Here is an 86,088-nt window from a genome sequence, read left to right on the forward strand (position 1 = left end):
GCGTTATTATACAGAACCGATATAGGGTTGCCGATGGCATTAGGGAAGAACTGCTCTCCTGAGAATCCGATACCTCTAATACTCCCATGACTGTTTAAGCCGGAATTTGCTTCCCAATCATCTTTATCTGAAGCTTCAATCTCCCAGATTAAGTCAAGGTCTATTCCCGATTTTGTTTTTCCTACATAAGTTATTCTACCCGATGTTCCGGTATCTGTACTGAACATTTTGACAGGGCTACCGGGTCTTTCGGAACCAAAATCAGAGCTGCCGTTAAGATGCCCAATTTCAGTTCCTGATATGAGTTCTACTTCCGTTTTATCTGTCCAGCGAAGCCCTTCCTCTGTTAGGAAATTATCATCGGTAAGATTCTCTCCCACCAAATCTATTTTAATTTTCTTGAAATAGTCAGCCCCGCGGGCACCTTCATCGTAGCTGCCGGATACCCGCACATCGCTAATGCTCGGAGTATTATCACCGGATGGGAAAGACTCTTCAGATAATACTCCCGTCCCTGTGCTGATATCTCCGATGTCCGCATAGTCCGCAGTCATTGCAATTGGACTAAGATTGAATAGAATAATACAAATTAAAATCAGTAATAGAAGAACTTCTTTTTATCATTACACACAGCTCCTAACGTAAACCACACTCTAATATATTTACGTTAACACTTATAGCACTAATATTGATCAATATTCAATATATTATCCGCATGCTCCTAAATCTTTTTATTTACAGCTTTGCTATTGACACGCATCTCTGACGTCTCTGACGTCAATCTCACCGGGGCGTTCGAGGACTTACGGCTTGAATGAGTTGCCATATTATATAAGATAAGCCTCAACAATCCTTTCATCGATGTACTGTCATTAGAATTTAATGGGGCTGCGGGAACTGCTTAAATGTTGCATCCCCAAACTGTTGACATTTACAAAATTGACTATTTTTACCGAATTATATATTCAAGCAATGGTTAGAGTTGTATAATAGATCTATCACTGATTTAACCCGTGCGAGAGCACGGAAGAAATGGAGGAACATTATGCTAGATAATTCTAAACTGGAAAGAATTGTTGCTAAGATGAAAGAGCAGGATATGCCTCAGATGATTATTTCCGATCCTGTAAGCATCTTCTATCTGCTCGGCAAGTGGATTATTCCGGGTGAGAGAATGCTCGCTCTATACGTCAACGTAAACGGCGATAATCACCTTGTACTTAACAAGCTATTCCCACAGACTGAGGACCTCGGTGTGCCTCTAACTTACTACGATGACATTGAGGATGCTGTTGAGATTCTTGCAAAGTTCGTCGAGAAGGACAAGAGGGTAGGTGTCGACAAGAACTGGCCGGCCAGATTCCTGCTCAGACTGCAGGAGCTCGGCGCCGGAAGCGCATTCACAAACGGTTCTGTAATCGTTGACAAGGTCAGACAGATCAAGGATGCCGGCGAGTACAAGACTATGAAGGAATCAGCTCTTAAGATCGATCAGGTTATGGACGAGCTAATCCCGTGGGTTGTCAAGGGGTTAACCGAGAAGGAGCTCAATGCTAAGTGCGTAGATCTGTGCAAGAAGGTTGGATTCCAGGGGCTTTCGTTCGATCCTATCACGGCTTATGGTAAGGGAGGAGCAGATCCGCACCACATCACAGATGACAGCAAGGGTAAGTTTGGAGATTCCGTAGTACTCGATATCGGCGGTATGTGGAACAACTACGCATCCGATATTACCAGAACAGTATTCATCGGCGAGATTAGTGACAGACAGAGAGAGATCTACAACATCGTTCTCGAGGCTAACAAGAGAGGTATCGCTGCTGCTAAGCCGGGCAACAAGATGAGCGACGTTGATAAGGCTGCCAGAGACTATATCACAGAGAAGGGCTTCGGCGAGTACTTCACACACAGAACCGGTCACTCCATCGGACTTGAGGACCACGAGGTAGGCGACGTGTCTCTTGCAAATGACGAGATTATCCAGCCGGGACAGTGCTTCTCCGTAGAGCCGGGAATCTATCTGTATGACGAGGGAATCGGGGTTCGTATTGAGGACATCCTGTACATCACAGAGGACGGCTGTGATGTTCTTAACGAATATCCAAAGGAAGAGCCAATCGTTGTTCCTGTGGAGAAATAAATATATTATTAAGGAGAATTTAGTTCAATGGCTAAAGTTACAGAAGGTTATATGCCTTTTCTCGATTACAGGACGTACTACAGAATCGTAGGCGAGAAGAAGGATAACGGCAAGGCTCCACTGATCTGTCTGCATGGTGGTCCGGGCTCGACACACAACTACTATGAAGTCCTCGACAACGTAGCAGATGATGACGAGCGCCAGATCATCATGTACGACCAGCTGGGGTGTGGGAACTCGTACTTGGACGGACATCCCGAGCTGTGGACTCAGGATACCTGGCTGGACGAGCTCGAAGCTTTAAGAGAGCATCTCGGTCTGGACGAATGCCACATCATCGGACAGTCATGGGGCGGTATGATGCAGATTGCATACGCAATTGAGAGAGCGCCTAAAGGTGTTAAGTCATTCGTTATTTCCAGCGGGCACCCATCGAGCAGCCTCTGGGAGAAGGAAGGTCTCAGACGTATCAAGATGATGCCTCAGGACATGCAGGATGCAATCAATCATGCCCTGGAGACAGGAGATTTCACAGGCGAAGCATACGACAGGGCTGTAGCCGAGTATATGCACAGGTACTGCGACTACTGGATCGGTGCGGATGCTCCGGAGTGCTGCACACGCCCTAAGAAGACAGGCGGCGAGGCTTACCTATATGGGTGGGGGCCTAACGAGTTCGCACCTACAGGCTCGCTCAGAGACTTCGAGTATGTGGACAGATTAGGCGAGATTAAGATTCCGTCGCTCGTTTGCAGCGGAATCTCCGACCTGTGCTCACCTCTCGTAGCGAAGACAATCGCAGACGGAATACCGGTTTCCAAGTGGATTCTCTGGGAGAACTCAAGACACACATGCTTCGTAGACAGACACGATGATTACTGCAGGGTGCTCATCGAGTGGCTTAACGAGCACGACAAGTAGACAACCCTTATGTGTGATAGAGGCTAATTATGATTAGTGGTTAGTGATTAAAAGCGCTTAGTTATTAAAAGAGTTATAGAGTTACAGGACAAAATATGTTGGCAAAAGCCGCTGCAGCCATTGAGATTTCAATGACTGCAGCGGCTGTGCCTTTTAAAGGGATACATTCACTACCTACCGCAGAAGGCTAATTACAGAAAAAGTCTCTCCCCCAGCTCGGAAAAGGTTCACATGCGTAGCTTATATGGTTATTTAGATAGAGTTTATATAATAAACAGCTTCTGTTACTGCTATTTCTTTCCAAACAGCTTGGATAGCAGACCCCTCTTCTTATCTGGCTTATCAGCCTCTGTAGCTGGGATATCATAATTGGACTTCTGATACACTACGTTTTCAGCTATTTCATCGTCAGTCATTCCAGTTGTTTCCCGAACTTGTGCCAAAGCCACATCGCGGTAAATGAGGGCGCCGCGTGGATCGCAGAAGCGTATATCCGAATAGCATGTTGATTTATTTAGATCAAAAGGCTGAACTTCCATTACCTCAGTTGCTTCAATAAGTCCACTATCTGTATTTGCAGCATCTTGAAGGGCAAATCGGAAAACGCCCAAGTTATCCGCACCAAATAGTTCAACGAGAATCTTGTGAACTTCTTCATTATTGTCCAGATCATTTAACAGCTCTTTAACGTGCTCCGAATCGATGAAAATGCCTGTCGAATAATTTTCCTCGATCAAATCGTTACCAGGTGCAGGAATCCATGAAGGCAGGACCTCCGACCAAGGTGTGCGGTATCTGTCCATTTCAGAATACCTTTCAATCACAAACGAAAATGCTGCGCCACGAACATACTGATAGTCGCGGAAAAAGCCTCCGATTATGGGAAGTCCGTATAACAAACCTTTCTCAGAGCGGTCTTCTGCATCAAGCGTCGCAAAGTATTTCATATGATCCAGGTACTTCTCGTGAAAGAATTCCTCACCTTGCGATTCGACAAAAGCATTTAGCACGCTCTCATCTCCATCTCTAAGAGCCTTTAATGGTGCAAAATACCATTCCTCCATCTGTGATTTGCTTATTGGATGATAGCTGATATCAAAACCCATATATACTCCTCCTTAAATAATTATTAGCTTAATTAAAATTGTACCGATATCTCCATGCAGATAGGTGGCTTCACTTTATGTTGATTCTTTGGATAATCCGAGTAATTGATCATCGGATACTGATTTAGATAAACTCTAAGAGCCTTGCGGATAGCTTGCATGTTAGAAATAACTCCGGACTCATCACCCCATTTTAAATAGCGCTTAAGACGCACTCCGTTATAGAGCTCGCCATCAAGGTTGTCTTGAGCAGATATTTCCAGATAACTTGAGGAATCATAATCATCTTTTGGGAAATTGAACACCAGATTGGCAAGCATGTCACTGTACAAGGTGTCTGTTAACTTACCTCTCTTACTTGCATTTGTATTCGCTGCCAGGTAGAAAGGCATATCCGGATATTCATTCAAAGTTACTTCGACTTCACCCTCATGTGAAACCTCATCTGACGGTACTTTCCTAAACGTATATGTTCCGCTTCCGTATTTCGAATCCAGATACGAAGTGATTTTCGTCCTACTAAGATTATCGCGCATTACCGTTTTTTTATATTTACGATCGGTAGATACACGTATTGGCATCTCATCGAAATACATCATCACATATTCGTCTCTGACAACGGCTCCGTAATTGTTATTCATATATTCGCACATCGCCTCGAGCTTCGTGCACATAGTTTCAACATCTGCATCGCTTTTTGCATTATAGCTAATCTTAATTATTCCATCTGAAAATTGGAGTTTCTTCCTCTCTTTTGAGCTGAAAAACTTGGGGACTACAATTCTGCCAACCTGTTTCATTCTGTCCTCGGTATATGTGTATGCGGGAACCGGAATTACACCGCCATGACCGATTTTCTGCTTAATAGTATACTTGATGTCGGGGTAATCCGTTGGCGAAATCTGCCAAGTCTTTTTATCTACTTGCCTAATCTTTGCCCTGCCTTCACCATAACGCTTATAGACCAGCTCTGTAATTCTCTCCGTAGTTAAAGGCTCTCCATCAGGCAAAATACATCCGGAACAAAATACCATGATTAATGCTATTATCAGTCCTAATATGTATATTTTTTTCATATACTACTCTCCATCGCAAAATCGGTAGTGTCTAACGACACCTATGAAAAATATTGTCTAACGCTTGTGTTTTCAGGAGGTTGCGCACAGTTTGCATTAAAAATGCGCAATACACCCTTTTCCCTGTATAATGGTAACGACCAAATCACCCCTTAACAGAAAGGATTTAAAGGATTTGTTGATCATGGCCATTATACAATTACTTATCGATGAAATCTATTATCTTACACATACTTCATCAGCCATATTCTGTAATTATTTAAGCAGGCTGGCAATCGTCTGGGGATACTACCATAATCTATGTGCTAGTCCTATATTCGCTTGGTATCTTTTTATATTGTTTCTTAAAGGCTACAGAAAGCTTGCTTGTTTTGGCATATCCGAGCTTTTCCGCAATTTCGGCAATGGATAAACTATTGCCGGATAGCAAGACAAGTGAATGTTCTAATAGGTGTTTTCGTAATTATGTTGCTGTTTTAAGCAGTGTCTTTGAGATATTAACGACAAAATTTCAAGAGTCTTACTTTCATAGTATACCGCCGATGTAATTCCCTCTATCATTTTCTCGCGTATCTGCATGAAAATTCCGGTTATTTCAGGAGTATTATAATCTTTATACATCCGTTACACCACCTGATACTGTATTTTCTTTTTGGATTCAGTTTAAGAAACTCAGCCTTTTTCATGCTTGAATTTATAATCTAAGTGCAACAATTAAATAATGACTCATAGCCTTGGGATAATGGTGTTTGAGAAGACATCCATAACCAAGGAGGAACTATGAGTCATTGCAAACATCTTACACCAATTGAGAGAGAAAAGATATTTATTCTTCATTCTCAAAGCAAAATCACAAGCGGATTTAAGGAAATATGCTTGTAGCTTCCTATACATAAAATGCCGGAAATGTCTGAAACAACAGGCATTTCCGGCATATAAGAAGTTTTGAAAAGTTAGTTAACAATCATATTAGAGTTTTTACCTATATTCATAATGTCCGGGGACATCGACAACGTATACTCTCTCGGGTACCCACCCGAGCGGAAGATGCTCTCCTTTTCACTCGAAGCTTGGATTGGTTTTACGCTTTTCCGCTATGTATGCATTTCTGTGAGCTTGTTGAGCGGCCATACTGCTGAATTTCTGACCGCATCGGCATTTAAGTACCTTTCTTTCCTCGTAATGTCCCTGCTCGGGAACCCATACCTTTTGCTTCGCTTGAGTCTGAGCGCTGCCCGATGACGAAGCGGAACTGCCGCTTGAGCTTCCGCTCTTTTTGTCTTTTGTCTTATCCTTGCTCTTATCTGTAGCCTTATCCTTATCCTTGTTATCCTTTGTGTCAGACGAAGAAGAGGCTTCCGAATCACTATCTGAATCAGAACTGCTTGCAGAGCCGGACTCTGTCTGCTTATCGTTTTTGTCCTTGGCCTTAGCTTTATCCGCGTTCTTAATTGCTTTGCTGCTGCAGCCGATTAAAGAAACGACGACAATCAGTGACAAGACTATTACGCTGACAATTTTAATTCCTGTTTTTACGTTGATCTCAAATTCAGATCTAAATTTCGATTTCAAAGCTCTATTCATATCAGTCCCTTAATCCCTTTAGCATTACCATACACCTATCCCCGTTTTGTGTGTATGGTAATAATAATACCAGTACAAAATATAATAGCACTGCAAATTAGCAGGTAACTATAAAAAACAACAACTATATACAATCCCTATAACTCAAAGGCCGGTATTGCGTATTTCAATTGATGGAAATGTGAATAAATGACAAAATGAAAGTGAGCACGAGGTAAAATACGAAGATAATATTACATATTTCTGTCTCAAATTTTTAAGTAAAGAAGGAAAACATCATGAAGAAAATTTTGCTTTCATTAGTACTGGTGATAACGTTGATGTTCCCGCTTCCTGCCTTCGCAGGCGCTGCTGATACGGAATCGGATACGGGAGCCGGTGCACCGGCGGCAAGTTCAGAGCTGACGGGTGCCGCCGATAAGGAGTCACACGCAGGAACCGATACACCGGCGGCAAGCGCAGAGGCCGGAAGTGCTGCCGATGTCCCTGCTGATTCCGAAAAGTGGACAAGCGAGGATTTCACTTACACTGACATTACTAAAACAGTATATGGTTGTGATTACACGAGAACCATAAATATCGAAGGAAAGGCAATCAGCGGTTTCTCCGCAAAAGGAGAAGCCAAATTTGTAAAGAATAAGAACCTTGTGTTGCCATCCAAAGATGACAAGGGCAACACTATTGTTGGGGTTGCAAGCAACGCCTTCCAGAAGAAGGGCGTTGAGTCGGTCGTATTCCCGTCCGGCATGCTCACTTCATATGACGACACTGTTACCCACAAGATTACGCGCAGAGGAAACTTTGTAATCGCAGAGGGAGCATTTGAAGGGAATAAGCTGACGAACGTTACGCTTCCTGACGGCGTTCTGGCAGTTCTTCCAAATGCATTCATGAATAACAAGATCAAGACAGTTACTTTGCCTAGAACTATCTGGTGGCTTGAGACGCAGGCGTTTGCGAATAATCAGATCAGCAAGGTTAATTTTCCGCTTACAACTTATTTCCAGTTGGAAATGCACGGTATGACCTTCGCCAATAACAAGATTAAATCTGTTAGACTTCCGGACTTTACAGCGGTAGTAAATAAGTTCGTGTTTGTCGGGAACCCGGGTATGGAACCGATGTCCGCCGAGGGTAAGAAGGCACTCAAAGGCAACTTCGCGAACAGCGGGGTCGTGTACATGTATTCCGGAAATCTCGACCATAAGAATATGGACAGAATCCATACGACGGACAAGACCACGGCTAATACCAAGTCGTGGGTTCAGAAGCTGGTCAATTATGACGGTACCCCTGAGACTGAAAATAAGGATACCGAGTCTTGGAATGTAAATGACTTTACTTTTGACGGTCAGAAGATCACCGGCCTCAGTGCGAGTGGTATTGCGAAGCGTAAGGTTAACAAGGATCTCGTGCTTCCGGATTACAACGCAGAGCTGGATAAGGTTACGGAGATAGCGGATACAGATTCGACAACGGGTCTATTTGCTACAGCAGATGAAAAATTTGACTCCGTTACGCTCCCTATGGATTTGGAGAAGGTAGGAAAGAACGCGTTCCGTGACTCGGGACTCAGTGAAGTGGCTTTTTCACCGATCCTTAAGAGCATAGGAGAAACTGCTTTCCAGGGGAACAGCATTAAGACAGTAGTTTTGCCGGACACAGTGACTTCACTCGGTAGAGGAGCTTTTGCAACTAACCCTAAGCTGGAGAAGATTGATCTGCCAAACAACCTGTCAGAGATTCCTGACAGTGCGTTTGGGTGCAGTGATAACAAGAACTGGATGACCGGGCTGACATCTGTCGATATCCCTGCGAGCGTCAAGAAAATCGGGGCAAGAGCATTTGCAGGGAACAATTTCACTGATATCAAAGTGCCTAAGGGCGTTACAGAGCTCGGAGACTACGCATTTGCAACCAAGAATTACCTGCTTAAGGAAGCGCCGATTTGCAATCTGGAGCTGCCGGAGGGGTTAACGGCCATTGGTAAATATGCATTTAGAAATAAGAAGGTTGCCGAGGTTAAGCTGCCGGCAACAGTGACAGCACTGCCAAAGAACGTATTCGCTAAAGAAATTACTTCAGCGTCCGGAAAGACCGAAAAGTACGATTTGGTAACTAAGGTGTACGTTGACGATATTTCGAAGTACGGCGACGCCGGCAAGTTCCCTAAGTCTGAATTCCACAAGATCCTATCAGCTGATATAAACGTGTGGAATGCTGAGGATTTCACGTATGCAGACGTTGATTTAGACAGCAACAATTCACCTGCACCTGCGCAGGATAACATGAACGTCATAACAGGAAAAATCCGTGTAGTAAGCGGCCTTACAGATAGCGGAAAGGCTAAGCTCAATAACAATAAGAACCTCGTGGTACCGTCAGTCGATGTTGACGGCAATAAGGTGCAGGGAGTTGGAAACAGTGCGTTTAAGGGCATTGGACTGGAGAGTGTGGAGCTACCTGAGAATGTAAAAGCCCCAAGCAACGGACAGTGGGACAGCAGTGTAACGACCAGAGGAGATTTCTTCATCGGATCGAGTGCATTTCAGGGTAACAGCTTGACAGAACTCACAATTCCGGAGGGCGTTATCTATATCGGCGGAAATGCATTCAGCAGGAATAAGCTGAAATCGGTAAAATTCCCTTCAACTTTGATGCTGATAGCAAACTTGGCTTTTGCAAACAACGAGATTACAAACCTTGAGTTTCCTAAGACTACGGATTATCCGATGTCAATCGACAATATGGCATTTGGCGTGAACAAGATTGAATCTGTACAGTTGCCTGACAAAACTGAGAAGGTATCCAAGTGGGTGTTTGTCAGAAATACAGGTAAAGAACCCGTAACAACAGGAACTACCAACGAGAAGAAGGGCGGAGTTGTATATATGTACATCAACGACCCGGGGGCTCTCGTTGAGGACATTGGTAATGGCAAGTCACATGTGCAGCTTCTCAAGGCCAATCAGAATATTCCAAGTGATGAGTCGCCGTGGAATAGCGATGATTTCACGTATAATGGTGCAGGCACTGTCGTTACCGGTCTATCCGAATCCGGAAAAGCCAAGCTCAAGAAGAACGATACCCTCGTGATTCCTGAAAGCAGTAATAGCGGTGTCAATATAACGGCTGTCGGAGATGGAGCTAATAATGTGCTGGCAAAGGAAGGTCAGGTTGGAACATTTGGATTTGTTGAATCCGGCAAGATATACGTTCCTAAAACCGTCAAGCTTCCATCTTCTATCAGGCAGATTGGAAACAATGCTTTTGCGGGAACTATCGATAATACAGCCAAGAAGATTTATGGTGTTACAAACATTAATCTGCCGGACGGTCTCGAGGCGATCGGTCAATCCGCATTCAAGAATGCGAGACTTACATCCATCATTCTTCCAAATTCCGTAACGAAGCTCGGAATTTCTTCGTTTGGCGGAACCGATTTGGTAGAGAAGATAGTTCTCTCCAAGTCGCTTAAAGAGATCCCGGATGTAGCATTCGGCAGGACGAATGACACAATAGGCATCGCCGATAAGGTGGCAGTTACTGACATCGTAATCCCTGAGGGGGTTACAGATATAGGCAGAAGAGCATTCGTTGGATGCAAGGCCAAGACAGTTAGTTTCCCGGATAGCTTGACCAAGATTGGCGATAATGCATTCATGAACAATCAATTTGAGGAGGTCACTATCCCCGGAAGTGTTACAAATATCGGAAAGGCATCATTCGAGAAGACTGCAGAGGCAATACCTGCGACACTTAAGTCGCTTAAGCTTAAGGAGGGGTTCAACGGCAAGATCGGTTCCAATGCATTTTTGAATCAGCTTCTGACCTCAGTTGAACTTCCTAAGTCATTCAACACACTGAGTGGTATAGATAAGAAAGCATTTAGAGGAATCTCCGTTAAGCCGATGCTGTTGACTGAAAATAAAGAATTGGAAGACGCCTATAACAATATGTCCAACAAGGATGAGCTCACATACGTTGTTAAGTATGACAAGTTAGTGGGAACAGGCTGGGCAAGTGATGATTTTACTTACAGCGCGGATGGCTCAACCATCACCGGATTGTCGAGCAGCGGTATCGCCAAGAGAAATGGCGGAAATCATAATCTGGTGCTTCCGGATGAATCGCCTGCAGGTGCAGCTATAACGGCAATCGCTGACGGCGCATTCGCTATTCCGGAGTCGGAAGTAATCGTTGGTAAGTATGATTTCACTTCAGAAAACGGCTTTGAAACGGTTAAGCTGCCTGCCAAGCTGAAGGCGATCGGAGCTAGAGCATTTGAATACAATATGCTCAAGGCCGTTGATCTGGAGGCTGAGCCGGCACTTACCAAGATCGGTACGAGTGCGTTCCACGGCAACCGTATACAGAGATTGAGTATTCCTGACAGCGTTAAAGATCTGGGTGAAGGTGCATTTGCTGCGAACTCAATCATTGAGCTCAAGATGTCAAGAAGTGTGACCAAGATTCCACAGGCTGCATTCTCAATGAACATCCGTCTGCGTGAGATTGAGATTCCGGATACGGTAACTGAGATCGGTCAGATGGCGTTTGCAGGGGCAAGGCTTGAGTCGCTCAAGATCCCTGCATCTGTAACCAAGATAGGAGAGAAGGCGTTCCATCTGCATCACCTCACAGAGCTGACGATACCCGGAACAGTGAAGGAGATCGGAGACTCTGCATTTGAAGGAACCTATAAGGCGCTCACCCTCACTGATCTCAAGATTGAAGAGGGTGTGGAGCATATCGGCAAGTATGCGTTCAAGGAGGGACTCCTTACAAGTGTAGATCTGCCAAAGTCGCTCAAAACTCTTGGCAGTGAACCGTTCCTCAACAACACGGGGACCGATACCAATCACGTAGTAATTCTGAGGACCGAGAACCCGGATCATTTGGCTTTCAACAACGGTGCTGCAACACACAAGGTTATCATGACCAAGGCGATGATAACGTTCGATGCAAACGGCGGAACGATCGAAAAGGGATATGCTGTTCTCAATGCCGACGGCAAGGTTGATGCCCTGCCAAACCCAACTGCACCTGATGCACTTCACGACTTTGAGGGATGGTTCACAGAGCGCGAAGGCGGCAGAAAGGTTTCGGCTGCGGAGAAGTTTGCAGATGGAACCAAGCTGTATGCACATTGGAAGCTCAACACTTCATGGAATGAAGCTGACTTCACCACGGATGGCGATACTGTCACCGGGTTGACGGAAGCAGGCAAGGCTAAGTTAGCTGTAAATCCGGATCTCAAGATTCCGGCAGTAATCGGCGGCAGAGCTATCAAGAAGATAGGCATCGGTGCATTCTCACCGTCCAAGATCGGTAACAAGACAATCAATACCATTGCAATTTCAAAGGGTATAGAGGAAATCGGACAGGCAGCGTTCTCAGGCGCCAACCTCAAGATGCTGGAAGTTCCAAGCTCCGTAAAGATAATCGGCAGAATGGCATTTAACGGTGCACCTCTCGAGCAGGTGAAGTTCTCTGAAGGACTCGAGAGCATTGGAGATTCAGCATTTGAAGGCCATAAGCTGACCGAGGTCAAGCTGCCTGACAGCCTCAAGACTATAGGCCGGTCGGCGTTTAAGACCAGGTCGGCAGAAAATGCGAGCATCACGGATGTTAAGGTCGGAAAATCTCTGGAATCTATCGGTAAGGAGGCATTTGCCAACCAGAAGATAAAGGAGATCCGAATACCTGAATCGCTTAAGAATGTACCGGCAAATGCTTTTAAGGGTAACGCTGTCGACGGTCACGATGCGAAGGTCAAGCTTATCACTTCAAATAATGATCAGCGCAAGGGTACCGGTGAATACACCAACTTCAAGGTCAACGATCCAAGCGCTACATTCTATGTGCCTTACAGGATTGAGCTGCTGTCAAATGATGAGACAGCCGGCAAGAAGGTTGTGCTGACGGACGAGGACAACAAGGCGGTTCTGGGAACGCTTCCTGACAAGGATGCATGCACGAAATTTGACGGCTGGTATACCGCTGCATCCGGCGGCACAAAGGTGGATGGCTCACAGGCGTTCACGGATGATGCCCGGCTGTATGCGCACTGGATTATCAGCCATGACCTCGAGGAAGTAGCGGCAGTAACTCCAACTACGGAAGCAGACGGAAACATCCACTACTGGCACTGCAAGAAGTGCGACAAGTACTACAGAGATGCGGCAGCCAAGCACGAGATTAAGAAGGCCGATACAGTAGTTCCGATGATTACTTACCACTTTGAGGCCGGTGAGAATGCAATCTGGACTAAGGGTGACGGAGACCTGCTGTTTGTTGTAAAGCGCAGTGTTGACGACGCAAGGACATTTGACGACTACTATGACGACAAGGTGTTTGTCGATGGACAGGAGCTCAAGAAGGATATAGACTACACTGTTGCAAATGGAAGTCTGCGGGTTAATTTGAGAAAATCGTTCCTGGATAGACAGAACACAGGCCGTCATACGATTACAGTCGCTCTCAAAGATAAGAAGGGCGGCATTGCAACCGGATTTACAATCAGAACCAAGAACCAACCGGTGGCTGATGCGAGCACGTCAAGTTCAAACGGCAATAAGCATGCGCAAGCAAGATACAGGGCATATAAAAATTACGGAGGAGTAAGGACCGGGGATACAACCGCGATTACATTGTATTTAGCGATGATGGCGATTGCAGGTGTGACACTCGGGGTGGCATATAAGACACATAAGAAGAGAAGAGACTAGCGATTCGCAGCAGATAGAATTTCGAGAGCGATAATCTCGCAGCTGCCGGCGTCCCAATTATCAGCGTTAGACTGATGCTGCGGCAGACCGAGAAGTGCTATGGCGGCGAGGCTTATCTGCTCTATGACAAGACTCTTACAGCTGAAGACCTCAACAAAGAAGGTGAGTTCAGATTCAGCCGCGAGGGCAACCTGCTCCGGAGAGTGCCTGACCCGTCGCATTTATGTGCGGCGGGTTTTCTCATGGTATCTGCTTTAGCAGCGGATTCGCCGAGCGAAAGCGAGGTGAAACAAACCACCGGTTGAGCCGGTGGTCATGATTGCTTGAAAAATACGCCTCTCTATGATAAAGTTAACAAATATGCGAGATAACAATTTATATATGCGAGAGGCTTTGAAGGAAGCGTACATTGCAGCTGAGCTTGGCGAGGTTCCGGTAGGGGCTGTGATAGTAAAGGCTGGCGAGATTATCGCCAAGGCTCACAATATGGTGGAAGCTTATGCATCTTCGTCGGCGCATGCAGAGATGCTGGCAATGGATGCGGCAGAGGCAAGGCTGGGCAGTAAATGGCTCAGCGGGTGCGAGCTGTATGTGACCTTAGAGCCGTGCTCTATGTGTGCAGGAGCAATGGTATTAGCGAGGCTGGAAAAGCTCTGTATAGGGACAATGGACCCCAAGAACGGGGCCTCCGGGTCGATATTCGATATCACCGGCTCGGACAGTCTCAACCACAGGATAGATGTAGAACGCGGAATACTTGCCGACGAATGTGCGGAGGCGCTGACGAGCTTTTTTAGAGAGCTGAGGATAACTAAGGCGCAGCTGCGCAAGAGTAATATAGTCAAAGACAAAGTCGATATACCGGAGGAAAAGTAGATGAAAAGAAGAGGGTTAATTGCGGTTCTGACAATGCTGATGATAGTGCTTAGCACGGCTATGTGCTTAGCAGCTGACGATAGTGCATTTGCGCTCAAATCGTCATACCCTAAGGATGGCCAGAAGAACACCTCGATTGAAAACCTGGGAGTTAAGCTGTATTTCAATCATTCAGTGTCCGGCAAGGCTGCACAGGCCAACAACGCCAAGAGCGTTAAGATCATCAATAAGGACGGCAAGAAGATTCCGATCAAGGTTCTGACAGCAAACGATAAGTCGGGACTTGTTCTTGTGCTTGGCGACAACACTGACAAGAAGTTCAAGGTGGAGAATAACTCGGAGTACAAGCTGGTGATCGATAAGAATTTCGTAGATGACTACGGAAATTCTCTCGGCAAGGACACAATTGTAACATTTAAAACCTTCAACCAGAGGCTCAGCATGACCATCAACATGGTTATGATGGTAGTCGTGTTCGGTGGTATTATGGTTGTGACTATCAGACAGCAGAGCAGCCGGAAGGACGACGAGAAAGTCGAGAAGGAGAAGAAGGGGGAGTCCGCATTCAACCCTTACAGAGAGGCTAAGAGAACCGGCAAGTCAGTTGAAGAGGTAATCGCAGAGGAGAAGAAGCGTGTTGCCAAGGCTGAGAAGCGCGCCAAGAAAAAGGGCACAGTTAAGAAGGAGGAGAAGCTCAATATTAGTGAATTGCTTCCGAATGTGTATAAGGTTCATAAGCCAAGGCCGATCACTGCAGGCGGCGGTACATACAAGTCCGGCCGCGGAAAAGCTTCCAAGTAATTAAACATAATTTCGGAAAATCACAGATTATACATAACATTTTGCATACAAAATAGTACAATTAGTGCGAGGATACGACGTATCCTCGCATTTTTTGAGGTAACGGGTGGTGTTATGAATACACGAGTGATTACAGCACAGGCACTTGAGCTTAATGCATATGCAAAAATCAACCTTTCGCTATACGTGCTATCCCGACGATCGGATGGTTATCATGACATCAGGTCGTTCATGCAGGGGGTCAATTTATGTGACACCTTGAAAATAGAAGCGAATTTACCAAAAAATTACAGTTTTCGTTGTTTTTTTGTTAAAACTAACATATACTTATGTGCGAATAATAAGAAAATCCCACAATCTGCGGACAATCTTGCCGTTAAAGGGGTGGTATCAGTTATTGAGGCTGTTTCCGATAGGGAAAGCGTTGCTGAACTGATGAAGAGCAGAGGTATGGAATGCATCTCAATACATATTGAGAAGAGGCTTCCTGTGGCAGCGGGCATAGCCGGCGGAAGCGGAAATGCAGCAGTCGCAATGCTTGGAGTGAATTCCATGCTTGGCAATCCGTTCTCTCTGAGAGAACTGATGAAGATAGGTGCCGGTGTAGGGGCGGATGTACCGTTTTCTTTAATGATGAATGCGTACATGAACAAAGCCCTTTTATATGGGCTGCCCGGACTCGCAGAAGCGAGCAGTGCCGCTGTAGTGTCCGGAATTGGAGATGTGGTTGAAGCTGCTGAGCCGAGACCATATCATGTAATATTATTTAACCCGGGAATTGCTGTTTCTACCAGGGAAGTATACGAAGCAATGGATGAGGAACCGGACAGAATCTCATATATGAGAAAAAAGACTGATGATCACATCTTCTATAATGACCTTGAGCTATATACGCTTGCGAATTATGAAGAAGTCCGGGCTTTGGAAGAACTGATTCGCAAGAATTTACACGCAGATGAAGTGCTGATGAGTGGCAGTGGACCGACTGTGGTAGCTTACTATACCGACCGTACTAGATTCGAAGCAGACTATGCAGACTTGGGATCTGCTAACTGGATTGAGCCAACTTGGAGATACTGGAAGACGGAGAGTGGAGGGTACAACTAATGGAGTTAGATTTTCAGATTCAGAAACCACTTAGAGAGCTTGTATATTTGGAACTCAAGAGAAGAATTCTGACCGGCGAGATAGAATCCCATACAAGACTCATGGAAATTGAACTGGCAGACAAGATGAATGTTAGCAGGACACCTATCAGAGAGGCGGTTCGTAAACTCGCAGCTGAAGGTTTAGTAGTTATCGAGCCGAGACATGGTGCGTATGTGTCGGAAATTTCGATAAAAGATCTTGAGGATGTATTTGAGGTAAGGGAGGCGCTTGGGGAGCTGGCTGCCGGAATTGCGGCGGAAAGGGCTACCGAAGAGGATAAGGCGGCACTCAATAAACTGTTAAGGCTCAACCAGCTTGCAATTGAGAACCATAATAGGGACGAGATGGTAGAATACGATGAGAAGCTGCACAACTACATCGTTGAATGTAGCGGCAATAAGACGCTGATTCAGATGGTTAAGCAGGTGCAGGAGCTCTCGATGAGATTCCGTTACGTATATTATGATGATCAGAGCAAGTATATGATTCAGCCTGTTGAGCATAAGAGGATAGTCGATGCCATCGTTGCCGGCGATCCGGAGGCAGCTAGAAAAGCAGCGAAGGAGCATATTGCAACTCTAAAGGCATTTATCGTGGAGAGAGATAAAGGAAACGGAATGATGTGATCGCATAGTGGCTCACCAAATAAGCATAACAAGAGATGAAACTTGATGCGCGATGTGCGTAGATCCTTTCATTTTCTTCCATTCCAGCGGGCAGACCGTCACCTGCCCGTTTTTTAGTGCTTGAAGTTGCCGATGCGGTGATTGTCCGACTACCGGGATCAACGACCGCACGTTTTGTCCTATAACTCGCAAACGTCAGATAACGTATGACAGGCAGCGCAATTAAGCCTTGCTTATGATTGCCGGCGTTTTTTATGTATAGTATGACGGAAAAGCGGCAAAAGTCCCAAAAGCGTTGAAAAGTTAGGTAACCGCAACTAAAGTTAATGTTGACTAGCGTTTTTTATCGATGATATATTATGAAATAATTCAAGATATTATTATATTAGAGTATCAGGAATGAGGAGGTTACATATGAAATTTTTAGGTAAGATCAACGGTAAATGCTTTGGCTGCGTAGCGGCAGGCTTCCTGGTTGGAACCGTAGGCAAAGTTATCCTTACAAGTAAGGATGCCAAGAAGGTATACACACACTGCACCGCGGCAGTTCTGCGTGGCAAGGATTCTCTGATGGAGACAACGACAACGTTGAGAGAGAACTGCGAGGATATCTATGAAGATGCAATGGATATGAATGCAGTTCGCTACGCTGAAGACGAAATGATGATGGTTGAGAATGCCAGAGCAATCGTCGAAGCATACGATGCAGACGCGGATGCAACCGGGGATCAGACTGCAGAGGAAGAAGCTAAGGACGCAGAGTAATGCGCTTCGTAATACTTCACGAATCAAGCTCCAGGATACGCATCCATCTGCCCCGTTACAAGATGACAATGGAACAGGCAGATATTCTGGAGTATTATCTAAAAAATAAGCCGTTTGTCACACACGCTACGATTCACGACAGAACAGGAGATGCATCTATCAGATACAGAGGTGGCACAGCCGGACGAAAAGCGCTGCTCTCGGCGCTCAGGGATTTTTCATATACCGATGAAGAGGCGATAGCGTTGGTTCCTGAGCATACAAGCAGGGAGCTCGACCACGAGTATCAAGAGCAGATGATGAAGATGATTGTGCTCAGATATGCGAGCAAGCTGTTCTTACCTCCATGGCTGCGCCGTGGAATCACGATTGCCAAGAGCTTCAAGTTCATCAAGAAGGGTGTCAAGTCTCTATCCAAGGGCAAGCTTGAGGTTGCGACACTCGATGCGACGGCGATTACAGTGTCGATGCTCAGGGAGGATTTCAGGACAGCTTCGTCTGTAATGTTCCTGCTTAATGTCGGAGATACATTGGGTGAGTGGACTCGCCGCAAGTCGGTCACTGACCTGGCGAGCGCGATGTCGCTCAACATCACGAAGGTCTGGAAGCGGACTGAGGATGTCGATGTGCTTATCGACGTAAAGAAGGTTAAGCCCGGTGACAGGATTGTCGTACGCACATCTAACGTGATTCCGCTGGACGGCAAGGTAATTGAGGGCTCGATATCGGTCAATCAGTCAACTATGACCGGCGAGTCGATTCCGGTTCACAAGGAGCGGGGTGGCTATGTGTATGCCGGAACTGTTGTCGAAGATGGAAACTGCGTGATAGAGGTTGCGCAATCAGCCGGGACCGGCAAGTATGACCAGATCGTCAAGATTATCGAGGAGTCGGAGAAGCTCAAATCAGAGACTGAAGAGCGCGCATTCCACCTCGCAGACAGGCTGGTCCCGTATTCATTAGCGGGAACAGTTATAACATATCTGCTGACCGGCAATGCGACCAGAGCACTGTCCTTCCTGATGGTGGATTTCTCGTGCGCGCTCAATTTGTCGATGCCGCTATCGATGCTTTCGGCAATCAAGGAATCGAGCAAGTACGATATAGCCGTCAAAGGCGGTAAGTTCCTCGAAGCGGCAGCAATTGCAGATACAATTATATTTGACAAGACAGGAACTCTGACGCACGCAACACCTTCTGTAGTAGATATAGTTACGTTTGGCGACGCTGATCAGACTGAGAGTCTGCGCATAGCGGCTTGTCTGGAGGAACATTACCCTCATTCGGTTGCAAATGCAGTAGTTGCTGAAGCCAGGAATCGCAACATATCGCATGAGGAGATGCACTCCAAGGTTGAGTACGTAGTTGCACACGGAATCGCCAGCACTATCAACGGGAGCAACGCAATAATCGGCAGCTACCACTTCGTGTTTGAGGACATGAAATGCACTGTCCCCGAGGGGGAAGAGAATAAACTGGATAGCTTGCCAACGGCATACTCTCATCTCTACATGGCAATTGACGGGGTTCTACAGGCGGTAATTTGTATATTTGACCCGCTGCGGGATGAGGCTGCAGATGTAATTAAGGAGCTCTACGATTTAGGGGTATCCAAGGTGTGTATGTTAACCGGCGACAATGAGAGAACAGCTGCCGCGGTGGCAGAGAAGCTTGATCTGACGGAATATCGTTCGGGGGTGCTTCCGGAGGATAAGCTGGCATTCATAAAGGCTGAACACACAGCCGGTCGTAAGGTCATGATGATTGGAGATGGGGTTAACGATGCGCCGGCTCTGGCAGAGGCTGATGTGGGAATTGCTGTAAATGAGGGAGCTGCTATCGCCCGTGAGATTTCCGACATCACCATATCGTCGGATGACCTTCACAGGATTGTCCTCCTTCGTAAGCTCAGCATGCAGCTGATGAACAGAATCGACAACAATTATCGATTCATCGTTGCATTCAATGCAGCTCTGATCGGGTTGGGAGTTTCCGGCATATTGACGCCTGCGTCATCAGCACTGTTTCACAATGGCTCTACTATTTTAAGCGGACTGTATAGCACAACATCGCTGCTTGATGAAGTCGAAGAGGAGATTAAGTAACTTAAAACGATTTGACTTCTCATAGCAATCCGGTAAATAGCCAAGAAGGATTTTAAAATATATTGCTATGAAAAGGTGCACTTGACGGTACAACAAAAAGAACTTTGAAAAGCACTTCAAAATTTGGAAAGAAAATTATGGAGGTAGACTATGAAAAAGCATAGATTCTTCGCTTGGGCCACGGTTGCCTGCTTTGCGATGACGATGATTACAGGGTATAAGAGACGATAGCTTGTACTGAACAAGACCCCCATTCCGGAGCACCAAGTCCGTGAATGGGGGTCTTGCTTAATTCCTCTTGATAATCCGGCCTGACAATCCGGTGTCAGTTATAGCATTAATAACGAGAAAAGTAAGTTTTATTTGATATCCACCGAGCTCTGCAGTTTAAGGGAAACTGAAAGCTTGTTGCCGTCACGTATTATTCCCAGCTTGACAGTATCACCTATGCGATGTCCTTGTATTGCAGAAATCAACTCCTCTGAAGTTGATACATTGTCATTATTGATGGACACTACCTGATCGCCCTTCTTTAGACCTGCATCCTTTGCATTTTGCCCCTTAACCTCGGCGATAATTACGGCTTTGGACGATTTGCCGGTTTCTTTGTTTTCAACGGGAGCATCGTAGATGGAGATCCCGGCCATCGGCTTACCCTTTACGGTGCCATGTTCAATGATGTCATCAATTGAAGATGCTATTGAATCAATCGGGATTGCAAATCCAAGGCCTTCTACACCGGCACCGGAGCCCTTAGCCACGACTATTCCAACAAGCTCGCCACTGCCGTTAAATAAGGCTCCTCCGGAATTACCCTCATTTATTGAAGCGTCAGTTTGAATCAAGGTGCGAGTCCTTCCCTCAAGTTCAATCTTTCTATCCTTAGAACTGATGATTCCTGACGTGACTGTTCCCCCCAGCTTTCCGAGCGGATTTCCTATCACAACCCCTAAGCTGCCGACGGCAAGCTTGCTGCTCCTGCCGAGTGTAACCGCGTTGAGACCGGAGGCATTAATTTTGAGGACGGCGATGTCAGTCTGAGCATCGTAGCCCACGACATTGGCCGAGTAGCTCTTGCCGTTGTGAAGTCTTACAGCAATTGTTGTCGCCCCGTCGATAACGTGATAATTGGTTACAATGTAGCCATTCTCCTTGACGATTACTCCGCTGCCGGCGCCTTGTCCCGTGCTGCCGACAGTCGTGTTGATCTCGACTACCGAGTCTGCGTTCTTGTCGGCTATCTCGCCGATGGTCAGCTTGCTGCCGGTAGCGCTCTGTAGCGATGAGCTCGAAAGGTTCTTATAGCTTGGTCCTCTGTTGGCAAAATACAACGCAATTGTCGAACTTAGTGCCGCTGTAAGCACCATCGCGACGATCAGGATCAGCACAAAGAATCGCTTGGTTACATAGCTATGCGCATTGGCACTGTTTCCGGTGCTCTGCCCCGGAGCAAATCCGGGGTACGCTCCTGCATTCGCAGCTGACGTGCCATTCGTCGTGCCGCTCGCAGAGGCTTGAAATCCGTTCCAGCTGTGATAAACTCCCTGCTCCTTAGCGGCGTGTTTTTCGTGATATGGCTCAGACTCTGCCCCTGTATAATTTCCATAATCAGGCTCCGGGGGTTCGCCCCCCGCACTATGCATCCTTGTATACATAGCATCGCCGGAATTGTTGGCTGCAGTTGCATCTGCATTAACGCTGGTGTCGGGCTGCGAATATCGCCTGTGCCTGCTCATGGCAGGAAGCCCGCTGTTTTCATCAACCAGCACAAAATTAGGTTCAGGTGCTGCGGTCTCAGAGTATTCGGCCGCGCCGGACTTTTGGCCATCAAAAGCTGTTTCATGTGCCGCGCTGTAGGTATCTCCATCGGATGAGTCATCTCTCGACATGAAATTTGTCGCATCGTCCGGTGCATAGCTGCCCCATTCCTTCTTGACCTCCGATTCTTCGGGCAGTCGGGTGTTGGCAACGTCATAGACAGAGTCGTAATCTTGCCAGTATTCCTGCTGTGGCTCCTTCATGGAGGATTCTATTGTAGGATCGCTTTCTCGAGGGAGCGTATTGCTATTCTCTCTTGGAGTGTTTTGATCCATTTCGTTCATAAGCTTTCTCCTCAAAAAATTTCATTTCGTAGTTATTATATAGTGTAAATTGCGAGTTAATAGTGGTAAAATATGTTTTTTATGTGAGAGTTTAAAAGCATTGAATTTTCCGGCGGATAAAAACAGTGATAAATCCATGAGATATAAAGCGGTTGAAGACTTTATAAGTTGATGAAACGCTTAACAAAGTAGTATAATCTACCCATATGATTGATGCATTATGTGCATTTAAGTTTAGATAGTAGGAGGGTACGAAATGCATTGCGCTTACAAGGTTACAGACGGTATTTGGTGGATTGGCGGCAATGAGCGTAAGATGTCTGTCTTCGAGGGAGCAATCCCTATGAAAGATGGGATGGCGTACAATTCATATTTTATAGATGATGAGAAGACCGTAGTGCTCGACACAGTTGATATGTCGGTAGCAAAGGTTTTCTATGAGAATGTTGACTATATGCTAAAGGGCAGACCTCTCGACTATGTGATTGTCAATCACGTAGAGCCTGATCACAGTGCTTCACTTGAGGATCTGATTATGAGGCATCCTGAGGCCAAGGTTGTCGGCAGCAAGAAGACCAAGCAGATGGTCAAGCAGTATGTGACATGGGATGTTGACAAATTTTTCATAGAGATTAAGGAAGGAGATGAGCTTTGTACGGGTGCACACACCTTATCATTCTATATGGCTCCTATGGTTCACTGGCCGGAGGTTATGGTGACATTCGAGAAGACGACAGGTTCGCTGTTCTCGGCGGACGCCTTCGGAATATTTGGAGCTCACGACGGCAACATTTTTGCAGATGCCTATGACTTTGAGCTGGAGTGGTTACCCTCCGCTCGCAAATACTACACGACTATCGTCGGCAAATACGGCAGCTTTACGGAGAAGCTGCTCGGCAAGGTGGGAGGTCTCGACATCCGGAGGATTTGCCCACTGCACGGATTTATCATCCGCAAGGATTTTGAGAAGTATATCAACGCTTACCTGACGTGGGCGCGTTATGAATCGGAGGAGAACGGTGTTCTGATTCTCTACGCGTCTCCTTACGGCAACACCAAGAATGCGGCTGAGATTCTCGCTTGCGAGCTCGCTGAGGGCGGCGTTACGCGCATGAAACTGATGGATGTATCACATTGGGATCCAATGGATGTGCTGCCACAGGCGTTTAGATATAGCCACATCGTTATCGCTTGTACGACCTATAACAACGGCATCTTTGTCAAGATGGAGGAGGCGTTGGCTGAGATGAAATCGATGGGTGTATGCAACAAGAAGGTCGGGATCATCGAGAACGGCTCATGGAATCCTACGTGCGGCAAGCTGATTAAAGAATTCTTTGAGGGGCTTAAGAACATAGAATTTATAGGGGATATCGTTACAATCAGGTCATCCGTTAAGGATGAGTCTGCCGAAGCAGTCGCACAGCTGGCGAAGGAAATCGCTGCATCGGTCGCTGCCGAAGCGTAAGAGAGGAATTCATGACGGGCAAAAAAAGTGTAAATCTGGTAATTTCGAACAACCAATACTCGGAAAGCCTCGAACCGAAGGGGGAGACCTTTACAAGAGAGCTTAACCTGGAGGATAACATCGAGTTGACGACAGAAGGTTTCCTGTACAACAAGGGCAGGACTATGTACATAGCATATGACGAAACCGAGGATGCGGGACTTCAGAATACCAAGACTATTATTAAACTCGAAGGAAACGATAAGCTTCGTATCAGGAGATACGGCAAGGATGAGGACTCCGGCATGATGGACATGCAGCTGGAAGAAGGAATCCTAAATATCACTAAATACGTGATCCCGGCCGGAAACCTCGAGATGGAGATTTATACAAATAAGATTGAAACTTCGTTGGACGATGAGGGATATGGCAAAATCTTTGCGGATTATAAGATCAAGATGGAGCCGTTCATCAACGTCAGGAACAAGCTTGAAATTGAGGTTAAACCGAGCTAGAGACCGGAGATAAGAAGGTGGAATTGCGGATTGTTTTTTGACAGTTCATGGATATGTAGAAAGGATTAAAAATAAAATGGAAAGTGTCGGTTTTAGTGCGGAAAAGTATATCGAGGAGCAATCGAAATACATCCTCAAGAGAATTGAGGACGGCAACGGACGACTGTATCTGGAGTTTGGGGGCAAGCTTGTGCAGGACAAGCATGCGATGAGAGTGCTGCCAGGGTTTGACGAGAACGCCAAGATCAAGCTGCTGAACCGCATGAAAGATCAAACGGAGATTATCCTCTGCATCTACGCAGGAGACATCATCTCAAGCAAGACGAGACAGGATTTTGGCATCACGTACGACCTTGAGGTGCTGAGACTCATTGACGCTTTCCGCAGCTATGATCTGGGAATCAATTCGGTCGTAGTTACCAGATACGAGAACAATCCATCGGTCAACATGTTTATCAACAAGCTTGAGCGCCGTGGAATTCGCACTTATAAGCACTACTTTACAAAGGGATATCCGACGGATGTGGATACGATCGTCAGCGATGAGGGATACGGAGCAAATCCATATATCGAGGTAACCAAGCCGCTCATCGTCGTTACCGGCCCCGGAGGCGGTTCAGGCAAGCTGGCAACCTCGCTGTCGCAGGTATACCATGAATACAGGCGTGGCACAAAGGCCAGATATGCTAAGTTCGAGACTTTCCCAATCTGGAGTCTGCCACTCAAGCATCCGGTTAATATCGCTTACGAGGCAGCAACTGCAGATCTCAAGGATGTAAATATGATCGATCCGTTCCATCTGGAGGCTTATGGCAAGACCGCTGTTAACTATAACAGAGATATTGAGGCTTTCCCCGTACTGAAGAGAATCCTGGACAAGATTACAGGAGATGTAGACGTGTATCAGTCACCTACCGACATGGGTGTAAATCGCGCCGGTTTCGGCATCGTCGACGATGATGTGTGCCGTGAGGCTGCCAAGCAGGAAATCATCAGAAGGTACCTTCTTGCAGAAGTTTCATATAAGAAGGGCAAGATTGACGAATCTGTGCTTGAACGCACAAAGCTGCTCATGGAGGAGGTTGACGCGACTCGTTACGACCGCAAGGTTGTGGCACCTGCGGAGGATTATGCGGAGAAGAAGCGCGCCGAGAGTGAACGCTACGATAATGTAATCGTGGCAGCAATCGAGCTCCCTGACGGTAAAATCGTTACAGGCAGAAGCTCACATAGGATGGCAGCGTCCGCAGCTATGATTCTGAATGCAGTGAAGACTCTTGCAGGTTTATCCGATAACATTCCGGTTATCTCATCACAGGTACTGGAACGTCTGCAGAAGATGAATGTCGACTTCTTCGGTGACAAGTCATGTCTTAGCTGCGAGGAAATAATCATGGCCTTAACTATGTCCACAATGACTAATCCGACTGCTGAGCTTGCGCTCAAAAAGCTCCCCAGCCTGCGCGGATGCAGGGCTCACAGCACTGCGATCCTGAGCCAGAGAGATGAGCAGACTCTGAAGTCGCTCGGAATCGACATGACTTCAAATCCTGAGTTCTCGACCAGCGATCTCTATTCCAAGTGATTGTTTTGGAGAAATAGTGAGGCAGCAGTTCCGCAGGGGACTGCTGCCTTTTGGGATATTAGCATAGAGTGCAAGAAGCGCGGCAGGCAGATCCGCAGCGGCAGATTGCCGGCGCAGCCTTGATTGCAGCTCCTCGAGCTGCCGGTACAGCCTTATTGTAGCCCGAAGCTCAGGTCACCGGTGTGGCTCCTGTTGCAGGCTGAAGAGAAAGCTGCTCGCGTAGCTATTGGCTGCACCACCGAGAGGGGGAGCTGGCGACGCGGCTCGCATTTCACCAATCTGCACTGATGATTAACATAATAATTGATAAAAACGAAAGGAACAGGCATGACGGCCAAGCGCAATAAAGACAAGAGCTACGTAGTTCGCAATATTAAGCAGAAGCAGAAATTCAAATACAAGCTCATCCTGGAGGGGGTGGTGGTCGGCATCCTTGTCGGTCTGGTTATTGCGGCTTTCCGACTGCTGCTGGTCAAAGCCGACCACGTCCGCGGGTTGGCTGTTCAGCTGGTCAAGGTCAGACCTATCTACGCATTTGCTATCATGCTGGCATTGATTCTGCTAGCTTGGATTCTCAATTGGCTACTCCGCTTTGAACCGGATATTTCGGGATCCGGCATCCCGCAGATTGAGGGCGAGCTGAAGGGGCTGGAGGATCAGAACTGGCGCAAGGTGCTGCTCGCCAAGTTTGCGGGATGCATTCTGGCTATCGGCGGCGGCTTGGCTCTCGGTAGAGAGGGCCCGAGCATTCAGCTGGGCGGTATGATCGGCAAGGGCTTCGCGCGCCGGAAAAATGCACTGCTGACTGAGGAACGCTTGCTGATGAGCTGTGGCGCCGGCGCGGGACTAGCCGCCGCGTTCGGAGCTCCGCTGGCCGGAGTGCTGTTTGCTCTAGAGGAGCTGCACAAGAATTTCTCGGCAGAGGTCCTCATATCCACCATGGCAGCCAGCGCGGCGGCCGACTATGTGGCGGTCAATATCATCGGCTTGCAGCCGGTATTCAACTTCAACGTAGATCACAGGATCCCGTTGCGCCTCTACTGGGCGGTAATCCTGCTCGGTGTGATACTCGGCGTATTTGGAGTCATCTACAACAAGACGTTGGATAAGATGCAGGACTTATTTGGGAGATTTCACAGCAGCTTCATCAGCATAGGCATTATGATGATGGTATCTTTTCTGATGATGTTCATCTACCCGGCAGTTCTCGGCAGCGGCAACGACCTCGTAGAGGCTATAAGCTCAGGGGAATTTGCGCTGGGAGCGCTCGCCATCCTGCTCGGCGCAAAATTTTTCTTCTCGACCGGCAGCTTCGGTACCGGCACCCCGGGCGGCATCTTTCTCCCGCTGCTGGTCATCGGAGCAATCACAGGAGGACTGTATTCGACTTTTTTGAGCAATGTATTTGGCGTAGAGGAGTATTACATCAAGGGCTTCGTCATAATTGCGATGGCGGGATATTTCTCAGCGATAGTGCGTGCTCCGATTACGGGAGTAATTCTCATCACTGAGATGACGGGCAACTTCATGACTCTGCTATCTCTGGTTGCAACCTCGCTTGTTGCCTACGTTGTGGCTGATTTGCTCGGCGGAGAGCCTGTGTACGACCAGCTCATGCACCGCAGACAGCGCGTGAAGTCGGAAAGTGGAGATATAATGCCGGATCATGAGTATTTGACAGATGTGTATAACAAAGAAGACAAGAAATATATTAAGAAGCGCATCTCAATCCGCGAGCGCAAGGTCGTAATCGATTCGAGTGTCCATTACGGATCGCACATGGACGGGCGTGCTGTTATGGACATGGGTCTGCCGGAGGGCAGCCTGATTGTATCTGTAATGCGAGACGGTAAGGAGATCATCCCGCACGGCTCGACTATTATAAATGGGGGTGACGATCTCGAGATACTCTGCAGACTTAAGGACATCGCCGCGACGGAGGCAGTCCTCGACGAGAAGTGCAAGGTCGTTGCGCTGTCGGATAAGCACGAATAGCCCAGTCGAATAAGCAGGAGAAAACCGCAGTTAAGCGGAATAGGCAGGCCGAATAAAATACACCGGCCTAAGCTCAAATAAGCTCAGGGCCGGCGGATAACCGAGTATCATAGCTATTTCTTAAGCCGGACTCTGAACTTACCGGGGGCCAGCTGTTCATCTATCCGGAATTTGATGTTCAATTCCGGGAATTTGGAGTCGAAATACTTCTTGTTCTCTCCCTTATTGCCGACCGCATTCGAGTACCAGGTCGGCGACGAGAAGATATCCACCTTGGTACGAGCAGGGACACATGTATTCGCATGAACGGTAGCTGTAGAATCTGACAGGAGAGGTTCGGTTGATGAATTGGATGCAGCTGAATATGCAGGAATAGATTCAGCTGCTCTTGAGATTGCGGCGAGTTCAGGCTCAATCCTGTCGCGAGCGATGCGTCCCTCGACAAGCTGGCGGAAGGCCGGGTGATATGTACCGCCGTTGATAGCTCCACCTTCACCGATTATATCCGTGCTCTTTAGTCCAACGCGCATAATCGTGATTCCGGCATCATCGAGAATCCTGTACATAGCAGCAGTGCGAGTCACAGCCTCCTCGCGGCTGAGAGGCTCGTATTCGCCGCGCTTATACATCTCAAGCAGCTCGGTGTCATCGATGACGATAGTAGGATAGAGTCTGGCGAGCGACGGTGCGAGCTTGACTGTTTCTTCCGCCGAATAGACGCACGACTCCGGCGAATCCCCCGGTAAGCCTATCATCAGCTGAATCCCCAGCTCGAAGCCATACTCTTTTATCAGTTCGACTGCTGCATATACGATGGCTGCGCTGTGACCGCGATTGGATTTGCGCAGCACCTCATCATCGAACGATTGCACGCCCAGCTCGATTGTGTCCACGGAGTAAGCCCTGAGATTATCCAAAATCTCGTGGTCGATATAATCAGGCCTGGTTGACATGTGAATTTTGTCAATCCTGCCGGTATGCTTGTATTCCTTGGCAACAGCTAAGTATGAACTCTGCTCGTCCATATCGAGGCCTGTAAAACTTCCGCCGTAAAAAGCGACTTCAATCGTCGGAACTTCTCCGAGGGTTGCCAGCCAAGTATCTATTGTTTTTCGTACCTCGTTCGTAGTGGGCGCTCCGGTGTGAGCCGTTATCTTGCGTTGATTGCAAAAAACACAATCGTTGGGACACCCGAGATGTGGTATAAATATTGGAATGATAGCGTGTTGTTTCATGATATGCCTTATATATAAAAAATTACGTCCTATTCAGTAATTTCGATTATTGATCCGATGTCTTCGAGCGGGTATGAATTAAACAGCTTGCATATCAGCACATCCGGGCGATTTGTGATGATATGCGATACTGTGTTGAGTTCGGGGAATGTGCGAATAGTGTAACCTGAATTTTGTAATGCCTGATTATCATCAGCATGTACTACTGCGGAATGTGCGAATAGTGTAACCTGAATTTGCAAGATAAGAACGCAGTTCAGGGTATGCATTTGCAGACAGGAGCACCGCCGTCAGTGATCAAGTTCTCCTCTGAGGTCAGTCTCGATGAGCTTGCTGACTTCGCTGCGCTCCAGCCCGAGGCTGAACAGGTAATACAGCTTGGCTACTGTAGCCTCGGTTGTCATGTTGGAACCCGATACGGCTCCTGCGTTCGCCAGTTCAGAGCTCGTTTCGTATGCGCCGAGCCGGACCGTTCCCTGCGCGCACTGCGTGCAGACCACGACTGCTGTGCCGTTTGAGATGGCACGGGCAATCAGCGGCGGAAGAGCTTCGTCATAATTAGGAATATTGCCTGTTCCGAATGTTTCAAGCACCAGCGCATCGAGCTCGTGCGTCACAATTGGCGCAAATAGCTCGAACCGGATGCCCGGGAACAGCTTGATGACTCCTACCTTGGCTGGCTTGATTGATTGCACGAGCAGCTCGCCGCGTGGCTTAGGCATGAGACGAGGAGCATTGTAGTTGATATCGATACCGGCTTCTGCGAGCGGTGGATAATTTGGCGATGAGAACGCAATCAGGCCGTCTGCGGACGCTTTCATGGAACGATTTCCACGCAACAACCTATGGCCAAAGTATAGCGCCACCTCGTTGATTTTGTCGGAAACGGCAATCAGAATCGAAGTAATCAGGTTATCCTTACCATCGCTTCTCAGCTCGCAGAGCGGAATCTGAGATCCTGTAAAAATAACCGGCTTGTTGAGATTCTCGAACATAAATGAAAGCGCAGAAGCACTGTACGCCATGGTATCAGTGCCGTGCAGTACAACAAAGCCGTCGTAATCATCGTAGCGTGACGCAATAGATTCAGCAATCATATTCCACTGTACATACGTGATGTTGGACGAGTCGAGCAGTGGCGTGAATTCGACCAATTCATACTGCGGCATGCCGGTAGAGCGCAGGTCATCGATGCGGTCAAGCTCCTGCTGCAGGTGCCCCGCGACCGGCGCGTAGCCGCTGTCAGTACGAGACATTCCAATTGTCCCGCCGGTGTAAATTATGCAAACCTTCTTATCTTCTATTACCTGTGCAGCCTCTATTTCGGTCATTTGTTTCCTCATCGTTTATCGTTTGTCGTGTGATTCATAACACGTAATGGACAATTTCCGGTGAACACGAGTACTGTGCAGCGTGTGCTCTGTGTCGTCCCGGTGTATCACGTACATGTGCCATACATTGCACATGTGCAATAAATATCAAATGCTGTAATTTTACGTTTTCTAAACCTTTGCTCTTATGCAGTCACCGAGATTATTGCCGAGATTATTATAGCATGGAACAAAATGATAATGAAAATGCGGCGTTGATAAATCCTTGATTTTATTATATACTTTACTGGCAACTTTTAGATGCTACTGTGGCTCAATGGTAGAGCACTTCACTCGTAATGAAGGGGTTGCGAGTTCGATTCTCGCCAGTAGCTCCAATGATAAACGCCTGCAAACTGCTTATATTCAGCGACTTGCAGGCGTTTGTATTGTATCTGCTTTAGCAGCGGATTTACCGAGCGATAGCGAGGTGAAAGCCTTCGGTATGAATCATTCCGAGGAGATTCTCCGCGAGTTTGAAATCCTGAACAACTACATCCGGAAGCCAATTGTCCCCGGTATTGAGTGTGTCGGAGAAATTGCATGTGAATCCGATAGCGGATGGAGTACGGGACAGAAGGTCGTAGCCCTTATGGGAGGTATGGGCAGGAGTTTTAACGGCAGCTATACTGAGTATGCCCTTCTTCCCATTCATCATGTGTTCCCGGTAGAGTCGGCACTTTCGTGGGAGGAAATGGCTGCAATTCCGGAGACATATTTTACGGCATGGGGCTCGCTGTTTCAGTGTCTGCGCCTGACAAAAGAGGATAAGCTGCTGGTGCGCGGAGCGACCTGCTCACTCGGATATGTTGCGATTCAGCTTGCAAAGGCTTTAGGCTGCAAGGTTGTCGGAACGACACACAGAGAAGCAAAGATTCAGCGGTTAAAGAAGGCCGGATGTGATGAGTGTATTCCGGATGAGGGAAGCCTTCAAGGGAAGGTCAACGGTGCAGATCATGCAGGATATTTTTAATTTTATGGACGCGCATCAGCTGAGACCTCTGATCGGAGCGACATATGATTTTGAAAACATCGGGGCTGCCTGCATAGCTCTTGACAGCGGAAAGGTAAACGGAAAGATTATTGTGTCAGTAGACGCATAAAATAACGGATGGTGGTTGAGAAAGCAGTGTATTCCTCATCGATTATTCAACTGGCAAGCTTACCGGCCGGCGCGCAACATGGATATCAGCCGTATTCAACATCCGGCGGCAGAGGTCTGTGACAGGGTCGAGAAGTACAAGGCTGTGATGAAGAGGATTTACGAGAATTGAGGATGCTGATTTGCGACAAATATTTTCTAAAGCTCGATTAAAATAAATTGTTATTGAAAATATTGATACTTGCCTCGCAATATAAAAATTACTAATTTTTATACAAAATCCTTGTTTGATATACTCGATATGATCAATCGATATATTTAAAACAAGGAGGAAACAATGAAAAAGGAAAAAAGTACTCTGATTATCATTACAGGGCTCATTGTCGGTGCGGCTGCAATACTTCTCGTTAAGTACGGCAACCCTGCAAACATGGGCTTTTGTATTGCCTGCTTCTTGCGTGACACAGCGGGTGCACTCAAGCTTCATAGCGCTCCTGTTGTGCAGTATGCTCGTCCGGAAATTATCGGACTTATTCTCGGTGCATTTGCAATGTCGCTCGGCAGTAAAGAATTTAAGGTTCGTGGTGGCTCATCACCGATGACAAGATTTGTGCTTTCATTCTTTGTTATGGTTGGTGCACTGATGTTCCTGGGTTGCCCGCTCAGAATGATTCTCAGAATCGCGGGTGGCGACTGGAACGCAATAATTGGTTTAATCGGATTCGTAGTAGGAATCGTTGGAGGAATCCTGTTCTTAAGGAAAGGCTTTACCCTCAAGAAATCCGTTCCGCTCGGAATCGCAGAAGGTGCTGCTATGCCCGCAATCACGGTTGTTTTGCTGGTTATTCTATGCGCATTTCCGGCACTTCTGGTGTTCAGCAAGCTGGGACCGGGTGCTATGCGTGCTCCGCTCGCAATCTCTTTGGTTGCAGGGCTTGTAGTCGGAGTCCTCGCACAGCGCACGAGACTGTGCATGGTAGGAGGATTTCGTGATGCGATCCTGTTCAAGGATTTTTATCTACTGTCCGGGTTTATCGCAATCTTCGTAGCAGCAATCGTTGGAAATCTTATTCTTGGCAATTTCCACGCAGGCTTCGACAAGCAGCCTATCGCGTTTAATGATGCTCTTTGGAACTTCCTCGGCATGGTGCTCGTGGGGCTGGGTTCCTGCCTGCTCGGCGGCTGCCCTCTTCGTCAGGTCGTACTTTCAGGTACCGGAAATGCAGACTCAGGCGTTGCAGTGCTCGGAATGATTGTCGGTGCAGCTTTCTGCCACAATTTCGCTCTAGCTTCTTCGCCGCTGGGACCTACTCCAAATGGCAAGATTGCTGTTATTTTCGGTATTATCGTAACTGTTATCATAGGTCTGATGAATGTCAGAAAAGTTAAGGAGGCGTAGGATGACTAAGGTAGATGCAAGAGGCTATTCGTGCCCGGAACCTGTAATCATGGCTCAAAATGCCGTAAAGGAAGGAACTCCGGTAGAAATCCTGGTAGATAATATGACTCCGGTCAAAAATATCTCGAGATTTGCAGCTAACAATAATCTAACTATGGAATATGTAGAGACGCCGGAAGGTGATTATCTTATCACTCTAAAGTAATGTATATAGCTACTTTTTACACTCACTATGGCGCTCAGACATTCCATAAGATGCAAAAAAGTATAGATTCCAAGGCGGAACTGATGCCTGTTCCGCGCGCCTTGAGCGCATCGTGCGGAATATGCGTCATGTTTGAATTAGATAATATTGCAGAGCTTATAGCAGAACAGCCGGAAGATCTTGAAGGCTTGTATCTGCACGATGAAGATGGCTATAAGCTTCTTCACGAAGGAAATGAATACTGATATTCTATGATGAATATGAACTGAAGTTCCATTGTATGAAGCTGCCGCATTAAGTGAAATGCGGCAGCTGTTAAAATTTCCGACTTTCAAGAATATTAATTGTATTAAAAACGCCATAGTCATTAAAATCAGTGAGTATGATGTTTAATCAGTTTACAATTAGCCGGACAATTTATTTGTAATTTACCTTAGCAGAAGCTGCCCTGAGATTAAATCAATAAATCCTGTTCGGAGGTTTATGACTTGCGAAAGCTGCGCTTTCTCTTGCCATTCGAATCTGCAACTGTAATACCTGCATAGGCAAGAGCTATATTGACAATAGGCATCAGGTAGTTAAATATTGCGAAAGGCAGGTATTGGACGGTGCTTATCTGAAGTGTTGTTTTGATAAATGCTCCACAGGTATTCCAAGGCACCAGTGCGGATGTCACTGTTCCCGAATTCTCAAGCGCGTTGCTTAGAGTCGTCGGACTCAAACCTCTTTCTTCATATGATTTTGCATACATTCGTCCGGGAACAACGATTGAAATGTACTGCTCCGGCATTGTAGCGTTACTCGCAAGGCAGGTGGCCTCAGTCAAAGCTACAAGTCCGCCATCACTCTTTACCAGCTTCAGCACTTTATCTACTATGACATCGAGCTGATGCGTCTCCTCCATTATTCCGCCGAACATCATAGAAATAATAGTGAGTGAAACGGAAAAGAGCATGTTCTTGATTCCGCCGGTCGACAGAAGCTTGTCAATTGATGCTACTCCGGTTTCGCTTGTAAATCCGTTCATTCCGCAATTAAGAATATCGCCGAGTGTACAGTCGCCTCGCTGTAAGATCATTCCGAGAACAGCACCTGACAGTATTCCGAGGACAATGCCCGGTAACGCCGGAATTTTCTTGATAACTGCTATAATTACAATTATAGGCGGAAGGAGAAGAAGTGGATTTACATTAAAATTGTTTTTCAACCCGTTGCTTATCATTTCGACTGATGAAATTGAAGCATTTCCCAGCCCTTGAGAATATCTAAAGCTCAGAACTGCGAAGAATATAAGACAAATACCATACGTTATAGTCGTAGGCAGCATCATAAAGCGAATGTGTGAGAATACATTTGTACCGCTCATCGCAGGGGCTAAATTGGTTGTGTCAGATAATGGTGACATCTTGTCTCCAAAATAAGCTCCGGATATGACAGCGCCGGCGGCGGCAGCGGCAGGGATGCCGAGTCCGTGAGCTATTCCGATTAGAGCCAGTCCCATGGTCCCCATAGTACCCCATGATGTTCCGGTTGCGAGTGATGTTATGGAGCAAATGAGGAGAGCCGCGACAAGAAAGATGCTCGGGGAGAGCAGCTTGAGTCCAAAGTAAATCATCGTAGGAACTACACCGGCGACAATCCACACTCCGATAAGGATACCGATTACGATTAATATCATGATGGAAGGCATGGCCCTCGATATACCCGTTACCATGAATTGTTCGATTTGCTCCCACTTGTAGCCCAATATTAAAGCCATGACAGCGGCCGAAATTACGCCGATGAACATGGGTACATGCGGATCAGTCTCAAAGACGATAATTCCAACTGCCATCACTGCAATCAGCAGGACAAACGTCAGAATTGATTCCCACAGCTTAGGAAGCCTTGGTGACCTTCCTTTCGTATTTTCGTTATAGCTATTCATGCAATACCAACTTTCTGTATGAAATGTTAAAATGTTAAATTTTTATTATTCTACCATGAATCGGGCTAGGAGAATAATAAAAATTGATAAATTAATGATTAGTGAATGTGCATGAAGTCCCTATCGGCATATTTTGCAAGGAACAAAGCATGCCGAACAAACATAATTTTGCACCTAATGCTGGAGCTGGATACCGCTTGCAGGTGCATTGTATCTTAAGAGTGGGGTTGTTTATCTCAATTAGCGATGAACCTACAGCAGCTTACTTGCGAATAAATCAACCTTAGCTCTGAGATCGACCGGCCCGCTGTATATTATTGCTTCGTATTTATTGTCTTTTCTGAGGAATAAGAATTGCATTTGCAGTTCTCCAGAAGACTTAAAATATGCAGCGTAGTCCAGCCCCTTATAATTAAACTGCATGGTACGCTTATCCCGCTTAGAAAGCGTAGTACCGAAACCTTCAACCTGATTAACCATGTCATGTGCCATGAAATGCTTTGCAACATTGGCATTTCGAGCCTTATACAGATAAATGTCATAGGATATAGAGTCTGGAGATGCGGTCTTGGTGTCTATCTTATCATCTGTTTTGTCAGCTCTTTCATCTTCAGGCTCATCTGAGATAGATAAGGATTCGTGCGAAATCCTAGGAATAAGTGCACTATGCGTCTCCTTAAACGAATATATGATGTTTGTATCCTCATGTTTCAGAATGGCGTCCCGAATAACCTGCCATTCTGTCGGTGCAAATTCGGAGTACCGAACCATCTCTTTGTTGCGGTATTTCAGATACTTGATGTTGTCCGAAGAGCTGTCGCTTTCAAAACTGGCAGGGGGAACGATTATGCATGCAACTGCTATTGCAAAAACTAAAGTGTAATAAAAGATGTTGAAGCGATAGACGCCTTTGTACCCCTTTATGGTGACAGCTTTTTCACTTCGCAACCTGCAAAAGAAATTCAGGTACTTTGCTATAGTTGTGGCAAGTGCAAAAAAAACAAAAGGTATCACTAACAGATTCAACACTATGATGATCATATTCTGATCTGCCAAACTGTATACCGTTTCTGAAGGAGTCAAAAATCCCAGAAATAATCTTCGGTTAATATATGCTATCAAGCATATTGCAACAATGAACTGTATGAGGGTATGGATAAGCCAATTCATATAGTACTGCTTCTTGCTCAATATATCCGAAAAAGGTTCGGGAGCATCTGAATCGTCTGAGTAGAAAATCGTAGAATATAAGGACCCGTAGATAATTTTCCAGCCGCACGATTCATACAGGAGCTTTTCTTCATCAGAGATCTTACCCTGCCTATAAGGGAGAATGCGGTATCTGCGGTTCGTTGGTTCGTTTACTACAAATTTAAACAAAAGGGAACCGTTTTCGGTAAGCAGGAGACCCTTTTTAGCCAAGTCTTCTAACCAAATTTGCTCGTAGAATAAATCCTGGAGCATGAATGGATTAAATTTGTATTTTTTCTTAGCGTCCATTGTTTCACCTCTGCGCATCTCTTAAGCATGTTTCTAATCTGTTAATTTCTTGTTGATATAGCTTCTCTCCGCGCTCCGTTATCCTGTAGGAGATTCGTCTGCCCTCGGCAGGCAGCTTCTCGATTAAATGTTCTGACTGAAAGAGTGATAGGAGCGAGTACAGCGTTCCCGGACCCAGCTTGACTCTTCCTTCAGTTAGGTCGTTCACGTAGCTCGATATCTCGGTTCCGCACATCTCCGAGCGGTGGAAACAGAGCAGTGTGTAGAACATCGGTTCGGTTAGAGGTTCCAGCGATTTCTTGGCCATAATTAGCTCTCCACTTCATGATAGCGGTAATATCGTAATACGATACTTATAATTATACTGTAATATCGTAATACGATATTGTCAATATAGATTATCCGCAGATTTAGCCTTTAGAGTTATTATAAATACAAATTAATACATAATGAATTTCGATGAAAGCTGCTAAAAAAAGAGCCAGCCATGTGACTGACTCTAAGACTCTGTATTGCCGAGCTTTAATATGCAGAACGACAACCGTATACTGAACTGCGTGTCGGGATCATCAAGATTGACGTCGCATATTTTGCGGATGTTGTTGAGTCGGTAGATGACGCTGTTGCGGTGCATGAACATCGCAGCTGCGGTCTCCTTGATGCTGCAATTGCAGTTGACATAGGTGCTCAGCGTATGCAGCAGCTCCGTCCCGTTGGCTTCGTCGTAGCGTTGCAGCTGTTGGATGACGTGGTTGCTGTAACGAGAAATATCCTCGGTCCGTGACAGGTGTTCAAGCATGATGTACGTGCTGTAATCTTCAAATTTGAAAACGCTGTAATCCGAGTGAAGTCTGAAGCCGACCTCAAGGGCGTCTTGCGCTTCATTGAGGGCTTTTCGGAGCAGGTGGATGTCGTGGAACTTGCCGCTGACACCGACCTTGACAGCACAAGCAGGTGGAAATACTTCAATCAAATCGGATAGCGCCGGTTGCCCTGCTGCATTAGAAACCACTATGATTGCGTTGTGCTGCGAGAGCACGTGAGCGTCTGGGAGCAACTTGTGTAGCCGGTCTATAACATGAGAAGCCTTGACGAAGTTATCCGCGTTGTTGTCGGCACGGAAATACATCAGCCGTATCGTATCGGCAAACTTGAGGTTTCTATAAGCCTCCGGTAAATTTTCGATAGGTGTACCGATGAGCAGGTTGTACAGAAAGTTATAGTAATTGCTGGTTCGGTACAGGAGCTGCGGAGAGTGCGCGATTATCGAGTAGCCGGCGATACCGCTCAGTGTCTGCAGCATATCCTTGTGGCTGCAATGGTATGTACCTTCTCCTTCAATCAGAATTAGCGAGCCGACCCAGGCGTCTTTGCAGTACACCGGGCAGGCGAGCTTGCGGTATGGCGAGGAAGGACACGTAACTTCAAAAGGGAGGGTACTGTTATCAGCCATCTGCACGGATTTGAGCTTTTTGACCTCGCTTACAAATTCGTAATCGCAGTAACCCTTCTTGATATTTTCCGACCAGATCGGGTCGGTCACCGGAATTTGGGTGGAGTAACCGATAATCCTGAAATCACGGTCAATCAGTATCAACGATGCGTTGAAAGACTGTGAAGCGACGTCTATCAGAGCCTCCGTGCTCTTGACCTCGTCAGCGACTTCGACCAGATAATTGTAGAACTTGTTTGAGCTGCTGTCGGTAAGTGCATCCTGCAGTATATTGAAGACTTTTGCAAAATTATCAGATGGTATAACCGCAAGGTTGCGCGGAGAGCCGTGGAGTGGCTCCGGAATGCAGTCAGAGACTATGATAAAATTATCCGGCCAGATTGTCGGTTGTGCATCGGCACTAAAATATAAGGTGGAGCCGTTGCTCTTGCTTTTACCCTGCTCCCACAAGCGAATGTTAGCAATATCATGGTTTGTGGATTCTGAAATAACCTGTATATCAGAGCTCTTGCCTATGAGGCGGATTACTTCTTGAAACTTCACAATCCTCACCGTCCTCTCATTGGCGCATATAACCGGATTGGTATGTATTAAATTAATTCAATTTTAGTGTTCAGTGCACAAATTGTCAATAATGGTTGTGTTACCGTAAACATAGCGCTATCGTATTTTTAGTTATAAAATTAACATAGGTTTAGAGCTTGTTCACCAATATTTAAGGAGGGTGAAATTATGTATGATAGGTTATTTGAAAAAGACAGGATCGGCAATGTTGATATTAAGAACCGCTTGGTCATGACGCCAATGGGAACTAACCTGGCGGAGCTTGACGGAACAGCCGGTCCGGCAATGCTCGCATATTTTGAAGCCAGAGCAAGGGGTGGATGTGGACTGATTATGCCGGAGATATGCAGGGTAAATGAAGCTACCGGGGCCGGGATGTTCCGTCAGCTCGCAGCTACGAGCGATAGACATATTCCTTCACTCGCTAAACTCGCCGGCACAGTTCATAAGTATGGATCGAAGATTTTTATCCAGCTTCATCACCCCGGCCGTGAGGGTGTATCAGCGTTAATCGGCGGACAGCCCTGTGTTTCAGCTTCCGACCGCATGTGTAATGTGTCGAAGCAGGAGACACGACCTATGGGTATAGATGAAATTCATGAGCTGGTAGGTCAGTTTGGAGATGCTGCGCTTCGCTGTAAGAAGGCAGGTATAGATGGTGTTGAGCTTCACTGTGCTCACGGATATCTGCTGCAGCAGTTCCTATCGCCATATACCAACATGAGAACGGATGAGTACGGCGGCAGCTTCGATAACCGCATGCGCCTAGTCCTGGAGATTATCGAAGACATTCGCAGGAAGTGCGGCGACGACTATGTTCTTGGTTGCAGGGTTTCAGTCGATGAGTTTCTCTCAACAATCGGCGTTGAAGAGGACTATATCCACATCGAAGACGGTATCAAGATAGTTAAGGCCCTGGAAGCAGCGGGGATCGATTTTATCGATGTCAGCTGCGCACTGTACGAGACCGGACTCATGGCTATAGAACCAATATCCTTTGCACAGGGCTGGAGAAAGCCGTTTATCAAGGCTGTAAAGGATGTTGTAGGTATTCCGGTCATCGCAGTTTCGGCTATCCGTGAACCTGCAGCTGCCGAGGAGTTACTGGACGATGAGGTTGTTGATTTTGTCGGAATGGGCAGACCATGGCTTGCAGACCCAGAGTGGGGCAGAAAGGTGCAGGAAGGCAGAGAAAGCGAGCTCAAGAAGTGCATCAGTTGTCTGAGATGCTTCGAGACCCTGATGGGACTCAATGCACAAGGACTGCCTCTTGAGTGTGCCGTAAATCCGCTTACATGTAATGAGAAGCGTTACGGCGAACTTGAGCCGGACACTGTCGGACATAGGGTTGTAGTCGTAGGCGGTGGTCCCGGCGGCATGATGGCAGCTGAGACGTTAGCCAAGAGAGGTGTCAAGGTTACTCTTATGGATCGTCAGGAATCACTTGGTGGAACTGTCAACCTGGCTAAGCGTCCACCTCTCAAGGAGAGAATGGAGTGGATCGCAGATTACTACAGAGATAGCTTTGCTCGTCTCGGAGTAGAGGTTCAGCTGGGCAAGGAAGCAAGCCCGGAGAATATCGCTGCTCTGGAACCGGATGCAGTAGTTCTCGCTACGGGCTCCAGGGCGGTGTTCCCTAAGTCCATACCGGGAGTTGACGGCAAGAACGTTTACACCGTAGAGGAAGTGCTAACTGGCAAGGCGGATATCGCCGGCAAATCAGTTGCTATGATTGGCGCAGGACTCACGGGACTCGAAGTCGGTGAATTTCTCGGAGAGAAGGGATGTAAGGTTGCTTTTGTCGATATGCTCAAGCAGGCGGGCGCAAACGCCTACAGAAACAACGTGCTCGATGTCATGTCAAGACTCGGCAAGATGGATGTAGAGTGGGAATTAGGGCACACACTCAAGGAGATCACTGCAGACGGTGTAGTAATTGAGAACGTAGATAACAAGGAAGAGAAGAAAATCGCTGCAGATGCAGTTGTACTCTCGCTCGGTTATAGTTCCGACCGAAGTCTCAAGGACGCCATGGAGGAGAAAGGCCTTGTTGTATGTCTGGTAGGTTCGGCCATCAAGGATGGAACGATAGCTCCGGCGACAAAGTCGGGATACGAAGTGGGAGCGAATTTATTTAGAAAACCCGAGCCAAGCTTCGTAGTGACCGGGGATGAGCTGAGCAATTTTGCCAAGGTGTCGCACATGCGCGGACAGGAAGGAATCTACCTGGCATACCTGACAGATCCGGCAGCAGTTGCCAAGGTTCTGCCGGCTCCACTGGAACCGTTTGCAGTTCCGGTAGTAACGGTCAGCGCTTGTCATATCAAGGAGCCAACCTTCGCAGACAACTACTATGAGGCAATCCTCGGCGTATATTGCACATATAAGGGGCAGGTCGGACTGTATCCCATCAGCCTGTTGCTGGGCGGGCCCGGTGCAGAGATGGCAACTCAGCTCGGACGTGACAATTCGGCTATACCTAAGAAACTGGGTGCGGAGTTCTACATCAGGAAGGGCGAAAACGACAAGGTTACTTGCAATGTGTCGAGACGCGGCGCTGAGCTCCTCAACATAGAGATGCAGCTCGGCAGCTACAACCACCCTCTGACACATGCGTTATATCAGTCGCCCGTTCCGGGCAAGGTGACGGCAGGGAGCGGATACTACTTCCACTTCGACAGACTACCTGATGAAAATGGCAAATTCAAGTTCACTAATACCGGTCTAATCAGGAATGTATGTAACTACACATACGATGCTTGGACACCCGGATACGTCAACAGGCTGGAGATCAAGTCCAGCATAGATGATCCATGGGGATGTCTGCCAATCAACACTATCGTCGGCGGGGCATATGCTGAGAACAACCTGCTGATCACGTCGTTGGAATACCTTGAGGATGTAGAGCCGGAAGCTTTGATGCTCAAGGTTATCCCGGCTTGGTACGACCAGACTGCGTTTATGAAGGGCGGAATTAAATAGTCTCGCAACCAAATATCTGCGCAGTGGGATATCGCGTAAATATATATCCGCGCAATTATACGTATATATGCACAATCGATGGCTGCAATGGCGCTATCAGCCATGAATAAGTAGAATCGCTTCGGTCGAAGTGACTCCGGAAGTGACTTCGACCGAGCGACGCTGTTTTCAATAAGCGTAACTTTCCAAACAAAGAAAAAGCACTGCAACTCGTTAGAATTGCAGTGTTTTCAACTGGTGTCCCGAAGAGGATTCGAACCTCCGACACCCGCTTTAGGAGTACAGCATAATAATCAGTAATTTCAACGACTGTAGCACCTGTTATCGCAGCGAGTAACACGGTATCACATTAACGCTGCTGCCTGATTTATAATTTCAAAATCAACGTGAGTATATATATTGGCTGTCATTTGAATATCGGCATGTCCCATCAGATATTGAGCAGTTCTAATATCCACACCCCGTTTTTGCAGATTTGTACAAAATGTATGACGTAAGGAGTATGCAGAAATATCTGTAGCCAGTGGGAATGGTGGTAGTAGTTGGTTTCTATATACTTTACATCCCATATCAATATTCATTAACTTGCAGAGGTGTGCCCATGCTCGCCTTTTGTTATCTTTATTCAAAGCCTTTCCATATCTATTTTTACAGAGTAGCTCAAAAGGACTAGCTGAAGAGGGAATAAACTTCGCAAGTCCATCTACGATTGGAACGTATCTGTCTGCAGCCTTTGTCTTTGTGCCTCTTATATGCAAGTATCTGACGTCCTCACGCTTTACTATATCTCTAAATTCAACTGATGAAGCTTCAGATGGTCGGCATCCAGCATAGTACATTAACGCAAAATAAAGAGGTTCATAATGGTTGTCTAGCACATTTAAAAAATGCTTTTCTTCCGAAACTGTGAGTGATCGTCTAGGATTATAGTATCCAGAAGGTTTAGCGAGATATTCTGTCGGGTCGCTATTGATGAATTTATTTATTTTCGCATACTTAAATATAAAACGTAGCATTTGATAGGTATCATTTATAGTGGCCTTAGACTTATCAGCCTTTAGATTTAATACCTGCTGACACACGATAGGCGATACATCTTTGAGTAGCATAGATCCAATCTCTTTGAGGACATATGACTGCATTTTCTGTAGATACTTCTCACGAGTAATAGAGCTTTGCCTTACTTTATATGTCTCAACACACTCAATCGCTCAGGATGATACGGTCCGCTTTGCTGGATTAACTAGTTCATCATTCTCAAGAGCCTGTCTTTTTAATATGAGCTTTTCAATAGCTTCTCGTTCAGTCTTTCCATATACACAATAACGTTTACCATTATATGTGAACGATCTACGAATATAATTCATATCAACCTCCTGAGTTTAGGCACAAAAAGTGCCCTGCTTGTAATAACAAGGCATCGCTGATATACTTTTGTTGGAACTTTGTGTATCAAGCGATGCCAATTTCTACAACCGTGCCTGTTGCCGCAGGTGCGGTTATTTTATGTGGTTATAGGGGAATGGCACATTGTGAGCCATAAAAATTTATAACTCAAAAAACCAGATAAATTTATGCTATAACCTTTTATAACTCAAAAAAACGAGGATATTTGAGCTATGGTTTTTTATAACTCAAAAAAATGTATAGATTTGTGCTATAAAATTTCAAAACCCATTTTAAATAAATATTTTAAGATAATCCATCAAAGCAAATAATCTGTTTCGAGAGTATCCGGTTACTTCAACTAAAATGTTATCACCGTAAAGTTTTTTGATAATGTTATCAACAGTTCCCTTTGATATGCCTGTTTCCTTTGCAATTACAGAACTGCTTAGGAGAGGATTATCATAAAATAAACGGAGTACGCGTAATATGTTTTCTGGACGTCCACCTAATTTTAGTGCTCGTTCTTCTGTATCTTTAACATAGTCAGTTACATTTTTAAACTTGACCTTGGCTGATTTAGCGGTTTCAATTACTGCTTTCAAGAAAAATTTTATCCAACCAATTAAGTCATTATTTAGCCTAACACGATTAAGCGCATCATAATATTCAGTTCGATGTTTTTCAAAGAAATCTGATATATAGAAGCATGGTTTTGATAGCATGTTTTTATCCAATAAATAAAGTGGAATTATGAGCCTGCCAATCCTACCGTTACCGTCAAGAAAAGGATGGATTGTTTCAAATTGATAGTGTAATATAGCTATCTTTATTAGGTTTGGCACATTCCAATCATCCGTATTGATAAATTTTTCAAAATCCGACATTAAGTCTGGAAGTTCGATAATGCTAGGTGGGACATACACTGCGTCTGATGGCTTTGAACCACCAATCCAATTTTGTGATTTGCGTATTTCGCCAGGAGTCTTATATTTGCCTCTAACTCCAGATAAGAGCAATTTGTGAATTTCACAAATAAGCCTGTTACAAAGAGGAAAATCATCACCTAATATACGCTTTATACCGTAATTTAAAGCTTTAATGTAGTTGCGGACTTCCTGCTGGTCATCCCTCTTCTCAGGAGCAATATCTTCTGCAGGAAGTAAATCCTCTTCGATGCTCGTTTTGGTACCTTCAATTTTATTAGATTTGTTTGCTTCAGTTTTTATGTGCATTCTTATATAAATATCAATATTAGGTATTAAGTCAGAAAAGGCATTTAAGCTTCCTAACTCACTACTAGCTTGCTCAAGTAATATATTAAGTTCAGCATCATTCCATCTCCAAGAATGATTAATTAAAGTTGGTGAAAATGATGTATAATCGCCTTGAGATATGTAATTGCCAGAATGAAATGTATTCATATTCATTAGTGTTTTTCCTTTCTAAACGTAGCAGTATGTGCAAAATTTGCACATACTGAAATAATAGCGTCGAGATTATAGAACTGCGTTAAATAGTTTTTTCCATCTGAAGCAGTTGCCGAGAATTTCTCGGTAACTGAATCCTTTATTAATTCGCCTTCAGAGAATATATTTTTTAAATGCAAAGATATATTATCTGAAGAACAACCGAATAATTCAGACATAGCCTTTTGAGTTAACCAAAATGTTTTATCTTTAAATGTAACAGAAACAGTCTCTTGTTTATTTTCTATCTCGTATAAAATAATGTTACCAAAGTCGCCCATATAAACCTCCTACTTTAGAATTGCATGATTTGTTGACGTCAACAAAATGGTCATCAATAATTGCTACTGCAGTTAAAGTTATTTCTCGTATACAAAAGCCGTTTTATCATCCACTTTTAATACCAGTCGCTTGTTACTTCTGTCTATACTATATTTATCTAAAGTATTCCCGGTATCCAAATCTTTAAATATAATTTCATTGTTTTCAAGTTTCCAAATACCAGAGATTTTTTCATCTTGATAACAAACTTCCATAGAACCATCTTCTTCTAGGGTTATATAATTAACAGATTCTTCTGGCTCTTCGCTTGCGTATTTTTTGTATAGATTAGCTTGACGATCATAATCGTCAGGGTAATTAGAATCTTTATCAAAATAAGCTGTGGCATCCCATCGTCCTATAAAATCTTCCTTTTTCAATCCTTTGTTTTTAGAACATGAAATTAACCCTAAAGTGGCAACTATGATTAAAAGAACAGGAATGATTTTCTTCATAGCATTTTCCTTTCTCAATTAGGTAGAGTATCCATAGCCATTTTTAACTAACTACACATACTTATGCAGCACACCAACACATCGCCCGATTATTCTCACTTCTTCGTAGTCAGTAACCATTGCATGATACTCAGGATTACAAGGATTAAGTATCAACGTGTCGCCATCCTGCGTAACTCTCTTTAGAGAAGCTTCGTTGTAATCTAACCTTTCAATAGCGTATATTTGGTCTTGAACAAAATCATAAGACTTTGAAATAAAGACTATATCTCCATCATAGATATTGGCACCAATCATACTGTCGCCGTGTACCTTCAGGCAGTAATCCGCTTTAACATCTATATCTACTATAAATGTACCCTGGTAATCATCTTCGCATACCACACCATCTCCTGCGCATATAGTACCCATGATGGGGAGCTTGTGCGCTGAAGGCAGAATGATATTCGATGGAAGAGGGCGATCTGATTGAACAGATTCTTTGTTGTGCTCCTCTATAAGATCAGATTTTTCTATATTGAAATAATTAGCCATCAATTCAATTTTATCTATTCTTGGATAAGTATTTGCCTTTATCCAATCTGTAAAGGTGGTGTATTTTATTCCGAGATCCTGGCAAATATCATTTCTAGTTTTGTTGTACAAATCCATATAGTACTGAATGTTTTTTGCCATTATTTTTTTGTTGCCTAATTGTGTACTCATTATCCACCTCCATTTGATATGAAAATAATACGCTAATCTCGTAAAAAACACAATAAAATTTTGAAAAAATTACGAAAAAACCGTTGACAAGACGGTTTAACCGTAATATACTCCAATTATCAAATGAAGAAGAAGCGAGGTGAGTAAGTTGAAAAATGATAAACTGACGCTTAAATCAGTCAGAGCTTTAAGAGGATACACACAGGTTGAGGCGGCTAAATTGATTGGAATTAGCCCAGACACCCTGTCAAATTATGAATGTGGGAAGAGCTATCCAGATATCCCTATTCTCAAAAAGATTGAAGAGGTATATCAGATAAGTTACAACGACATTATTTTTTTAGTTTAAAATTACGGTTTAACCGTATAAGAAGAAGAGCGAGAGCTGAAGAGGGAGGGAGAAATGGTTAAACATTACATAACAAAGTATGAAGAAGACGGAAAGCTATATGCAGAAGCATGGATACAGATAAATGTGTTTGGAAGATGCTACTGCATATCCAGAAAAAAGCTTGAAATAAAAAGCCGCTCATAAAGAGCGGTAAAAAGTTTACTTTTTTATCCAGCCATTACCTGGTTCTTTTGTAGGGGGTAATCTATCGCCTGGATCAATATGAACAATTCTAGGACGATCTACTTTACCACCTTTAGGACCGACTTCAACGTAAGTCCCACCGGGCTTATTGTCAGTACCTGGCTTAATAGGTTTTGCCATAATAGAACACCTCCTTTCTTTTATATTGGATTACACACAATATATTGTTGCGAACATGTGTTTGATAACAATATATCAGAAAGTAGAGGTAAGGTCAATATGAGGAAATCTGAAGAGATAAGAAACATACTCAAAATTGAGAGGCGAAAACGCAACATGAATTATAAAGAGTTTGGTGCGTTGCTGGGGTGTACAGGTCGATCTGTATCTTACTGGGAAACAGGAAAGCGAAACATTTCACTGGATGCTGCAGATAAAGCTTTTAAGAATTTAGGAATCACAGTCACTATTGGAAAGAAGAGCTGAAGAGGGAGAACCAAGATGGAGAAATATCGCTATTTAAAGGAGGTGCACAGGTGAACAAACTCGAAGTAAAAGATAACAGATTCTACCTAGATGGTTCAGAACTAGAATTTTTGACAGAAATCACCATAGACAAACTTTCAGGTAAAAAGGCAAGAGTAAGCCTGTCTATGGTCGTAAAAACTACAGGTGAGATTGAATTGCCGAAAGGACTATGTTGGACGCTATCTGCACGAGCGCCTGAACCGTGTTAACCCCAGCGTTTTTAGTATACCCGAGGTGATTATACAGCAAAACAGAAAGGAGACACACATGAAAGTTGAAACACAAAAAGCATGGAAAGAAAGAGAAGCCGGTGAAATGGCAAACATGATCTTAAATCATATGAAAGACAGAAATCTAACACTAGAGGTGCTAGATGAAACTATAGTCCTAGTTCAGGACATATTCGTAAGTCGTGCGGTACTCATGAAACCTGAATTACAAAATAAGGCTGACTAATGTCAGCCTAAACTTAGAGCTTATGACATTCTTGACAACACCAGTAGCATCCATCGAATTTTAAACTCGGATACTTATAGCGGGCAAGGCTTAAAGCTTCATGACAGGAATCGCAATAACCAATATCCACCATATGAGAACTATTCGGCAAATAGCTACAGGTTTGAGAATGCACTTCATGATAACCATGTTCATCGGGCGAGCTATTAAAGTAATAAAAATTCATTCGAAACATCTCCCTTCTTAATACTCGACTGCTCCAACAGTCTGTAAAGGGAGTATATCACACGGAAAAGGAGAAAAAGTAATGAAAATAGGCAATAAAGAAGCAAAAGAAATAGTCATCAAGGATAACACTGGCGAACTTATCGCAGATATTACCGATGATGACATAATCTCAAAGACCAATGTAATCGTCGAGCTCATTAACACAAAAGAAGATAAAGAGTTAAGTCTGCAAGAGATTCAAGTGAGGGCAGCTAATAAATTGTTCGAGGCTATAGACAACATGAACATCAATGAAATAACTATTGAGTCAGCCGAAACAATAGTCAATTCATTGGTAAAGGTTATGAATGTAAGACTTGGATAAAAAAGATACATTCTTTCCTGAGATGACACTGGAGAACTGATTCTTGTAAACAAAAAACTACCAAAGGGCCGTCTTTGATAGTTTTTCGCTGGATTTGTTTACCTTTTTCGCTATAAAGCCTCACGCTAACAACAATTCAGGAGTACTTGATATAGTGGGCTAATTTAACGACTAAGCCAGTCACCGATTTATACGTATCGTAACGTTAACGCTGTATCAGTAATCTGCCATTACTAGGAAATATATTTCAAGTTAGAGAACAAAGGAGAGCTGTAAATGAGAACCAAGATGGAAGACAGGACAAGTAAAAAGCCTGAATACTTCATAAGGCTTATCAAAGGAAGTATTCCGAGATTAAAAACGGAAATAAAGTACGAACCTACAAGTCAATACGATGAAAAAACAGTCGGGCCATTTATAAAGACATATTTTGAAGGTGTGGAAAAAGCTTATAAAAAGCGTTCAAAAACGGATATTAGCTTTTTATATGTGAAAAAGTATCCCTTGACTTGGTTGAGAACATCATCACTTATGTCAAATTTCCCGCTTATAGCGTCAAGTGCAGCAGCGATGGAATCTGCAACGAAGCAACATTCATAGAAAGAAAGGGAGACATTCTTATAATTTGCAAGCTTCAAAGGAAGAAAAGGACAAGGACATGGATAAACAAACAATAGTTCGAGATATAAAAAGGGAAGTTGGGAATTGGCCATGTCAGTCTGACATAGCTAGATATCTGGGTAAGTCTAGAGATTACGTAATTAACCTGATGGCAGGGTGCGAATACATTACGGACGGAAAAAAGAAGCAGTACTTTGCATCAGATGTGGCCGACAGGCTTATGAATACAAGACGGTGTAATTAACCGGATAAATTATGGAGGAAAATCACAATGAATAAAAAGAATCTAAAACCAATGATAAATGAAGATGAGTTAACAAGAGCAGCAAAAGCAGCGTATGAAAGTCATAAAAAGATACTGTACTTAAGCTTAGAGGATGTATTAGATGTTGATTTTCCCAGTGAACTAGAGCCGCTTGCAGAATTAATGTACTGCACAGGCTATGCAGATGCAATAGCTAATGCCTCGGTTGAAATAAATATCGATATTAAGAGCAGTGAAAGGTCGGTGAATCAAGATGAAGGAATTCGTAGAAGCTGTTAAGTATGTGTGTTCAGACGAAGATGGAAACTTTCAACCGATTGCAGTAGTAGGTTCAATCGCTGCCGCACTATTCATCCCAATGTTGTGGGTATTCCTATACGCCATAGGCTGTAATTGATAAAGGAGAGGAAATGGTAGAGGTTGGCTGCATATGTGATCGCTGTGGTCACGAACATGGAACACCGGGAGTAAATCGAGCCTTCTGGTGGTGCCGCCGCATAAAAGGAACTATTTGTGACAAATGCTGCAAACAGTGTGAGTACTGCGATGATTGGCACTGCCGGTATGATCCGGAAGGTCGCCAAAAAATGCGTGAACTTATATTCGCAAATAGAGAAGACGAAAGAACAATATGCAAGTTTCAAGACAGATTACGAACGGCACATAATCCTAGAACAAAAACGAAAGAAATTTTAATGGAGATTATCAAAACCAAAGAAAGGGACATCGAAGCTAGAGAGCAAGAGTATGAAAAACTGTTCTCCAGAGAGGGTCAGCAAAGAGAAATGTTTTAGCAAAAGAGAGGAGGCAAGCATGAAACGCATTTTCTGTGATAGATGCGGAGAAGAAATTGACTATAGGAATCGTAGCAAACAGCTGGATGTGATAGGAGATGCAGAGGGAGTATATGATCTATGTCCTCAGTGCATGGTAGATTTCAGAGTCTTTATGCGAGATAAACCTCAAGCAGGTAAATATGGTCATGGGGTGCAATCAAAGAAGATGGCACGTATATGCGGTATTAGCTTTGAAGAATAAAGAAAAGAGGAGAAAAATGAATCAGATCAATTATGAAATCAAGGAACATAGAGGTATCACGCTTACTGAAGAGGAAGCATATGAACTGAGTATCATGCTGGCCGGGAAATTTGAAGGGTAAGACCGCAGCAAATAGTAAAAGGAGAAAACTATGAGCTTGGAAGTAATCAATAAGGCTAGAGAACAAATTACGAAGGAGTCGCTGAAAATCGGCGGCCCTCTCGCAAACTTTATCGAAGAGCATCTAAACGAAGTGTGCAAGACGGAAGAGGCAGCGAAACTCATTACTGCAGAAGGGAAATCAATCAAAGACTTAATCTCCAAGATTACGTCGGAAGCTAGGAAAAATGCAAAGAATAATGTCGGATGCATAAGCGATGAAGATGTAATACAAATGATAGATGAATATTACGGCATCCACAGCGGTAGCTCCGGAACGATAGACATCCTTGACTTGCTGTAGGAGGTAAGCATGCAGATTGATTATAAGAATGCAAAAGCTTTACCTTTAGATGTCCGTTTCCCGAACAATTTCGAAGCTTGGGTTAATGACGAGACCCCTATAGGTATCATCTATAATCGCTGGAAGAAAAGGGCACATTGCTCGCATTGCGGTCATACATGGGATTATACAGAGACAATCCGCAAGGACGATGCTGTGTACTGTCCTCACTGCGGAACCTTAGAGATAGCAATCCCTCATACAGCGCATCCTGTTAGTTCGTATCGAAATTTCTTTTGGATGTGGCTAGATGGAGAAAGTATCTATTGCGTTGCAGCACATAGTAAGTGGTACAACGCTGAGAAAAATATAGATGAAATAAAGGATAACATGTATCTCACTATTGACCTGATTGGCTGCATCAAACCTGATAAGCAGTATGCATATCGTTATATATATGATTGGAAAACAGACAAGCGCAGATGGGAAAAGACCACTCGTATGCATGTAGAGAACCATGATTATTACAGTATAGATGCAAATATCAATGCTGTAATTGAAGAGAGCTTCCTTAAACACATGGATATATGGTTTGACCATTATTATCCTAATGCTGCATATTGGCTGAATTATCTGATTGATGAAATGGCATTTTGTGCACGGAATCCTAATGTCGAGTACATCAAAAAGGCAGGCCTCGGGGAACTTGTAGAGTGCAAGCTTAGGAAAATACCAACATTTCTAAGACCGAATTGGAAAGCTAAGACGGTGCCGCAGCTCTTGAGGCTTTCAGCGCAGGATGTAGATAAGCTGAGGCAGTGGGAGTATCTTACCGTAGACGGAATCTTAAGATACAAAATCCTGAAGAAGAAACAAAACAAGGTCAAGAAGGAACATATGAAGCTGTGTAAGCAGTGGATCCCGGATGCAAAAGAATTTTACCAGGACTATGGAATGTACGGAATATCCGGGTTTGCACAAATCGTAAGGGAGAGACCACTAAAAGTGCTGCATTATGCCGAGAAGCAGTATCAGCACAACCACGATCGTAATCGAATCAAGTTTTTGTATAGCGACTACTACCATCAGTTCAAAGAGCTGGAGTATCCGGAAGACGATTACTATCTCTATCCTAAAAACCTGGAGGAAGCACATGACAGAATCTCACGTGAATATCTTGATAAACAAAGTGAAATAAAGCAGAGAAAGAGGGAAAAGCAGCAGAGGGAATATGAAGATAATTACCTGCCTGCGCTTGAAAAATATGCATATGAAGACAGTGAATATCTAATCAGACCGCTTAGGGATTTCAAGGACTTCGAAAATGAAGGTCGTAACAATAAGAACTGTGTTGTATCGTACTATGCCAGGGCGAGTAAAGGGAAAACGGCAGTATTCGTTATGAGGCGAATTAACGAACCGAATACTTCTTTCGTAACGATTGAACTCCGTAGCGACCATAATGACCACCGTGTATCTCAATGTTTTGGTACCGGAAACAGAATGCCGGCACAGGAGGTTAGAAAGTGGGTAAATGAGTGGTTGGAAAACATCGTCGAACCGAGAAGTAAAAAGCGGTCGAGGAAGGGAGCAGCATAATGGCAGATCAGATTATAGATGTAAATTACGAAGTTAATGAGGCTAATAGCGAGCTTGAAGGCAAGAGCACTGAACAGCTCTGTCATGAGGCAAACGGATTATATCAGCAGATGGAAGCTGTAGGCAACGTTGCACTCATGATGGCGGCATCTGCTGGTCGCCGCTTGCTTATAGTAAAAGAGCGATTACCACATGGAGAGTTTGGTTCATGGTGCGATGATAATCTTGATTTTTCGCAATCAAAAGCAAACAAAATGATGCAGTTGGCCAAACGCGCAACTGACGAAAATAGTATCTTTTCAAATTCGTACACGTGTACGAATTTGAGCATTTCCAAGGTGTTTGCCTTACTATCGGCTCCGGAAGAGATAGCGAAAGAGGTGATTGAGTCGGAAGATGTTACAGATATGACGGTAACAGAACTCAAAGGAGAAATCGCTGCCTTGAAAGCGAGGAATGATGAACTTGAAGCCGGCACAGGTGATGAAATAGAAAACCTTAAAAACCGCATTGCAGAGCTGGAAGCTGAACAATCCGAATCAGAAATAAGCACAGCCGAGCTTGAGGCGAAGAATCAGGAAATCGAAAAGCTAACCCAAAAGCTTGAAAAAGAAAAGGCAAGGGTGGCAAGTGCAAAGGCTAAAGCTAATGAGGATGTACAAAAGGCAGTAGATAAATATAAAGCTGAGCATGAAAAGGATAAGGAAAAAGCAGTAAAGGAAGGTAAGGCTGAGCTTCAGGCAGCATATACCGAAGCCGAGAAGACAATAGCGAGACTCGAAAAAGAATTGTCCGCAAGCAGCCAGAATGAACTGACAACCTTCCGGACACAGGTCAACATATTGCAGGAAATATTTCAATCATGCTGTAAAAGCCTTGCAGTCATCGAGGCGAAAGATCCGGGACAAGGCGAAAAGGTACGCAGTGCATTACTTCAGGTACTGCACACTGAAGAAGAACAGCTGAAAGGGTAAAAGAACATGATAAGCAAAGAACTGAAATTTATAGCAGACCATTACGGATTAGAAAACCAACTGGGAAAGTGCATTGAAGAACTGAATGAACTCGTTGAGGCACTGAGCCACGAGAACATAGACCATGTTCAGGAAGAGATTGCAGATGTTGAAAATATGATTGAACAGGTTAAATACCTGCTTGGGTTGCATGAATACCGTATCAGATGCATAAGACTGAGCAAGACCTTCAGACAGTTAACCAGAATGGTAAATCATGATCCGGGGCTAGCAGTTGAAATAGAAGCCCTTCAAGGTGCAAAGAATAAAGACTCTGACAATGATTCGGTCAATGAGCCTAAACACTACAGATTAGATGGACTCGGCATAGAGTCCATAGATGTTATCAAAGCGGTACTTAGGGAAGATGGATTCAAAGCATTTTGCAGAGGGAACGCCCTCAAGTATTTAATCCGAGCCGACCACAAGGGAGGAGTGGAAGATTTAGAAAAAGCAAGAGTATACCTAAATTGGGAAATAGGGATGGAAGATAGAATTGCTATTGTGACCGATATTAAGCAAACGGAATGGGATGGGAGGAATCCAAATGAGGGATAGACCAAAACATATGAGGAAGAACAAAGTGCATAAATTCTTTGACGATCTACTTGGTGTAAAAAAGGTAAACGAGTATCTTGAACCACACAAACCGGATCCGGAAGAAGAGGAAAAGACAATGGCAGAAATCATAGCAAGGTACGAGGATCCGGTGAATGCAGAGCTGGCAGGAGACTTTCCTCTTGATTAGATCAAAAGATTTAGCAGCTATGTACACGGAGGAGCAGCGCGAGGGCATCTGCAAATGGTGTCGGAAGCATGATTATGATAAATGCACTGCTTGTGCGCTCCTCTCAGTGCCGGCATACAACCCTGAAGAGGTTAAAAGTGATGATGACATTAGATGAAGCTATAGCTCATGCAGAAGAAGTCGCTGCTGCAAGCTGCGATGAATGTGGCGAAGAGCATAGACAATTAGCAGAGTGGCTTAAGGAACTTAAACTATACAAAGAAAATCTGGAGAATTAGAAAATGATTAATTTGATACTAACGTGCTTAATTACAGGTCTTATGTTTGGAGTAGTAGCACTGTCATTTACAGCCATGAAGAGGATGGATATGGCAAATAAATTATTCATGATAACAGATGCACTGCTCATTACAGGGCTAATAATCCTGCTAGTGTGCATATATGTGTACATGTAGATAGAAAACAAAAGCTATGACAGCGGCAGGTATACTCCTTTAAAAAATCGTACATAAATATATAAGAGCACATATTGTTTTTTTACAGATGCTTGCCGCTTTCATATATAGAACTAAAAGTTCAAGAGTATCTTCCTTATATATAAGGAAGAAAGAAATCAAAAAATAAGGTAAAACTATCCGGCCGCGAGCCGGATTAAGAGTTCAAATGAGTATTAATAAGTCAGGCATTTAGTAACTATGATAAGAACGAAGAAATATTACACCGGAGATTATCTCGAGTTAGAAATATATAATGTGTCTCCCCGGAAGAAAATAATAAAGAGAGCAGAAAGAAGACATGAGTCATCACCGGCACAGAAAAACTTAAATTCAAAAAGAAGTCAAAGATACTTTGTCAGATTATGCAATCTTAATTTCAAAGAGGGAGACTTTAGCATAGATCTCACATATGACGATGCTCATCTGCCATACAACAGAGAGCAGGTACTTAAGGATATAACTAACTACGTGACAAGAGTCCGCAGGGAGATGAAAAAGAGATCCAGTGAACCGGTGAAATATGTGTATGTAATATCCAACCATGCTGGAGATGATACAGGTTCAAAAGCAAGACCACATATCCACATGATATTTGGAAATGTGGATAGAGATGTCATAGAGGATAAATGGAAGGCTGGATTTTCAAATTCTGATAAGCTCAAATTTGATGAATACGGAATCACAGGCAAAGCTCTATATATGGCTAGGCAGGGTAAGAGTAAAAGATGCTGGGGTAGCTCCATAAATTTAGAGAAGCCTGATCCTATAGTTTCAGATAAAGCTATAACTAAATCCCAGATGGAGAGAATTATTAATGATCCATCAGATGGGCTATATATCTCTAAGCTTGTTAATAAAAACAACAAGACAAGATATACATTTACGGACTGTCTTGTTGAACATGATGGAAGACAATTAGCTTTGTTCGGGCAAGACGAGGAAAACGGAGGTAATGGTTCCGGATTCAGCTTGCTTATACGAATGCGAAAAACAGAAAATTGCAGAAGGTGATGAGTTGCTCTAGGGAGCAAGTTTATTTAAGTGGGATGAAATATGACAAAAAAAGAAATGGAAGAGCTTATATCGATTAAGCAAGAAATTAATGCAATAGAGATGTCTTTGTGTGCTCCTAAAAGCACATATACTTTTGCGTTCTACAAAGATTATAGGACTGGGTTTCCGATTCCCAAAATAGAGACAGGTTATGATGATGGCTCAATATGCAAGGATCAATTGATAAAAAGGCTTATAGCCACAAAGAAGAAGCTGCAAAGAAAAATAATTGAAGCAGAGAAATTTATCGAGATTCAAACAGATAGTGAACTTAGAACCATCCTGCGTAGCTATTACATAAACGGATTAAGCCAGGAAGAGATAGGGAAGCTTCTCGGTTATGACAGAAGCACAATAACTAAGAAGTTAAAACGGTTTTGGCGAATGAAAATTTGACATAAAATACAAGATTCACACAATTCACTTTTTTTCCTGATAAAATGATAGTGTAGAAAGTGTCGAAGAGGCACAGGTTTTTCTCCCAAGCTATAAACATTCGGAAAAGGTCGCTGCAAGGCGTCCTTTTTCAATGCGTGGGTATAAAGAAATCACCAGATAAGACGAATTTGAACAGCAGCTTCGTTGCATGCTGTTTTTTTGTGAATTTTAAACAGTGCAGGAAGAACGATGCATGCGAATGAAGAAAAGAAAAAGACCGCAAAAGAACTTTATGAAAGCGGTGAAAACTTAATATTTATTGCCCAAAAACTAGAGGTCAAAGAGTCGACTTTGAGGTCATGGAAAAGACGTGGGGAATGGGAGCAAAGTGCAACGCCAAAAACGTTGCAAAAAATGCAGTCAAAAAAGGCAGCTGAAAAGCAGCTGAAAAAGGAGTTCGGAGACGAGGCGGAAAAGCTTGTCGAAAATAATTTTCTTACATCTAATCAAAAATTATTTTGTATGTATTATGTGACCTGTTTTAACGCTACAAAAGCATACCAAAAAGCATACAAATGTAGCCGTAAATCAGCAGGGTCAAATGGATACAGAATGCTGAAAAATGCTGAAATCAAAAAGTGTATTAGGGAGCTAAAGGAAAACAGGCTTAATAAAGCTATGTTAAATCCATCTGATATTTTTCAGAAATACATAGATATTGCCTTCTCGGATATTTCCGATTTCGTTGATTTCGGCACTGAAAAAGCAGATGACGGTACCAGACAAAGCTATATAAGATTCAAAGATGCCGCGAAGGTTGACGGTACTCTGATAGCTGAAATATCTATGGGGCAGACGAAGAGGATTAAGCTTGAAGATAGACAAAAGGCTTTAGCCTGGCTGGCAGATCATATGGACCTGGCCACTGAAGAGCAGAAGGCCCAGGTTGAATATATTAAGTCAAAGACAGCTGCAGTTAATAAAGCTTTAACGGGAGAAGGGACAGAAATTGAAGATGTTGATGACCTAGAGGAAGAGATATATGGCAGCACCGAAGAGTAAAGAGCCTGTTAAGAAAAAGAGTATCCCCTACAGGTTTGGAGAGAAGCACAAGGCATATATGAGACGATCCAGGGACTGCACATACAATGTCGCAGAAGGTTCTATTCGTGCCGGCAAGACAACGGATAATATATTTGCTTTTGCTCACGAACTGAAGAGGACAAAGGACAAGCTGCATCTGGCTACCGGATCGACGCTCGGAAATGCGAAGCTCAATATTGGAGATGCAAACGGATTCGGATTGGAGCATATATTCAGAGGACAATGTCACTGGGGGAAATTCAAGGGTAATGAGGCTCTGTATATACAAGGACCGTCTACCAACAGGAAGTTAAGGGTAGTGATATTTGCAGGTGGTGGCAAAGCAGATTCCTATAAAAAAGTTCGTGGTAACTCATATGGTATGTGGATAGCGACAGAGATAAATCTACATCATGACTCTATGATAAAAGAATGCATCAACCGTACAGCGGCCGCTAAGATGCGTAAATTCTTTTGGGATTTGAACCCGGATAATCCTTACGCATCGATATACAAGGAGTACATAGACAAGTATGCCGAGAAAGCAGCTGCAGGCGAGTTCCCTAGCGGATACAATTACGAGCATTTCACTTTGTTTGATAACGTAACAATCAGCAAGCAGAGGCAGCAGGAACTGATGGCTGATTATGATCCTGAAACGATTTGGTACAGGAGAGACATACTCGGAGAGAGATGTGCTGCAGAGGGTGTTATATATAAAAGCTTTGCAGATAATTCTAATAAGCACATCCGGATGTTTAAGGATTATAGCGAAAGGCAGGAATGGTTAAGAACGATACACTTTATCTCAATAGGGATAGACTTCGGAGGGAATAGGTCACTGACTACATTTGTAGCCACAGCAATCCATTACAGATTTCAAGAGGTTGATGCAATAAAAGATGCCAACATAGAAGGGAAAAAAGGCGACATAGATCCGGACAAAGTGAACAAAAGCTTCTTGCAATTCCATGAGGAGCTGAAGAGGGATTTTCCGGGAATTCCTATACTCTACATATTTGCCGATAATGAAGCGCAGTATCTGATAAATGGATTGGCCAAAGCATGTAGGGCAGCGGGTATCACAGCAAGCATAGGTGATAGTGCAAAGAAGAAGATTACGGATCGTGTGTACTGCGGTAATACTTTGCTAGCTAGTGGAAGGATGAAGATATTCCCGGAGTGCAAGCTTCTGATAGCAGGTTTGAAATCAGCAATATGGGATCCGAAGGAAGCTGAGAAGGGCAAGGATGTTCGCCTGGATAATTTCAGCAGCGACATAGATATATTAGACGCATGGGAATATTCATGGGAGCGATTTATGAAAAAGCTGCTTCCTGAATCTAAAAGGAGTAACTGATGAATATAAATACCGTTATTGATTACTTAAATAAAAAATACGACATAAAGCTTGATAGCAGCTATTACCGGAATATATCGATATGGAGAGATTGGTGGATGGGCTATTACGCTCCATTCCATACCTTTGCAGAGGTTGGATTGGATGGCAAAAAGAAAGAGCGTAAGCTCTATACGTTAAAGATGGCAAAGCAGGTGTGCGAAGACTGGGCATCCGGTCTTCTGAATGACGAGCTGCATATTGCCATTGATGATGAAGAATCCGAGACATACATACTTGGGGAAGATGCTGAAGAGGGGAAAGAGGATAAGAAACCTAAGAAGAATATATTTAAGGGAGTGCTTAGAGACAATGCCTTCCGCCAGCAAGGTAATCGACTGATAGAAAAGAGCTTTGCATTCGGTACAGGTGCATTCGTGTTAAGAGCTGAAAATATAAAGCTTGGTAGGAACGATAAGATAATCTCAAACCCGGATATAAATATTCGGATTGAGTATCTATCTGCAGATCACATAATCCCTCTATCTGTACATGCGGGCAAGATAACGGAGGTTGTATTTGCATCTGAGGTGCTGCAGTTAGGTGTGAAGATGATATATCTTGAAACTCACAGACTAGTAGATGGGCAGTACGTAATTACAAACGAGTACTTCAAAGCTGAAGAGGGTAGCCTCATAAAGCAAGAACTTCCAGATGGAATACTTGAAGAAATGACAACAGGGGGAAATGTTCCTCTGTTTTCTATCGTTATGCCAAATATCGAGAACAACATATCTCCAGGTTCGCCACTAGGAATTTCCGTATTTGCAAATGCGTTAGATAACCTTGAAGGAGTAGACCTTGCATATAATAATTTCAACAAGGACTTTAAGCTTGGCGGAAAAAAGGTATTCATGAATAGCCGCATTGTTCGTAGAAATGAAAGAGGAGAGACCATTACTCCTGATGATGTAGCGCAGCAGCTGTTCGTAGAGACAGGGGATGACCTGATAGATGATTCCGGCACAAAGAAGTTCATTCAGGAACACAATCCGTCTCTCAGAGTATCTGAGAATGTTGAGGGAATACAAGCTCAGTTAGATCTCCTATCGTTTAAGTGCGGTCTGGGAACTAAATTCTATCACTTCAATGGTGGAACCGGAGCTGTACAGATAACTGCAACTGAATATCTGGGAGGTCGCCAAGACCTGACTAGGAATACAGGTAAGCATACTCTTGTTGTCAAAGATGCACTTGAATCACTTATCAGGTCAATCCTATGGGTTAAGAAGGAGCTTGGAGGTGGCAAGGTAGACCCAGAAACAAAGATTGAAATTGACCTGGGGGACAGCTTTATTTCTGATAGCGCATCTGAGAGGGCACAAGATATACAGGATGTAAGAGACGGCATCATGAACAAATGGGAGTATAGAGCTAAGTGGTATGGCGAAAGCGAAGATACTGCCAAGGCTAATATACCGGATGCCGGAGAAATTGGATACGAAGAGGATCCATTTGGATTTAATCAAAATCGGGGGGGTAGACTAAAACTCGGTAAGGCCGAGACACAGACGGAAGCCCAGGCAGATAGAAGATTAAACGGAGCTCAGACAACAAGTTTGATTAATACCATATCTCAAATAAAAGAGGGAACTCTGACAGAAGGACAGGCAATTGCTATAATCGCCACTGCCCTGCAGATTGATCCTGAAGAGGCTAAGAGGATTATACAAGGCAGCTTGTGATAAGTAAGGAGGATGCATGCTTACACCGGAATTCTTACATGAAGCGCCGGAAGGGCTGCTTGAAATATATAGAGAAACAGAAGAGGCAATACTAGCCGATATGGCAAGGCGTATATCCACATATGATTTCTATATTCCTGCTGCACAGTGGCAGAAGAGGAAACTCGAAGCTAGGGGTATGTTTGAGGCAGAGATAAACAGGAGACTGTCTCAGCTCACAGGCAGGAGTATTCAAGAAATCAAGGAGCTTATGAAAGAAGCAGGGATGGAGACAATAGCTAGTGATGACCGTATCCATTCGCTGGCAGGGAAAAAATGCCCGCCGCTCGAAGCAAGTCCATCTCTGATTGCTGTAATGAATTCCGGATACAGACGAACAGCAAAGGTGTTTCGCAATCTCACAAGAAGTACAGCCGCTAATGCCTCTAAGCAGTTCAGTAAGATAATGGATCTGGCATATATGCAAATAGCGTCAGGAGCCTTTGATACAGAGGCAGCCATCAGGAATGCAATCAAGGCATTAGCTGAAAAAGGGCTTGAGTCTGTAAGATATCCGTCAGGGCGTGTGGATAATATAGAGGTGGCAGCTAGAAGAGCTATTGTGACCGGTATTAACCAGACAGCTGGAGATATGCAGCTTGCAAGAGCAGAAGATGTTGATAGCGAATATGTGGAAACTACAGCACATGCCGGAGCACGTCCGGAACATGAGGTGTGGCAAGGCAAGGTATTTAAGCTGCACGGCGAAGAGCCGGGATATCCTAACTTCTATGAAGCTACAGGATACGGGTCAGGACCGGGACTATGCGGATATAATTGCAGGCACAATTTCCATCCGTTCTATCCTGGATTATCAACTCCTGCTTATAGCGATGAGATGTTGGCCGAATATGTAGCTAAGGATTACTTATACAATGGCAAGAAATATACCGAGTATGAAGTATCGCAGATGCAGAGGTATTACGAAAGAGCTCGGAGGAGATGGAAACGAGAATACCTAATGCAAGAAGCTGCAGGACTTGATACAACAGAATCCAGTGTAAAGATGCGATCATATATGGAAAAATTGAAGAACCTGGAAGATCAGACAGGCATGCCATCACAGCATGACCGTATGATAGTAGCAGGTTTTGGAAAAGGTGAAGCCGGTAAATCTCAATGGGAAGCGAGGAAATATTACCAGTGGTTTCGTAAAGCTTATTCTCTTGACGGTCAAGGAATGAGAAAAACACTTGCAAGCTATTACGACATGAAGTACAATAACCCCCCTGAGTACAAGCTATTCAAAAAATATGTGTTATCTGTTGAAAGGGGAGAAGTCTCACCACTGCTGGGGTTATCCACATACAGAGAAAAGGCGCATCTGATTGATGAACAGCTTGTAGGGCTGAGAACCCCGCAGGGTGCTGAAATTAAAGATTATTCATCTCATTTTGTCGGCAGAATGATTGGACACTCGGCACCTAACAAAAAGTACAATAGAACAGGTGTAAGCATTGAGGACTTAAAACGTTGCATAACACATGGGGAAGAAAGAACTTCCGGACATGAAGATACTATAATGCTGGTAGGTTCAGGGTGCCAGGTTACATATAATCCTAAAACCGGTGTTCTTGTGCAAACTAACAGAAAGGATAGAGAGGTATGATTGTTGTAGAAATAAGCGGTGAAGAACAAAAGTTTTTAAAACCATATGTAGAAGAATGGCCGGAGCTGGCAACAATTAAATTGGAACGTACTGATATTAGGAAATACCTTAATGCTCTTGATGATATGATTTTGCGCTATGGTTTTGATAAAAAGATGGAGTTCTATAACGAGATTGGGGAAGGTGCACAATTGATATATGATCGCGTTTTAGATGCATGTGATGATTATGATGATAGAAAAGGTGGAGAGGAATAATGAATACGCTTGAAACAGCATACAAGATTCTGAAAAATTTAGAATCTGCAAAAGATGTTGAATACATGGGCACACTTATTAGTCCTGAACACTTAAATGTATCGGATGAAGAGTGGCTTATGGTTATGAAAAATCTTCTTGAAGAAGGGTATATTCGGGGAGTTGATATAAGCAAGAATGTACTCGGGGAGACAAAAGTTAATATTGAAGAGGCTAGAATTACATTGAAAGGGGCACAATACCTTCATGAAAACAGTGCAATGCAGAAATTCATGAGGATAGCAACTAATGTGATAACAATAGGTTCAAGTATTAAGTAATAATTAGATTTTTAAAGCAGGCCAAGTGGTCTGCTTTTTGCATGCAAAGAAAAGGAGTGACAATGGAATCTTTAGAATTAAAAGACAAGGTAAATATACTTGGGACAGAATATAGCATCAAGAGGCAAAAGGAAAAAGAAACTCCCAAGCTCGAACATGCAGACGGGATATGTGAATTTTATTCAAAGGAGATTGTAATTGATGACTTTGAACCTATTCCGAGAACAGTTGCCAATCCCAATTTATATAAAAAGAAAGTGTTAAGACACGAGATTGTACATGCCTTTCTATACGAATCTGGACTTGATGTAAATTCAGAATGGGCAAGAAATGAAGAAATCGTTGACTGGATAGCACTTCAAGCTCCTAAACTACAAAAAGCATTTGAAGAGGCAGGGTGCTTATAACATTATAACATCAGATAAATTGCAGAGGGTGCGCACCTCTGTTTTTTATATTCGCCCAGTCAAGGCGTAAAACTGACTGAATTTTATTACTCGCCTGCTCATCGGCGTAAAATGTGAGCCGCATCGGCGTCGCCTGCCGTAAAAGATGGCGTAGCGGATAAAAGAATGGAGGACACAATGAAAAGAGAAGAGATCGAGAAAGTTTTGAAGGAAGCTGGAGTATCTGATGAAAAGCTGAAAGATACCGTTGAAAACATCCTGGCAGAAAATGGCAAAGATATTAAAGCAGCACAGGACAAGACAGCACAAGACAAACAGAAGGAACTTGATATTGCTGATCAGACTATCAAGGGCCTGAAGGAGAAGGTTGACAAGTTCGATGGAGTCGATGTTGACAAGCTGCGCAATGATGCCAAGGAATGGCAGGATAAGTATGATGCTGATATTGCAGCAGAGAAAAAGAAGACTAGCGACCTACAAAAGGAATACGCCTTAAAGGATGCACTAAGAGGTCAAGGTGCACTGGATCCTGATTACATCATGTATAAGCATGGTGGCATCGATAAGTTTGCCTTTGATAGCCAGGGCAATCCTATAGGTCTATCTGACATCCTAAAGCCAATGATGGAAGCATCACCGGCATTGTTTAAAAAGGATGATAAGGATGATGGCGACGATGGTGCAGCCGGCGGAGCAGGAGGGTTCTCGAGTGGTGGAAATCACGGAGGCGGAGCAGAGCCTGATCTCGACAAACTATCAGATGAAGAGTATTACAAAAGACTCGAAGAAAAAGAAAGGAAGTAAGAATTATGCCAAACAATTTTCTGGAAGTAAAAAACATCGCAAGACAGACATTACCTAGACTAATGAATAACCTGGTATTCCCTAACCTGGTACATAGAGATTTCTCTAATGATTTTGTACCAGGACTTGGAACCAAGATTCAGGTCAAGAAGCCTGTAAAACTCATCGCAGAGGAATTCAATGAGTCACAGGGCGTTAAGCCACAGGGAATCAACGAGGAATCTGTAGAGGTTAAGCTGGATAAGCTAGCTACAGTAGATGTGGAGTTTAGCGCAATCCAGAGAGCTACTAACGTAGATGACCTAAATAGACTATTCCTCGAACCAGCGGCAGTCGCTCTGGCAGAGAAGATTAACAATGATGGATTAGAACTATACAAGTTCATTCCTACAGCTGTGGGAAAGGCAGGTACGACACCATCTGAACTAACGGATCTTGCAAATGTAAGAAAGCAGCTTAATAAGCAGCTCGTGCCAGTTGCTGGCAGAGTAGGAGTATGGGACACCGAAGCTGATGCTGCATTCTCAACTGTACCAGCAATCGTTAATGCTGAGAAGTCAGGTTCTACCAGTGCTCTCAGAGAGGGTTCAATCGGTAGAGTAATGGGACTTGATAACTACATGTCCCAGGCTGTGAGAAAGCATACTGCAGGTACACTTAAGGTGACTGGGGATAAAATCACCGTTAAATCTCAGGTTGAAGATTCCGATGAAGTTGTACTTAAAGGAACAGGCATGACTGGAACCCTTGTAAAAGGAGACATTATCACTATTGTGGGTAATCAGTATTTAGTCACAGAGGATACATCAGCTTCTGGAGATGAAATCCATGTTAATGTAACACCAAAGATCACAGCAAATGCAGACGTGCAGGCAGTGCTGCTCAAGAGCCACACTGCAAACCTTGCATTTAATCCTATGGCTTTTGCATATGTAACAAGACCACTTCAGGCACCAGCAGGAGTAGAGAGTTACGTAACTAGCCACAACGGAATTTCTCTTCGTGTAGTAAGAGGTTATGACATGACGAAGAAGAAAGAGATGCTGTCGATGGATGTACTCTACGGTTACACAGCAATTTATCCTGAACTTGCGACAAGAGTGCTTGGATAAACAAGGAGGCCTTAATGATTGAATATAAGTTTTACACGGACGAATTCTGCGGCAAGGCAATATCCGAGGAAGACTGGCGGGGGTGCGAAACTTTCGCCAGTGCTTATATTCGAAAGCATTTCGTAGGATTTAGTGTTGAAGCAGATGATTATAAGCATGGTATATGTGCTGTTGCAGAGGCAAAACAGACAGTAGATCAAGGCGTCTTGGAAAGTCAGACTGTAGGGTCATGGTCAAAGCACTACAGCGTGAATAGTGTATCTGATAAAGATAGACTAATTAATGCGGCCATGCTTTATCTATCTGAATATCGAAAGGGAGTTGAGTGGGCGTGAATATGTTCACACATACTGTAACGATTTATCACAAAGTGGAAGATCGGAAGTGGCTGACTAGGGTAGTAAATGATGTACATGTAGAGATGATACAGGGTGAAACAATCAGAAAGCGCGGTGTTGAATCCGCATCTAAACTGATTGCATATATCCCGCTTACATCTATGAGCGACGTAGTCATCGAAAAAGGAGACATCATATACTGCGGAATTTCGCCTGTGGCGGTCGTAAACAATTCGAACGATGTCTTATATCACAATAACGCTTTTCTCGTCACCTCGGCTGAAAGCTTTGATTTTGGCGATGGGCAGAAGCATATAGAGGTGGTGGCAAAATGACAAACAAAATAGAGACACCACGAGGTTGCATTGTTGTAACTAAGGATGGCACTGCGGAGTTAAAGTGGAATCCGGGATTCGGTAATCAATGGGGTAAAAACTTTGACAAGGCTCAAAAGTTTATTGACCATGAAGTAATTAGGTTATGCAGTCCTATGGTTCCATTTCGTTCAGGTATGCTGGATAAATCGGGGATATTAGGTACTGTTCCGGGTGAAGGTGAGGTAGCATACAACGCACCATATGCGAGATATCACTACTACGGCAAGCTGATGGTTGGAAGAGCGCCGAAGAAGCTTACAAATCGCAATATGCAGTATCACGGAGCGCCTCGGAGAGGACCAAAATGGTTTGAGCGTATGAAGAGGCAGCATCTTCATAGCATATTATCCGGAGCTGCTGCGATAACAAGGAGATAATATGAGCATTGTTAAGAGTGTACAGGATTATTTAGCCACGTATGACGGCATGCAGCTTATAAACCTGTCGGAGATGGAGACGGACTATACACCGGGAAAGAGCGGTGCGAAAGGAGGCACAGCTGCACTTGCACCGACAGGTAATTCAAGAACGAGAACGGATGTTCTCGGGAATAAGACATATGAAAATGCATATATCTTTTTTGCAAAGGATTTGGCTGTAGATAATTCCGCGAGAGAAGATATGTATGATTTTCTGGAGTCTTTTTCCGGATGGATTGAAACAAAGATTGATGAGGGAATCCTGCCTGAATTACCCGGTAAGTATGAAGCGGTCAATCTAGTACCGTCAAATCACATGCTATATGACATCGAGGAAAGTGGTGCAGGAGTATATCAAGTAGAGTTAATACTAACAATCAAGAAGAGAAGATAGGAGAACTATATGAGCAATGTAATTAAAAGAGAGCTATGGCAGACGTTTTTAGGAATTCCGGATGCAGGAGGAACAAACTTCGACTACGAGGCGATTGGGGAAGATAATGATACGCTGACTGAGGAGCTTAATGCTAATGTCAGCAAGACCAAAAATGTTCTTGGCAAGAACAGTACGGCAGTAGATGGTTATTCTCCAAGCATGTCCGTTTCACCCTATAAGGCGGATAAGGGAACAAAGACCTTTGCATTCCTAAAAGGAATTGCCGATGGACTCAAGACACATGGTGACTGTGAGACACATGTAATAGATGTAGATCTGTTTGCAGAACCGGAATCATCTGAGTATCCGGCTATCAAGAAAGGTGTAATCGTAGAGGTTAAATCTCTTGGAGGCAATACAGATGCCTTCCAGATCCCTTATGAGCTGCACTATACGAATGTGAATGAGAAGGGTAAATTCAATCCTACCACGAAGAAATTCACAAAAACGCTGTAAAAGAAAGGAGTACACTCCATGACTGGTACAAATTTAAATTTTGATACCGGGACAATCACCCTGTATGTGCAGGGTGATCCGTCCCGGAAGTTTGCGTTCAATCCAACAGATCAGAGAGTGCTTAAGGGCTTTTTGAGATTGGTAGATGAAGCGGACGAAAAGATGAAAGACTTCTCGAAGAGAGCAGAGAACATCGATGAAGCAGGAGACATTACAGAGGCTGAGTTTACATCTCAGACAGCGGACCTTATGGATGATATAGACCATTGGTTCAGAAGCTCTTTTGATAGTATTTTTGGAAAAGGTCAGGCTCAGATTGTATTCGGAAATACGTCATCTGTCGCTATCAACAGTGATGGAGAGTACATTATGATAGCAATGCTGATGGCTCTATATCCTATTTTTGAGAAGGAAATTCAGACTAGATCCGATAGAATAGATAAGGTTTGCTCTGAAATCATAGAGGAACTACCGGAAGAGGAAAAGGAGCTGCCTACAGAGAAAGCACATAGTGCTCATAAAGAGGCAGAAGAAGAGAATGCTGACACTGACTCTGCCGAAGAGCATTAAGCTAGGAGAAAAGGAATATTCTATCAGGAGTGACTACCGAGTAGGTATCCGCCTGATGCAGATGTTTGAAGACCTGGAATTGACGGATAGCGAAAAGCTTTTTATAGCAATGAGGGTAATCTTCAAAGATGCAGTAATTTCGGGGATTTACTTACAGGAAGCACTAGAGAAAACAGTGTGGTTTCTAAATGGTGGAGACCTGAATCAAACATCTTCTGCCGGCAGTCGCAGTCAAAGAAGACTATATTCATGGAATCAGGATCTGAGATTCATAATATCGGCAGTAGATAAAACCGTGGGGTTTTCCGTTCGTGGAAAAGCCTTTTTTCATTGGTGGGATTTTCTGTCTGCCTTTTCCGAAGTAGGAGAATCGAGCTTTTCGACAATAGTGTCACAGAGATTACTGAAGCAAAAAGGTAAGCAAACTGAAAGTGATATCGAATGGTGGGCGGATAATGCAGATATTGCAGAGCTCAGGGTTCAAAGGTCAAGAGAGGAACAGGACGCTGTAGATAGGTTCAATAAATTACTTAAAGAAGGGAATGGTTAGTTATGGCTCAGGAATATGCAGGATATCTGATGTTCAATACAAAGCTTGACTCCGGAGGCTTTAATAAGGGGGCTAAAAAGATAGGCGGCATGGGAGGCAAGCTCACAGACCAGCTTGCAAAATATGCAAAGCGTGGAGCTATAGCAATGGGTACTGCTATCACAGCAGCTATGGTATCCGGAGTTAAATACAATGCGCAGATGGAACAATACTATCAGTCATTTAAAACCATGCTGGGTAACACGAAGGAAGCTACAAAGCATATGCAAATGCTTAAGAAGTTCGCTGCAGAAACACCATTTGAAATGACAGATTTGGCGAATGCATCTCAAACACTCCTTGCCTTTGGAGAGAATGTCAATCTGATAGAAGGTGACTTGAAGATGCTTGGAGACATATCACTTGGAAACAAGGAGAAGTTCTCGGCATTGGCTCTGGTATTTGGCCAGGTTAAATCACAGGGTCGTCTAATGGGGCAAGACTTACTACAGATGATTAATGCAGGCTTTAACCCTCTTACTATCATATCTAAAAAGACCGGAAAGAGTATGGCGCAGCTGAAGGATGAAATGGCAAAAGGTCAAATCACCTTTGATATGGTAGCAGATGCTATGAAGACAGCAACATCTGCAGGTGGTCAGTTTAATGATGCCATGAAAACACAGTCGAAAACTGTAATCGGTCTTTGGTCAACTCTAAAGGATAATGTCCATGCGAAACTTGGCGAAGCAATGGAGAGCGTAAGCAACATAATTAAGTCATCGCTTCTTCCTAACGCTATCAAATTTGTGGAAAAATTCAACGTAAAAAAGACTGTAGCTAGAGTAAGAACACTTATTGATGTTCTTAAGATAGCATCTCCTCTTATTGCGGGGTTATATGTAGCACCGAGAGTAACCTCTGGTGCTGGTGCACTAGCTGGTCTTTGGAGTAGAGGGCTGCTAGAAGCAAAGAAATACAAAATTGAGATGGCAGCTATAGCTAGATTGAGTTTAAAAGGTACCAAGGCGGAAATATCCGGTGTTGGTGTAGTGGTTGGATTATTGACTCAGAAGCTTACACTTGCAGAAGCAAAGACTCTTGCTTTAGGTAAAGCACAAGCTGTAATGGCCGGAATCAATCCTTATGTAGCTATAGTAGTTGGTGTACTGGCGTTTGTAACAGCAGTGGAGCTGGCAAAGAAGACGATGCAGGCACATGCTCTAGAAGCGGATAAGGATTACAGCGCAGTTCTAAAACTTGCCAAGGCTAATGAGGAAGCAGAGAAAGCGTATAACAGCCAAAGAAAAGCCGCTGCAAATGATATGGTTCAAAAGGGTGCAGAAGTAGAAAATGCTATTAATCTCAAGAGAGAGCTTGATGGTATCGTGGATGCATCCGGACGTGTCAAAAAAGGCTATGAAGGCAGGGCCGCTGCTATTGTATCAATATTGCAATCCCAAGGTGCTGAAATCAGCATGCAGAATGGTGTGATACAGAATTACGGAGAACTGAGTCAGGCTATAGACAATTATCTTGTCAAGAAAAGAGCTCAAATTGTACTTGATGCATATGAGGAATCGTATAAAACGGCACAGAGAAATATTCGCAAATCGACGGAGGCATACACCAGGGCTAGCAATGAGCTTGATAAGCACACTAAATCTCAAGCTGAAATTAATAGGATGTCTGCAAGACAGGTAAGTGAGTATGAAGAGAAACAGGCAAAGCTCATAAAAGCTAAAAACAAGGCTGCAGCTCAGGTTAATAAGTACAACAAGGATATTACCAGATACGAACAAGCACTTGCTGAGTTTGAAAAAGGCAACTACTCCAAGATTAATGCAGTACTTGATGGTCATGCTCAAGCGCTGGCTGATATCAACAAAAAGAACAAGAAGCAGCTCCGCAAGCAGAGAGAAGATACAGCCGCAGAACTTAAGGCATTGAATAAGCTTTATAAGAAGACCGGGTCCGATAATGTAAAAGCTGCTGCAGAGGCTAAGCAGAAAGAGCTTGCTGCTATAGATTCTAAACTTGGAGAACAAAATGCCAAAGTCAAAGGCAATCGAGGAAATATGAAAGCCGCAGCAAAGGATATGATGAGCGGTGCACAAGAGGGAATCAAGGAGTCAGATATCTCTATGGATGATCAGCTCGGCAAGCTCTCAGAATCTCCTAAGAATTATGCCGGAGGAATTAAAGCTGCGATGAACAGTCTGGTAGCAGCAGCTAATGGAGCCGCAGGAGGAGCAAACCTAAAAGGCTCATTTGCTCCTAGACTGTCTCAGCTATCCAGTTCTCCTCATGGGTATAGAGGTGCAATTTCATCCGCTATGTCGTCACTCATGAATGCGGCACGTTCAAGCGCAGGCAGTGTTTCATTTTATGGCGTTGGATACAATGCAGGAACAGGTATTAAATCCGGAATAATGGCGGCAAAGGCACAGGTTATAGCTGCCGGTATAGCGATAGCGAATGCGGTTGTTGATAACATGAGACGAGCAATAGAATCTCGATCTCCATCAAGGAAGACTGCAAGACTTGTTGGAGCACCAATTACTCAAGGTGTGGGAGTCGGTATGATACGTGAATCAAAAGCACTGTATAAGAAGGCGAGACAAGTTGCTAATAATATAGTTGCGGCTATGAAGGTTGATCCGGTTACCATAGGCCTAGGAGTTAAAAAGAGAATTAACATTCCGGAGGTTGCTAAAGGGACAAAGCCTCCGGTACAAGTTAGAACCACAATTATGATGCAGTCAAAAGAACGCGGTCTACTTGATAAGCTCATAGATAAGGTTGACCAGATAAGCGCTAGGCCAATCAAGCAGGAGGTTAATTTCCATGAGCGAGTTTACACACCTGCAGATGCCCGCGACAAACTGGCGGAACTAACTCGTTTGGGATTGGAGGTGGATACATAAATGATATTTCTGAAGTTTATCAGAGATGATGGAGCCATCATGAATATAGGGGATGGAGCTGAAGACTACGAACTTCTCAGTAAGACTGGCACAAGCAATGTAGAAGTTGAGCACTTTTATGATGCGAAAGGCAGTGGGTATGGAGACTGGCATTCAGGAGAACGAGTCAAGGGAAGGAACCTGAAGTACAAGATTACGAGCCATACCGGAATAGCAGCTTCACGAAGATTTATGGAGTTCTTTTTTAACGTGCTTCATAAATTCAGAGTGGAGTCGTACTTTAATGGCCGAGAAGTTTACCTGGATGCTGAGCTTCTGACGCCTAAACATACAGAGGATTTATATTCTCATGAAGAGGTTGAGGTCACATTCTATGCAGCTGATCCGTATTGGAAGTCTCTCGATGATACTGTAAGAAACTTCTACACACAGTCGGCTCTCTGGCATTATCCATATGCATTTGTTAAACCGAATCAAGACCTTCCGGCTAATGCATATACCGTGTTCGAGAGAATCAATGTAAACAAAACGGTATATGTATATAACGACGGAGACGCGCCGGCACTATTTACAATCACAATTCACGGTGCAGTTGATAATCCGGAAGTGAAAATCAATGATGCACTTATCAAATACAATGGGACAGTCGGTTCCGGAGAGTCCCTATACATAGACTCTGAAAACGGGATTTATCAGCTGGACGGGAAGAATGTTCTAAAGGATATGATTGTGCTTGGTGAACCTATGTTAAAGACAGGTGATAATACACTGGTCAGCAACAAGGAAATGTTCGGTACTGTCAATTACCACAAGCTGTATAACGGAGATATGTAATTATGAAGGTATTTGCATTTGACGAACATATGAACCGCATAGGAGAACTGAAGTATATACAGCTTCTATGGGATAGAAAATGTAATGAGCCTGGGGGCTTTACTCTATACCAACAATCTAAACATTATATCGAAGCCGCATACATAATGGCGGAAGGTCGGAAAGAAATAGGCATTGTATACAAACCTGCATATAAAGCTAATCCGAATGGCAGATATGTCACAACAGAGGGCAAGTTTGCAGAGGATATAACCAATGATGCGACAACAGAGCACGGTAAAACGATCGTTGCTACAAAACGTATGAATGATCAATTCATGGAATATCTTATAAAGAAAGGCATCAAAGAAGCCTTTGATAGTGAGACTATGAAGCCCAGAGATGAGGTTGTGACAAGATGCTTAGATGTTGGTGGAGAAATGTATCGGATCCTGGCACTGGATCAAGAAACATTTCAGGTGCAGTGGAATGATGGTTGGGAAATTAAATTTGTAAGTCCACGTGCAACAGGGATAAGGTTTTCTAAGGGTATTGGCAACGCAAAAGAAATAATCTATTCACAGGACATGTCGGTTTATAAGCATAAATGTACCGGATACGTGGAAATCCCGGATGATATTGTCAAGGGAGGCTATAGCGGAACTACCTTGATAGGTGGGAAGTATTATGAAACGGATTCGTTTACCAGTACGCTACAGGTAGAAGATCGATTCAGGCAGAAGGAAATGTCAATGGATTTCTCCATGCCGGAAGGACTCGAGATTACAACATCTAATAAAGCGAAGATTAAAGCTCAAATTGTGCAGATGTGTCAGCTTGAACTCCTCAATCACTACGTGGTTAGGGATATAGAAGTTACACCGCTGCAGATAGCAGGCTGTCGCTATCTGATAGATTATGACCTTGGAGACATTGTCCTGGTAGAAATCCCTGAAGTAGGAATAACATATGAGGCTCAGATTATAGAGGTACACGAGGTCTGGGAAAAGAATACACAGACCTATGCTATAACGCTGGGGCACAAGAGAATTAAAAGATGAAGAGGTGATTATATATGAGAGCATTCCCATATCAATCAATTTATGATCAATCGGCAAATCCGCCTTGGGATCGATTAACCGGAACGAGTGACCACAGAATAGAGGCACTCGCTAATTGGACTGATGGAGTATATCCGGATGGTGGATGGGAAACGACTCCGGGGGTCGGAATGTCAATTGTAGTAAGCCCTGGCATGGGCAGAATAAGAGGAATCTTTTGTTATGATGACGATCCGCATTCCGGAGGCTTGGCGACGGAAGGTAGAACATTGGTAGTGCAAGCTGCAGACGAGAGCTTGGACAGGATAGACAGAGTCGTTGTGCGCCACAATGACGCGTTAAATGTGAGAGCAACCGACTGGTACATCCTTAAGGGAACACCATCTGCAAGTCCATCGCCTCCGGAGCTGACAAGGAACAGCAGCACGTATGAGTTATGCGTAGCAGAAATCTTTATAGCAAGAGGAACGAGTGCTATCTCTGCACAAAGAATTACAGATACCCGGCTTGACTATAGGTTGTGTGGAACTACAACAACTAAAGTCATGGATTTAGCAATTGATGAGATAAAGAAGTTACTCAGTTCTGCTATCGATGAAACTACAGCAGGAAATATACGTAATACCATGGCTAGAATGATTATCATTAAAACCGATATTCGAATACACGGTACATCTGCAATATCTGACGATACTTATGAAAAGTATCCTTACAGAATTGATATCCCTATCAGCATGTGCACAGAAGAACATGTGCCGGATATATATCTTGATTCTGAATCGACCAATTTGTTTTATGAAATATGTGAAACAAGATCGGGCAGGGTACGAGTATATGTGTCAACAAATGAATTTGGCACAGTAAAAATTCCGGCAATCAGATTGACAAGACAATCGGATGTTTAATTTTAATAGTAATAAAAAAGGAGGTAACGCAGTAATGGCAATAGGTAGAGTACATGGGGGGGGTAAAGCTTTGCAATTAAAAGTTGCTACAAAAATCGTAAAAATTGCTACAAATGGTGGTGTGGCAATGCGTACAATTACCAAATCAGATCTCAGTATCCCACAAGACGCAAGAGTCTTACTGGCACAGGTTCATCCGATACATAAAGCGGGTGCAGATGATGTATGGACCGCCATTTTCTATGGATATTCCTGGGATAACAATAGCGATAAATTGGAGGTAGCTGTCAATGGAAGGTTGGCAGGACTTCAGGAACAGGTGTTTGAAATAAACATTTTGTATTATTAAGGAGAATGAATAAAATGATAGGCAAAATACATGGAGCTAAAACCAAATTGAAGCAGGAACGCATTGACTTGGGGAGCTCTTGGACAGCGCCTCGAGATGGCACGCTTGTATGCGGTGGAAGAGCAAGATATGATACTGCATACTTATTTATTAACGATAAGACGGATAATATATATGTCGGCATGCTTACCATCGAGAAACAAGATCATTATGGTACTGTTATGTGTCCCGTATTAGCTGGGCACACCTACGAGATGCGTCGTCAACATTGGTTGTCACAAGGCGATATGTTTGTTTATGAGGCGTAAATAGAAATATACAAATAATTTAGTCGGTCGGGTAAAGCCCGGCTTTTTAATTTCTTGAAGAAAGGAGGATGCTTTATGAAAGATCCGGAAATGCTGGGGAATCTAGTAATTGGGCTAGGAATATTAATTGCTCTAATTACGGCTCTCAATAATTACGTCAGCAAGCCTGTTAGTGAGCTCAATCGGACTATTGCTGCATTGGATGCGCGGCTCGAAAGTATGAACGAAGATGTACGTAACGTTGAGGCTGCTGTCAAAGAACAAGAAATACATGATCGCGAGTCTCACTCACGAATGTGGGCCACACACAACGACCATAATAGAAGGCTTAATGATCATGAAAAACGAATCGGTTCACTTGAAAACAGGAAGGAGAAATAAAGAAATGAAAATTAATTGGAAACAGAGATTTAGAAATAGGACATGGCTGCTTACATTCGTAGCAGCAGTAGCAGCATTAATCTATCAGAGTCTTAAAGTGCTTGGCATAGTGCCACATATAGCACAGGAGCAACTGATGGAACTTGTAACAATGCTTGTTGGCATACTTACATTGCTGGGGATTGTCGTCGATCCGACAACTCCGGGCACGAAAGATAGTGACCTAGCAATGAGCTATGGCAAGCATGATCCGGAAGAAATAGACAATATGGGTAGAGGTTGGGATGATTTTAATAAGGAGGTCAATGATGAGCAACAGCAGTCTGGTAAATAAACGTATAATCACTTCCCATTCAAGCAGTAGAATGGGAAGCAAAATAACTACTATCATAATCCATCATATGGCAGGGAATTTGAGCATTGAACAGTGCGGCCAAGTATTCCGGACAAGGCAAGCAAGCACTCACTATGGCATTGGTTCCGATGGAAGAATTGGCCAGTATGTAGACGAGGCATATAGAGCTTGGTCTGTAGCCAACAAATGGGGAGATGCAAAGGCGGTTACAATGGAGCTGGCAAACGATGGTGGAGCATCTACCAATTGGCATGTATCAGATAGAGCGATTGAGGCTTGTATAAATCTGTGTGTGGATATTTGCAGAAGGAACGGAATAACCAAGCTAGTATTTACCGGAAACCTCAATGGCAATCTGCAGATGCACAGATACTACATGGCGACTGCGTGCCCGGGGCCTTACTTGGCATCTAAGTTCTCATACATAGCAAATGAGGTTAATAAGAGACTGGGTGCAGGTGGATATGTAGCACCGTCACAGAGCTATATCACGAGCGATGGCAAGCTGGTTGTGGATGGGCTGTTTGGATATCAGTCGGTGCTTAAAATGCAAAAGTGGCTTGGTGGACAGTATAGAGACGGTATACTGAGTGGCCAACTCAGGAGCTGCGCTAGATACATCATGAACATGAAATATGGTGTACAGTGGGGCTCGGGAGGCTCATATACTGTCAGATTGTTGCAGAGGATATTAGGCGTTACCGCTGATGGATATATCGGACATGATACCGTCTGCGCTCTACAGAAGTACCTCAACAGCAAAGGATACAATTTGACTGTTGATGGTTATGCCGGGAATGCTACATGCTCCGCATTTCAGCGATATCTGAATTCGGTGGTGTAATATGAATACTTTAATAGACGGGATTATATTTATTATGCTCAACGCCCAGGTTGCCATCGAGCTAGGTGCAACGGGATGGAGCTGGTTCTAATTTTTAGGCAGTATCTTGACGGGTACTGCCTTTTTTAAGTGCTTGAATTTACGATAATAGTGGGAAAATAAATAAAATTGTACGCAATTTATAACACGCTTTGTAACACACCAATAACGATAAAAATAGGCAAATATCGACAATAGACAATGCGTCAGCAAAAAAGAAAAACACCGCAACTCGTTAGAATTGCAGTGTTTTGAACTGGTGTCCCGAAGAGGATTCGAACCTCCGACACCCGCTTTAGGAGAGCGGTGCTCTGTCCCCTGAGCTATCGAGACATGGGTTGGGCGCTCGTGGATGACACCTCCTGTTAACGTAATCCTCGGATAAATCTCTGATTAACTACAATCATCGGTGCCAAATACGAGCCTAATTATAATATCATCGAATCGTGCTAAACACAAGGGACAAACGACCCTATACGAGTGCGGAGCGCTATTGAATTTTTTACAATTAAATCGCTGCGAGCCCTTGACCTTTCCCCCATGCCTGGTGTAGTTTATAAATACTTGATAATGCGTTGCGCAGTAGAGGGTAGCAAAGATGTTTGTAAGCATGGAACTTACACATATCGCATTGTTGTAGTATTATCGTGCGAACTGTGCACAGCATATTAAATTTTCAACGTATCAAGAAAGTGCAATATTGAAAGGAGCACCGGATTTAATGAAAGAGACTAAGGGATTAATAGCAGAGTTCAAAGAATTTATTTCTCGTGGTAATGTCCTCGACATGGCAGTCGGCATCATCATAGGAGCTGCCTTTACAGCAATCGTTACTTCGCTTGTAAATGACATCATCATGCCAATCGTGGGCGTAATCATCGGAGGTATCGACTTCTCCAGCCTCAAGGTTGCAGTTGGAACAGCCTCCATCAACTACGGAGTGTTCATTCAGGCAATCATCAACTTCCTGCTCATCGCGCTGACAGTATTCCTTCTGATCAAGGCTATCAGCAAGGCGCAGAGGAAGAAGCCGGAGGAGCCTGCAGAGGAAGAGCCTGCAGTACCAACTCCGGAGGTTGAGCTGCTCACAGAGATTAGAGATTTGCTGTCTAACAGAGACTAGCAAGTGCTGGCCGCTATAAGTAGCTTAAGCCTTCAAAATCTCCATTCGTAATTATTTTGCTGAATGTGATACAGTTTTGAAAACAACCCGTTATGCGCAAGCAGCTCCGTACTGCTCCCAGCTTCTACCACTCTTCCTTGCTCCAACACGACGATATGATCTGCATGAAGAACGGTACGCAGCCTATGTGCTATAACTAAAACAGTTTTTCCGACCACAAGCCGGTTAATCGCCTGTTGTACAAATACCTCATTCTCCGGATCAAGAGACGCGGTCGCTTCATCGAGTATTACAACAGGCGCATCCTTAAGTAATGCTCTGGCTATTGAAATACGCTGCCTTTCTCCCCCTGAAAGGGTCGCTCCGTTTTCACCGAGCATAGTCTTATAGCCATCCGGCAGTTTTTCAATAAACTCATCACAGCAGGCAGCTTTTGCCGCTGATTTAATTTCTTCCTCGCCGGCATTCGGTTTGCCGATGCGAATGTTATTCTCTATCGTGTCATTGAAGAGAATAACCTCCTGAAATACAAAGGAAAAATGCTGCATTAAATATTCGGGATCAAGTTCTTTTACATTTACACCTCCGATATTCACTGTTCCGCTATCTGCATCCCAAAAACGCGCAGCTAACTTGGAAATGGTACTTTTGCCGCTGCCCGAAGGACCCACGAGTGCTGTGATCTGTCCGGCTTTTGCCACAAAACTTACTTCGTCAAGTACGGGTTCCTCACCATAGGCAAAGCTCACCGTATCAAAAGATAAATCTGTATTTCTAATCGGTGAGCTTGTTTCTCCGGTCATTACTTCGCTGTCCATCAAGGTGCGGAGACGCCTGTTAGAGACTTGCAAATAAAGTATATCCGGCAATAGTGTTAACACCGTAAGAATAGGACCGTAAATTCTGGTTGCAATTAGCAGAAACATCAGCATGACAAGAAAATCGATCCGCCCGGATGTCAATAAGTGTATGCCTACAAAAGCTGCAACCCCGATACCTGATCTAAGCAACATTGATGACAATGCCATAATTGAACCGGAAACAAGCTCTATGCGAATTGCTGCTGAGCGCAATTCCGTGAAGGCGTCATCGAGCTTCTTGTATTTTTCTCCCCCCAGATTGCAGGAACGTATCACTTTAATTCCATCGAGATACTCTTGCGACTGTTTTTCTGCTGCAAGCTTTGCAGAAATATGTTTTGAAAACAACCGATTCTGCAACTTGCGGCTTGTCCAAAAGATGAGCGCTGTAAGCGGAAGCATAGCAAATATGGATAATGCCATTCGCCAATCAAAGAAAGCAAGGCATATTAAAACAAACACCGATGATGCAATATTTGCAAGAAGCTGGGGCACAATATTGGAGGTTGCCGTTTCGATATTTGTGCAATCCGTCATAATATTGGATGATAACTCACTCAAATCTCTTGTGTTGAAAAAGCTCATCGGCAGTTTTCGCATTTGCTCCGCTACACGAAGCCTGGTCGCCTCCGATTGATGATAAGAGGACACATAGGTTTTCATGTAATCATGCTTTGAAAGCAGGAAAATAACAATAAATGCTATAGCACCAAGCCCAAATAATATCCAAATTCTATTCCATGAAATATCTTCTCCTGTCAGAGGCTTCAATACTTCTATGAAAAGCCCGATTGTAATCATGAAAGGAAGCATCAGTGAAAGGCTTGTAAAAAAGCATGCTATTGCTGCATTTCGCAGCCCTTTTTCCGCATTTTTATCCAGTAGCAAATAATTTCTAAATATTTTCATGAAATAACTGTCTCCTTTCCGATACCCCATTCAAGGGATTGTGTGTATCGCATCCACATATCTGAATACAAGCTGCCTGCTTGTAATAGAACCTGATGCGTTCCGCTTTCGACAAGCTTTCCCTTGTCCATCACCAAAATGTTATCGGCGTCCTTTATGGTTCCAAGCCTATGGGCAATAATAATAACTGTTCTGTTCTCCATTAGTCTGCGTAAGGCCGTTTGTATAAGTCTCTCATTTTCCGGATCCGCAAAAGCCGTGGCCTCATCCAGAACTAAAACGGGAGTGTTGCGAATGATCGCACGGGCAATAGATATACGCTGGGCCTCCCCCCCTGACAGGTGAATTCCGCCTTCTCCAAGCACCGTATCATATCCGTCGGGAAGATTAGTAATGAATTCATCACAGCAAGCCGCTTTTGCCGCGTTTACAACATCTTCATCTGATGCTTCAGGGAAGCCTATTTTAATATTATCCCGAATGCTTTGATTAAAGAGATATACATCCTGAAAAACAAAGCTGACCTGTCGCATTAAATCACGCTCCGTCATTTCGCGGATATCCACATTCCCTATGCATATGCTGCCGCTTGATACATCCCAGAACCGGGGAATTAAGTGGGCTATAGTGCTCTTTCCGCCGCCTGAGGTTCCGACTATAGCGGTAACTTCTCCTGCTCGTGCGGTAAAACTTACATCGGATAAAGCAAGCTTTTCGTCCCCGCTATACGAAAACGACACATTCTGAAATGATACAGCTCCGTCATCAGGCTTTTTACCTTGATTTATTTTAGGCAGCTCCGGAAATGCCATTATTGCATCAAAGCTTTCAACGCCCCCGGAAACCCTCATGCTGGAAGATGATACATACAAAAATTTATGAAGCACCGAAGCTATAGCGGGTGCAAGCAATAGATAGAAAATGAAATTTAACAAAAAATCGTTATAATTCTTCGTCCCTTTTCCGATTAAAATTCCTACAGGAATAAGAAAGAGGTAAATATTGTTGATAAGCGTCATAAATGATGCAGTTGAAATTTTCCATTTCAATGTGTATGTCAGCATAAATTTGGTATATGTTGTAATTGAACCTCGTAATTGCCTGAAAGAGTGTGCTGTTTGCCCAAAAGCCTTAAGCACCGGCATTCCCCTTACATATTCTACTGTAGCCTCTGTCATATCTGCTGTGTTCTTTTGTAGCTTTGCCATGAGATCGGAATTAGAAGAGCCCATAGCAATCATCTGAATACCGAAAGCCGCCAGAACTGCGATAAAAGCAGCAACCCCGAAGCGCCAATCAAATATGAACAGAATTGCGAGCAGAACCAATGGCGCAACAAAGGCGGCAACCATATCCGGATATACGTGAGCTATGAAGTTCTCCATTTGCTCAATATCCTGATTTAATACCTTGCGGAATCGCCCGCTCCCCATTCTAAAATGGAAACCAAGCGGAATTTTTGCAATATGTTCTGTTAATATGGTTTTAAGCTTGTATTGCGTTCCAAATGCGGCAAGGTGTGCGCATATTGAAGAGCTGAAAAATAAAAGCACATCAGCTGCAATACCTATCACTGCAATCATCCCATATCCCCAAACAGCTTCTACATTTAGCTTTGTAAATTCCGGATAAACAGAAATTACATCACGAATGATATAATAAACGGCAACATAGGGAACAAAGGAGGCTGTTGCGGCCAGAGCCGCAAGAACGCCGCTGACCGCAAGAAGTCCCTTGTGATCTGTTGCCAGTTCAAAAATGCGTGACATGCCGCTTTTTGTCTTCTTTTTTTTCATCACTTCGTCTCCTTGAGCAATCCTGCTTTCACAAGATGTTTTTTGAAAACAGCACGAGCCAGTGTTGTCCCCAATATAGCTGTAACAACTGTAACAGCTAAAGCAAAAGCGAGATATGGACCGCTGATAAATTTAATTAAACGAGCCATGAATTCCCCGTTTATGCTATTTCCTTCAGCAATTTTAAGATAATAATCTTTCATGACAAGAAAAGGAATATATGATCCAATGGCCGTCCCAAGCATTAAAACGCAGTAGCCGATGACCTCGCAGGTGTAACTCTTATAATGCCCGCTTCTAACAATTAATTCCGCGATAATTGAACTTATAATTACCGCGGCAAGTATTGGCCAGCCACTACCCATGACGAACATGACCAGCCCGAACAGAATCCCGAACAATATAACGGCACCTGCTTTAGGGGCTTTTGCCCTAAGCAGCATATATACGGAGGCTGCGACGAAGGAGCCTAATGCGACGCCAAACGGCAAGGTATAAACGGTCATGCTCATTATCATAATGCATGCCATAAAAACCACAATAAATATAACGGTAAAAATGCCAAGATTGATAAAATCACGGCCGCCCAGCTTAGTACCGGAAGTAGCTTTGTTTTGATTCATTTGAAATAATCCTCACTTTCTGTTTTTATTTATTTTGATAAAGATATGATTCGCGTACAGGCAAGCTCCAGAAACTCATTATCATGAGAGATTACGATAACGGCTTTTGTCTTTGCAAGTTCCCTTAACAGCTTTGCCACGCGGTTCATATTTTCAAAATCAAGCCCGCTTGTCGGTTCGTCAAAAAAGAGTATCCGTGCAGGAGATAAAGCCGCAAGAGCCACACATAAACGCTGCTTTTGCCCACCGGATAAGGAGAGCGGATGTCTGTCACCGACATCTGTAAGCTCCAAGGATGACAAAATCCTTTGCACATCTTCGGAATCTGGTATTTCGCCGGAAGCGGTAATTGTCATTTCTCCAATCACGCTGTCGCTGAACAGCTGATAATTCGGATCCTGCATTACAAGAAAAGCATATTGCTTCCGCATACGGATATCGCTTCGCTGTCCCGCTAAATAAATGTCACCCGTTTTTTCTTTCATAAGTCCGCAAACAGTTCGTGCCAATGTCGTTTTCCCGCTCCCGTTCTCTCCGATCACTCCGACAATATCTCCGTAGTCTGCCGAAATATTGATATTTTTCAGAACGGTCTTTTTCCCTCGTTCAACTGAGAGATTCCTTATCTCCAATGCGGGAATTCTCACGGGACAGCTTGCCGGTGAAGTCGAAATTTCAGCTTCCCATAGCGTGCGCAGGCCCATTCTGTTAAGCGCTGCCACATCTGTTGAGGCAAGCATATCCATATCGTAAAGCCCTATCAGCCTGCCTTCGTTAATCAACGCTACCTGGTCTGCCACATCGCGAAGATAATAAAGCCGGTGTTCAGAAATCAGCAAAGTCTTGCCACTCTTCTTTAGCTGCAGTAGAAGGCTTCGAAGCCTTAAGGTTGAAGTCCTGTCCAGATTTGCGGATGGCTCGTCCAGCACATACAGTTCAGGAGATAAGGCATAGATGCTTCCAAATGCGATCTGTTGTTTCTCTCCGCCCGAAAGCGCAAAAATGTCTTTTCCGCATAAATTCTCCAACTTGAGATTATTTACTGTCCGCTCGTACCGATATTGCATTTCTTCATATGGAACCCCGCAATTTTCCATACCGAAGACAATTTCACTGTCTGTATCCGTGTTGAAGAATTGAGTTCTGGGATTTTGAAACACAGATCCGATTTGTGATGCTAATTCATGCGGCTCCCGCCCGGCAATATCCTCTCCGGTTATTTTTACGGTTCCGGAAAGCTCTCCCGGATAAAAACTCGGAATCAATCCGTTTATAAGCCTTGTTATTGTTGTTTTTCCACATCCCGAACTACCGGAAAGCACCACACATTTACCCTTGTTTATTTTAAGAGAGATGCTTCTCAGCGCTTCCGTTTCCGTTCCTGCATAGCGGAAGCTAACCTGCTTCAATTCAATCAAGTCATCACCCTCCCAACCGTTGTCCGCAGCAGCAGAACCGAAATCAGCGCAACCGTGAATATCAAAGTCAACAATGTATCCCTGAATGTTATGTTGAGCTTTATGAATGATGTTCTGGGAGCGGGATTATCCAATCCGCGAGTTATTGATGCTGCGGAGAGCTCTTCCGCAATTGTGGACGCACGAACCAAAAGAGGTGTAATAAAGCCTTCAAACACGATGATCGGCCGCAGTCTTAAATTTCGGAGAGAAAGTCCTATTCCGCGAAGCGACATGGCATCTCGTACATGAGAGATTTCTTCTTTTGCAGTAGGAAAGAAGCGCATGGCAACCGCGAAAGTAATGATAAATGCACGAGGGATTTTCATAGCATAAAGGCCGGTTACCATTTCACTGACCGATGTTGTTTTCAAAAATGTCTGTCCGTAAAGCATAATCGGCATGCACATTCTTATGCATAAAACAACCATTAAAATCATGCTGTTCAAAGCCTCCGGCACATATTTTGAAAAAACAATAAACGAAAGCAGCAAAACATAAGCGGCAGTGAATTTTATTATCTTTCTTCTCTGTCCGAGAAGAAAAGAAATCGAGCATACAACGATAAAAACAATACTCCCGTATATGATATCCTTCGCGGAAAACGCTACGATACTGATGAGTATCAATAAAAAGAATTTACAGCGCACATCGAGTTTCAAATCGTTTCTCTCCCTTGAAATACAAGTATAGCTATGCTAAACTCACATAAGTTAGTTGTATCTAATCGGGAGTATAATATATCCTCACTCCTTTGAGCAATAGATTAAGCTCGTATATGTCTTTGCTCAAAAGAATAATGTCTGATAGAAAAAATGGTGATGCATAATGATAAATATAATAAATTCTATGTGCAATGACATGGGAATGATAAGAAGTAATGAAAATAATCCCTTCGGTTGCGGTTCCTTCTTTCAAGGAGATGATTATATAACACAGGGGTATTTCTGGGTTTTGCCTCATGGAGAGCATTTTGTGATTACAAAATGTGATTTTTATTTTCTAAAGGATACAGAGCTTACAATGCCGAACGATTCGCTTTATATATCGCTTCGGCTTGAATACGCCAAGCATCTTCCACCGGGCAAAATAGTCGCCTATTTAGAAGAAAATGGCACGCCTATAAATACTTTAATGCGCAAAGGAAGCCGAGTTGCTTACACTGAGGTTCTGTATTCTCCTTCATTTTATAAAACGCATCTTGATACTCTTTTTACCGCGCAGGAAGCAAGCCCTCTTGAGATTTTGAAAAACATGGGAGGAGAGCACAATTGGTCATCCGAAATTATGAATGTTCTTAAAAAAATATATGCCTGCTCTCTGAATGGAATGTCCGCGGAACTGTATTACATAGCAGGGGCTTATGCGTTGATGTCCGCGGTGCTTGAAATGGGAAATGGAAGATTGCCTAAAAAAAGCACGGATTATGAAAGTATCGTTCGTGTTATTCAGTACATTGATGATAACTTTTCACACACAATAAAGCTGGCGGAGCTTTCCAGGTTAGCGAATATGAGCACAACAAAGCTGAAAATTTTATTCAAGCAATTTACAGGGTGCACTATTACTGAATATATTATGTCCAAGAAAGCCGACTACGCTTCTCATTTATTGGCTGATTCAGATTTATCCATAGAAGAGCTCGCAAAGAAAGTAGGCTTTGATACGGTTGCCGGTTTTTCCACCTCATTTAAGAAGCAAACAGGGATACCACCGTCGGAATATAGAAAGCAAATAGAGTTTAATTGTTTGAAGAATCCGTCAGAAATCGTAAATCTTACATTTGGGAGCAGCGATGCTGAAAAACCAAGTTAGTCTGATTCTACCAGAATAATCCTTTGAAAGCTTGTATTTGCCGGTACTTCTTATATTGTGGAACTTACTGCTGATATCTGAAGAAAAACAATAATTGGCAAAAAAAGTAGACTTTGATTTACAGTTCGTGAAGGTGCGAAAAGCCCCAATTCCTACTTAAATTTTAATATACCACAGATAGTAAATCAAAGTCTACTTTGCGTTACAGCTCATGATCGTTGCGGGCCTTTGTAGTATAACAGCTTTATAGTGACGTGAGCAATGAGGAGGAGGATTATTTATGGAATCAAAGCTCAAGATTATAGGCAAGAGACTGTTTGTATTTATGATGTCCTGTCTGATGTTGTTTGGCATGACTCCTATTACGGGACAGACTTTTGCGGAAACTCAACATAATAATGTTTTCACTGAGATTAAACTCACAGACTCGGATTTGACAACACCTGTCGGTTCTGCAGATTATAATAAGCGAATGCAACTGGTAGCCAAGTTTGCTTTGCCTAATAATCAAGTTCACAAGGGGGATACAACAGTTCTTCCCATACCTAATGAACTTGAAATTTATAAGAAAGAAACGTTCCAGATTAAAAATGATAACGATGAGGTTATTGCCAATGCGGTAACCGATCCTGACAGTAAGACCATTACCATGACCTATACGGATTATGTGGATTCACATTCGGATATTACGGGGTCGCTTCATGTTACTGTCATTGTAGACTCCAGTGTGGTTAAGAAGCCTCAGACGCTGCATCTTAAGATTGAGATACCACACGGACAAACCTTCGATTTAGGGACTTTGAATTATACCGGAATACAGAGTGACAACCCTGATGAGGAGATTACGAAGTGGTCTTTCTTCGATAAAGATGACCCTACGATTGTACACTGCAGGATTCGTGTCAATGCAAAAGGCGGTAGCTACCAATATATCAAGGTAAAGGATACTCTTGAATCTGAATCGGTTTCTTATGTAAAGAGTAGCGTTCAGGTTAAAAAAGGTAAATGGGAACTTCCTGCCGGAGGCGGGTATTATTCTCTGAAAAATGAAGTCGACGTCACCGACCAGTTCCCTCTCCAGTATGACGGGAACAGTTTTACAGTTCGTTTTGATAATATAAGCGGAGAAGGTTATCTGATTAAATATGATGTAAAACTGGCTTATACTCCGACGAATCAGGAAATTATTAAAAATAGAATTTTTGCAGAAACTAATAACGGGAAGCTTATAGATGATGTTGTTAAGGCTCTCTACCAGCAATCCGGCGGTGAAGCGAACGGTTACAATTACACTATAAAGATTCACAAGGAGAGCGAGGACGGCAAGAAGCTGGCAGGAGCGGTTTTTGAGGTTATAAGGGATTCTTCACATGCAAAAGTCGGAGAAATCACCACAGACAGCGATGGAAACGGCAGTCTCGGAGGCCTGCTTAAGGATAATTATACAATAAAAGAGATAAAAGCTCCTGAAGGCTATATGCCGCTCACAACTCCGATTCATGTTAAGCCTGCTGACTTCGGCGCGGATAAAGCCGTTTTAAAAACTGTTAAGAATAAATCGATACCTAAAATAAATATCTGCGGTGAAAAGACCTGGGATGACGGAAATAATCAGGATCATAAGCGCCCTGAGAAAATTATAGTAAACCTTCTGGCCGGCGGAAAGCCTGTTAAAGAAACAGAAGTTAAGGCTGGCGCAGACGGGAAGTGGAAGTATTGCTTCACGGATTTACCTAAATACGATTCTGAAGGTAAAGAAATCACATATACTGTAGAAGAAGCGCCTGTGGAAGGGTATACATCTAAAGTTGATGGATTTAACATTAAAAACAGCTATAAGCCTGAAGAAACCAGTGTAAAGGTAACCAAGAAGTGGGAGGATGCAGACAACCAGGATGGAAAGCGTCCAAGCAGCATCAAGGTGCAGCTGTATGGAAATGATAAAAAAGTAGGAGAAGAAGTAACGCTCAACGAAGGAAATAGTTGGACTCATACATGGGCAAAGCTTCCAAAGAACGCAGCAGGAATACCTATAAAGTATACGGTAAAAGAAGTAGGGGAAGTAGATAATTACACCACATCGTATGGTGAAGACAGCCAGGGCAATATAATCATCACTAACAAGCATGTACCTGAGAAGACCAAAGTGGAAGGACAGAAGACATGGAGTGATAATGATAATCAAGATGGAAAACGTCCGGAGTCAATTACGGTAAATCTTCTGGCTGACGGCAGGAAGGTGAAGGAGGTTAAGGCTACAGCAGCTACCGACTGGAAATACAGCTTTACCGATCTTCCGAAGTATGAAAACGGAAGGGTGA

At 43.9% G+C, this 86,088-nt stretch carries 95 protein-coding genes and 2 tRNA genes; 70 read left to right on the forward strand and 27 right to left on the reverse strand.

Annotation, left to right across the window (positions count from 1 at the left end; all coding sequences use genetic code 11):
• Window positions 1-554 (reverse strand): hypothetical protein (locus HMPREF1152_RS00570; RefSeq protein WP_009643200.1); only part of this gene is annotated, 554 nt, incomplete at its 3' end.
• 491 nt (window positions 555-1,045) lie between these two features.
• Between HMPREF1152_RS00570 and HMPREF1152_RS00575 the strand changes: the two genes are divergently transcribed.
• Both HMPREF1152_RS00575 and pepI read left to right on the forward strand, forming a co-directional pair.
• Window positions 1,046-2,140 (forward strand): M24 family metallopeptidase, encoded by a 1,095-nt coding sequence (locus HMPREF1152_RS00575; protein WP_009643187.1) that lies wholly within the window; start codon window positions 1,046-1,048, stop codon window positions 2,138-2,140.
• A 27-nt stretch (window positions 2,141-2,167) separates the two neighbouring features.
• Window positions 2,168-3,061, forward strand: a complete 894-nt coding sequence (gene pepI, locus HMPREF1152_RS00580; protein ID WP_009643218.1) for a proline iminopeptidase — start codon at window positions 2,168-2,170, stop codon at window positions 3,059-3,061.
• Between the two features lie 290 nt (window positions 3,062-3,351).
• Here pepI and HMPREF1152_RS00585 read toward each other — a convergent pair whose 3' ends face one another.
• The 5 genes from HMPREF1152_RS00585 to HMPREF1152_RS00595 form a co-directional block, all read right to left on the reverse strand.
• A complete protein-coding gene (locus HMPREF1152_RS00585) occupies window positions 3,352-4,167 on the reverse strand; it encodes a hypothetical protein (protein ID WP_009643189.1) in 816 nt (271 codons plus the stop codon).
• A gap of 32 nt (window positions 4,168-4,199) precedes the next feature.
• A complete protein-coding gene (locus HMPREF1152_RS00590) occupies window positions 4,200-5,243 on the reverse strand; it encodes a hypothetical protein (RefSeq protein WP_009643231.1) in 1,044 nt (347 codons plus the stop codon).
• 298 nt (window positions 5,244-5,541) lie between these two features.
• A complete protein-coding gene (locus HMPREF1152_RS09990; protein ID WP_009643255.1) occupies window positions 5,542-5,673 on the reverse strand; it encodes a helix-turn-helix domain-containing protein in 132 nt (43 codons plus the stop codon).
• 14 nt (window positions 5,674-5,687) lie between these two features.
• On the reverse strand, window positions 5,688-5,864 hold the full coding sequence (locus HMPREF1152_RS09670) for a hypothetical protein (protein ID WP_009643192.1): 177 nt from the start codon (window positions 5,862-5,864) through the stop codon (window positions 5,688-5,690).
• Between the two features lie 438 nt (window positions 5,865-6,302).
• The gene (locus tag HMPREF1152_RS00595) at window positions 6,303-6,815 is read right to left on the reverse strand and encodes a hypothetical protein (protein ID WP_207634895.1); all 513 of its coding nucleotides are present in this window, start codon (window positions 6,813-6,815) and stop codon (window positions 6,303-6,305) included.
• Between the two features lie 290 nt (window positions 6,816-7,105).
• On the opposite strand from HMPREF1152_RS00595, the gene HMPREF1152_RS00600 reads away from it, so the two are divergent.
• Window positions 7,106-13,558: a leucine-rich repeat protein gene (locus HMPREF1152_RS00600; RefSeq protein ID WP_009643269.1), complete on the forward strand. Its 6,453-nt coding sequence runs from the start codon at window positions 7,106-7,108 to the stop codon at window positions 13,556-13,558.
• Here HMPREF1152_RS00600 and HMPREF1152_RS09465 read toward each other — a convergent pair.
• Window positions 13,555-13,779, reverse strand: a complete 225-nt coding sequence (locus HMPREF1152_RS09465) for a hypothetical protein (protein ID WP_156791921.1) — start codon at window positions 13,777-13,779, stop codon at window positions 13,555-13,557. The genes HMPREF1152_RS00600 and HMPREF1152_RS09465 overlap by 4 nt on opposite strands.
• A 121-nt stretch (window positions 13,780-13,900) precedes the next feature.
• Here HMPREF1152_RS09465 and HMPREF1152_RS00610 point away from each other — a divergent pair, with 121 nt between their 5' ends.
• The 6 genes from HMPREF1152_RS00610 to HMPREF1152_RS00635 all read left to right on the forward strand — a co-directional run bounded on the left by HMPREF1152_RS00610 (window position 13,901) and on the right by HMPREF1152_RS00635 (window position 19,880).
• Entirely contained in the window at window positions 13,901-14,434 is a 534-nt protein-coding gene (locus HMPREF1152_RS00610) for a nucleoside deaminase (protein WP_242822257.1), read from the forward strand.
• Entirely contained in the window at window positions 14,435-15,235 is an 801-nt protein-coding gene (locus tag HMPREF1152_RS00615) for an Ig-like domain-containing protein (RefSeq protein WP_009643264.1), read from the forward strand. It abuts the gene before it with no gap.
• 114 nt (window positions 15,236-15,349) lie between these two features.
• Window positions 15,350-16,342: a 4-(cytidine 5'-diphospho)-2-C-methyl-D-erythritol kinase gene (locus HMPREF1152_RS00620; protein ID WP_036381746.1), complete on the forward strand. Its 993-nt coding sequence runs from the start codon at window positions 15,350-15,352 to the stop codon at window positions 16,340-16,342.
• Entirely contained in the window at window positions 16,342-17,010 is a 669-nt protein-coding gene (locus HMPREF1152_RS00625) for a GntR family transcriptional regulator (protein ID WP_009643209.1), read from the forward strand. Before HMPREF1152_RS00620 ends, HMPREF1152_RS00625 begins: the two co-directional genes overlap by 1 nt.
• Window positions 17,011-17,424: 414 nt before the next feature.
• The gene (locus HMPREF1152_RS00630) at window positions 17,425-17,775 is read left to right on the forward strand and encodes a DUF6110 family protein (RefSeq protein WP_009643203.1); all 351 of its coding nucleotides are present in this window, start codon (window positions 17,425-17,427) and stop codon (window positions 17,773-17,775) included.
• Window positions 17,775-19,880 (forward strand): heavy metal translocating P-type ATPase, encoded by a 2,106-nt coding sequence (locus HMPREF1152_RS00635; RefSeq protein WP_009643277.1) that lies wholly within the window; start codon window positions 17,775-17,777, stop codon window positions 19,878-19,880. The genes HMPREF1152_RS00630 and HMPREF1152_RS00635 overlap by 1 nt, the downstream gene beginning before the upstream one ends.
• Before the next feature lie 359 nt (window positions 19,881-20,239).
• Here HMPREF1152_RS00635 and HMPREF1152_RS08810 read toward each other — a convergent pair whose 3' ends face one another.
• Complete coding sequence (locus HMPREF1152_RS08810) at window positions 20,240-21,982, reverse strand: S1C family serine protease (protein ID WP_009643232.1); 1,743 nt, start codon at window positions 21,980-21,982, stop codon at window positions 20,240-20,242.
• Between the two features lie 256 nt (window positions 21,983-22,238).
• On the opposite strand from HMPREF1152_RS08810, the gene HMPREF1152_RS00645 reads away from it, so the two are divergent.
• The 4 genes from HMPREF1152_RS00645 to HMPREF1152_RS00660 all read left to right on the forward strand — a co-directional run bounded on the left by HMPREF1152_RS00645 (window position 22,239) and on the right by HMPREF1152_RS00660 (window position 27,524).
• Window positions 22,239-23,450, forward strand: coding sequence for an FprA family A-type flavoprotein (locus HMPREF1152_RS00645; RefSeq protein WP_009643223.1), 1,212 nt, complete (start codon window positions 22,239-22,241; stop codon window positions 23,448-23,450).
• 11 nt (window positions 23,451-23,461) lie between these two features.
• Window positions 23,462-23,944, forward strand: a complete 483-nt coding sequence (locus tag HMPREF1152_RS00650) for a DUF1934 domain-containing protein (RefSeq protein ID WP_009643211.1) — start codon at window positions 23,462-23,464, stop codon at window positions 23,942-23,944.
• Between the two features lie 76 nt (window positions 23,945-24,020).
• Complete coding sequence (locus tag HMPREF1152_RS00655; protein WP_009643271.1) at window positions 24,021-25,529, forward strand: DUF1846 domain-containing protein; 1,509 nt, start codon at window positions 24,021-24,023, stop codon at window positions 25,527-25,529.
• Between the two features lie 303 nt (window positions 25,530-25,832).
• Window positions 25,833-27,524, forward strand: a complete 1,692-nt coding sequence (locus HMPREF1152_RS00660; protein ID WP_156791922.1) for a ClC family H(+)/Cl(-) exchange transporter — start codon at window positions 25,833-25,835, stop codon at window positions 27,522-27,524.
• A gap of 113 nt (window positions 27,525-27,637) precedes the next feature.
• Here HMPREF1152_RS00660 and HMPREF1152_RS00665 read toward each other — a convergent pair whose 3' ends face one another.
• Both HMPREF1152_RS00665 and ansA read right to left on the reverse strand, forming a co-directional pair.
• A complete protein-coding gene (locus HMPREF1152_RS00665) occupies window positions 27,638-28,759 on the reverse strand; it encodes an elongator complex protein 3 (protein WP_039883263.1) in 1,122 nt (373 codons plus the stop codon).
• 290 nt (window positions 28,760-29,049) lie between these two features.
• Window positions 29,050-30,090, reverse strand: coding sequence for an asparaginase (gene ansA, locus HMPREF1152_RS00675; RefSeq protein WP_009643228.1), 1,041 nt, complete (start codon window positions 30,088-30,090; stop codon window positions 29,050-29,052).
• A gap of 302 nt (window positions 30,091-30,392) precedes the next feature.
• Here ansA and HMPREF1152_RS00680 point away from each other — a divergent pair.
• The 7 genes from HMPREF1152_RS00680 to HMPREF1152_RS00700 all read left to right on the forward strand — a co-directional run bounded on the left by HMPREF1152_RS00680 (window position 30,393) and on the right by HMPREF1152_RS00700 (window position 33,080).
• Window positions 30,393-30,467: transfer RNA gene (locus HMPREF1152_RS00680), tRNA-Thr, on the forward strand.
• A gap of 92 nt (window positions 30,468-30,559) precedes the next feature.
• A complete protein-coding gene (locus HMPREF1152_RS00685; RefSeq protein ID WP_408631968.1) occupies window positions 30,560-31,102 on the forward strand; it encodes a zinc-binding dehydrogenase in 543 nt (180 codons plus the stop codon).
• Window positions 31,103-31,106: 4 nt separating this feature from the next.
• Window positions 31,107-31,232 (forward strand): zinc-binding dehydrogenase, encoded by a 126-nt coding sequence (locus tag HMPREF1152_RS09785; RefSeq protein ID WP_009643252.1) that lies wholly within the window; start codon window positions 31,107-31,109, stop codon window positions 31,230-31,232.
• A 15-nt stretch (window positions 31,233-31,247) separates the two neighbouring features.
• Entirely contained in the window at window positions 31,248-31,403 is a 156-nt protein-coding gene (locus tag HMPREF1152_RS09470) for a hypothetical protein (RefSeq protein ID WP_009643250.1), read from the forward strand.
• A gap of 165 nt (window positions 31,404-31,568) precedes the next feature.
• Window positions 31,569-32,630 carry a YedE family putative selenium transporter gene (gene yedE / locus HMPREF1152_RS00690; protein ID WP_009643188.1) on the forward strand — a complete coding sequence of 354 codons (1,062 nt, stop codon included), beginning with the start codon at window positions 31,569-31,571 and terminating at the stop codon, window positions 32,628-32,630.
• Between the two features lies 1 nt (window position 32,631).
• Window positions 32,632-32,835, forward strand: coding sequence for a sulfurtransferase TusA family protein (locus HMPREF1152_RS00695; RefSeq protein ID WP_009643186.1), 204 nt, complete (start codon window positions 32,632-32,634; stop codon window positions 32,833-32,835).
• A complete protein-coding gene (locus HMPREF1152_RS00700; protein ID WP_036380855.1) occupies window positions 32,835-33,080 on the forward strand; it encodes a DUF3343 domain-containing protein in 246 nt (81 codons plus the stop codon). Before HMPREF1152_RS00695 ends, HMPREF1152_RS00700 begins: the two co-directional genes overlap by 1 nt.
• A gap of 236 nt (window positions 33,081-33,316) precedes the next feature.
• Here HMPREF1152_RS00700 and nhaC read toward each other — a convergent pair whose 3' ends face one another.
• The 4 genes from nhaC to HMPREF1152_RS00720 form a co-directional block, all read right to left on the reverse strand.
• Window positions 33,317-34,762: a Na+/H+ antiporter NhaC gene (nhaC, locus tag HMPREF1152_RS00705; protein WP_009643268.1), complete on the reverse strand. Its 1,446-nt coding sequence runs from the start codon at window positions 34,760-34,762 to the stop codon at window positions 33,317-33,319.
• A 252-nt stretch (window positions 34,763-35,014) separates the two neighbouring features.
• Complete coding sequence (locus tag HMPREF1152_RS00710) at window positions 35,015-36,262, reverse strand: DUF2812 domain-containing protein (protein WP_009643265.1); 1,248 nt, start codon at window positions 36,260-36,262, stop codon at window positions 35,015-35,017.
• 4 nt (window positions 36,263-36,266) lie between these two features.
• A complete protein-coding gene (locus HMPREF1152_RS00715) occupies window positions 36,267-36,569 on the reverse strand; it encodes a PadR family transcriptional regulator (RefSeq protein ID WP_009643276.1) in 303 nt (100 codons plus the stop codon).
• 192 nt (window positions 36,570-36,761) lie between these two features.
• On the reverse strand, window positions 36,762-38,258 hold the full coding sequence (locus tag HMPREF1152_RS00720; RefSeq protein ID WP_009643198.1) for a PucR family transcriptional regulator: 1,497 nt from the start codon (window positions 38,256-38,258) through the stop codon (window positions 36,762-36,764).
• 189 nt (window positions 38,259-38,447) lie between these two features.
• On the opposite strand from HMPREF1152_RS00720, the gene HMPREF1152_RS00725 reads away from it, so the two are divergent.
• The gene (locus HMPREF1152_RS00725; RefSeq protein ID WP_009643221.1) at window positions 38,448-41,261 is read left to right on the forward strand and encodes an oxidoreductase; all 2,814 of its coding nucleotides are present in this window, start codon (window positions 38,448-38,450) and stop codon (window positions 41,259-41,261) included.
• A gap of 344 nt (window positions 41,262-41,605) precedes the next feature.
• On the opposite strand, the gene HMPREF1152_RS00730 is transcribed toward HMPREF1152_RS00725, so the two are convergent.
• The 6 genes from HMPREF1152_RS00730 to HMPREF1152_RS00750 all read right to left on the reverse strand — a co-directional run bounded on the left by HMPREF1152_RS00730 (window position 41,606) and on the right by HMPREF1152_RS00750 (window position 45,597).
• Window positions 41,606-42,469 carry a tyrosine-type recombinase/integrase gene (locus HMPREF1152_RS00730; protein WP_442852102.1) on the reverse strand — a complete coding sequence of 288 codons (864 nt, stop codon included), beginning with the start codon at window positions 42,467-42,469 and terminating at the stop codon, window positions 41,606-41,608.
• 3 nt (window positions 42,470-42,472) lie between these two features.
• A complete protein-coding gene (locus tag HMPREF1152_RS09475) occupies window positions 42,473-42,628 on the reverse strand; it encodes a hypothetical protein (RefSeq protein WP_156791923.1) in 156 nt (51 codons plus the stop codon).
• Between the two features lie 312 nt (window positions 42,629-42,940).
• On the reverse strand, window positions 42,941-44,077 hold the full coding sequence (locus tag HMPREF1152_RS00735) for a Fic family protein (protein WP_009643238.1): 1,137 nt from the start codon (window positions 44,075-44,077) through the stop codon (window positions 42,941-42,943).
• Window positions 44,077-44,397, reverse strand: coding sequence for a hypothetical protein (locus tag HMPREF1152_RS00740; protein ID WP_009643279.1), 321 nt, complete (start codon window positions 44,395-44,397; stop codon window positions 44,077-44,079). The genes HMPREF1152_RS00735 and HMPREF1152_RS00740 overlap by 1 nt, the downstream gene beginning before the upstream one ends.
• A gap of 78 nt (window positions 44,398-44,475) precedes the next feature.
• Window positions 44,476-44,892 carry a lipocalin-like protein gene (locus tag HMPREF1152_RS00745; RefSeq protein ID WP_009643270.1) on the reverse strand — a complete coding sequence of 139 codons (417 nt, stop codon included), beginning with the start codon at window positions 44,890-44,892 and terminating at the stop codon, window positions 44,476-44,478.
• 51 nt (window positions 44,893-44,943) lie between these two features.
• Window positions 44,944-45,597, reverse strand: coding sequence for a LexA family protein (locus tag HMPREF1152_RS00750; protein ID WP_009643236.1), 654 nt, complete (start codon window positions 45,595-45,597; stop codon window positions 44,944-44,946).
• A gap of 139 nt (window positions 45,598-45,736) precedes the next feature.
• On the opposite strand from HMPREF1152_RS00750, the gene HMPREF1152_RS00755 reads away from it, so the two are divergent.
• Both HMPREF1152_RS00755 and HMPREF1152_RS09915 read left to right on the forward strand, forming a co-directional pair.
• Window positions 45,737-45,946: a helix-turn-helix transcriptional regulator gene (locus HMPREF1152_RS00755; RefSeq protein WP_418888142.1), complete on the forward strand. Its 210-nt coding sequence runs from the start codon at window positions 45,737-45,739 to the stop codon at window positions 45,944-45,946.
• A gap of 54 nt (window positions 45,947-46,000) precedes the next feature.
• Window positions 46,001-46,132 carry a hypothetical protein gene (locus HMPREF1152_RS09915; RefSeq protein WP_009643197.1) on the forward strand — a complete coding sequence of 44 codons (132 nt, stop codon included), beginning with the start codon at window positions 46,001-46,003 and terminating at the stop codon, window positions 46,130-46,132.
• A gap of 15 nt (window positions 46,133-46,147) precedes the next feature.
• Here HMPREF1152_RS09915 and HMPREF1152_RS09175 read toward each other — a convergent pair whose 3' ends face one another.
• Window positions 46,148-46,312 carry a YjzC family protein gene (locus tag HMPREF1152_RS09175; RefSeq protein WP_083844291.1) on the reverse strand — a complete coding sequence of 55 codons (165 nt, stop codon included), beginning with the start codon at window positions 46,310-46,312 and terminating at the stop codon, window positions 46,148-46,150.
• 99 nt (window positions 46,313-46,411) lie between these two features.
• On the opposite strand from HMPREF1152_RS09175, the gene HMPREF1152_RS00760 reads away from it, so the two are divergent.
• The 44 genes from HMPREF1152_RS00760 (at window position 46,412) to HMPREF1152_RS08820 (ending at window position 75,145) form a co-directional block, all read left to right on the forward strand.
• The gene (locus HMPREF1152_RS00760) at window positions 46,412-46,618 is read left to right on the forward strand and encodes a helix-turn-helix transcriptional regulator (RefSeq protein ID WP_009643210.1); all 207 of its coding nucleotides are present in this window, start codon (window positions 46,412-46,414) and stop codon (window positions 46,616-46,618) included.
• A gap of 50 nt (window positions 46,619-46,668) precedes the next feature.
• Window positions 46,669-46,869, forward strand: a complete 201-nt coding sequence (locus HMPREF1152_RS00765; protein ID WP_009643212.1) for a hypothetical protein — start codon at window positions 46,669-46,671, stop codon at window positions 46,867-46,869.
• Between the two features lie 58 nt (window positions 46,870-46,927).
• Window positions 46,928-47,116 (forward strand): hypothetical protein, encoded by a 189-nt coding sequence (locus tag HMPREF1152_RS00770; RefSeq protein WP_009643245.1) that lies wholly within the window; start codon window positions 46,928-46,930, stop codon window positions 47,114-47,116.
• Window positions 47,117-47,423: 307 nt separating this feature from the next.
• Entirely contained in the window at window positions 47,424-47,708 is a 285-nt protein-coding gene (locus tag HMPREF1152_RS00780; RefSeq protein ID WP_009643237.1) for a hypothetical protein, read from the forward strand.
• Between the two features lie 276 nt (window positions 47,709-47,984).
• The gene (locus HMPREF1152_RS00785; protein ID WP_009643205.1) at window positions 47,985-48,308 is read left to right on the forward strand and encodes a hypothetical protein; all 324 of its coding nucleotides are present in this window, start codon (window positions 47,985-47,987) and stop codon (window positions 48,306-48,308) included.
• 58 nt (window positions 48,309-48,366) lie between these two features.
• The gene (locus tag HMPREF1152_RS00790; RefSeq protein WP_156791924.1) at window positions 48,367-48,573 is read left to right on the forward strand and encodes a hypothetical protein; all 207 of its coding nucleotides are present in this window, start codon (window positions 48,367-48,369) and stop codon (window positions 48,571-48,573) included.
• A gap of 27 nt (window positions 48,574-48,600) precedes the next feature.
• The gene (locus HMPREF1152_RS00795; RefSeq protein ID WP_009643208.1) at window positions 48,601-48,873 is read left to right on the forward strand and encodes a hypothetical protein; all 273 of its coding nucleotides are present in this window, start codon (window positions 48,601-48,603) and stop codon (window positions 48,871-48,873) included.
• Between the two features lie 131 nt (window positions 48,874-49,004).
• Window positions 49,005-49,388 carry a hypothetical protein gene (locus tag HMPREF1152_RS09790; protein WP_039883269.1) on the forward strand — a complete coding sequence of 128 codons (384 nt, stop codon included), beginning with the start codon at window positions 49,005-49,007 and terminating at the stop codon, window positions 49,386-49,388.
• 19 nt (window positions 49,389-49,407) lie between these two features.
• Entirely contained in the window at window positions 49,408-49,632 is a 225-nt protein-coding gene (locus HMPREF1152_RS00805; RefSeq protein WP_009643260.1) for a hypothetical protein, read from the forward strand.
• A gap of 151 nt (window positions 49,633-49,783) precedes the next feature.
• Window positions 49,784-50,095 carry a Cas9 inhibitor AcrIIA9 family protein gene (locus HMPREF1152_RS00810; protein WP_009643249.1) on the forward strand — a complete coding sequence of 104 codons (312 nt, stop codon included), beginning with the start codon at window positions 49,784-49,786 and terminating at the stop codon, window positions 50,093-50,095.
• 9 nt (window positions 50,096-50,104) lie between these two features.
• Window positions 50,105-51,673 (forward strand): PcfJ domain-containing protein, encoded by a 1,569-nt coding sequence (locus HMPREF1152_RS00815; protein WP_009643239.1) that lies wholly within the window; start codon window positions 50,105-50,107, stop codon window positions 51,671-51,673.
• On the forward strand, window positions 51,673-52,647 hold the full coding sequence (locus HMPREF1152_RS00820; RefSeq protein ID WP_009643193.1) for a DUF3102 domain-containing protein: 975 nt from the start codon (window positions 51,673-51,675) through the stop codon (window positions 52,645-52,647). The genes HMPREF1152_RS00815 and HMPREF1152_RS00820 overlap by 1 nt, the downstream gene beginning before the upstream one ends.
• A 6-nt stretch (window positions 52,648-52,653) precedes the next feature.
• Complete coding sequence (locus HMPREF1152_RS09675; RefSeq protein ID WP_009643220.1) at window positions 52,654-53,244, forward strand: DUF3310 domain-containing protein; 591 nt, start codon at window positions 52,654-52,656, stop codon at window positions 53,242-53,244.
• Complete coding sequence (locus HMPREF1152_RS00835) at window positions 53,234-53,434, forward strand: hypothetical protein (RefSeq protein ID WP_009643241.1); 201 nt, start codon at window positions 53,234-53,236, stop codon at window positions 53,432-53,434. Before HMPREF1152_RS09675 ends, HMPREF1152_RS00835 begins: the two co-directional genes overlap by 11 nt.
• Window positions 53,427-53,591, forward strand: coding sequence for a hypothetical protein (locus tag HMPREF1152_RS09480; RefSeq protein ID WP_009643258.1), 165 nt, complete (start codon window positions 53,427-53,429; stop codon window positions 53,589-53,591). The genes HMPREF1152_RS00835 and HMPREF1152_RS09480 overlap by 8 nt, the downstream gene beginning before the upstream one ends.
• Window positions 53,575-53,712 carry a hypothetical protein gene (locus HMPREF1152_RS09485; protein ID WP_009643204.1) on the forward strand — a complete coding sequence of 46 codons (138 nt, stop codon included), beginning with the start codon at window positions 53,575-53,577 and terminating at the stop codon, window positions 53,710-53,712. Before HMPREF1152_RS09480 ends, HMPREF1152_RS09485 begins: the two co-directional genes overlap by 17 nt.
• 3 nt (window positions 53,713-53,715) lie before the next feature.
• Complete coding sequence (locus HMPREF1152_RS09490) at window positions 53,716-53,889, forward strand: hypothetical protein (RefSeq protein WP_009643207.1); 174 nt, start codon at window positions 53,716-53,718, stop codon at window positions 53,887-53,889.
• Window positions 53,890-54,129: 240 nt separating this feature from the next.
• A complete protein-coding gene (locus HMPREF1152_RS00840; protein ID WP_009643230.1) occupies window positions 54,130-54,942 on the forward strand; it encodes a rolling circle replication-associated protein in 813 nt (270 codons plus the stop codon).
• Window positions 54,943-54,984: 42 nt separating this feature from the next.
• Window positions 54,985-55,380, forward strand: a complete 396-nt coding sequence (locus HMPREF1152_RS00845) for a helix-turn-helix domain-containing protein (RefSeq protein WP_009643206.1) — start codon at window positions 54,985-54,987, stop codon at window positions 55,378-55,380.
• 231 nt (window positions 55,381-55,611) lie between these two features.
• Window positions 55,612-56,424, forward strand: a complete 813-nt coding sequence (locus tag HMPREF1152_RS00850; protein ID WP_009643235.1) for a terminase small subunit — start codon at window positions 55,612-55,614, stop codon at window positions 56,422-56,424.
• A complete protein-coding gene (locus tag HMPREF1152_RS00855) occupies window positions 56,405-57,805 on the forward strand; it encodes a terminase large subunit domain-containing protein (protein WP_009643213.1) in 1,401 nt (466 codons plus the stop codon). The genes HMPREF1152_RS00850 and HMPREF1152_RS00855 overlap by 20 nt, the downstream gene beginning before the upstream one ends.
• Window positions 57,805-59,529: a phage portal protein gene (locus HMPREF1152_RS00860; RefSeq protein ID WP_009643261.1), complete on the forward strand. Its 1,725-nt coding sequence runs from the start codon at window positions 57,805-57,807 to the stop codon at window positions 59,527-59,529. Before HMPREF1152_RS00855 ends, HMPREF1152_RS00860 begins: the two co-directional genes overlap by 1 nt.
• 16 nt (window positions 59,530-59,545) lie before the next feature.
• Entirely contained in the window at window positions 59,546-61,177 is a 1,632-nt protein-coding gene (locus tag HMPREF1152_RS00865) for a phage minor capsid protein (protein ID WP_009643191.1), read from the forward strand.
• Window positions 61,174-61,434, forward strand: coding sequence for a hypothetical protein (locus HMPREF1152_RS00870; RefSeq protein ID WP_009643278.1), 261 nt, complete (start codon window positions 61,174-61,176; stop codon window positions 61,432-61,434). Before HMPREF1152_RS00865 ends, HMPREF1152_RS00870 begins: the two co-directional genes overlap by 4 nt.
• On the forward strand, window positions 61,434-61,754 hold the full coding sequence (locus HMPREF1152_RS00875) for a YjcQ protein (RefSeq protein WP_009643267.1): 321 nt from the start codon (window positions 61,434-61,436) through the stop codon (window positions 61,752-61,754). Before HMPREF1152_RS00870 ends, HMPREF1152_RS00875 begins: the two co-directional genes overlap by 1 nt.
• A 62-nt stretch (window positions 61,755-61,816) precedes the next feature.
• On the forward strand, window positions 61,817-62,161 hold the full coding sequence (locus HMPREF1152_RS00880; protein ID WP_009643273.1) for a hypothetical protein: 345 nt from the start codon (window positions 61,817-61,819) through the stop codon (window positions 62,159-62,161).
• 177 nt (window positions 62,162-62,338) lie between these two features.
• Window positions 62,339-62,965, forward strand: a complete 627-nt coding sequence (locus HMPREF1152_RS00885; protein WP_009643272.1) for a phage scaffolding protein — start codon at window positions 62,339-62,341, stop codon at window positions 62,963-62,965.
• A 5-nt stretch (window positions 62,966-62,970) separates the two neighbouring features.
• Window positions 62,971-64,077 (forward strand): P22 phage major capsid protein family protein, encoded by a 1,107-nt coding sequence (locus HMPREF1152_RS00890; protein WP_009643224.1) that lies wholly within the window; start codon window positions 62,971-62,973, stop codon window positions 64,075-64,077.
• Window positions 64,078-64,091: 14 nt separating this feature from the next.
• Window positions 64,092-64,412 carry a hypothetical protein gene (locus HMPREF1152_RS00895; RefSeq protein ID WP_009643246.1) on the forward strand — a complete coding sequence of 107 codons (321 nt, stop codon included), beginning with the start codon at window positions 64,092-64,094 and terminating at the stop codon, window positions 64,410-64,412.
• Between the two features lie 2 nt (window positions 64,413-64,414).
• Window positions 64,415-64,750: a DUF6751 family protein gene (locus HMPREF1152_RS00900; RefSeq protein ID WP_039883271.1), complete on the forward strand. Its 336-nt coding sequence runs from the start codon at window positions 64,415-64,417 to the stop codon at window positions 64,748-64,750.
• Window positions 64,747-65,169, forward strand: a complete 423-nt coding sequence (locus tag HMPREF1152_RS00905; protein WP_009643280.1) for a minor capsid protein — start codon at window positions 64,747-64,749, stop codon at window positions 65,167-65,169. Before HMPREF1152_RS00900 ends, HMPREF1152_RS00905 begins: the two co-directional genes overlap by 4 nt.
• Window position 65,170: 1 nt before the next feature.
• On the forward strand, window positions 65,171-65,605 hold the full coding sequence (locus HMPREF1152_RS00910) for a hypothetical protein (RefSeq protein ID WP_009643253.1): 435 nt from the start codon (window positions 65,171-65,173) through the stop codon (window positions 65,603-65,605).
• A gap of 9 nt (window positions 65,606-65,614) precedes the next feature.
• Window positions 65,615-66,103, forward strand: a complete 489-nt coding sequence (locus tag HMPREF1152_RS00915) for a hypothetical protein (protein WP_009643242.1) — start codon at window positions 65,615-65,617, stop codon at window positions 66,101-66,103.
• A gap of 18 nt (window positions 66,104-66,121) precedes the next feature.
• On the forward strand, window positions 66,122-66,673 hold the full coding sequence (locus HMPREF1152_RS00920) for a hypothetical protein (protein ID WP_009643234.1): 552 nt from the start codon (window positions 66,122-66,124) through the stop codon (window positions 66,671-66,673).
• Entirely contained in the window at window positions 66,642-67,223 is a 582-nt protein-coding gene (locus HMPREF1152_RS00925) for a Gp15 family bacteriophage protein (RefSeq protein ID WP_009643256.1), read from the forward strand. Before HMPREF1152_RS00920 ends, HMPREF1152_RS00925 begins: the two co-directional genes overlap by 32 nt.
• A 2-nt stretch (window positions 67,224-67,225) precedes the next feature.
• Entirely contained in the window at window positions 67,226-70,129 is a 2,904-nt protein-coding gene (locus HMPREF1152_RS00930) for a tape measure protein (protein ID WP_009643217.1), read from the forward strand.
• Window positions 70,130-70,963: a phage distal tail protein gene (locus tag HMPREF1152_RS00935; protein ID WP_009643225.1), complete on the forward strand. Its 834-nt coding sequence runs from the start codon at window positions 70,130-70,132 to the stop codon at window positions 70,961-70,963.
• Between the two features lie 2 nt (window positions 70,964-70,965).
• Window positions 70,966-72,003: a Gp37-like protein gene (locus HMPREF1152_RS00940; RefSeq protein WP_009643194.1), complete on the forward strand. Its 1,038-nt coding sequence runs from the start codon at window positions 70,966-70,968 to the stop codon at window positions 72,001-72,003.
• A gap of 14 nt (window positions 72,004-72,017) precedes the next feature.
• Window positions 72,018-72,908 carry a hypothetical protein gene (locus HMPREF1152_RS08815; protein ID WP_009643263.1) on the forward strand — a complete coding sequence of 297 codons (891 nt, stop codon included), beginning with the start codon at window positions 72,018-72,020 and terminating at the stop codon, window positions 72,906-72,908.
• Between the two features lie 34 nt (window positions 72,909-72,942).
• The gene (locus tag HMPREF1152_RS00950; RefSeq protein ID WP_009643244.1) at window positions 72,943-73,257 is read left to right on the forward strand and encodes a hypothetical protein; all 315 of its coding nucleotides are present in this window, start codon (window positions 72,943-72,945) and stop codon (window positions 73,255-73,257) included.
• Between the two features lie 14 nt (window positions 73,258-73,271).
• Entirely contained in the window at window positions 73,272-73,565 is a 294-nt protein-coding gene (locus tag HMPREF1152_RS00955; protein ID WP_009643240.1) for a hypothetical protein, read from the forward strand.
• 75 nt (window positions 73,566-73,640) lie between these two features.
• On the forward strand, window positions 73,641-73,946 hold the full coding sequence (locus tag HMPREF1152_RS00960) for a hypothetical protein (protein ID WP_009643219.1): 306 nt from the start codon (window positions 73,641-73,643) through the stop codon (window positions 73,944-73,946).
• A gap of 4 nt (window positions 73,947-73,950) precedes the next feature.
• Window positions 73,951-74,280: a phage holin gene (locus HMPREF1152_RS00965; protein ID WP_009643222.1), complete on the forward strand. Its 330-nt coding sequence runs from the start codon at window positions 73,951-73,953 to the stop codon at window positions 74,278-74,280.
• On the forward strand, window positions 74,255-75,145 hold the full coding sequence (locus HMPREF1152_RS08820; RefSeq protein WP_009643243.1) for an N-acetylmuramoyl-L-alanine amidase: 891 nt from the start codon (window positions 74,255-74,257) through the stop codon (window positions 75,143-75,145). The genes HMPREF1152_RS00965 and HMPREF1152_RS08820 overlap by 26 nt, the downstream gene beginning before the upstream one ends.
• Window positions 75,146-75,441: 296 nt before the next feature.
• Here HMPREF1152_RS08820 and HMPREF1152_RS00975 read toward each other — a convergent pair.
• Window positions 75,442-75,517 (reverse strand) — tRNA-Arg (locus HMPREF1152_RS00975).
• A gap of 388 nt (window positions 75,518-75,905) precedes the next feature.
• Here HMPREF1152_RS00975 and mscL point away from each other — a divergent pair.
• The gene (gene mscL, locus HMPREF1152_RS00980; protein WP_009643275.1) at window positions 75,906-76,307 is read left to right on the forward strand and encodes a large-conductance mechanosensitive channel protein MscL; all 402 of its coding nucleotides are present in this window, start codon (window positions 75,906-75,908) and stop codon (window positions 76,305-76,307) included.
• Between the two features lie 32 nt (window positions 76,308-76,339).
• On the opposite strand, the gene HMPREF1152_RS00985 is transcribed toward mscL, so the two are convergent.
• The 5 genes from HMPREF1152_RS00985 to HMPREF1152_RS01005 are packed head-to-tail and all read right to left on the reverse strand — an operon-like array spanning window position 76,340 to window position 82,614.
• Window positions 76,340-78,076, reverse strand: coding sequence for an ABC transporter ATP-binding protein (locus HMPREF1152_RS00985; RefSeq protein WP_009643216.1), 1,737 nt, complete (start codon window positions 78,074-78,076; stop codon window positions 76,340-76,342).
• The gene (locus HMPREF1152_RS00990; RefSeq protein WP_009643215.1) at window positions 78,073-79,872 is read right to left on the reverse strand and encodes an ABC transporter ATP-binding protein; all 1,800 of its coding nucleotides are present in this window, start codon (window positions 79,870-79,872) and stop codon (window positions 78,073-78,075) included. The genes HMPREF1152_RS00985 and HMPREF1152_RS00990 overlap by 4 nt, the downstream gene beginning before the upstream one ends.
• Entirely contained in the window at window positions 79,872-80,495 is a 624-nt protein-coding gene (locus tag HMPREF1152_RS00995) for an MptD family putative ECF transporter S component (protein WP_009643259.1), read from the reverse strand. Before HMPREF1152_RS00995 ends, HMPREF1152_RS00990 begins: the two co-directional genes overlap by 1 nt.
• A gap of 29 nt (window positions 80,496-80,524) precedes the next feature.
• A complete protein-coding gene (locus HMPREF1152_RS01000; RefSeq protein ID WP_009643274.1) occupies window positions 80,525-81,913 on the reverse strand; it encodes an ABC transporter ATP-binding protein in 1,389 nt (462 codons plus the stop codon).
• Window positions 81,910-82,614 carry an energy-coupling factor transporter transmembrane component T gene (locus HMPREF1152_RS01005; RefSeq protein WP_009643254.1) on the reverse strand — a complete coding sequence of 235 codons (705 nt, stop codon included), beginning with the start codon at window positions 82,612-82,614 and terminating at the stop codon, window positions 81,910-81,912. Before HMPREF1152_RS01005 ends, HMPREF1152_RS01000 begins: the two co-directional genes overlap by 4 nt.
• Window positions 82,615-82,813: 199 nt before the next feature.
• On the opposite strand from HMPREF1152_RS01005, the gene HMPREF1152_RS01010 reads away from it, so the two are divergent.
• Window positions 82,814-83,767 (forward strand): helix-turn-helix domain-containing protein, encoded by a 954-nt coding sequence (locus tag HMPREF1152_RS01010; protein WP_242822258.1) that lies wholly within the window; start codon window positions 82,814-82,816, stop codon window positions 83,765-83,767.
• Window positions 83,768-84,047: 280 nt separating this feature from the next.
• The coding region (locus HMPREF1152_RS01015; RefSeq protein WP_009643199.1) for a Cna B-type domain-containing protein at window positions 84,048-86,088 on the forward strand (2,041 nt) is incomplete at its 3' end.

The organism is Mogibacterium sp. CM50, from assembly GCF_000293155.1.
GTDB lineage: Bacteria > Bacillota > Clostridia > Peptostreptococcales > Anaerovoracaceae > Mogibacterium > Mogibacterium timidum.

Excerpts from the sequence above, each read along its gene's own strand:
- HMPREF1152_RS00810 (WP_009643249.1), top strand. The coding sequence starts at position 49,784 with ATGAGCTTGGAAGTAATCAATAAGGCTAGAGAACAAATTACGAAGGAG.
- HMPREF1152_RS09175 (WP_083844291.1), bottom strand. The coding sequence starts at position 46,312 with ATGGCAAAACCTATTAAGCCAGGTACTGACAATAAGCCCGGTGGGACT.
- HMPREF1152_RS09475 (WP_156791923.1), bottom strand. The coding sequence starts at position 42,628 with ATGAATTATATTCGTAGATCGTTCACATATAATGGTAAACGTTATTGT.
- HMPREF1152_RS00955 (WP_009643240.1), top strand. The coding sequence starts at position 73,272 with ATGATAGGCAAAATACATGGAGCTAAAACCAAATTGAAGCAGGAACGC.
- HMPREF1152_RS00905 (WP_009643280.1), top strand. The coding sequence starts at position 64,747 with ATGACAAACAAAATAGAGACACCACGAGGTTGCATTGTTGTAACTAAG.
- HMPREF1152_RS08820 (WP_009643243.1), top strand. The coding sequence starts at position 74,255 with ATGAGCAACAGCAGTCTGGTAAATAAACGTATAATCACTTCCCATTCA.
- HMPREF1152_RS00900 (WP_039883271.1), top strand. The coding sequence starts at position 64,415 with ATGTTCACACATACTGTAACGATTTATCACAAAGTGGAAGATCGGAAG.
- HMPREF1152_RS00985 (WP_009643216.1), bottom strand. The coding sequence starts at position 78,076 with ATGAAAATATTTAGAAATTATTTGCTACTGGATAAAAATGCGGAAAAA.
- HMPREF1152_RS00635 (WP_009643277.1), top strand. The coding sequence starts at position 17,775 with ATGCGCTTCGTAATACTTCACGAATCAAGCTCCAGGATACGCATCCAT.
- HMPREF1152_RS00645 (WP_009643223.1), top strand. The coding sequence starts at position 22,239 with ATGCATTGCGCTTACAAGGTTACAGACGGTATTTGGTGGATTGGCGGC.
- HMPREF1152_RS00745 (WP_009643270.1), bottom strand. The coding sequence starts at position 44,892 with ATGAAGAAAATCATTCCTGTTCTTTTAATCATAGTTGCCACTTTAGGG.
- ansA (WP_009643228.1), bottom strand. The coding sequence starts at position 30,090 with ATGACCGAAATAGAGGCTGCACAGGTAATAGAAGATAAGAAGGTTTGC.
- HMPREF1152_RS00760 (WP_009643210.1), top strand. The coding sequence starts at position 46,412 with ATGAGGAAATCTGAAGAGATAAGAAACATACTCAAAATTGAGAGGCGA.
- HMPREF1152_RS00885 (WP_009643272.1), top strand. The coding sequence starts at position 62,339 with ATGAAAAGAGAAGAGATCGAGAAAGTTTTGAAGGAAGCTGGAGTATCT.
- HMPREF1152_RS00805 (WP_009643260.1), top strand. The coding sequence starts at position 49,408 with ATGAAACGCATTTTCTGTGATAGATGCGGAGAAGAAATTGACTATAGG.
- HMPREF1152_RS09485 (WP_009643204.1), top strand. The coding sequence starts at position 53,575 with ATGATGACATTAGATGAAGCTATAGCTCATGCAGAAGAAGTCGCTGCT.
- HMPREF1152_RS00990 (WP_009643215.1), bottom strand. The coding sequence starts at position 79,872 with ATGAAAAAAAAGAAGACAAAAAGCGGCATGTCACGCATTTTTGAACTG.
- HMPREF1152_RS00710 (WP_009643265.1), bottom strand. The coding sequence starts at position 36,262 with ATGGACGCTAAGAAAAAATACAAATTTAATCCATTCATGCTCCAGGAT.
- HMPREF1152_RS00785 (WP_009643205.1), top strand. The coding sequence starts at position 47,985 with ATGAGAACCAAGATGGAAGACAGGACAAGTAAAAAGCCTGAATACTTC.
- HMPREF1152_RS00995 (WP_009643259.1), bottom strand. The coding sequence starts at position 80,495 with ATGAATCAAAACAAAGCTACTTCCGGTACTAAGCTGGGCGGCCGTGAT.
- HMPREF1152_RS00650 (WP_009643211.1), top strand. The coding sequence starts at position 23,462 with ATGACGGGCAAAAAAAGTGTAAATCTGGTAATTTCGAACAACCAATAC.
- HMPREF1152_RS00630 (WP_009643203.1), top strand. The coding sequence starts at position 17,425 with ATGAAATTTTTAGGTAAGATCAACGGTAAATGCTTTGGCTGCGTAGCG.
- HMPREF1152_RS09670 (WP_009643192.1), bottom strand. The coding sequence starts at position 5,864 with ATGTATAAAGATTATAATACTCCTGAAATAACCGGAATTTTCATGCAG.
- HMPREF1152_RS00935 (WP_009643225.1), top strand. The coding sequence starts at position 70,130 with ATGATATTTCTGAAGTTTATCAGAGATGATGGAGCCATCATGAATATA.
- HMPREF1152_RS00870 (WP_009643278.1), top strand. The coding sequence starts at position 61,174 with ATGATTGTTGTAGAAATAAGCGGTGAAGAACAAAAGTTTTTAAAACCA.
- HMPREF1152_RS09790 (WP_039883269.1), top strand. The coding sequence starts at position 49,005 with ATGGTAGAGGTTGGCTGCATATGTGATCGCTGTGGTCACGAACATGGA.
- HMPREF1152_RS00910 (WP_009643253.1), top strand. The coding sequence starts at position 65,171 with ATGAGCATTGTTAAGAGTGTACAGGATTATTTAGCCACGTATGACGGC.
- HMPREF1152_RS00860 (WP_009643261.1), top strand. The coding sequence starts at position 57,805 with ATGAATATAAATACCGTTATTGATTACTTAAATAAAAAATACGACATA.
- HMPREF1152_RS00940 (WP_009643194.1), top strand. The coding sequence starts at position 70,966 with ATGAAGGTATTTGCATTTGACGAACATATGAACCGCATAGGAGAACTG.
- HMPREF1152_RS00875 (WP_009643267.1), top strand. The coding sequence starts at position 61,434 with ATGAATACGCTTGAAACAGCATACAAGATTCTGAAAAATTTAGAATCT.
- HMPREF1152_RS00845 (WP_009643206.1), top strand. The coding sequence starts at position 54,985 with ATGACAAAAAAAGAAATGGAAGAGCTTATATCGATTAAGCAAGAAATT.
- HMPREF1152_RS00610 (WP_242822257.1), top strand. The coding sequence starts at position 13,901 with ATGATAAAGTTAACAAATATGCGAGATAACAATTTATATATGCGAGAG.
- HMPREF1152_RS00780 (WP_009643237.1), top strand. The coding sequence starts at position 47,424 with ATGAAAATAGGCAATAAAGAAGCAAAAGAAATAGTCATCAAGGATAAC.
- HMPREF1152_RS00890 (WP_009643224.1), top strand. The coding sequence starts at position 62,971 with ATGCCAAACAATTTTCTGGAAGTAAAAAACATCGCAAGACAGACATTA.
- HMPREF1152_RS00620 (WP_036381746.1), top strand. The coding sequence starts at position 15,350 with ATGAATACACGAGTGATTACAGCACAGGCACTTGAGCTTAATGCATAT.
- HMPREF1152_RS00750 (WP_009643236.1), bottom strand. The coding sequence starts at position 45,597 with ATGAGTACACAATTAGGCAACAAAAAAATAATGGCAAAAAACATTCAG.
- HMPREF1152_RS00960 (WP_009643219.1), top strand. The coding sequence starts at position 73,641 with ATGAAAGATCCGGAAATGCTGGGGAATCTAGTAATTGGGCTAGGAATA.
- HMPREF1152_RS09915 (WP_009643197.1), top strand. The coding sequence starts at position 46,001 with ATGGTTAAACATTACATAACAAAGTATGAAGAAGACGGAAAGCTATAT.
- nhaC (WP_009643268.1), bottom strand. The coding sequence starts at position 34,762 with ATGAATAGCTATAACGAAAATACGAAAGGAAGGTCACCAAGGCTTCCT.
- HMPREF1152_RS00590 (WP_009643231.1), bottom strand. The coding sequence starts at position 5,243 with ATGAAAAAAATATACATATTAGGACTGATAATAGCATTAATCATGGTA.
- HMPREF1152_RS00725 (WP_009643221.1), top strand. The coding sequence starts at position 38,448 with ATGTATGATAGGTTATTTGAAAAAGACAGGATCGGCAATGTTGATATT.
- HMPREF1152_RS00820 (WP_009643193.1), top strand. The coding sequence starts at position 51,673 with ATGGCAGATCAGATTATAGATGTAAATTACGAAGTTAATGAGGCTAAT.
- HMPREF1152_RS00850 (WP_009643235.1), top strand. The coding sequence starts at position 55,612 with ATGCATGCGAATGAAGAAAAGAAAAAGACCGCAAAAGAACTTTATGAA.
- HMPREF1152_RS00665 (WP_039883263.1), bottom strand. The coding sequence starts at position 28,759 with ATGAAACAACACGCTATCATTCCAATATTTATACCACATCTCGGGTGT.
- HMPREF1152_RS00895 (WP_009643246.1), top strand. The coding sequence starts at position 64,092 with ATGATTGAATATAAGTTTTACACGGACGAATTCTGCGGCAAGGCAATA.
- HMPREF1152_RS09465 (WP_156791921.1), bottom strand. The coding sequence starts at position 13,779 with ATGCGACGGGTCAGGCACTCTCCGGAGCAGGTTGCCCTCGCGGCTGAA.
- HMPREF1152_RS00865 (WP_009643191.1), top strand. The coding sequence starts at position 59,546 with ATGCTTACACCGGAATTCTTACATGAAGCGCCGGAAGGGCTGCTTGAA.
- HMPREF1152_RS00880 (WP_009643273.1), top strand. The coding sequence starts at position 61,817 with ATGGAATCTTTAGAATTAAAAGACAAGGTAAATATACTTGGGACAGAA.
- HMPREF1152_RS00930 (WP_009643217.1), top strand. The coding sequence starts at position 67,226 with ATGGCTCAGGAATATGCAGGATATCTGATGTTCAATACAAAGCTTGAC.
- HMPREF1152_RS09490 (WP_009643207.1), top strand. The coding sequence starts at position 53,716 with ATGATTAATTTGATACTAACGTGCTTAATTACAGGTCTTATGTTTGGA.
- HMPREF1152_RS00695 (WP_009643186.1), top strand. The coding sequence starts at position 32,632 with ATGACTAAGGTAGATGCAAGAGGCTATTCGTGCCCGGAACCTGTAATC.
- HMPREF1152_RS00615 (WP_009643264.1), top strand. The coding sequence starts at position 14,435 with ATGAAAAGAAGAGGGTTAATTGCGGTTCTGACAATGCTGATGATAGTG.
- HMPREF1152_RS08815 (WP_009643263.1), top strand. The coding sequence starts at position 72,018 with ATGAGAGCATTCCCATATCAATCAATTTATGATCAATCGGCAAATCCG.
- HMPREF1152_RS01010 (WP_242822258.1), top strand. The coding sequence starts at position 82,814 with ATGGGAATGATAAGAAGTAATGAAAATAATCCCTTCGGTTGCGGTTCC.
- HMPREF1152_RS00950 (WP_009643244.1), top strand. The coding sequence starts at position 72,943 with ATGGCAATAGGTAGAGTACATGGGGGGGGTAAAGCTTTGCAATTAAAA.
- HMPREF1152_RS09785 (WP_009643252.1), top strand. The coding sequence starts at position 31,107 with ATGGACGCGCATCAGCTGAGACCTCTGATCGGAGCGACATATGATTTT.
- yedE (WP_009643188.1), top strand. The coding sequence starts at position 31,569 with ATGAAAAAGGAAAAAAGTACTCTGATTATCATTACAGGGCTCATTGTC.
- HMPREF1152_RS00855 (WP_009643213.1), top strand. The coding sequence starts at position 56,405 with ATGGCAGCACCGAAGAGTAAAGAGCCTGTTAAGAAAAAGAGTATCCCC.
- HMPREF1152_RS00655 (WP_009643271.1), top strand. The coding sequence starts at position 24,021 with ATGGAAAGTGTCGGTTTTAGTGCGGAAAAGTATATCGAGGAGCAATCG.
- HMPREF1152_RS08810 (WP_009643232.1), bottom strand. The coding sequence starts at position 21,982 with ATGAACGAAATGGATCAAAACACTCCAAGAGAGAATAGCAATACGCTC.
- HMPREF1152_RS00925 (WP_009643256.1), top strand. The coding sequence starts at position 66,642 with ATGCTGACACTGACTCTGCCGAAGAGCATTAAGCTAGGAGAAAAGGAA.
- HMPREF1152_RS00700 (WP_036380855.1), top strand. The coding sequence starts at position 32,835 with ATGTATATAGCTACTTTTTACACTCACTATGGCGCTCAGACATTCCAT.
- pepI (WP_009643218.1), top strand. The coding sequence starts at position 2,168 with ATGGCTAAAGTTACAGAAGGTTATATGCCTTTTCTCGATTACAGGACG.
- HMPREF1152_RS09675 (WP_009643220.1), top strand. The coding sequence starts at position 52,654 with ATGATAAGCAAAGAACTGAAATTTATAGCAGACCATTACGGATTAGAA.
- HMPREF1152_RS00575 (WP_009643187.1), top strand. The coding sequence starts at position 1,046 with ATGCTAGATAATTCTAAACTGGAAAGAATTGTTGCTAAGATGAAAGAG.
- HMPREF1152_RS00735 (WP_009643238.1), bottom strand. The coding sequence starts at position 44,077 with ATGAATATGAATACATTTCATTCTGGCAATTACATATCTCAAGGCGAT.
- HMPREF1152_RS00790 (WP_156791924.1), top strand. The coding sequence starts at position 48,367 with ATGGATAAACAAACAATAGTTCGAGATATAAAAAGGGAAGTTGGGAAT.
- HMPREF1152_RS00770 (WP_009643245.1), top strand. The coding sequence starts at position 46,928 with ATGAAAGTTGAAACACAAAAAGCATGGAAAGAAAGAGAAGCCGGTGAA.
- HMPREF1152_RS00740 (WP_009643279.1), bottom strand. The coding sequence starts at position 44,397 with ATGGGCGACTTTGGTAACATTATTTTATACGAGATAGAAAATAAACAA.
- mscL (WP_009643275.1), top strand. The coding sequence starts at position 75,906 with ATGAAAGAGACTAAGGGATTAATAGCAGAGTTCAAAGAATTTATTTCT.
- HMPREF1152_RS00835 (WP_009643241.1), top strand. The coding sequence starts at position 53,234 with ATGAGGGATAGACCAAAACATATGAGGAAGAACAAAGTGCATAAATTC.
- HMPREF1152_RS00795 (WP_009643208.1), top strand. The coding sequence starts at position 48,601 with ATGAATAAAAAGAATCTAAAACCAATGATAAATGAAGATGAGTTAACA.
- HMPREF1152_RS00715 (WP_009643276.1), bottom strand. The coding sequence starts at position 36,569 with ATGGCCAAGAAATCGCTGGAACCTCTAACCGAACCGATGTTCTACACA.
- HMPREF1152_RS00840 (WP_009643230.1), top strand. The coding sequence starts at position 54,130 with ATGATAAGAACGAAGAAATATTACACCGGAGATTATCTCGAGTTAGAA.
- HMPREF1152_RS00625 (WP_009643209.1), top strand. The coding sequence starts at position 16,342 with ATGGAGTTAGATTTTCAGATTCAGAAACCACTTAGAGAGCTTGTATAT.
- HMPREF1152_RS00585 (WP_009643189.1), bottom strand. The coding sequence starts at position 4,167 with ATGGGTTTTGATATCAGCTATCATCCAATAAGCAAATCACAGATGGAG.
- HMPREF1152_RS00965 (WP_009643222.1), top strand. The coding sequence starts at position 73,951 with ATGAAAATTAATTGGAAACAGAGATTTAGAAATAGGACATGGCTGCTT.
- HMPREF1152_RS00600 (WP_009643269.1), top strand. The coding sequence starts at position 7,106 with ATGAAGAAAATTTTGCTTTCATTAGTACTGGTGATAACGTTGATGTTC.
- HMPREF1152_RS00920 (WP_009643234.1), top strand. The coding sequence starts at position 66,122 with ATGACTGGTACAAATTTAAATTTTGATACCGGGACAATCACCCTGTAT.
- HMPREF1152_RS00915 (WP_009643242.1), top strand. The coding sequence starts at position 65,615 with ATGAGCAATGTAATTAAAAGAGAGCTATGGCAGACGTTTTTAGGAATT.
- HMPREF1152_RS00815 (WP_009643239.1), top strand. The coding sequence starts at position 50,105 with ATGCAGATTGATTATAAGAATGCAAAAGCTTTACCTTTAGATGTCCGT.